Annotated in this window: 109 protein-coding genes, 1 pseudogene and 1 riboswitch (2 of these 111 cut by a window edge); of the genes and pseudogenes, 47 read left to right on the top strand and 63 right to left on the bottom strand. The window is 71.9% G+C overall.

The window, feature by feature from the left end:
- From ACZ6YG_RS33265 to ACZ6YG_RS33240, 6 genes are all read right to left on the bottom strand, one after another.
- Window positions 1-227, bottom strand: partial view of an ABC transporter permease gene (locus ACZ6YG_RS33265; protein ID WP_271277033.1) — the start only. 577 nt of this gene lie to the left of the window's left edge; the window shows 227 of its 804 coding nt (coding positions 1-227); its start codon is at window positions 225-227; its stop codon lies off the left edge, out of view.
- A complete protein-coding gene (locus ACZ6YG_RS33260) occupies window positions 224-1,189 on the bottom strand; it encodes an ATP-binding cassette domain-containing protein (RefSeq protein ID WP_148035855.1) in 966 nt (321 codons plus the stop codon). Before ACZ6YG_RS33260 ends, ACZ6YG_RS33265 begins: the two co-directional genes overlap by 4 nt.
- A 17-nt stretch (window positions 1,190-1,206) precedes the next feature.
- Complete coding sequence (locus ACZ6YG_RS33255; protein WP_466020191.1) at window positions 1,207-2,136, bottom strand: DUF4097 family beta strand repeat-containing protein; 930 nt, start codon at window positions 2,134-2,136, stop codon at window positions 1,207-1,209.
- Complete coding sequence (locus ACZ6YG_RS33250; protein WP_219546837.1) at window positions 2,136-2,654, bottom strand: toxin-antitoxin system HicB family antitoxin; 519 nt, start codon at window positions 2,652-2,654, stop codon at window positions 2,136-2,138. The genes ACZ6YG_RS33255 and ACZ6YG_RS33250 overlap by 1 nt, the downstream gene beginning before the upstream one ends.
- Before the next feature lie 89 nt (window positions 2,655-2,743).
- Window positions 2,744-3,508: an ABC transporter permease gene (locus tag ACZ6YG_RS33245; RefSeq protein WP_271277035.1), complete on the bottom strand. Its 765-nt coding sequence runs from the start codon at window positions 3,506-3,508 to the stop codon at window positions 2,744-2,746.
- Entirely contained in the window at window positions 3,505-4,440 is a 936-nt protein-coding gene (locus ACZ6YG_RS33240) for an ABC transporter ATP-binding protein (protein ID WP_466020190.1), read from the bottom strand. The genes ACZ6YG_RS33245 and ACZ6YG_RS33240 overlap by 4 nt, the downstream gene beginning before the upstream one ends.
- Before the next feature lie 111 nt (window positions 4,441-4,551).
- On the opposite strand from ACZ6YG_RS33240, the gene ACZ6YG_RS33235 reads away from it, so the two are divergent.
- Together ACZ6YG_RS33235 and ACZ6YG_RS33230 are read left to right on the top strand one after the other, a co-directional pair.
- On the top strand, window positions 4,552-5,658 hold the full coding sequence (locus tag ACZ6YG_RS33235) for a sensor histidine kinase (RefSeq protein ID WP_397196431.1): 1,107 nt from the start codon (window positions 4,552-4,554) through the stop codon (window positions 5,656-5,658).
- Complete coding sequence (locus tag ACZ6YG_RS33230) at window positions 5,655-6,305, top strand: response regulator (protein WP_219546841.1); 651 nt, start codon at window positions 5,655-5,657, stop codon at window positions 6,303-6,305. Before ACZ6YG_RS33235 ends, ACZ6YG_RS33230 begins: the two co-directional genes overlap by 4 nt.
- Here ACZ6YG_RS33230 and ACZ6YG_RS33225 read toward each other — a convergent pair whose 3' ends face one another.
- A complete protein-coding gene (locus ACZ6YG_RS33225) occupies window positions 6,306-7,259 on the bottom strand; it encodes an endonuclease/exonuclease/phosphatase family protein (RefSeq protein ID WP_466020189.1) in 954 nt (317 codons plus the stop codon).
- A gap of 103 nt (window positions 7,260-7,362) precedes the next feature.
- Entirely contained in the window at window positions 7,363-8,247 is an 885-nt protein-coding gene (locus ACZ6YG_RS33220) for a M23 family metallopeptidase (protein ID WP_148035848.1), read from the bottom strand.
- A 396-nt stretch (window positions 8,248-8,643) separates the two neighbouring features.
- On the opposite strand from ACZ6YG_RS33220, the gene ACZ6YG_RS33215 reads away from it, so the two are divergent.
- Window positions 8,644-11,892, top strand: a complete 3,249-nt coding sequence (locus ACZ6YG_RS33215; protein ID WP_466020188.1) for a LamG-like jellyroll fold domain-containing protein — start codon at window positions 8,644-8,646, stop codon at window positions 11,890-11,892.
- Between the two features lie 19 nt (window positions 11,893-11,911).
- Entirely contained in the window at window positions 11,912-18,178 is a 6,267-nt protein-coding gene (locus ACZ6YG_RS33210) for an RHS repeat domain-containing protein (protein WP_466020187.1), read from the top strand.
- A 37-nt stretch (window positions 18,179-18,215) separates the two neighbouring features.
- Here the strand turns inward: ACZ6YG_RS33210 and ACZ6YG_RS33205 are convergent, their stop codons facing one another.
- Both ACZ6YG_RS33205 and ACZ6YG_RS33200 read right to left on the bottom strand, forming a co-directional pair.
- Window positions 18,216-19,046 (bottom strand): hypothetical protein, encoded by an 831-nt coding sequence (locus tag ACZ6YG_RS33205; RefSeq protein ID WP_466020186.1) that lies wholly within the window; start codon window positions 19,044-19,046, stop codon window positions 18,216-18,218.
- 31 nt (window positions 19,047-19,077) lie between these two features.
- Entirely contained in the window at window positions 19,078-19,692 is a 615-nt protein-coding gene (locus ACZ6YG_RS33200; protein ID WP_466020185.1) for a Scr1 family TA system antitoxin-like transcriptional regulator, read from the bottom strand.
- Between the two features lie 84 nt (window positions 19,693-19,776).
- Here ACZ6YG_RS33200 and ACZ6YG_RS33195 point away from each other — a divergent pair, with 84 nt between their 5' ends.
- Both ACZ6YG_RS33195 and ACZ6YG_RS33190 read left to right on the top strand, forming a co-directional pair.
- Window positions 19,777-20,586: a hypothetical protein gene (locus ACZ6YG_RS33195; protein ID WP_466020184.1), complete on the top strand. Its 810-nt coding sequence runs from the start codon at window positions 19,777-19,779 to the stop codon at window positions 20,584-20,586.
- The gene (locus ACZ6YG_RS33190) at window positions 20,583-20,960 is read left to right on the top strand and encodes a GntR family transcriptional regulator (protein WP_148035843.1); all 378 of its coding nucleotides are present in this window, start codon (window positions 20,583-20,585) and stop codon (window positions 20,958-20,960) included. Before ACZ6YG_RS33195 ends, ACZ6YG_RS33190 begins: the two co-directional genes overlap by 4 nt.
- Before the next feature lie 8 nt (window positions 20,961-20,968).
- On the opposite strand, the gene ACZ6YG_RS33185 is transcribed toward ACZ6YG_RS33190, so the two are convergent.
- Window positions 20,969-21,544, bottom strand: a complete 576-nt coding sequence (locus ACZ6YG_RS33185; RefSeq protein WP_466020183.1) for a hypothetical protein — start codon at window positions 21,542-21,544, stop codon at window positions 20,969-20,971.
- 128 nt (window positions 21,545-21,672) lie between these two features.
- Between ACZ6YG_RS33185 and ACZ6YG_RS33180 the strand changes: the two genes are divergently transcribed.
- The 7 genes from ACZ6YG_RS33180 (at window position 21,673) to ACZ6YG_RS33150 (ending at window position 29,181) form a co-directional block, all read left to right on the top strand.
- Window positions 21,673-22,671 (top strand): NAD(P)-dependent alcohol dehydrogenase, encoded by a 999-nt coding sequence (locus ACZ6YG_RS33180; protein ID WP_219551786.1) that lies wholly within the window; start codon window positions 21,673-21,675, stop codon window positions 22,669-22,671.
- A 42-nt stretch (window positions 22,672-22,713) separates the two neighbouring features.
- Window positions 22,714-23,541: a DUF72 domain-containing protein gene (locus ACZ6YG_RS33175; protein ID WP_466020182.1), complete on the top strand. Its 828-nt coding sequence runs from the start codon at window positions 22,714-22,716 to the stop codon at window positions 23,539-23,541.
- A 50-nt stretch (window positions 23,542-23,591) separates the two neighbouring features.
- Window positions 23,592-24,536, top strand: a complete 945-nt coding sequence (locus ACZ6YG_RS33170; RefSeq protein WP_466020181.1) for an RNA polymerase subunit sigma-70 — start codon at window positions 23,592-23,594, stop codon at window positions 24,534-24,536.
- Between the two features lie 61 nt (window positions 24,537-24,597).
- A complete protein-coding gene (locus tag ACZ6YG_RS33165) occupies window positions 24,598-24,993 on the top strand; it encodes a nuclear transport factor 2 family protein (protein ID WP_271278704.1) in 396 nt (131 codons plus the stop codon).
- A 110-nt stretch (window positions 24,994-25,103) separates the two neighbouring features.
- Entirely contained in the window at window positions 25,104-27,050 is a 1,947-nt protein-coding gene (locus tag ACZ6YG_RS33160; protein WP_271278705.1) for a beta-galactosidase, read from the top strand.
- 77 nt (window positions 27,051-27,127) lie between these two features.
- On the top strand, window positions 27,128-27,985 hold the full coding sequence (locus tag ACZ6YG_RS33155; protein WP_219551776.1) for a TolB family protein: 858 nt from the start codon (window positions 27,128-27,130) through the stop codon (window positions 27,983-27,985).
- A 41-nt stretch (window positions 27,986-28,026) separates the two neighbouring features.
- On the top strand, window positions 28,027-29,181 hold the full coding sequence (locus ACZ6YG_RS33150) for an MFS transporter (RefSeq protein ID WP_466020180.1): 1,155 nt from the start codon (window positions 28,027-28,029) through the stop codon (window positions 29,179-29,181).
- Between the two features lie 4 nt (window positions 29,182-29,185).
- On the opposite strand, the gene ACZ6YG_RS33145 is transcribed toward ACZ6YG_RS33150, so the two are convergent.
- Both ACZ6YG_RS33145 and ACZ6YG_RS33140 read right to left on the bottom strand, forming a co-directional pair.
- The gene (locus ACZ6YG_RS33145) at window positions 29,186-30,376 is read right to left on the bottom strand and encodes a TerC family protein (protein WP_466020179.1); all 1,191 of its coding nucleotides are present in this window, start codon (window positions 30,374-30,376) and stop codon (window positions 29,186-29,188) included.
- Window positions 30,377-30,437: 61 nt separating this feature from the next.
- Window positions 30,438-30,869 carry a VOC family protein gene (locus ACZ6YG_RS33140; RefSeq protein ID WP_466020178.1) on the bottom strand — a complete coding sequence of 144 codons (432 nt, stop codon included), beginning with the start codon at window positions 30,867-30,869 and terminating at the stop codon, window positions 30,438-30,440.
- A 60-nt stretch (window positions 30,870-30,929) separates the two neighbouring features.
- On the opposite strand from ACZ6YG_RS33140, the gene ACZ6YG_RS33135 reads away from it, so the two are divergent.
- From ACZ6YG_RS33135 to ACZ6YG_RS33120, 4 genes are all read left to right on the top strand, one after another.
- Entirely contained in the window at window positions 30,930-31,736 is an 807-nt protein-coding gene (locus ACZ6YG_RS33135) for an MBL fold metallo-hydrolase (protein WP_148035834.1), read from the top strand.
- A 45-nt stretch (window positions 31,737-31,781) separates the two neighbouring features.
- Window positions 31,782-32,384, top strand: coding sequence for a PadR family transcriptional regulator (locus ACZ6YG_RS33130; protein ID WP_466020177.1), 603 nt, complete (start codon window positions 31,782-31,784; stop codon window positions 32,382-32,384).
- A gap of 107 nt (window positions 32,385-32,491) precedes the next feature.
- Entirely contained in the window at window positions 32,492-32,866 is a 375-nt protein-coding gene (locus ACZ6YG_RS33125) for an SgcJ/EcaC family oxidoreductase (RefSeq protein WP_148035833.1), read from the top strand.
- On the top strand, window positions 32,863-33,258 hold the full coding sequence (locus tag ACZ6YG_RS33120) for a hypothetical protein (protein WP_148035832.1): 396 nt from the start codon (window positions 32,863-32,865) through the stop codon (window positions 33,256-33,258). Before ACZ6YG_RS33125 ends, ACZ6YG_RS33120 begins: the two co-directional genes overlap by 4 nt.
- On the opposite strand, the gene ACZ6YG_RS33115 is transcribed toward ACZ6YG_RS33120, so the two are convergent.
- The 7 genes from ACZ6YG_RS33115 to ACZ6YG_RS33085 form a co-directional block, all read right to left on the bottom strand.
- Complete coding sequence (locus ACZ6YG_RS33115) at window positions 33,259-34,656, bottom strand: LCP family protein (RefSeq protein WP_148035831.1); 1,398 nt, start codon at window positions 34,654-34,656, stop codon at window positions 33,259-33,261. It abuts the gene before it with no gap.
- A gap of 132 nt (window positions 34,657-34,788) precedes the next feature.
- A complete protein-coding gene (locus ACZ6YG_RS33110; RefSeq protein ID WP_219551760.1) occupies window positions 34,789-35,274 on the bottom strand; it encodes an MSMEG_6728 family protein in 486 nt (161 codons plus the stop codon).
- A 28-nt stretch (window positions 35,275-35,302) separates the two neighbouring features.
- Window positions 35,303-36,127, bottom strand: a complete 825-nt coding sequence (locus tag ACZ6YG_RS33105) for an alpha/beta fold hydrolase (protein ID WP_466020176.1) — start codon at window positions 36,125-36,127, stop codon at window positions 35,303-35,305.
- A 43-nt stretch (window positions 36,128-36,170) separates the two neighbouring features.
- Window positions 36,171-36,854, bottom strand: coding sequence for a phosphatase PAP2 family protein (locus ACZ6YG_RS33100; protein ID WP_148035828.1), 684 nt, complete (start codon window positions 36,852-36,854; stop codon window positions 36,171-36,173).
- Entirely contained in the window at window positions 36,841-37,572 is a 732-nt protein-coding gene (locus ACZ6YG_RS33095) for a phosphatase PAP2 family protein (RefSeq protein WP_466020175.1), read from the bottom strand. The genes ACZ6YG_RS33100 and ACZ6YG_RS33095 overlap by 14 nt, the downstream gene beginning before the upstream one ends.
- A 23-nt stretch (window positions 37,573-37,595) precedes the next feature.
- Window positions 37,596-38,279, bottom strand: coding sequence for an ABC transporter ATP-binding protein (locus ACZ6YG_RS33090; protein WP_466020174.1), 684 nt, complete (start codon window positions 38,277-38,279; stop codon window positions 37,596-37,598).
- The gene (locus ACZ6YG_RS33085; RefSeq protein ID WP_148035825.1) at window positions 38,276-38,485 is read right to left on the bottom strand and encodes a hypothetical protein; all 210 of its coding nucleotides are present in this window, start codon (window positions 38,483-38,485) and stop codon (window positions 38,276-38,278) included. The genes ACZ6YG_RS33090 and ACZ6YG_RS33085 overlap by 4 nt, the downstream gene beginning before the upstream one ends.
- A 111-nt stretch (window positions 38,486-38,596) precedes the next feature.
- Between ACZ6YG_RS33085 and ACZ6YG_RS33080 the strand changes: the two genes are divergently transcribed.
- The 8 genes from ACZ6YG_RS33080 (at window position 38,597) to ACZ6YG_RS33045 (ending at window position 48,332) form a co-directional block, all read left to right on the top strand.
- Window positions 38,597-39,823: a sensor histidine kinase gene (locus ACZ6YG_RS33080; RefSeq protein ID WP_466020173.1), complete on the top strand. Its 1,227-nt coding sequence runs from the start codon at window positions 38,597-38,599 to the stop codon at window positions 39,821-39,823.
- On the top strand, window positions 39,811-40,449 hold the full coding sequence (locus tag ACZ6YG_RS33075; RefSeq protein ID WP_148035823.1) for a response regulator: 639 nt from the start codon (window positions 39,811-39,813) through the stop codon (window positions 40,447-40,449). The genes ACZ6YG_RS33080 and ACZ6YG_RS33075 overlap by 13 nt, the downstream gene beginning before the upstream one ends.
- Before the next feature lie 430 nt (window positions 40,450-40,879).
- Window positions 40,880-42,841 carry a polysaccharide lyase 8 family protein gene (locus ACZ6YG_RS33070; protein ID WP_466020172.1) on the top strand — a complete coding sequence of 654 codons (1,962 nt, stop codon included), beginning with the start codon at window positions 40,880-40,882 and terminating at the stop codon, window positions 42,839-42,841.
- 190 nt (window positions 42,842-43,031) lie between these two features.
- Window positions 43,032-43,469, top strand: coding sequence for a CBS domain-containing protein (locus ACZ6YG_RS33065; protein WP_148035822.1), 438 nt, complete (start codon window positions 43,032-43,034; stop codon window positions 43,467-43,469).
- Entirely contained in the window at window positions 43,466-44,752 is a 1,287-nt protein-coding gene (locus tag ACZ6YG_RS33060; protein ID WP_466020171.1) for an ArsB/NhaD family transporter, read from the top strand. The genes ACZ6YG_RS33065 and ACZ6YG_RS33060 overlap by 4 nt, the downstream gene beginning before the upstream one ends.
- 212 nt (window positions 44,753-44,964) lie before the next feature.
- A riboswitch (cyclic di-AMP (ydaO/yuaA leader) is annotated at window positions 44,965-45,113 on the top strand.
- 13 nt (window positions 45,114-45,126) lie between these two features.
- Window positions 45,127-45,801: a CHAP domain-containing protein gene (locus ACZ6YG_RS33055; protein WP_148029427.1), complete on the top strand. Its 675-nt coding sequence runs from the start codon at window positions 45,127-45,129 to the stop codon at window positions 45,799-45,801.
- A 160-nt stretch (window positions 45,802-45,961) separates the two neighbouring features.
- Window positions 45,962-47,821, top strand: a complete 1,860-nt coding sequence (locus ACZ6YG_RS33050; RefSeq protein ID WP_148035820.1) for an APC family permease — start codon at window positions 45,962-45,964, stop codon at window positions 47,819-47,821.
- Window positions 47,822-47,858: 37 nt separating this feature from the next.
- The gene (locus tag ACZ6YG_RS33045; protein ID WP_148035819.1) at window positions 47,859-48,332 is read left to right on the top strand and encodes a TspO/MBR family protein; all 474 of its coding nucleotides are present in this window, start codon (window positions 47,859-47,861) and stop codon (window positions 48,330-48,332) included.
- A 17-nt stretch (window positions 48,333-48,349) separates the two neighbouring features.
- Here ACZ6YG_RS33045 and ACZ6YG_RS33040 read toward each other — a convergent pair whose 3' ends face one another.
- Complete coding sequence (locus ACZ6YG_RS33040; protein ID WP_466020170.1) at window positions 48,350-49,516, bottom strand: acyl-CoA dehydrogenase family protein; 1,167 nt, start codon at window positions 49,514-49,516, stop codon at window positions 48,350-48,352.
- A complete protein-coding gene (locus ACZ6YG_RS33035) occupies window positions 49,513-49,743 on the bottom strand; it encodes a hypothetical protein (protein WP_148035818.1) in 231 nt (76 codons plus the stop codon). Before ACZ6YG_RS33035 ends, ACZ6YG_RS33040 begins: the two co-directional genes overlap by 4 nt.
- Window positions 49,744-49,871: 128 nt before the next feature.
- Here ACZ6YG_RS33035 and ACZ6YG_RS33030 point away from each other — a divergent pair, with 128 nt between their 5' ends.
- From ACZ6YG_RS33030 to ACZ6YG_RS33000, 7 genes are all read left to right on the top strand, one after another.
- Window positions 49,872-50,684: an SAM-dependent methyltransferase gene (locus ACZ6YG_RS33030; RefSeq protein WP_148035817.1), complete on the top strand. Its 813-nt coding sequence runs from the start codon at window positions 49,872-49,874 to the stop codon at window positions 50,682-50,684.
- Between the two features lie 165 nt (window positions 50,685-50,849).
- Window positions 50,850-51,248: a PadR family transcriptional regulator gene (locus ACZ6YG_RS33025; protein ID WP_148035816.1), complete on the top strand. Its 399-nt coding sequence runs from the start codon at window positions 50,850-50,852 to the stop codon at window positions 51,246-51,248.
- A complete protein-coding gene (locus tag ACZ6YG_RS33020; protein ID WP_466020169.1) occupies window positions 51,241-51,825 on the top strand; it encodes a D-sedoheptulose-7-phosphate isomerase in 585 nt (194 codons plus the stop codon). Before ACZ6YG_RS33025 ends, ACZ6YG_RS33020 begins: the two co-directional genes overlap by 8 nt.
- Window positions 51,822-52,055 (top strand): HypC/HybG/HupF family hydrogenase formation chaperone, encoded by a 234-nt coding sequence (locus ACZ6YG_RS33015; RefSeq protein ID WP_148035814.1) that lies wholly within the window; start codon window positions 51,822-51,824, stop codon window positions 52,053-52,055. The genes ACZ6YG_RS33020 and ACZ6YG_RS33015 overlap by 4 nt, the downstream gene beginning before the upstream one ends.
- A complete protein-coding gene (locus tag ACZ6YG_RS33010) occupies window positions 52,039-52,707 on the top strand; it encodes a D-sedoheptulose-7-phosphate isomerase (protein WP_219551577.1) in 669 nt (222 codons plus the stop codon). Before ACZ6YG_RS33015 ends, ACZ6YG_RS33010 begins: the two co-directional genes overlap by 17 nt.
- Window positions 52,704-55,022 (top strand): carbamoyltransferase HypF, encoded by a 2,319-nt coding sequence (hypF, locus tag ACZ6YG_RS33005; RefSeq protein WP_466020168.1) that lies wholly within the window; start codon window positions 52,704-52,706, stop codon window positions 55,020-55,022. Before ACZ6YG_RS33010 ends, hypF begins: the two co-directional genes overlap by 4 nt.
- A 237-nt stretch (window positions 55,023-55,259) precedes the next feature.
- A complete protein-coding gene (locus tag ACZ6YG_RS33000; RefSeq protein WP_466020167.1) occupies window positions 55,260-56,540 on the top strand; it encodes a BtrH N-terminal domain-containing protein in 1,281 nt (426 codons plus the stop codon).
- A gap of 65 nt (window positions 56,541-56,605) precedes the next feature.
- Here ACZ6YG_RS33000 and hypE read toward each other — a convergent pair whose 3' ends face one another.
- The 12 genes from hypE to ACZ6YG_RS32940 are packed head-to-tail and all read right to left on the bottom strand — an operon-like array spanning window position 56,606 to window position 65,810.
- Window positions 56,606-57,733, bottom strand: a complete 1,128-nt coding sequence (hypE, locus tag ACZ6YG_RS32995; RefSeq protein WP_466020166.1) for a hydrogenase expression/formation protein HypE — start codon at window positions 57,731-57,733, stop codon at window positions 56,606-56,608.
- A 4-nt stretch (window positions 57,734-57,737) separates the two neighbouring features.
- Entirely contained in the window at window positions 57,738-58,943 is a 1,206-nt protein-coding gene (gene hypD, locus ACZ6YG_RS32990) for a hydrogenase formation protein HypD (RefSeq protein WP_271278887.1), read from the bottom strand.
- An 11-nt stretch (window positions 58,944-58,954) separates the two neighbouring features.
- Window positions 58,955-59,227, bottom strand: coding sequence for a HypC/HybG/HupF family hydrogenase formation chaperone (locus ACZ6YG_RS32985; RefSeq protein WP_148035810.1), 273 nt, complete (start codon window positions 59,225-59,227; stop codon window positions 58,955-58,957).
- Window positions 59,228-59,249: 22 nt separating this feature from the next.
- The gene (locus ACZ6YG_RS32980; protein WP_378525391.1) at window positions 59,250-59,360 is read right to left on the bottom strand and encodes a DUF6893 family small protein; all 111 of its coding nucleotides are present in this window, start codon (window positions 59,358-59,360) and stop codon (window positions 59,250-59,252) included.
- Between the two features lie 23 nt (window positions 59,361-59,383).
- On the bottom strand, window positions 59,384-59,593 hold the full coding sequence (locus ACZ6YG_RS32975) for a hypothetical protein (RefSeq protein ID WP_466020165.1): 210 nt from the start codon (window positions 59,591-59,593) through the stop codon (window positions 59,384-59,386).
- A 10-nt stretch (window positions 59,594-59,603) separates the two neighbouring features.
- Window positions 59,604-60,209, bottom strand: a complete 606-nt coding sequence (locus tag ACZ6YG_RS32970; RefSeq protein WP_261808976.1) for a DUF5947 family protein — start codon at window positions 60,207-60,209, stop codon at window positions 59,604-59,606.
- Window positions 60,206-60,553, bottom strand: coding sequence for a hypothetical protein (locus ACZ6YG_RS32965; protein WP_466020164.1), 348 nt, complete (start codon window positions 60,551-60,553; stop codon window positions 60,206-60,208). Before ACZ6YG_RS32965 ends, ACZ6YG_RS32970 begins: the two co-directional genes overlap by 4 nt.
- On the bottom strand, window positions 60,546-62,339 hold the full coding sequence (locus tag ACZ6YG_RS32960; RefSeq protein WP_466020163.1) for a nickel-dependent hydrogenase large subunit: 1,794 nt from the start codon (window positions 62,337-62,339) through the stop codon (window positions 60,546-60,548). The genes ACZ6YG_RS32965 and ACZ6YG_RS32960 overlap by 8 nt, the downstream gene beginning before the upstream one ends.
- A gap of 37 nt (window positions 62,340-62,376) precedes the next feature.
- Window positions 62,377-63,435, bottom strand: a complete 1,059-nt coding sequence (locus tag ACZ6YG_RS32955; protein WP_271278892.1) for an NADH-quinone oxidoreductase subunit B family protein — start codon at window positions 63,433-63,435, stop codon at window positions 62,377-62,379.
- Window positions 63,435-63,803 carry a hydrogenase/urease maturation nickel metallochaperone HypA gene (locus tag ACZ6YG_RS32950; protein WP_466020162.1) on the bottom strand — a complete coding sequence of 123 codons (369 nt, stop codon included), beginning with the start codon at window positions 63,801-63,803 and terminating at the stop codon, window positions 63,435-63,437. The genes ACZ6YG_RS32955 and ACZ6YG_RS32950 overlap by 1 nt, the downstream gene beginning before the upstream one ends.
- Window positions 63,796-64,308, bottom strand: coding sequence for a hydrogenase maturation protease (locus ACZ6YG_RS32945; RefSeq protein WP_466020161.1), 513 nt, complete (start codon window positions 64,306-64,308; stop codon window positions 63,796-63,798). The genes ACZ6YG_RS32950 and ACZ6YG_RS32945 overlap by 8 nt, the downstream gene beginning before the upstream one ends.
- Complete coding sequence (locus ACZ6YG_RS32940; protein WP_466020160.1) at window positions 64,305-65,810, bottom strand: hypothetical protein; 1,506 nt, start codon at window positions 65,808-65,810, stop codon at window positions 64,305-64,307. The genes ACZ6YG_RS32945 and ACZ6YG_RS32940 overlap by 4 nt, the downstream gene beginning before the upstream one ends.
- Window positions 65,811-66,096: 286 nt before the next feature.
- Here ACZ6YG_RS32940 and ACZ6YG_RS32935 point away from each other — a divergent pair, with 286 nt between their 5' ends.
- Together ACZ6YG_RS32935 and ACZ6YG_RS32930 are read left to right on the top strand one after the other, a co-directional pair.
- The gene (locus ACZ6YG_RS32935) at window positions 66,097-69,018 is read left to right on the top strand and encodes an AfsR/SARP family transcriptional regulator (RefSeq protein WP_466020159.1); all 2,922 of its coding nucleotides are present in this window, start codon (window positions 66,097-66,099) and stop codon (window positions 69,016-69,018) included.
- Between the two features lie 301 nt (window positions 69,019-69,319).
- Window positions 69,320-70,567: an MFS transporter gene (locus ACZ6YG_RS32930; RefSeq protein ID WP_466020158.1), complete on the top strand. Its 1,248-nt coding sequence runs from the start codon at window positions 69,320-69,322 to the stop codon at window positions 70,565-70,567.
- Here ACZ6YG_RS32930 and ACZ6YG_RS32925 read toward each other — a convergent pair.
- Genes ACZ6YG_RS32925 through ACZ6YG_RS32910 form a run of 4 tightly spaced genes read right to left on the bottom strand, consistent with a single transcriptional unit; the run spans window position 70,555 to window position 74,270 of the window.
- The gene (locus ACZ6YG_RS32925; RefSeq protein ID WP_466020157.1) at window positions 70,555-71,724 is read right to left on the bottom strand and encodes an FAD-dependent oxidoreductase; all 1,170 of its coding nucleotides are present in this window, start codon (window positions 71,722-71,724) and stop codon (window positions 70,555-70,557) included. The two genes, ACZ6YG_RS32930 and ACZ6YG_RS32925, sit on opposite strands and share 13 nt — an antisense overlap.
- Before the next feature lie 16 nt (window positions 71,725-71,740).
- Entirely contained in the window at window positions 71,741-72,331 is a 591-nt protein-coding gene (locus ACZ6YG_RS32920; protein WP_466020156.1) for a maleylpyruvate isomerase family mycothiol-dependent enzyme, read from the bottom strand.
- Window positions 72,328-73,158: a fumarylacetoacetate hydrolase family protein gene (locus ACZ6YG_RS32915; RefSeq protein WP_466020155.1), complete on the bottom strand. Its 831-nt coding sequence runs from the start codon at window positions 73,156-73,158 to the stop codon at window positions 72,328-72,330. The genes ACZ6YG_RS32920 and ACZ6YG_RS32915 overlap by 4 nt, the downstream gene beginning before the upstream one ends.
- The gene (locus ACZ6YG_RS32910) at window positions 73,155-74,270 is read right to left on the bottom strand and encodes a cupin domain-containing protein (protein ID WP_466020154.1); all 1,116 of its coding nucleotides are present in this window, start codon (window positions 74,268-74,270) and stop codon (window positions 73,155-73,157) included. The genes ACZ6YG_RS32915 and ACZ6YG_RS32910 overlap by 4 nt, the downstream gene beginning before the upstream one ends.
- Before the next feature lie 86 nt (window positions 74,271-74,356).
- Between ACZ6YG_RS32910 and ACZ6YG_RS32905 the strand changes: the two genes are divergently transcribed.
- A complete protein-coding gene (locus ACZ6YG_RS32905; protein WP_271280405.1) occupies window positions 74,357-75,085 on the top strand; it encodes an IclR family transcriptional regulator in 729 nt (242 codons plus the stop codon).
- 4 nt (window positions 75,086-75,089) lie between these two features.
- Here the strand turns inward: ACZ6YG_RS32905 and ACZ6YG_RS32900 are convergent, their stop codons facing one another.
- Window positions 75,090-75,650, bottom strand: a complete 561-nt coding sequence (locus tag ACZ6YG_RS32900; protein WP_219551609.1) for a dihydrofolate reductase family protein — start codon at window positions 75,648-75,650, stop codon at window positions 75,090-75,092.
- Between the two features lie 192 nt (window positions 75,651-75,842).
- On the opposite strand from ACZ6YG_RS32900, the gene ACZ6YG_RS32895 reads away from it, so the two are divergent.
- Window positions 75,843-77,090: a pectate lyase gene (locus ACZ6YG_RS32895; protein ID WP_466020153.1), complete on the top strand. Its 1,248-nt coding sequence runs from the start codon at window positions 75,843-75,845 to the stop codon at window positions 77,088-77,090.
- Between the two features lie 66 nt (window positions 77,091-77,156).
- Window positions 77,157-78,395, top strand: a complete 1,239-nt coding sequence (locus tag ACZ6YG_RS32890) for a hypothetical protein (RefSeq protein ID WP_466020152.1) — start codon at window positions 77,157-77,159, stop codon at window positions 78,393-78,395.
- Between the two features lie 10 nt (window positions 78,396-78,405).
- On the opposite strand, the gene ACZ6YG_RS32885 is transcribed toward ACZ6YG_RS32890, so the two are convergent.
- Entirely contained in the window at window positions 78,406-78,966 is a 561-nt protein-coding gene (locus ACZ6YG_RS32885; protein WP_466020151.1) for a histidine phosphatase family protein, read from the bottom strand.
- 249 nt (window positions 78,967-79,215) lie between these two features.
- Between ACZ6YG_RS32885 and ACZ6YG_RS32880 the strand changes: the two genes are divergently transcribed.
- Window positions 79,216-79,560 (top strand): type II toxin-antitoxin system RelE/ParE family toxin, encoded by a 345-nt coding sequence (locus ACZ6YG_RS32880; RefSeq protein WP_271279738.1) that lies wholly within the window; start codon window positions 79,216-79,218, stop codon window positions 79,558-79,560.
- Window positions 79,561-79,565: 5 nt separating this feature from the next.
- Window positions 79,566-79,865, top strand: coding sequence for a helix-turn-helix domain-containing protein (locus ACZ6YG_RS32875; protein ID WP_148035795.1), 300 nt, complete (start codon window positions 79,566-79,568; stop codon window positions 79,863-79,865).
- Window positions 79,866-79,900: 35 nt separating this feature from the next.
- On the opposite strand, the gene ACZ6YG_RS32870 is transcribed toward ACZ6YG_RS32875, so the two are convergent.
- On the bottom strand, window positions 79,901-80,113 hold the full coding sequence (locus ACZ6YG_RS32870) for a DUF397 domain-containing protein (RefSeq protein ID WP_148035794.1): 213 nt from the start codon (window positions 80,111-80,113) through the stop codon (window positions 79,901-79,903).
- On the bottom strand, window positions 80,104-80,925 hold the full coding sequence (locus ACZ6YG_RS32865) for a helix-turn-helix domain-containing protein (RefSeq protein ID WP_466020150.1): 822 nt from the start codon (window positions 80,923-80,925) through the stop codon (window positions 80,104-80,106). The genes ACZ6YG_RS32870 and ACZ6YG_RS32865 overlap by 10 nt, the downstream gene beginning before the upstream one ends.
- A 155-nt stretch (window positions 80,926-81,080) precedes the next feature.
- Here ACZ6YG_RS32865 and ACZ6YG_RS32860 point away from each other — a divergent pair, with 155 nt between their 5' ends.
- Together ACZ6YG_RS32860 and ACZ6YG_RS32855 are read left to right on the top strand one after the other, a co-directional pair.
- Window positions 81,081-82,322: an IS256 family transposase gene (locus ACZ6YG_RS32860; RefSeq protein WP_466020149.1), complete on the top strand. Its 1,242-nt coding sequence runs from the start codon at window positions 81,081-81,083 to the stop codon at window positions 82,320-82,322.
- Window positions 82,323-82,682: 360 nt separating this feature from the next.
- Window positions 82,683-83,183: an ATP-binding protein gene (locus tag ACZ6YG_RS32855; protein ID WP_466020148.1), complete on the top strand. Its 501-nt coding sequence runs from the start codon at window positions 82,683-82,685 to the stop codon at window positions 83,181-83,183.
- 298 nt (window positions 83,184-83,481) lie between these two features.
- Here the strand turns inward: ACZ6YG_RS32855 and ACZ6YG_RS32850 are convergent, their stop codons facing one another.
- Together ACZ6YG_RS32850 and ACZ6YG_RS32845 are read right to left on the bottom strand one after the other, a co-directional pair.
- Window positions 83,482-84,531 carry a hypothetical protein gene (locus tag ACZ6YG_RS32850; RefSeq protein WP_466020147.1) on the bottom strand — a complete coding sequence of 350 codons (1,050 nt, stop codon included), beginning with the start codon at window positions 84,529-84,531 and terminating at the stop codon, window positions 83,482-83,484.
- Window positions 84,532-84,569: 38 nt separating this feature from the next.
- Window positions 84,570-84,911, bottom strand: a pseudogene (locus tag ACZ6YG_RS32845) (hypothetical protein); the annotation flags it as partial.
- Window positions 84,912-85,411: 500 nt separating this feature from the next.
- Between ACZ6YG_RS32845 and ACZ6YG_RS32840 the strand changes: the two are divergent.
- Window positions 85,412-86,068, top strand: coding sequence for a class I SAM-dependent DNA methyltransferase (locus ACZ6YG_RS32840; RefSeq protein ID WP_466020146.1), 657 nt, complete (start codon window positions 85,412-85,414; stop codon window positions 86,066-86,068).
- Here ACZ6YG_RS32840 and ACZ6YG_RS32835 read toward each other — a convergent pair.
- Window positions 86,058-86,627 (bottom strand): hypothetical protein, encoded by a 570-nt coding sequence (locus tag ACZ6YG_RS32835; RefSeq protein ID WP_466020145.1) that lies wholly within the window; start codon window positions 86,625-86,627, stop codon window positions 86,058-86,060. The two genes, ACZ6YG_RS32840 and ACZ6YG_RS32835, sit on opposite strands and share 11 nt — an antisense overlap.
- A 176-nt stretch (window positions 86,628-86,803) precedes the next feature.
- Between ACZ6YG_RS32835 and ACZ6YG_RS32830 the strand changes: the two genes are divergently transcribed.
- Window positions 86,804-87,475 (top strand): hypothetical protein, encoded by a 672-nt coding sequence (locus ACZ6YG_RS32830; RefSeq protein ID WP_466020144.1) that lies wholly within the window; start codon window positions 86,804-86,806, stop codon window positions 87,473-87,475.
- On the opposite strand, the gene ACZ6YG_RS32825 is transcribed toward ACZ6YG_RS32830, so the two are convergent.
- Window positions 87,442-88,599, bottom strand: a complete 1,158-nt coding sequence (locus ACZ6YG_RS32825) for a sensor histidine kinase (protein ID WP_466020143.1) — start codon at window positions 88,597-88,599, stop codon at window positions 87,442-87,444. The genes ACZ6YG_RS32830 and ACZ6YG_RS32825 overlap by 34 nt on opposite strands.
- Window positions 88,596-89,252, bottom strand: coding sequence for a response regulator (locus ACZ6YG_RS32820; protein ID WP_148035782.1), 657 nt, complete (start codon window positions 89,250-89,252; stop codon window positions 88,596-88,598). Before ACZ6YG_RS32820 ends, ACZ6YG_RS32825 begins: the two co-directional genes overlap by 4 nt.
- Window positions 89,253-89,402: 150 nt before the next feature.
- Between ACZ6YG_RS32820 and ACZ6YG_RS32815 the strand changes: the two genes are divergently transcribed.
- Window positions 89,403-92,639 (top strand): AfsR/SARP family transcriptional regulator, encoded by a 3,237-nt coding sequence (locus tag ACZ6YG_RS32815; RefSeq protein ID WP_466020142.1) that lies wholly within the window; start codon window positions 89,403-89,405, stop codon window positions 92,637-92,639.
- Here ACZ6YG_RS32815 and ACZ6YG_RS32810 read toward each other — a convergent pair.
- The 9 genes from ACZ6YG_RS32810 to ACZ6YG_RS32770 all read right to left on the bottom strand — a co-directional run bounded on the left by ACZ6YG_RS32810 (window position 92,621) and on the right by ACZ6YG_RS32770 (window position 100,950).
- Window positions 92,621-93,457 (bottom strand): ABC transporter permease, encoded by an 837-nt coding sequence (locus ACZ6YG_RS32810; protein WP_148035780.1) that lies wholly within the window; start codon window positions 93,455-93,457, stop codon window positions 92,621-92,623. The genes ACZ6YG_RS32815 and ACZ6YG_RS32810 overlap by 19 nt on opposite strands.
- On the bottom strand, window positions 93,454-94,449 hold the full coding sequence (locus tag ACZ6YG_RS32805) for an ATP-binding cassette domain-containing protein (protein ID WP_466020141.1): 996 nt from the start codon (window positions 94,447-94,449) through the stop codon (window positions 93,454-93,456). The genes ACZ6YG_RS32810 and ACZ6YG_RS32805 overlap by 4 nt, the downstream gene beginning before the upstream one ends.
- A 61-nt stretch (window positions 94,450-94,510) precedes the next feature.
- Window positions 94,511-95,263 (bottom strand): SDR family NAD(P)-dependent oxidoreductase, encoded by a 753-nt coding sequence (locus ACZ6YG_RS32800; protein WP_466020140.1) that lies wholly within the window; start codon window positions 95,261-95,263, stop codon window positions 94,511-94,513.
- Entirely contained in the window at window positions 95,260-96,054 is a 795-nt protein-coding gene (locus ACZ6YG_RS32795) for an enoyl-CoA hydratase/isomerase family protein (protein ID WP_466020139.1), read from the bottom strand. Before ACZ6YG_RS32795 ends, ACZ6YG_RS32800 begins: the two co-directional genes overlap by 4 nt.
- Window positions 96,051-97,679, bottom strand: coding sequence for a CocE/NonD family hydrolase (locus ACZ6YG_RS32790; protein WP_466020138.1), 1,629 nt, complete (start codon window positions 97,677-97,679; stop codon window positions 96,051-96,053). Before ACZ6YG_RS32790 ends, ACZ6YG_RS32795 begins: the two co-directional genes overlap by 4 nt.
- Window positions 97,679-98,461: an SDR family NAD(P)-dependent oxidoreductase gene (locus ACZ6YG_RS32785; RefSeq protein ID WP_466020137.1), complete on the bottom strand. Its 783-nt coding sequence runs from the start codon at window positions 98,459-98,461 to the stop codon at window positions 97,679-97,681. Before ACZ6YG_RS32785 ends, ACZ6YG_RS32790 begins: the two co-directional genes overlap by 1 nt.
- Before the next feature lie 10 nt (window positions 98,462-98,471).
- Window positions 98,472-99,275, bottom strand: coding sequence for an enoyl-CoA hydratase-related protein (locus ACZ6YG_RS32780; RefSeq protein WP_466020136.1), 804 nt, complete (start codon window positions 99,273-99,275; stop codon window positions 98,472-98,474).
- Entirely contained in the window at window positions 99,272-100,000 is a 729-nt protein-coding gene (locus ACZ6YG_RS32775; RefSeq protein ID WP_187281538.1) for an SDR family NAD(P)-dependent oxidoreductase, read from the bottom strand. Before ACZ6YG_RS32775 ends, ACZ6YG_RS32780 begins: the two co-directional genes overlap by 4 nt.
- On the bottom strand, window positions 99,997-100,950 hold the full coding sequence (locus tag ACZ6YG_RS32770; protein ID WP_466020135.1) for an amidohydrolase family protein: 954 nt from the start codon (window positions 100,948-100,950) through the stop codon (window positions 99,997-99,999). Before ACZ6YG_RS32770 ends, ACZ6YG_RS32775 begins: the two co-directional genes overlap by 4 nt.
- 85 nt (window positions 100,951-101,035) lie before the next feature.
- Here ACZ6YG_RS32770 and ACZ6YG_RS32765 point away from each other — a divergent pair, with 85 nt between their 5' ends.
- Window positions 101,036-101,689, top strand: a complete 654-nt coding sequence (locus ACZ6YG_RS32765; protein ID WP_148035771.1) for a TetR/AcrR family transcriptional regulator — start codon at window positions 101,036-101,038, stop codon at window positions 101,687-101,689.
- Between the two features lie 45 nt (window positions 101,690-101,734).
- Here ACZ6YG_RS32765 and ACZ6YG_RS32760 read toward each other — a convergent pair whose 3' ends face one another.
- The 6 genes from ACZ6YG_RS32760 to ACZ6YG_RS32735 form a co-directional block, all read right to left on the bottom strand.
- Entirely contained in the window at window positions 101,735-103,360 is a 1,626-nt protein-coding gene (locus ACZ6YG_RS32760) for an AMP-binding protein (RefSeq protein WP_466020134.1), read from the bottom strand.
- A gap of 1 nt (window position 103,361) precedes the next feature.
- A complete protein-coding gene (locus tag ACZ6YG_RS32755; RefSeq protein ID WP_148035769.1) occupies window positions 103,362-104,114 on the bottom strand; it encodes an ABC transporter ATP-binding protein in 753 nt (250 codons plus the stop codon).
- A complete protein-coding gene (locus ACZ6YG_RS32750) occupies window positions 104,111-105,922 on the bottom strand; it encodes a branched-chain amino acid ABC transporter ATP-binding protein/permease (RefSeq protein ID WP_148035768.1) in 1,812 nt (603 codons plus the stop codon). The genes ACZ6YG_RS32755 and ACZ6YG_RS32750 overlap by 4 nt, the downstream gene beginning before the upstream one ends.
- On the bottom strand, window positions 105,915-106,790 hold the full coding sequence (locus ACZ6YG_RS32745; protein ID WP_148035767.1) for a branched-chain amino acid ABC transporter permease: 876 nt from the start codon (window positions 106,788-106,790) through the stop codon (window positions 105,915-105,917). Before ACZ6YG_RS32745 ends, ACZ6YG_RS32750 begins: the two co-directional genes overlap by 8 nt.
- 7 nt (window positions 106,791-106,797) lie before the next feature.
- Window positions 106,798-108,036: an ABC transporter substrate-binding protein gene (locus ACZ6YG_RS32740; protein ID WP_466020133.1), complete on the bottom strand. Its 1,239-nt coding sequence runs from the start codon at window positions 108,034-108,036 to the stop codon at window positions 106,798-106,800.
- 104 nt (window positions 108,037-108,140) lie between these two features.
- Window positions 108,141-108,710 (bottom strand): TetR/AcrR family transcriptional regulator, encoded by a 570-nt coding sequence (locus ACZ6YG_RS32735; protein WP_148035765.1) that lies wholly within the window; start codon window positions 108,708-108,710, stop codon window positions 108,141-108,143.
- A gap of 82 nt (window positions 108,711-108,792) precedes the next feature.
- Here ACZ6YG_RS32735 and ACZ6YG_RS32730 point away from each other — a divergent pair, with 82 nt between their 5' ends.
- The gene (locus ACZ6YG_RS32730; RefSeq protein WP_148035764.1) at window positions 108,793-109,119 is read left to right on the top strand and encodes a rhodanese-like domain-containing protein; all 327 of its coding nucleotides are present in this window, start codon (window positions 108,793-108,795) and stop codon (window positions 109,117-109,119) included.
- A 69-nt stretch (window positions 109,120-109,188) separates the two neighbouring features.
- On the opposite strand, the gene ACZ6YG_RS32725 is transcribed toward ACZ6YG_RS32730, so the two are convergent.
- Window positions 109,189-109,821 (bottom strand): FMN-dependent NADH-azoreductase, encoded by a 633-nt coding sequence (locus ACZ6YG_RS32725; RefSeq protein ID WP_148035763.1) that lies wholly within the window; start codon window positions 109,819-109,821, stop codon window positions 109,189-109,191.
- 143 nt (window positions 109,822-109,964) lie between these two features.
- Between ACZ6YG_RS32725 and ACZ6YG_RS32720 the strand changes: the two genes are divergently transcribed.
- On the top strand, window positions 109,965-110,146 hold the start of the coding sequence (locus ACZ6YG_RS32720; RefSeq protein ID WP_466020132.1) for a TetR/AcrR family transcriptional regulator. 454 nt of this gene lie beyond the right edge of the window; 182 of the gene's 636 nt are visible here — the first part of the coding sequence; its start codon is at window positions 109,965-109,967; its stop codon lies off the right edge, out of view.

Below are 110,146 nucleotides of genomic sequence, written 5' to 3'. Positions count from 1 at the left end.
TGCCCGCTGGAGACGATCGTCATGACGAAGATCCCGGGCAGCAGGTACTCCACGTACGACACGCCCGGCAGGCTGATCATGCTGCCGAAGACGTACGTGAACAGCAGCACGAGCACGATCGGGAGCATGACGACGCCGCCCAGCAGGTCGGGCGCCCGCCGGATCTTCAGGGCGTTGCGCCTGGCGATCGTCACGCCGTCGGCGACGGCGAGATGCAGGGTGTTCATCGTGCGGTCTCCTTGGTCTTCTCGTCGGCCTCGCGTCCCGTGAGGGTCAGGAACACGTCGTCCAGGGTCGGCCGGCGCAGCCCGGCGTCGCGTACGGTGATGCGTTCGGCGGCCAGGCGGACCAGCGCCTCGGTGAGCGCGGACGCGCCGCCCGCGACCGGGATCGTCACCCGCAGGGCGGTCGCGTCGCTCTGCGGGGCGCCCGCGGACAGCGGGGCCAGCACGCGCGTCGCGGACGCCAGGTCCGCGGCGCTCGTCACCGACAGCTCGATCCGGTCGCCGCCGACGTGGCTCTTGAGCTCGTCGGCGGTGCCGAGCGCGATGACGCGTCCGTGGTCGACCACCGCGACGCGGTCGGCGAGCCGGTCGGCCTCCTCCATGTACTGGGTGGTGAGCAGCACCGTCGTGCCCGCCGCGACGAGCTCGGAGATGACGTCCCACAGGCTCGCCCTGGCCCGCGGGTCCAGGCCGGTGGTGGGCTCGTCGAGGAACAGCACCGGTGGGTCGGCCACCAGCGCGCCGGCCAGGTCGAGCCGGCGCCGCATGCCTCCCGAGTAGCCCTGCACCGGGCGGTCGGCGGCGCCCGTCAGGTCGAAGCGCTCCAGCAGCTCGCGGGCGCGCTCCCGGCTGCGCCTGGTGCCCAGGTGGTAGAGGCGGCCGACCATCTCCAGGTTCTCGGCGCCGGTGAGATGGTCGTCGACGGCGGCGTACTGGCCGGAGGCGCCGATCCGGGCGCGTAACCGGCGCGCGTCGCGGACGACGTCGAACCCGGCCACCGTGGCGTGTCCGGCGTCCGGTGTCAGCAAGGTGGTCAGGATCCGCACCGTGGTGGTCTTGCCGGCGCCGTTCGGGCCGAGCAGCCCGAGCACGGTCCCTTCCGGGACGGTCAGGTCCATCCCGTCGAGGGCGACGACGTCGCCGTACTTCTTGACCAGACCTTCGGCCACGATCGCGTCAGGCATGAGCTTCTCCTCACTTGTCAGGAACGGTGGATGACGATGTCGCCGTAGGAGGTGTGGGCCCGCACCTTGACGACGTCGCCGGCCGGGCCGGGGCCGTCGGCGGAGTCCAGGCCGACGTCCACGGATCCGTACTTCGAGCTCACGTCCAGCCAGGCGGCGCTGCCGTCGCGGATGCCCAGCTCCAGCCCGCCGCCGGTGGTCTCCATGACGACCGAGCCGCGGACCGCCTCGCCGATCCGGACGCTGCCGTACGCCGTCTTGGCGACGACGCCGGCCAGGACGCGGTCGACGGTGGCGTCGCCGTGGGCCGTGTTCAGCCGCAGCTCGCCGGTGACCTCCCGGAGGCGGATCTCGCCGTGCGAGTTCCTGATCACCGCCGTGCCGTCGATCTCGCCGACGCGGATGTCGCCGTGGTCCGTGGTGATCTCGGCGTGCCCGGCCGCGCGGGTGACCGAGATGTCGCCGTACGTGGTCTTCAGGCGGAGCCGGCCGGCCGCTTCCACCTGGATGTCGCCGTAGGAGGTGGTGAACGCCACCTCGCCGAGCGGTCCGCGGCAGCGCAGGCCCGCCGCCCGCTTGACGTCGAGGCGGGAGCCCGCGGGCAGGTCGATGGTGACCTGGACCGAGCCGCCCTGGCCGAGCAGCAGCGAGCGCGCCCAGTCGGCGGGCGACTCCACGAGCTTGCCGAGAGACAGGTCCCGGTCGGAGGCGTCCTTGTCGGCGCGGACCAGGAGCCTGCCGCCGACGTACTCGACCTCGGCGCGCTCGGCGGCCCGCACGTCGGCGTCGTCGAACTCGTCGGCCGGGCGGATCTCCACCACCGTGTCGTCGCGGTCGCCGGCGTTGACCCGGACGGTGGCGGTCGCCATGTCGATGATGGCCAGGATCGGCTCGGGGGTGTGGAAAGCGGGCATCATGGTCCCCTCGTCATGGGTCGGCGTGGTCATCAGCGCACCCATCCGCTGTAGCGGTTGCCGCTCTGCCGGGTGGCGCGGCGTCCGGTCTCGCCGGGGTCGAGGGCGGCGGACACGGCGCGGACCAGCCAGGCGTTGACCGACAGGCCGTCGCGGGCCGCCGCCTCCTCGATGCGCGGCTTGAGGTGCTCGGGAACCCGGAGCGAGATCCGGGCCGTGCCGCCCTCGTCGGCGTCCGGAGGCGGCGGGGCGGGCGGTGGCGCGGCGGGCCGGTCGCTCTCACCCTCGTCCTCGTACGAGCTGCCGCCCGGCGGTGGCGTCACGACGAAGCCGGGGTCGCGGCCGCGCAGGCGCACCTCGACGGAGCCGGGCGCGAGGTCGCGGGTGATCTCGTCGGCGGCGGCGGAGAGAGCCTCGAGCAGCGCGAGCCGGGTGGCCGACTCCAGCGTGGCGGCGAGGCGTTCGCCCAGCACGCGGGCTTCCTCGCCGCCCGCCCCTGCGGCGATCGCCAGCTCGCGGCGGAGGTGATCGACATATGGTGCGAGGTCCATGACGCCACTATGACGCTATTCTGACGCCATTGCAATCCCATGGCGGCGTCTTCATAGCGTCATAGGGGTGTCGGGCCGACCCGTCGTGGCTAGTCCCAGCGGAAGAACACCGCCGCGATCACCGTGCCGAACACCACGTTCGCCGCCAGGGCGACCAGGTGGGCGGCCTCGACGGGCGCGCCGACCCAGGCGGACGACAAAGCCTGGACGCCGGCGCCGAACGGCAGCCACTGCCCGATCGTCGCGACCGCCTCCGGCAGGTTCTGCATCCCGCCGAACATGCCGCCGGTGGCCCCCAGGAGGAAGAAGAGGGTCAGGCCGATCGCCACGGCGGAGTTCGGGGTGGGCGACAGGGCGGCGACGATCAGGCCCACGGCGTACATGGCGGCCACCGTCAGCGCCAGCACGCCGAGCGCCGCGCCGATGTTCACCGGCGTGTTGGCCCCGAACGCCAGCATGGCCACGGCGTAGGCGACCGCGATGCCCACGGCGATCTGCACGATCCCGACCACCGCCTGGGCGACCAGGACCATCATGGGCGAGGCGGGGGTCACGCCGAGACGGCGCAGGATGCCGCTGTGCCGGTAGGCGGCCAGGAAGCTCGGCATGTTGACGATGCCGGTCGTGGCCATGACGATGGCGAACACCAGGGGCAGCACGAACACGTCGAGCGCCGTGCGGCCGTGCGCGACGACGTGCTCGCCGGCGGACGAGGCGTTCATCACCAGGATGAGCACGGGCATGCCGATCGGCACGATCAGCCCGGCGGTGTCGCGGGCCACCATCTTGAGCTCGCAGATCAGCATCTGGCCGAAGGCCCGCGGGCCGGGCCGGTACACGGGGATGTCCGTCATCGGGTGCTCTCCTCCTCGGGGTCCAGCCGGTGCCCGGTCAGCGCGACGAACGCGTCGTCCAGGTTGGCCTGCACGCTGCGGGTCTCGGTGGCCACGACGCCGGCCCTGACGAGCGCGACGCTGACGGCCTGGAGCAGGTCTCCCTTGCCCTCGACCGTGACGCGGTCGCCGTCCGCCCGGACGCGCTCGACCTCGGCGAGCCCCTCCAGGAGCCCCTCCGGTACGGGGGAGGCCGCGCGGAAGGTGACCCGCTGGGCGAACCCGGCCCGCCTGACCAGCCCGGCGGGCGAGTCCAGGGCGACGACCCGGCCCGCGTCGAGCAGCGCGACCCGGTCGCACAGCCGCTCGACCTCCTCCATGGCGTGGCTGACGAGCAGGACGGTCACGCCGGACTCGCGCAGCCCTTCGACGGTCGCCCACATGTGACGGCGCGCCTCGGGGTCGAGCCCGGTGGTGAGCTCGTCGAGGATCACCACCCGGGGGCGTCCGATGAGGGCCAGCGCGATCGACAGCCGTTGCTGCTGGCCGCCTGAGAGGTTGTCGAACCGGGTGCGGGCGGAGTCGGTCAGGCTGACCGACTCGATCAGCTCGCCGGCCGGCACCGGGTCGGGGTAGAAGGTCGCGTACAGCCGGACCAGCTCGGTGACGGTCAGCGCATGGTGCAGGGTGGCGTCCTGCAGCTGGACGCCGAGGACCTGGCGCAGCCGGGCGCGGTCGCGCCGGACGTCCAGGCCGAGCACGCGGACGGTGCCGCGGTCGGGCCGCCGGAGACCGGCGATCATCTCGACGGTGGTGGTCTTGCCGGCCCCGTTGCGCCCCAGGACGCCGAAGATCTCGCCGGCGCCGACCGACAGGCTGATCTCCTCGACGGCGACCTTGGTTCGGTAGCGCTTGTGCAGTCGTTCCGCCTCCACGGCGGGCGTTGATGGCATGCCTCCGACGCTAGGAAGGGGCGGGTGCCGGGCGCCTGTGCCGATGGTCAGCAGGCGCACCCATGACTTTCGGCACCCCAGCATCGGGCAGATCGCTCGTACAGTGGCGTTATGCGGCGAATCGAGCCGGACGTGTGGGCCGGTCTGGCGATGCTGCTGGTGTGCGTCGGAGTGGGCGCTCCGACGCTGCTCGGCGTGACCGAGACGTGGGCGCCCCTGCCTGTCTGGAGCGCGTTGTTCGCGGGCCTGATGCTCGCGTGCCTGGGCGCCGTGGTCTGGGAGGAAGACAAGAAGAAGGCGGCGTGGGTCTGTTACGCCGCGGCGGTCGTGCTGGGCTGGCTGACGGTCCTGACGGCGCCCCGGGCCGGATGGCTGCCGATCCTGCTGGTCTTCACCGCGACCTTGAGCGCCTACGTCGCGCCACGGTGGGCGGGCCCCGTGGTGATCGCGCTCAACACCGCCGTCATCGCCGTGACCGCGGGTCTCGCCGGCGCCGACCCCACCGGGATCGGTCTTGGCGCGCTGCTGTACCTGCTGATCCAGACGGCGGCGGTGCTCAGCTCGGTGGCGATCATCCGGGAGCAGCGGCTGCGCCGCGAGCTGGCCGAGGCGCACGTGGAGCTGCGGGCGGCGAGCGTCATCCTGGCCGACACCGCGCGAGCGCACGAGCGCCTGCGCATCGCCCGCGAGCTGCACGACCTCATGGGACACCAGCTCACGGCGCTCACCCTGGAACTGGAGGTCGCCAGGCACCACGAGGGCGCCGCCGCCCGCACCCACATCGAGCGCGCCGACGGGGTGGCGCGCAACCTGCTGCGGGACGTGCGCACGACCGTCGGGCAGCTCCGCGCCGACGCGCCCGACCTGCGCGAGTCCCTCGACGCCCTGGTACGCGACATCCCGGGGCTCGACGTGGGCATCAGCATCGACGACGTGAGCCTGTCCGAGGAGGTGACGCTGACGCTCATCCGCGCCGTACAGGAGATCGTCACCAACACCATCCGGCACTCCGGCGCGACCTCGCTGCGCATCAGCATCGAGAACACGCCCGGCCAGGCCGTCAAGCTCACCTCCGTCGACGACGGGCGCGGCAGCCCCGAGCTGCGGCTCGGCAACGGCCTGCGCGGGCTGCGCGAGCGCATCGACGCCATCGGCGGCGACGTCAGGCTCGACGGCAGCGACGGGTTCCGCGTGACGGCGACGGTGCCCGCGCGATGATCCGGGTGATCGTGGTCGACGACCAGACCCTGGTGCGGCAGGGCATCCGCAGCCTGCTCGACCTGACCGACGACATCGAGGTGGCGGGGGAGGCCGACGACGGCATGTCCGCGCTGGCGGCGATCGAGGAGCACGCCCCCGACGTCGTCCTGCTCGATCTGCGCATGCCCCGCCACGACGGCATCTGGACGCTGAACGCGCTGCGCGAACGGGCGGGCGACGCGCCGCCGGTGCTCGTGCTGACCACGTTCGACAGCGACACCCTCGTCCTGGACGCGATGCGCGCGGGGGCGGGCGGCTACCTGCTGAAGGACGTGACGCTGGAGCGGCTGACCCGGGCGATCCGCGTCCTGGCCGGCGGGGGGACGCTGATCTCGCCGTCCATCACCGAGCGGCTGATGCGGGCGGTGCACCGCCGGCCGCCGCCGGACGAGGCGGGACTGCCCGCGATCCAGCAGCTCACCGAGCGCGAGCTGGAGGTGCTGCGGCTGGTCGCGGAGGGGTACAGCAACCGAGAGATCGCGCGGGCGCTGTTCCTGGCCGAGGGTACGGTCAAGAACCATGTCTCGACCGTGCTGCTCAAGCTCGGCGCGCGGGACCGCACGAACGCGGTGCTGCGCGCCCTGCACGCCCACGTCCTCGACTGATCAGAGCTTGATACGGGCCATGACCGGCAGGTGGTCGCTGCCGGTGGCGGGCAGGGTCCAGGTGGTCACCGGCGTCGCCGCCCGGGTCATGACGTGGTCGATCCTGGCCAGAGGGAAGGCGGCGGGCCAGGTGAAGCCGAACCCCTCGTCCGCCGGGGTCAGCCGCGAGGTGACCGGGGCCAGGCCGCGGTCGTCGAGGGTGCTGTTGAGGTCGCCCATCAGGACGATCCGGTCCAGCTTCTCCGCCGCGAGGGCGGCGCCCAGTTTGCCGGCGCTCTCGTCGCGCCAGGCCGAGCCGAAGCCGTCGGGCAGCCGGATGCGGACCGACGGCAGGTGGGCGACGTACGCGGCCAGGTCGCCGTACGGTGTCCGCACGGTCGCCCGCAGCCCCCGGCTCCAGTCGCCTCCGACCTCCGCCGGCCTGATGTCCACCGGGCCGGAGTCCGCGAGGGGATGCCTGGACCAGAGCCCGACGCTGCCGACGACCACGTGGTGCGGGTGATCGGGCGCGAGGACGGCCTCGTACACCGGCCGGGTCCGGGGCGTCAGCTCCTCCAGGGCGATCAGGTCGGCCCCGGCCAGCGCGCGGGCGGTGCCTTCCGGGTCAGGGTTCTCGTCGTTCACGTTGTGCTGGAGCACCGTCAGGTCGTGCGCCGCTCCTTGGCCGGCGGGTAACAGCCGGGCGCCGAAGAGGCCGCCCCACACCGCCGAGGGAAGCACCAGCGCCACCAGCGCGAGGGCCGAGCGGCGCAGCAGCGCCAGGACGAGCAGCACCGGCACGGCCAGGCCGGCCCAGGGCCGGAAGGTCTCCAGCAGGCTCCCGAGCCGGCCCACTGTGTTGGGCAGCACGCCGGGGAACGCCGTCAGCACGGCCACCACCACGGCGACCGCCGCCAGGACCCGCCCGCGGGTCCACGACATCCCGCCGCCGGCGTTCCGATCTTGCGCGCTCATGCCGCCGACCGTACGGGACGTCGCGGGTTCCCGCCCGGATGTCGGGGAATCGCCGCCTGCGGACGGAGGCCGTGGTCCGCAGGCGGACGAGTGCGGAGCGGCGTCAGGCGCCGCAGTGTTCGAAGGGGCTGGTGTACGAGCTGCTGCCGACCGAGCCGCCCCACTTGACGCACTGACCGGGGGCCGACCGCTTGACCGGGCCCGCGTAGTAGCCGTAGTTGCCGGAGTCGGTCGTACGGGTCGAGCCCTGCGGTTCCAGGAAGGCCGACACCGGCGAGGCCGTGCCGACGTTCGTGGTCTTCAGGGTGACGACGCAGTTGTAGCCGTTGCCGGAGTTGTAGAGCAGGTAGACGCGGCCCCCGGTGAGCGCGGCGGAGTCGATGACGCCGTAGCCGCTGCCGCAGGCTTCCTGCGGGGTGTAGGGGTTGCTGCCGCCGCCGCAGGCGTTGGTGCTGGTGATGGCCTTCTTCTGGCCCAGGGAGACGGTGACGCCGTCGACGGTCGGGCTGGTGTCCATGGCGCCGGTGGAGGTGCGCTGCTCGTAGTGCAGGTGGGGGGCGTCGGTGCCGCCTGTGGCGCCGACGGTGCCGATGGCGGTGCCCTGGCCGACGCTCATGGAGCCGCCCGCCGAGCGGACCATGGTGGCGAGGTGGGCGTAGCGGGTCCTGGTGCCGTCGCTGTGCCGGATCTCCACCCACTGGCCGTAGCTGGTGCTGCCGGCGTTGTAGAAGTACGCGGTGCCGGCCGCGGTGGCGCGGACGGTCTCGCCGTTGGTGGCGTCGCCGCCGTAGCTCTGCCAGTCGATGGAGCCCGACGGGTTGTGGTTGGGGGTCCAGTTGTTGGCGTAGAAGGTCTTTCCGCAGTTGAACGGGCTCTTGTGGGACGCCAGGGCGGTGGACGCCGAGGCGGCCTGGGGGAACAGCGTGGCGGCGAGGGTGACGACGAACGCGATGATCATCGGCCGGGTCGGCTTGCCGGTTGCGGGCATGCGTACCTCTCGGAAAAAGGGGGGTGAGGGGGGTTCGCTGTGGCCACGGAACGTGATCGGAAAGATATCCCTGAAAGTTGTCTTCATCAATCCCTGATGACATGAAAGTTGACCGTGACGCGTAAGGCGGCCTGCCGACCGCCTTATCTCCTGCGTCGGGGCCCGTTTGGCGAAAGTTGTCAAAAAACCTGGGTTTCATGGAAAACCTTTACAGACCGCGATCAGCCTCTTGATCACCCCCTCCGCCGCGTACACACTTGCGCTGAATCCCCGGCTTTACAGAGCGTCGTCGGAGGCATGATGGCTCGGGTCAGGAGCACCGCAACATCGCCAGGCCACCGTTTACGTCCGAGCCTCAGACCCGTCACAGCAGTCGCCGCAGCGGCTGCTTTTCTGTTGGCAGGGCTGACAGCACCGACCCCCGTCCAGGCGGGCACCCCGGTCACGCACCGGGAGCCCCCGCCTGACACCGCCACCGAGCTGGGCGCCCTCGACGTGGCCCGCCAGAAGAACGAACGCGTCGAGGTCGGCTCGCTGCGCACCGAGACCCGCACCGTCTACGCCACCCCCGAGGGCAGCCTCGTCCTGGAGCAGAACGCCCGCCCCGTCCGGGTACGCCAGGACGGCCGGTGGACCCCGGTCGACACCACCCTGCGCCGCCTGCCGGACGGCTCGGTCGCCCCCGTCGCGACGGCGGTGGACCTGCGGTTCTCCGGCGGCGGCGACGCCCCGATGGCCAAGGTCGCCAGGGGCGCCAAGTCCCTCGCGATGACCTGGCCGGGCAAGCTGCCCGAGCCCGTGCTCGACGGCGCCACCGCGACCTACGCCGAGGTGCTGCCCGGCGTCGACCTTCAGGTGACGGCCGACGTGGACGGCTTCTCGCACGTCCTCGTGGTCAAGACCAGGGAGGCCGCGCTGAGCGGCCGGCTCGACCGGCTCGACTTCGCCCTCCAGCCGGAGGGCCTCACCGTACGGCGGGGCCGGGGCGGCGGGATGGAGGCGGTGGACCGGACGGGCGCGGAGGTGTTCGCCGCGCCGACGCCGCTGATGTGGGACTCGCCCGACACCGTCAGGGCCCTGGCCAAGCGGCCCGGCGAGGGGCCGGACCCGGGCACCCGGCACGAGGCGATGGGCCTGCGGGTCGACGACCGCGCGCTGACGCTCACCCCCGACAAGGCCATGCTCGCCGACCCGGACACCCGCTACCCCGTCTACCTGGACCCGTCGGTGTCCGCGCCGCGCGGCTCGTGGACCGCGGTGTGGAAGCGGTATCCGACCACCAACTACCTCAACTCCAGCGACGTGGCGCGCGTCGGGCACGAGAACGACACCGGAGGCACGAACCGGTCGTTCTTCCAGATGAACACCGGCAGCGCCATCCACGGCAAGCAGATCATCAAGGCCACCCTGCGCACGTACGAGACGTGGTCGTGGTCGTGCACCAAGAAGCCCGTCGAGCTCTGGCGGACCGGCACCATCAGCAAGTCCACCACCTGGAACAACCAGCCGACCTGGTACGAGAAGCTCAACACCCAGACGGTGGCCAAGGGCTGGGGCACCGCCTGCCCGGCCGGCGGCGTGGAGTTCGACGCCACGGCGGCGGCGGTGCAGGCGGCGGCCAAGAGCTGGCCGAACATCACGCTGGGCCTGCGCGCCAGCAGTGAGACCGACACGTACGCGTGGAAGAAGTTCCGCAACAACCCCACGCTCGTCGTCGAGTACAACACCATCCCGACCACTCCCGTCGCGGCCGACGTCTGGTCCGACCCGGGCGGCGCGTGCGTCTCCGGCACGGCACGGCCGAGGATCGGGACGGCGACGCCGAAGCTGTGGGCGAAGCTGCGCGACGGCGACAACTCGGTGAAGGCCCGCTTCGAGTGGTACGACGCGGCCGGGACGAAGCGCGGCGAGTTCCTCACCGCCGCGGCCTCCTCCGGCAACGCGTTCACCGCGACCGTCCCCGCAGGCGTCTACACGGACGGCTCGGTGATCCGGTGGCGGGCGCGCGGCGAGGACGGCCAGGCGAACAGCGGCTGGAGCCCGTACTGCGAGATCGGCGTGGACACCACCGCGCCGGGCCGCGAGCCGACGGTCTCCTCGGCGCGGTATCCGGAGAACGCCTGGGGCGAAGGGCTCGGCCGGGCCGGGGAGTTCACCTTCGGCGCGAACGGCGAGGCCGACGTGACCGCGTTCCTGTACGGGCTCAACACCAGCCCCGTCACCGAGGTGAGCGCGACCGGCGGCGCGGCGACGATCAGTCTCACCCCGCTGGAGGAGGGCCCGAACGTGCTGTCCGTGCGCAGCAAGGACGGCGCGGGCAAGCAGGGCCCGATCCGCAGCTACGTGTTCAACGTGCGGGCCGGCACCGGCCCCGCGGGCTACTGGCGGCTCGACGAGGGCTCCGGCGTCACCGCCGGGGACGAGGCGGGCGCCCATCCGGTGGCGGTCACCGGCGCCGCCTGGGCCGACGGCCGGGCCGGCAAGGCGCTCAAGTTCGCCGGCGCCGGCCAGTACGCCGCCACGGCCGCCGGCGTCGTGCCGACCGATCAGAACCTCGCGGTCTCGGCGTGGGTGCGGCTGTCGTCGCTGCCCGCGGGCAACGTGGCCGCCGTCAGCCAGAGCGGGCAGGACAACAGCGGCTTCTGGCTCGGCTACAGCGGCGGCGTCAAGTCGTGGGCGTTCATGATGAACCACCCGGGCGGCACCTCGCACACCATCTGGGCGCGCAACCCCGCGGTGGTGCCCGCCGCGAACGAGTGGACCCACCTCACCGGCGTCTACGACTCCGCCACGCGCAAGATGACCCTGTACGTGAACGGCACGCTCGCCGCCGGGCCCGTGACGTACCACGGCGGGGCCGGACCGGCGACGGCGGTGCAGTTCGGGCAGGCCCGCTACCAGGGCAGGCAGACCGACCCGTGGCCCGGCGAGGTGGACGAGGTCCGGGTGCACGACCGGGCCCTGGCCGCCGACGAGATCGTGAAGCTGGTGAACCACGCGGCCACGCTCACCGGCCACTGGACGCTGGACGAGGAGACCGGCACGGCCGCGGCCGACACGGCGGGCGTGACCGGCCCGCTCACCCTCGGTCCGGGGGCCTCCTGGACCAGCGGCTGGCTCGACGGGGCGCTCGCGCTCGACGGAGCCGCCGGGCACGCCGAGGCGTCGCGGGCGGCGGTGCGCACCGACGACAGCTTCACCGTCACGGCGTGGGTCCAGCTCGACACGCTGCCGCCGGCCGACGCCGCGGCGGTGGCGCAGCGCGGGACCCGGGCCCGCGGCTTCGCGCTCGGCTACGCCGCCGACGGGCCGCGCTGGTCCTTCGGCATGGCCGGCGCCGACGCGGACGGGGCGCCGGTGACGCGCACCCGATCGGACGCCGTCCCGTACGTCATGGAATGGACCCACGTGGCGGGCGTGTACGACGCGCTCGCCAAGAAGCTGCGCGTCTACGTGGGCGGGCAGCTCGTCGCCACCACCGAGACCGGCCACGCGAGCACCTGGAACGCCACCGGGCCGCTCCAGCTCGGCCGGACCCTGCACGACGGCGCGTTCACCGGGCACTGGCCCGGCATCGTCGACGATGTCCGCACCTACCAGGGCGCACTGGGCGATCTCGACGTCGCCCGGCTCGCCGCCGAATGACCCTCCGCCGGCACCCCCCATGCCCGACCCCTGGACGGTGAGGATGTACGACCACGAGGAGATCCCCGACTACGAGCGCTCGACCTTCCTGATCTTCGAATGGTTCCCGCGTAAGTTCCGCTGGTTCGCCCGGTCCTGCGCGGCCATGGCGATCGTGGTCGTCGTGCCGCTGGTGTACGCCATGCCGGCCGAGGCCGAACGCAGGGAACGGCCGGAGGTTCAGAAGGAGGAGCCGGTGCCCGGCCGGCCGGTCGCCGTGCTGCCCAAGGCCGAGGACGTCACGGCCGAGAAGGCGCTCAAGGCGGCCCCGTCCGTGGCCTGGCCGAAGCCGGGCACCGCCGAGTTCGCACCCGCCGCGAGCCGGCCGGAGCGGGGCAAGGCCGAGCCGGGCAAGGCCGCAGCTGAGCCGGGCGCGGGTGAGAAGGCCTGGGTGAAGGCCGGTTCGCTGCCGGTGCGGGTAGAGGCCCCGGCGAGCGGGCGCGCCCAGGCGCCGCCCGAGCGGGTCAGGGTCGAGGTGCTCGACCGGGCCAAGACCCCCGGCGTCCAGGGCGTGCCGCTGCGCCTGTCCCGGGGACAGGGTGCCACGCGCGGCGGCCCGGCCCGGGTCGAGCTGGACTATTCGGGCTTCCGGCACGCGTTCGGCGGCGACTACGCCGACCGGCTGAAGCTGGTCAAGCTGCCGGACTGCGCGGGCGCCGCCTGCCCCGAGCCGGAGCCGGTGCCCGCCGAGAACGACGTCAAGGCGGGCGTGCTGACGGCCGAGGTGAACGTCGAAGGCGCCCAGCTGTACGCGCTGACCGCCACCGCCTCGGGCGCCTCGGGCGACTACTCGGCCACGTCGCTGGCGCCGTCGGCGAAGTGGAGCGTCGGCCCCCAGTCGGGCGACTTCAGCTGGAACCACCCGATGCGGGTGCCGCCGTCCATCGGCGGCGAGGAGCCCGTGATCAGCCTCGGCTACTCCTCGCAGAGCGTCGACGGCCGCACCTCCTCCACCAACAACCAGGTGTCCTGGGCGGGCGAGGGCTTCGACCTGACCTCCGGCGGCTACATCGAGCGCCGCTACAAGTCCTGCACCGCCGACGGCAAGAAGACCGGCGACCTGTGCTGGGACCACGAGAACGCCACGCTGATGCTCAACGGCTCGGCCGTGGAGCTGGTCAAGGACGCCACCACCAAGCAGTGGCGGCCCAAGCGCGACGACGGCACCCGGATCGAACTGCTCACCGGGGCGACGAACGGCGACAACGACGGCGAGTACTGGCGGCTCACCACCACCGACGGCACCCAGTACCACTTCGGACTCAACCGGCTGCCCGGCTGGACCACCGGCAAGCCCGAGACGAAGTCGGCCTGGACGGTGCCGGTGTTCGGCAACGAGTCCGGCGAGCCCTGCCACAACTCCACCCCCGCGAACGCCTGGTGCCAGCAGGCCTGGCGGTGGAACCTGGACTACTCGGCCGACCGGCACGGCAACGCGCTCACGTACTGGTACGAGACCGAGCGCAACCACTACGGCCGCAACGAGAAGCCCGACCTGGGCACCCCGTACGTCCGCGGCGGCTACCTGACCCGCATCGACTACGGCTACCGCTCGGCCGAGCTGTTCTCCGGGGCCCCGGCGGCGCGGGCGGTGTTCACCGTGGCCGAGCGGTGCCTGCCGAGCGGCTCGATCACCTGCGAGCCGGCCCAGCTCACCAAGGACACCGCGAGCCACTGGCCCGACGTGCCGTTCGACCGCAACTGCAACGCCGGCGAGAGCTGCAAGGACCGCACCTCGCCCACGTTCTGGACCCGCAAGCGGCTGGCGAAGGTGACGACGCAGGTCCGCTCCGGCAGCGCGTACCGGGACGTGGACTCCTGGACGCTCACCCACTCCTTCCCCGCCACCGGCGACGGCCTGAGCCCGGCGCTGTGGCTGGCCTCGATCCAGCACGCCGGCCACGTCGGCGGCACCGTCACGCTGCCCAAGGTGACCTTCGCCGGGGTGCAGCTCCGCAACCGGGTCGACGCCGACGAGGGACGCGCCCCGCTGTACAAGTGGCGCATCCAGTCGATCAACTCCGAGGCCGGCGCCGAGACCCGGGTGAACTACGCGCCCGAGGAGTGCGCGCCGGGCAACCTGCCCGCCGCCGACCGCAACACCAAGCGCTGCTACCCGCAACGGTGGACGCCGCAGGACGAGATGGAGGTGCTCGACTGGTTCCACAAGCACGTGGTCGCGCAGACCGTGGAGATCGACCGTACCGCCCGCTCCCCCTGGCTGGTCACCGACTACGAGTACCTCGACGGGGCGGCCTGGCGGTACGCCGAGCACATCCTGATCAAACCCAAGGAGCGCACCTGGTCCGACTGGCGCGGTTTCTCCCGCGTACGGGTGCGTCAGGGCGACGGCCAGGACGGGCCGCGCACGATGACCGAGCACCGCTACTACCGCGGCATGGACGACGACCGGCTGGCCGACGGGAGCCGCAAGGACGTCAGGGTCACCGACAGCGAGGGCAAGGCGCGCGAGGACCACGACCAGCTCTCCGGGGCCGACCTGGAGACCATCGTGCACGACGGCGACGGCGGGAAGGTCCTGTCGGCCACCGCCGAGGAGCACTGGTGGCGCAAGACGGCCGAGTTCACGTTCGAGGGCGTGACCAAGACGGCCCACATCGTGCAGTCCGCGAAGATGACCGCCCGCGACCTGAAGGAGGACGGCACCTGGCAGCGCACCGCCGAGGAGCGGACGTACGACGAGCACGGCATCCTCACCCAGGTGAGCGACCTCGGCGACGTCACCGACCCCGCTGACGACGTCTGCACCCGCTACACCCACGCCCGCGACCCGGCCGCGTGGATGCTCGACTTCACCAGCCGCGTCGAGACCGTCGCCAAGCCGTGCTCGGCGACGCCGCAGCGGCCCGCCGACGTGCTGTCGGACGAGCGGTTCCACTTCGACGGGCGCGCGTTCGGGCAGCCGCCGCTGCGCGGCGACGTGACCCGCGAGGAGGAGCTGGCCTCGTACGAGGGGAGCACGCCGCGGTACGTGCTGGACGTGGCGCGCACGTACGACGCCTACGGCCGCGAGACGTCGGAGACCGACGCGGCCGGCGGCTCCACCACGACCACGTACGTGCCCGCGACCGGCGCGCAGGCGACCGAGGTGCGCTCCGCCAACCCGCTCGGCCACTCGGACGTCACCTACGTCGAGCCCGCCTGGGGCGAGCCGGTCGCGGAGGAGGACGAGAACGGCCGCCGCGCCGACCTGCAGCACGACCCGCTCGGCCGCCTGGTCAAGGTGTGGCAGAACGACAGGAACAAGGCGGCGGGCCAGTCGCCCAACACCGAGTACTCCTACCTGATCCGCACCGACGGCCCGAACGTCGTCACCACCAGGACGCTCGCGACCGACGGCACGTACATCGCCAGCCACGAGCTCTACGACGGGCTGATGCGCCCGCGCCAGACCCAGGAGCCCGCGCCCGGCGGCGGGCGGGTCATCACCGACACCTTCCACAACTCCATCGGCGAGGTGGCCAAGACCAACGAGGGCTACTACGCCACCGGCGACCCGGAGACGAACGTGTTCGCGGTGTCGGACGACGACGTCGCCGGCCAGGTCGTCACCGCCTTCGACGGGGCCGGCGAGATGGTCTCGCAGAGCTTCCGCGTCAAGGGCCAGGAGAAGTGGAAGTCCACCGTCCGGCGCGCCGCCGACCGGGCGCACGTCACCCCGCCGCCCGGCGAGAGCGCCGCCACCCTCATCGCCGACGCCGAGGGCCGGGGCGTGGAGCTGCGCCAGTACAAGGGCTCGACCCCGACGGGCGAGTACGAGGCCACCAAGTACACCTACGACAAGGCGGGCCGGCTCGCCACCGTGACCGACTCCGCGGGCAACGTGTGGCGGCACCACTACGACCTGCGGGACCGCGAGATCAAGACCGAGGACCCGGACAAGGGCGTCACCACCCGCGTCTTCAACGACCTCGACGAGGAGGTGTCCAGCACCGACGCCCGCGGCCGCACCCTCGTGCACGCCTACGACCTGCTCGGGCGCAGGACCTCGACCCGGGAGGGCTCGGCCACCGGGCCGCTGCTGGCCGAGTGGCGCTACGACGTGCTGGCCAAGGGCCACCTGGCCGAGACGGTCAGGTACGCGGGCGGGCAGGCCTACTCCGCCAAGATCGAGGCCATCGACCGGGAGTACCGCACCCTCCGCCAGAGCGTCACCATCCCGGCACGTGAAGGCCCGCTGGCCGGCACGTACCTCTTCAACACCCGCTACACCGCCGACGACCAGGTGCAGTCCATCACGTTCCCGGAGGCCGGCGGCCTCCCGGCGGAGACCGTCACCTACGGGTACGACGCGCTGCGCCAGCCCACCAAGGTCGAGGGCCTGTCCACGTACGTCACCGACGCCCGCTACGGCAAGCTCGGCGAGACGCTCCAGTACGAGCTCAGCACCGGCACGCGCAAGACGTGGCTGACCTACACCCACGAGGAGGGCACCCGCAGGCTCATCCGCTCCCAGCTCGACAGGGACATCGGCACCGCCTCCGACCTGGACCTGAACTACACCTACGACGCGACGGGCAACGTCACCCGCATCGCCGACCGGGCGTCCGCCGACACCCAGTGCTTCACCTACGACCACCGGCGCCGGCTCAGCGCCGCGTGGACGGCCACCGACGCCTGCGCCGCCCCCGAGCCGCGCTCCACCCTGATCGGCGGCGTCGCACCGTACGCCACCAGCTACGCCTACGACTCCACCGGCAACCGGACGAAGGAGACCCACCACGCCTTCGGCGGCCGGTCCCAGGTCGTCCGCGACTACGCCTACCCGGCCGCCGGGCAGCCCCGGCCGCACGCGCTCGCGTCCGTCACGCCCACCGGCCCGGCCGGTGAGCAGTCGTCCTCCTACGAGTACGACGCGGCGGGCAACACGATCGTGCGCCGGACCGGCAGCTCCTCCCAGCAACTCACCTGGGACGCCGAGGGCAACCTCGAATCGGTCACCGAGGCCGGCAAGACCACCTCGTTCGTCTACGACGCCGACGGCGACCGGCTGATCCGCCGCACCCCCACCGACACCGTCCTGTACGTGGACGACCTGGAGTTGCGGCTCGACCAGGCCAAGCAGACCGTGGAGGGCACCCGCTACTACACGGTCAACGGCGAGGCGGTGGCGGTACGCAACTCGGCGGGGAAGGTCCACTTCTTCGCCAGCGACCACCACGGCACCGCCAACGCCGCCGTCGACGCCGACAGCGGCGCGGTGGCGATCCGCCGTCAGACCCCCTTCGGCGCCGACCGGGGCACCCCGCCCACCTGGTGGCCGGGCGAACGGGGGTTCGTCGGCGGGACCGTGGACCCGACGACCAAGCTCGTGCACCTGGGCGCCCGCGAGTACGACCCGGTGATCGGCCGGTTCCTGTCCGTGGACCCGGTCATCGACGAGCAGGATCCGCAGCAGCTGCACGGCTACGCCTACGCCGGCAACAGCCCCGTCTCCGCGACCGACCCCGACGGGCAGCTGTTCTGGTTCGCCGCCGGCATCGCGCTGCGGATCGCCCTCCAGGCCGCGGCCCGGCGGGCGGCGATCGCCGCGGCCCGCAGGGCAGCCGCTGCCGCCGCCCGGCGCGCCGCGCTCGCCGCCGCCCGCCGCCGCGCCGCCGCCGAGGCCCGGCGCAAGGCGATCGAGGCGGCCAGGAAGAAGGCCATCGCCCAGGCCAAGAAGAAGGCCGCCGCCGAGGCCAGGAAGAAGGCCATCGCCAAGATGCGCAAGGCCGCCGCCGAGGCGGTCAAGCGCAGAGCGGCCGCGGCGAGAGCCCGCGCGGCGGCCGCACGGGCCCGCGCCCGCGCCGCGGCGTCACGCGCACGGGCGGCCGCGTCCAGGGCACGCGCCAGGACCGCGGCGAAGGTCAAACGCGCCGTCGCCCAGCGTCCGAAACCGGCCAGGGCCAGACCCAACCACCGGCCCACCACCCGCCGGGCGCAACAACGCGCGAACCCGCCCAAGGCACAGCGAAATCCGTCCAGCAACCAGTCCCAGCCCCGAAGAGGGCTCTCCGAGGAGCAGAAACGCTCCATCGACGAGCAGATGGGAGCACGCCGCTACAGTCCGGAAGAGCTGGGTTCCCACACCCGCAACGCGCGCAGCGAGTCGGAGCTCATGCCCTGGCAGGGCACCGGGCACGGCCCCGCGAGCAAGCCCTTCGAGTCGGACAAGCCGGGCGTCGGCAAGGGCAAGGCGGTCGCCTGGTTCCTCTGGAAGATCCTCAGACCGGTGGCCAAGGACTGACCATCCGCTGATCGGCCCCGGGACCGCCCGGGGCCGATCACACCGGTCGGAGCATGCCCGACAGGTGGACCAGCCCTTCCCCGTACCGCTCGGCGACCTCTCGCTCCAGCTCCGGAGTGACCACCCAGACCCCGGCCTCGACCCGTCCCGTCAGGATGTCGACAGAGGCCGATCGCAGGCCCTCCACCTCCTCCTCCACCCGCTCCCGCACGGCCTGGAGCTCGGCCTCGGTGTGCTCGGCCGGGCTCAGGCACAGCGCGCCGCCCCAGAGCTCGCGGATCGCGGCCTCGTGAGCGGCGGGGTCGCCGGTGAAACGGACGTTCAGGACGAGCCGCTTCGGGTCGTTGCCGTGGCGCTCGACCGACCCAGGGTCGCCTTCCATCTCCTCCAGGTAGCTCTGGTCCAGCCAGCTGCCCGCGTAGCCGGGAAGCTCCTGGGCTCTGGCGAGCGCGGCATCCATCGCCTCCTGAGTGGCCTTCGCCGGGTCGGCCGGGCGCCAGCCGCCCGCGGGTCGCGGGCACGGTGAGGTGAAGTCCGGCCCGCCGCCCGGAGCGTCGCGCCGCCCGGCGGGGCGCGGCGGCTCGGTGAGCGTCAGTTTCGCGCCGTCCCAGGTGCCGACCACGTGGTACTCGCCCCACCGCACGCCCCCTTGGGCCGAGTGCTCGACCGCCTCCCAGTCCCACCCGGCCAGGTCGATCCCGCCGCACTGGGGCGGAAGGGACTCCATGACCAGGTCGCAGAGCTGGGGTCCGTGCTCGTCGTCGGACAGCACGGTGCCTTCGGCCTGGTATCGCGTGACGGTCGCGGCCGGGGCCGTCCCGCAGGAAACGACGGTCACCAGCGCGGCGACGAGCAGGGCACCTCTCATGCCTCTGAGACGGGTCCGGGCGCGCGGTGGTTCAACGGGCCTTGAGTCGGTCGATCAGCGTGCGGTAGTCCGTCGCGATGTCGGCCAGCAGGTCGCGCAGCTCGTCGCCGTACACCGCGGCGGCGGCGAACGCCTCGAAGGCCTCCTCGTGGGCGGCGATCTCGGACGCTCCGGTCAGGGTGAGATCACCGGTCAGGGTCTCGACCACGCTGACCGTGCCGTCGTAGATGGTGAACCCGTGGAGCGGGAAGGCCGCCGCCTCCGCCTTCCAGGGGACGACGCCGAGCCGGACGTGCGGCAGCGCCGAGACCTGGGCCAGCCGGTCGAGCTGCGCCGGCATCAGGGACGGTGACCCCGGCCGGGTGCGCACCGCGCCCTCCGTGAGCACGAACGCGAACCGCCGGCCCTCTTCCAAGAGCACCGCCTGCGCCTCGACCCGGGCGGCCACCGCCTCGGCCGCGTCGTCCGTGTCGGCCGTGTCGGCCGGGTCCGGGCCGATGGCCAGTCGCGCGTAGTCCGCCGTCTGCAGCAGTGGCGGGATCATCGCGGGGGAGAACACCGCCATCCACCGCGCGGAGCGCACCCGCGCCGCCTCGGCCGCCTCGCGCCGGGGCAGCTCACCGGGTGTCCGTAGTCGATCCTCCACACCGAGGGTTCTACCACGCGCTTGATTTGTCGCAAGCTTTGACGCATCATATTAAGACAATGCTTGCGACAAAATGGAGGGGTCATGTCGAGCGACGCGTTATCCGGTCACGGTCCGGCGGTGCGGCCGGAGGACCTGAAGATGGCGGAGATCTGGCTGACCGGCCACGGCCTGCCCGACGTCCGGCCGACGCCGCTGCTGGCCGTGCGGCTCGCGGTGCGCCGGCGGGCGCGGCTCGCCAACGCGATCCTGCCGGCCGGCCTGTTCATCGGGGCCGCTCTCGCCTACGTCTCCGGCGAATCCGGGCTGCACGCCATGGTGCCGGTGCTGATCCTGATCGTGCTGGTAATCGGGATGCTGCTGGCGCAGGCGCTGCTCGACCGGTGGGTGCGCAGGGTCGACCGGCGGGCCGGCGAGGCCTTGCCGCGCCGGACGGCTCATCTTGCCCAGCCCGGCTGGCAGGCCCTGCTCGGCCGGCCGCGCGCCGTGTTCATCGTCGCCACCTTCGCCGGCGCGACGGCGCTCGTGGTGAGCGCGCTGACCGTCCAGGACGCCGACGCGCGGTACGCGGCCCTGGTCGTGCTGGTCGGCGTCGCCGGGGCCGGCGCCGGGATCGTCCTGCAACTGCGCGACCTGCTGGCGCGTCCGATCGTCGCCGAGGACGAGGCCTCGCTGACCGCCGACGTCATCATGCGGATCGAGGACGCGCGCGAGGCCGGCATGCCGACCGTGCCGTGGTCGCTGCCGGTGGTGCTGATCTTCGGCGCCGCGCCCCTCTGGTGGAAGGTCGCGTCGATCGCCCTCGTGATCATCGGGATGATCGCGCTCGTCGTGATCACCATGCGGACGCCGTCGAGCGTGACGACGGCGCGGCGCGTGATGAGCCTTTCATGATCGTCATCGACGCGGCCTCACCCGTCCCTCCGTACGAGCAACTGCGCGCCCAGCTCGCCGGCCAGATCCACGACGGCACGCTGCCCGTCGGCTCCCGGCTGCCGACGATCCGCCAGCTCGCGGCCAACCTCGGGCTGGCCGTCAACACGGTGGGCAGGGCGTACCGGGAGCTGGAGGAGGCGGGGCTGATCGAGACCCGGGGCCGGGCCGGGTCGTTCGTGTCGGCCGCCGGCGAGGAGGGCCGCGAACGCGCCCGCCGCGCCGCCGCCGACTACGCGGCCGTGGTCGCCAGCGTCGGCATCGACCCGCACGAGGCGCTCCGCATCGTCGAGGCCGCCCTGCGCCCCACCTCACCGGCGCGGGCCTCCCCCTGAGCGTCAGGTCAGGTCAGGACGACGAGCAGAATGGTCACGCCGAGGGTGAGGTCGAGGACGGCGCAGAACTCGGCGAGCGAACGGGTCACGACCTTGTCCGCCCGCCAGACGATCACGTCCAGCACGACGTGCCCGATCAGGGCCGCGGCGACGAGGCAGCCGCCCAGGACGGGCGGCAGGGAGAGCCCGACCAGGGCGGCGCCGCCGAACACCAGCATCGCGGGGAGCTGGCCGGCCCTGAGCCCTGGCTCGCCCAGCATGCCGTTGACCAGGCCGAGCGCGGCCAGGGTGACGGCGCTCGCGACCAGCGTCGGCCACACGTCCAGGTCGAACAGCCGCAGCGCCGTCACTCCCACCACGGACATGCAGAACAACGTCCACACCACGCCCGGCTTCCCGATGACGGCGGTGGCCAGGTAGACGAGCGCGGCGAGGAACACCACCATCCCCTCGTCCCGCGCGTCTCCCATGTTCAGCGCGGAGAATGCGGCGAAGGCGAGCCCGGCCAGCGTCGGCCACCGGTGCGGCAGCGACCTGAGCAATCGGGCGGCGGGGGATACGGGTGTCTCGCTTGCGACGTGCATATCGCCGACTATCACCGCCAGGCCCGCCGCTCCTCCGGGCCCACGGCCCTACATGTCCGAATACTTGGGAATGTCGTCAGTTCGGACATGATCCAGCGCCGGGTTCGCCGCCGACGCAGAATGGCGGCATGAGAGCGATCGTGCAGGAAGCGTATGGCTCATTCGATGTCCTGAAATTACGTGACATCGACATGCCGGCGGTGAAGGACGACGAGGTGCTCGTCCGGGTGCGCGCCGCCTCCGTGCACCCCGACGTGTGGCATGTCGTGACCGGCCGGCCGTATGTCCTCCGCGTCATGGGGTCCGGGCTGCGCCGGCCGAAGGTCCGCGTTCCCGGCACGGACATGGCCGGGGTGGTCGAGGCGGTGGGCGCGGGCGTGACGCGGTTCCGGCCGGGCGACGAGGTGTTCGGCGAGACCCTGCACGGCATGCAGTGGAAGAACGGCGGCACCTTCGCCGAGTACGTCGCCGTACGGGAGGACAACCTGGCGCCCAAGCCCGGCGACGTGAGCTTCGAGCAGGCCGCGACCGTGCCCACCGCCGGGCTCATCACCCTGATGAACTTCCCGCCGGGCCCGCTGGGCGAGGTGCTGGTCAACGGCGCCGCCGGCGGCGTGGGCGGGCTCGCGGTGCAGATCGCCAAGGCCCGCGGCGCGACGGTGACGGGCGTCGAGCACACCTCCAAGCTCGACCTGGCGACCTCGCTCGGCGCCGACCACGTGATCGACTACACCAAGGAGGACTTCACCCGGCGCGGTGAGCGCTACGACCTCGTCTTCGACATCCCGGGCAACCGCCCGTTCGCGGAATGCCGCCGCGTGCTCAAGCCGGAAGGCACGTACGTTCTCATCGGTCACGACCACTACGGCGCGGGGGGCCATCAGGTGCTCGGCAGCCTGCCGCGCATGATCAAGCTGATGGCCCAGTCCATGTTCCACCGGCAGCTGCCGAAACCGACCGGGTCCCCGCCGCCCAGGAAGGAGTCGATGGCCGTGCTCACGGAGCTGCTGGAGACGGGCGGGCTCACCCCGGTCGTCGACCGCGCGTTCCCCCTGGAGGAGGCCCCCGCCGCCCTCCGCTACCTGACCGGGGGCACGGCCCGGGGCCGGATCGTCGTCGTCCCCTAGCCCGGTAACGTGGGGCGAATGCGGCTTCATGTGGGTTGTGCGATGTGGACGCACGGGCCGTGGCAGGGCCGGTTCCTGCCGCATCCGCTCCCGCCGGCGGAACGGCTGCGGGCCTACGCCACCTGGTGCAACGCCGTCGAGGGCAACACGACGTTCTACGCGACACCGGCCAGGAGCACGGTGGAGACATGGGCGGCCCAGACGGCGCCCGGCTTCCGGTTCGTGGTGAAGCTGCCCAAGACGATCACGCACGAGCGGCGGCTCTCGGGGGCCGACGAGCCGTTGCGCGAGTTCCTGGACGCGATCGAGCCGCTGGGCTCAAGGACGCACGCCCTGTGGATCCAGCTGCCCGGATCCTTCGGTCCCGGTGACCTCGGGACGCTGGCGGCGTTCCTGCACCGGCTGCCGCAGTCCTACCGCTACGCGGTCGAGGTGCGGCACAAGGCGTTCTTCGAGGACGCGCGGGCCGTCCGGTCGCTGGAAGGCGTGCTGGGCCGGGCCGGCGCCGAGTGGGTGCCGTTCGACACGGTGACGCTCTTCGGGACCCCGCCGGCCACCGACGCCGAGCGCGACGCCTGGGTCAAGAAGCCGCGGGTGCCGCGCCGGTCGGCCGCGCTCACGGACCGGCCGATCGTGCGCTACCTGGGCCGCGACGACGTCGACCGTACGGTGGAGGGGTGGGGCCACTGGGTCGGCGTGGTGACGGAGTGGCTGCGTGAGGGCCGCTCGCCGACGGTGTTCGTGCACACCCCCGACAACGCCGAGGCCCTGGAGCTCGCCCGCCGCTTCCACGACGCCGTGCGCGCCCGGCTGCCGCAGGTGGAGCCGCTGCCCGAGCCTGTCCCGGCCGAGCCGCCGACGCTGTTCTGACCAGCGGTCGTGGACGTGTCACCGTACGGACGGAAGGGCAGGCCGGTCGCATGGAGTACGGCGAGCTGCTGGAGGCGGCGCGCGGCGGCGACGAGAGGGCGTTCGGCAGCCTCGTCGGCCCGTTTCAGGACGAGCTGCGCGCCCACTGCTACCGGATGCTCGGCTCGGTGCACGACGCGGAGGATGCCGTGCAGGAGACGCTCGACCGGGCATGGCGGAGCATCGGCCGGTTCGAGGACCGGGACGGCTCGCTCCGCCCGTGGCTCTACCGGATCGCGACGAACCGGGCGTTGACCCTGGCCGAGCGGAGAGGCCGCCGGGAGCTGCCCGCGGACCTGCGGCCCGGGGTGACCGAGGTGGCGTGGCTGGAGCCGTACCCGGACCGGCTGATGGGCCCGGAGGCGCGGGCCGTGGAGCTGGAGAGCGTGGAGCTGGCGTTCGTGGCCGCGCTGCAGCACCTGCCCCCGGTGCAGCGGGCCGCCCTGCTGCTGCGCGACGTGCTCGGCTACACCGCCGCCGAGACGGCGGGCCTGCTGGACACGACGGTCCCGGCCGCCAACAGCGCGCTGCAACGCGCCCGCAAGGCCGTGACCGGCCTGCTGCCCGGTACGACGCAGCGGCGGGAGCTGGGCGCCGGCGGGCAGCGGGAGCTGGCCAGGCGGTACGCGGCGGCGTGGGAGGCGGGCGACGTCGAGGCGATCGTGGCGATGCTGACCGAGGACGCCAGATACTCGATGCCGCCGCGGATCGAGTGGTACGCGGGCCACGACGCCGTCCGCGGCTTCCTCATGGAGGCGGCGCGGCGGGAGCGCTGGCGGTTCGTGCCGGCGCGGGCCAACGGTCAGCTCGCGTTCGGCACGTACCGCTGGGACGGGACCGCGTACGTCCCCGGCGGGCTGGACGTGCTGGCCGTGCGGGACGGGCGGGTGGCCGAGGTGGTGTCGTTCCTGGAGGCCGACCTGACCGCGTTCGGGTTGCCGGCCGAGCTGCGATGAGTTTCCCGATCCGGCCGGGTTGTACGGGTGAGGGAGACCATCCAAGGAAAGGCCGGAGCTCATGCGTACCGATGACAAGCGGATCAGGGAACTCGTGGAGCGGTGGGCGCGCGCCGCGCATGCCGGCGACCTGGACGGGGTGGTCGCCGACCACGCCGACGACATCGTCATGTTCGACGTGCCGCCGCCCTACGAAGGGGTCCGCGGCATCGAGGCCTACCGGCGCACCTGGCCGGAGTTCTTCACCTGGCAGGCGGCGGGGGCCACGTACGACATCGTCTCGCTGGAGGTGACGGCGGGGGAGGACGTCGCGTACGCGTACGCGCTGCTGCGCTGCGGGATGCCGGACGACGACCCGAAGGTCCTGCTCCGGCTCACGTTCGGGCTGCGCAAGGAGGGTGGGCGGTGGGTGGTGGCGCACGAGCACCACTCGTTCCCGGTGGGCGCCGGGGCTTGAATCGAATCAAGCATCAACCGTGAGCGTAAGCGAGGGCTTCCCTCTGGGCTTGTGCGGTAGAAGGAAGAACGTTTTAATCCTCCTCTGAAGCACCGACAGGAGGAGGAGCCTTGATCGGCTATGGCGGCGACTGGAATCCGGAGCAGTGGCCCGAGGAGATCTGGGCCCAGGACGTCGCCCTGATGCGCGAGGCCGGCGTCAACCAGGTCAGCGTCGGCATCTTCTCCTGGGCGCTGCTGGAGCCGGTCGAGGGCAGGTTCGAGTTCGGCTGGCTGGACCGGGTCCTGGGCCTGCTGGCGGACAACGGCATCGGCGCCCTTCTCGCCACGCCGACCGCCTCGCCGCCGCCCTGGTTTGGCCACGCCTACCCCGAGGCGCTCCCGGTGGACGCCGACGGCCGGCGGCTCCACCACGGCAGCCGCCAGGGCTTCTGCCCCAGCTCGCCGATCTACCGCGATAAGGCCCTGCGCGTGGTGGAGCGGCTCGGCGAGCGCTACCGCGGGCACCCGGCGCTCAGGTTGTGGCACGTGCACAACGAGTACGGCTGCCACAACGCCCGCTGCTACTGCGACGCCTCCGCCGACGCCTTCCGCGCCTGGCTGCGCGGCCGGCACGGGACGCTGGACGCGCTCAACGACGCCTGGGGCACCGCCTTCTGGTCGCAGCGCTACAGCGCCTGGGAGCAGATCCTGCCGCCGCGCGCCACCCCGTCGTTCACCAACCCGGGGCAGCAGCTCGACTTCCGCAGGTTCAGCTCGGACGCGCTGCTCGACCTCTACCGCGCCGAGCGCGACCTGCTCGCCGGGCTGTCGCCGGACGTGCCGGCCACCACGAACATGATGGCGGGCGCGCACTGGGACATGGACTACTGGTCCTTCGCCAAGGAGGTGGACATCGTCTCCACCGACCACTACCTGATCGGCCCCGACCCGCACATCGACCTGGCGTTCGCCGCCGACTACGCCCGCTCGCTCGGCGGCGGCCGGCCGTGGCTGCTGATGGAGCACTCCACCAGCGCGGTCAACTGGCAGCCGGTCAACCGCGCCAAGCGCCCCGGCGAGCTGCGCCGCAACTCGGTCCAGCACCTGGCCAGGGGCGCGGACGCGATCATGTTCTTCCAGTGGCGGGCGTCCAGGGCGGGGGCCGAGAAGTGGCACTCGGCGATGCTCCCGCACGCCGGCACCGGCACGAAGATCTGGCGCGAGGTGACCGCCCTCGGCACGCTCCTCGGCGCCGCCGCCGAGGTGGCAGGCAGTACGGTCGAGGCCGACGTCGCGATCCTGCTCGACCACGCGAGCGTCTGGGCGCAGGACCACCCGGCCCAGCCCACCACCGAGCTGAAGCCGGTCGAGGTGATCAAGAGCTGGTACGCCGAGCTCTGGAAGCAGGGCGTCACCTGCGACGTCGTCCACCCGGAAGCCGATCTGTCCGGCTACCGCCTGGTCCTGGCGCCCTCGCTCTACCTGGTCAGCGACCACGGCGCCGCCGGTCTCGAACGCTTCGTGGCCGCCGGCGGGACCGCCCTGGCCGGCCCGTACAGCGGCATCGTCGACGAGCACGACCGCGTCAGGCTCGGCGGCTACCCGGGCGCCTGGCGCGACCTGTTCGGGGTGACCGTGGAGGAGTTCTTCCCGCTGGAGCCGGGGGAGAGCGTCACGCTGTCGGGCGGCGGCACCGGGACCGTGTGGACCGAGACCGCGCACACCACCACCGCCAAGGTGCTCGACACGTACGCCACCGGCGAGCCCGCCTGGACCCGCAACGCCTGGGGCGACGGGACGGCCCACTACCTGACCACCCTGCTCGCGGGCGACGACCTGGCGGCCGTGCTCCGCACGGTCTGCGACGAGGCGGGCGTCACCGCCCCGGCGGCTCCCGGCGTCGAGCTGGTGCGGCGGGCCCACCCGGACGGCCCGGCCTACCTGTTCGCCATCAACCACACCGGCGCGGACACGACGGTCGACGCCACCGGCACCGACCTGGCCACCGGCGACCCGTTCACCGGCGAACTCCCCGCGGGCGAGGTGCGGATCATCCGGCTCACGCCCGCCGGATAGCCCGTGGGAGGATCACGCGCGAACCCCGGGCGGATCCGGGGCGTCCTACACACGTGGACGGACAACGGGAGGCTGTCGTGAAGTTCGTGAGCGTGCTGGGCGCCGTGGCGCTCGTGGTCACCGCCGTACCCCCGGCGCAGGCGGCGGAGCGGACGGGGCCGGTGAGCGGGGCCGCCGTCTACGCCCGCTACGACGACGGCTACCGGATCGCCCACCACCGCCCGGGCTCCGGCCTGAAGACGCTGGCGGAGCTGAAGAACAGCGTGCAGTTCGCGGCCTCGCCCGACGGGCGGAAGGTCGCCTACGTCGCGGGCGGCGCGTTGCGGGTGCGCGACGGCGGCAAGGTGACGACCGTGGCACGCCGGGTGCAGGACGGCACGCCGTGCCTGACCCCCGCCTGGTCGCCCGACTCCCGGCGGGTCGCGTACGTGACGGGCTCGAAGGTGCGGGTGACCGACGGGCGGACCTCCAAGGTGCTGGGGAAGACGCGGGGCGTGTGCCACCTGACGTGGTCGCCCGACGGCCGCTACCTCGCCGGATACGCGGGCACCACCGACGGCGTCTACCGCCTCGACGTGAAGACGGGGAAGTCGGTCAGGGTCAAGGGCGTGAAGCTGGCCAACCACGTGCAGAGCCTGTCGCCGGGCGGCCGCTACGTGGTGGTGCGGACGCTCGGCCCTGACGACCCGGGCGGTGACGGCGGCTGGCCGGTGTGGTTCACGCCGACGGTGGTCGACACGGTCACCGGGCGCCGGGTGCCGATCCCGGTGAAGAGGGCGATCGGCGCCTTCTACCTGGCGGACGGCCGGCTGGTGGTGCGGGTGCGCGGGCAGGCCGCCAACACCTGGGCCGTGCTCGACCGGCGGGGCCGCGTCACCGAGCGGCTGACCGAGCCGTCCGCGGCCAGGGAACAGTCGCTGCTCCAGGTGCTCTGACCCCTGCCGGTGGATGATCTCTTCCAGTAGCATCGGCGGACGTGTCGGTCGTGCGCGGTCCCGTCCTCCTCTCGTACGTCGCCTTCGTCCTGGTCGGGGTGAGCGCCGGGGTCGCGGGGGTGCTGCTGCCCACGCAGATCGCCGACTACGGCGTCGACATGGCGACGATCGGCATCACGTTCTTCACCTTCTCCGCCGGTTACCTGATGGCCGGGTCGACGTCCGGGGCGCTCGTGCAGCGGTACGGGACGCGGCTGGCGCTGCTGGCGGGCGCGGGCTCGTTCGTGCTGTCGGCGTTGGTGCTGGGGGTGCGGCCGTCGTTCCTGGTGTTCGTGGCGGTGCAGGTGGTGGCCGGTTACGGGACGGGGCTGCTGGAGGCGGTGCTCAACGCGTACCTGGCGGGGCTGCCGTCGGCGACCACGCTGCTCAACCGGCTGCACGCGTTCTTCGGCGTCGGCGCGCTGGTGGGGCCGCTGCTGGCGACGTGGATGCTGACGTTCGCGCCGTGGAACGCCGTGTGGCTGGTCCTGGCCGGGCTGTTCGCGCCGCTGACGGTGGCCTTCGGGCTCACGTACCCGAAGGAGGCGGCCGCGTCGCAGGAAGAGGGGGCGCGCAGCGGGCTGCTCGGCACGGCGCTGCGCTCGCCCGCGGTGGTGCTGGCCTGCGCCTTCCTCGCCGTGTACGTGGGGCTGGAGACGGCCGTGGGCAACTGGGGGTTCACGTTCCTGGTGGACGAGCACACCCAGGCCGCCGAGGTGGCCGGGCCGATGGTGAGCGGCTACTGGCTGGGGCTGACCGCCGGGCGGTTCCTGATCAGCCCGGTCGCCGCCCGGCTCGGCTGGACCACGGCGGCCATGGCGTACGCGTGCCTGGCCGGGATCGCGGCGTCGGTGGCGCTGATCTGGGCGGCCCCGGCCGGTCTGGTGGCGGGCGCGGGGCTGGCGCTGCTCGGGTTCTTCCTCGGGCCGGTGTTCCCGACCGCGATGGCGGTGGTGCCGAACCTCACGGAGGCCAGGCTGGTGCCCACCGCCATCGGCGTCATGAACGGCGTGTCGGTCGTCGGCGGCGCGGTGTTCCCGTGGCTGGCCGGGGCGGTCGCCGAAGGCGTCGGCGTGTGGACGCTCATGCCGTTCTCGCTCACGCTGGCCCTGGTCCAGCTGGCGATCTGGCGCCTGCTCATGGCCCGGACGCGCTGACCGCTCACCTCGGCCGGCGGGCCTCCTCGGGCCCGTACTTCTCGTGGACCCGCCGCAGCATGTCCATCAGCTGTTCGTCCTCGCGGATCTTGGCCCGGTACTTCTCCGGCAGCCTGCGCAGCTCCTCCTCCTCGTCCTGGAGCCTGCGGTAGAAGTGCGCGCACTCCTCCGGGGAGCACTCCTCGTCCAGGAGCCTCGTGGCGTAGCGGCGGGTGGCCGAGGACATGTTCTGCGCCCGGCCCTTGGTGCTGGCCAGAGAGGCGAAGACGGTGATCGTCAGGAGGGTGACGATCACGATCAGGGACAGGCCGGTGGGGATCTCGACCACCGGGACGGGCTCGCCGTCGTTGATGAACGGCACGTTGTTCTCGTGCAGGGCGTGCAGGAAGAGCTTGACGCCGATGAACCCGAGGATCGCGGCGAGCCCGTACGAGAGGTAGATGAGCCGGTCGAGCAGGCCGTCGATGAGAAAGTAGAGCTGACGCAGGCCCAGCAGGGAGAACGCGGTGGCGGTGAAGACCAGGTAGACGTTCTGGGTGAGGCCGAAGATGGCCGGGATGGAGTCGAGCGCGAACAGCAGGTCGGTGCCGGCGATGGCCACCATGACGAGGAGCATCGGCGTGAGGACGCGCCTGCCGTTCTCGACGGTGGTCAGCTTGTCGCCGTCGTAGTGCTCGGAGGTCGGCAGGAAGCGCCTGGCCAGGCGGACCACGAAGTTGTCGCCCTTGTGGCTCTCCTCGCTCTCCGGCCTGACCAGGTGTCCGGCGGTGAAGAGCAGGATCAGGCCGAAGATGTAGAACACCCAGGCGAACGTGTTGATCAGCGTCGCGCCCAGGAAGATGAACCCGGTCCGCGCCACCAGCGCGAACGTGATGCCGAACAGCAGCACCTTCTGCTGGTCGGCCCTGGGCACCCGGAAACTCGCGATGATGATCAGGAACACGAACAGGTTGTCGACCGAGAGCGCCTTCTCCGTGATGTAACCGGCGAAGTATTCGGCCCCCATGTCGCCGCCGCCGAAGACCCACACGCCGAGCCCGAACACGACGGCGATGCCCACGTAGGCGGCCGACCAGGCCGCGGCCTCCCTGAGCGTGGGGATGTGCGCCTTGCGTACGTGGAAGACGTAGTCGAACAGCAGGAGGCCGGCGATCCCGAGGACCGTCAGCCACCATATGAGCGCCGGCACATCCACGTAGGCCCTCCAGATTCCGGACAGAGATCCTTCTGTTACCCCTCGCCGGAGAACTCACGCATCAGGCGATGCAGAGCTCGTTGCCCTCCGGATCGATGATCGTCACCCACCGGGTGGGGCCCTGCCGCCCCTTGTGGAGCACCTTCGCACCCTTGCCGACCAGCCGCTCCACCTCGGCGTCGATGCTGCCGGCCCCGGCGCGGACGTCGAGGTGGATCCGGTTCTTGACCGTCTTCCGCTCCGGCACGAGCTGGAACAGCACGCGCGGGGCGCGCTCCAGCCCGCCCGGGTGGCGGATCGCGGTGCCCTCCTTCCACACCAGCGCGCCCTTGTGGAACCCGGTGTCGGCCTCGGTGGCGTGGCCCTGCACGATCTGCCGGCGGATGAACGCCTCGTCCTGCCGCTCGACCTGCCAGCCCAGGGCGTCGGCCCACCAGTCGGCCAGATTGTGCGGGTCCTGTGAGTCGATGACCACCTGGATGTCGTGCGCCATGTGCCGATCCTAATAAGGTCTTTTCATCATGACTTCGGTACGCCGCTCCGGGATCGCACCATGAACGAACCATGGCAGGAAATCGGCGATCAGGTTTACGTCCGCCGCCACGAGTCCTATGACATGAACGTGGGCCTGGTGGTCGGCGACGGCCAGTGCCTGGTCCTCGACACGGGGATGTCCCACCGGGAGGCGGCCGACCTGGTCGCCGCAGTCCGCCGGGTCACCGGCAGCCCGTGGACGGTCGTCAACACGCACGCGCACTTCGACCACTACTTCGGCAACGCGATGTTCGGCCCGGCGGAGATCTGGGGACACGTCCGCTGCGCCGAGGAGATCGAGCTGCGCGGGGCCCACCACCGGGCCGGCGTGGTGGCCGCGCTCGGCGAGGAACGGCGGGCGGAGCTGGAGGAGGTGCGGATCGTGCCTCCCGACCACGTCTTCACCACGGCCGCCACGCTCGACATCGGCGGCCGGATCGTCCACCTGCGCCATTTCGGGCTCGGCCACACCTCCGGCGACATCGCGGCGCACGTGCCCGACGCGGGCGTGGTCTTCGCGGGCGACCTGGTCGAGGAGGGCGCGCCGCCGGCGTTCGGCGACGCGTACCCGCTCGACTGGCCCGGCACCACGGCCAGGATGCTGCGCGACATGCGCGAGCAGGTGTACGTGCCGGGCCACGGCGCGGTCGTCGGCCGCGACTTCGTGATCGGGCAGCACGAGGAGCTGTCGGTGGTGGCCGAGCTGGCCCGCCGCGCCCACGTGGAAGGGCTGCGCGACCTCATCGGGAAGTTCCCCTATGACGAGGACGTCACCCGTACCGCGATCGGCAGGGCCTTCGCGCAGCTCGACGGAGAGCTTCCCTGAAGACGGGCATTTCGCTATAGTGCATATTGCACTATCAAGGGAGGCATGATGGCGCGACGCCACGACCTGGTGGGGCTCACCGTCCTCGCCATGCTCTCGGTACGCGCCAGCCACCCTTACGAGCTGCACCGTTTCATCGTCGACACGCACAAGGACTACGTGACCGGCCTGCCGAGGAGCCTCTACCACGCGGTGGACCGGCTGGCCAAGGACGAGCTGATCACCCCGGCGGAGACCGGTCGCGAGGGCCGCAGGCCGGAGCGCACGGTCTACGAGATCACCGACGAGGGCAGGCAGGAGCTGACCGTCCGGATGCGCAGGCTGCTGGAGCAGCCGGAGCCCGACCGGCGCACGTTCGTCGCCGCCGTCTCGATGATCGGGGTGCTGGCTCCGGAGGCCGCGCTCAAGGCGCTGCGCACCCGCACGGCCGCACTCCAGGGCTCGATCGGGGGCATCGACGCGCACCTGGCCACCCTGGCCGAGAACGGGCTGCCGGAGATGCTCATGCTGGAGCTGGAGTGTGACCGCGCCCTCTACGGCGCCGAGCTCGACTGGGTGCGCACGGTCATCGGCCGCATCGAGCGCGGCGAGCTCGACTGGTCGGGCACGGTCAAACAGTCGCTGATGGAGGAGCTGCTCGACGAATGAAGCGGCCGCCGGAGTGCGCCAACACCCCGGCGGCCATCCGAACACGGCGCCTGCCCTGTCCAGACTCGCAGTCTCAGGATAGGCGCCGCCGACCACGGGAGTGTGCCATGTCCGCTGAGATCCGCCGGTTGCTCGACCGCGTCTACGAGATCTGGAACGCCGGTGACGCCGCCGCCTACGCGGCGCTGTTCACCGAGGACGCCGACTACATCACCTACTTCGGCGCCAACCTGAAGGGCCGGCAGGCCATCGAGGACGCCCACCGGCAGCTGTTCACGATGCCGATCAAGCTGGAGAGCCGGGGCGAGCCCGCGATCAGGGAGCTCGGCGACGGGGTCGCGCTGGTCATCGCCACCGGCGGCTCCACCGTCGACGGCGAGCCCGAGCCCGAGCGCGACTCCGTCCTCACCTACACGGCGGTCCGGACGCCGGAGGGCTGGCGGTTCGCCTCCTTCCAGAACACCCGGGTGAGCCGGCCGTGAAGAAGCTCGTCACGGAGGTGTCGGGCGTCGTCGAGGCGCCCGCCGCCCAGGTGCGCGCCGCCCTGGCACGGGCTCTCCTGCCCGGCGGCAGGGACGTCCACGGGCGGTTCACCGTCCAGGACGCGCCGGGCCACACGTCCACGGTCGAGGTCACCGGTTCGGTGATCGCGTTCCAGGGCGGCTGGTGGTACCGCGGCGAGTGGTCGCTCGCGCCGCACCCGTCGGGGACGCTGCTGGTGCACCGCGTCTACAACGTCGCCCGGCGGGCGCGCTGGGGCGTGGGTCTCGCCAACCGGTTCTTCGCCGGCTTCGCCGAGGAGACCCGCCGCTCCTTCACCGACACCCTCACCCGCCTCGGCGCCGACCTGGGGACCCGCACCCGGGTGACCTGATCAGGTGGCGGCGCAGGTGTCGTGGGTGGCGTCGAAGCCCTTGAGCGCCTCGCTGTCGGCCGGGTCCAGGGGCTTGAGGCCGCGCCAGTCGTCGCCCACCACCAGCACCAGCCGGGCCGTGCGGGCTCCCGGCACCGCCCGCGGCGTGGCCGTGCGCACGTCGCGGGCGAGTGTCGGCACGCGCGCCTCGCCGTTCGTCCCGTACAGGATCACGGACTTGCGGTACGGCTTGCGCGCGGTGTCGCCGACCTGGGTGACGTGGTAGCCGCGCTGCTCCAGCGCCGCCGCGACCTCGGTGGCGATGCCGCGGCGGTAGGTGCCGTTGCGCAGCTCCACCGCCACCTCCGACCGGGGCACCCGGGTCTGGCCGCCGCGCACGCCGTCGAGGCTGCCGTCCCTGGCCACGATGCGGAAGAGCCGGTCGGCCTGCGGGCGCTCCCACTCGACGCGGCCCGGCTGGGTCGTCGAGTAGTGCCAGGGCGTGGTGATGAAGCGGATCCGGCCGGCGTTCAGGCCCTGGAGGCTCTCGGCCAGGTCCTTCATGACGCCGAGGGTGAAGTCGGGGTCGGTGGTGACGGCCCGGGTGCCGGCGTCGAGGAAGCCGATCAGCCGGGCCGGGTCGGTGAGCGTGTCGCCGCTCATCACCTTCTTCACCATCGAGGCGATGAACCGCTGCTGCCGCTGGATCCGCCCGATGTCAGAGCCGTCGCCGAAGGAGTAGCGGGCGCGGACGTAGCCGAGCGCCCGCTCGCCGTTGAGCGTGTGGCGGCCGGCGGGCAGGTGGAGCATGGCCTTGTCGTCGTCGACCCGGCGCGACAGGCACACCTCGACGCCGCCGATGGCGTCGACCATGCTCTTGAACCCGGAGAAGTCGACCTTGACGAAGTGGTCGATGTGGATGCCGGTGAGCGACTCGACGGTCTTCCAGATGCAGGCGATGCCGCCATTGTTGAACGATTCGTTGATCATGCCGACGTGCGGCTGCTGGCCGGAGTGGCCCTCACGGGGGCGGCAGGCGGGCAGGCGGACCACCGAGTCACGCGGGAAGCTGACCACGACCGCGTCGTCGCGCCGGGACGACAGGTGGGCCAGCATGATCGTGTCGGTGCGCTCGCCTTCGATGCGGTGGCCGTAGCGGGCGTTCTTGCCGTCGCGCTGGTCGGAGCCGACGATCAGCACGTTCACGGAGGTCATGGCGACCTTGGGCGGGCGGGTGGCGCCCAGCTCGCCGGTCACGTCGATGTGGCGGACGTTGCCGGTGAGCTTGAGCACGACGCCCACTCCGGCGGCCGTCACCAGCAGCACGGTCGCACCGGCGCCGACCGCCAGCCGCCGCAGCCAGCGGCGGCGCGGCGGCGAGCTGGAGGTCGGGGGTGCGTCGATGAGCCCGCTGGTCACGAGACTCCCCAGGGAGACGGGGCCGCGGGTGGCAGCCCTAGGCGCGTGGTGGGTCCGGCCGAACGATAGTACTGAAACGGACCGGGTGTGGTGTCCGTATCGGTCGACTGCCGGTATACGGAGCGTCACCGCTCAGCCGTCGGGCATGCAGGCGGGCGGACGGCCCGAGGTCGGCCACACGTACTCCAGGTCGTCCGGCTCGTCGCCGAAGATCGGCCGGTAGAACGCCGGGTCCTTGCGCAGCAGCGCCGAGCGGTGGCTGAGGTGCAGGGCGGGGTCGCCCAGCCACGGCGGCAGCTCGCCCGACCCGGCCAGCTCCGCCTGGCTGCGCGCGGCCGGGGTGCCGCAGTGCTCGGCCAGCTCCCGCGTCAGGGTGCCCGCGCAGGTGTCGGCCCGGCCCAGCGAGCACCAGTGGCGGCACACCTCCAGCCCGTAGCGCACCAGCGCCTCCTCGAACCCGGCCCACATCTTCACCACCGGGTGGTGCCGCCAGCCGTAGCCGGGCACCGTCAGCGCCCGCAGCACCTGCAGGCACTCCACCCGTTGCTTGCCCAGCCTGAGCGGGTCCAGGACGTCCGCGGTGCGGGCGAAGTCCGGGTAGGGCAGGAAGGTCTGCATAGCGGTCTCCCTGCCCTGGCCAGGGTGTTCACACGTGCGCGGCGAGCCACGGGCGGAGCACCGGCAGCACCGCGGCCGGCTGCATGGCCCGCGCGTGGTCGAGCCCGTCGAGCACCACCACGTCCCAGCCGAGCGCCTCCAGCTCGGCCCGGCGGCGGACGACCGGCCCGGCGATGTCGACGCGCGTGCCGCCCCACCGCTCGTCGTACTCGATCACGTCGGCGGATCCGGCGAAGCACAGCCTCGGGCAGGTGACCGCCCGCTGCGCGGCCAGGTCGTCGAAGTCCTCGAGCGCCTCGTACAGGGTGACGAACTGCCTCGCCTGGCCGTCCGACATGTCGACCTCCACGGTCGACCAGTCGCCGGGGGTGGCTTCCTTGCCGGTCGCCGACCCCACCATCGCGAGGGTCGCCCTGGTCACGTCGAGCATCTCCGCGTACGGGCCCTCGACGGGCGGGTAGCCGCCCATGACGAGCCCGTCGAGCCGGTCGGTGCGGATCGCGAGCTGCAGCCCGCTGAGGGCGAGCCAGGAGTAGCCGTAGTAGGCGAACCGGCCGGCTCCCACGGCGTCGGCCACGGCCAGCAGGTCGGCGGCCACGTTGTCCGGGGTGAGCGTCTCGGCCTTCGGGTGGGCGAGCACATGGCCCTCGTAGTCGAACGCGGCCACCCGGACCTGGTCGCCGAGCCCTTCCATGAGCGAGCGCCCCAGCGCGGGGTCGGCGCCCCAGGCGCGCATCGCCTCGGCCTGCGCTCCTTCGGCGGGCCTGGGGTTGACGGGCAGCAGCAGCGTGGGACCGGCGCCGTGCACCACGATCTCGATCGTGCTGCCGTCGTGCAGCCTGGCTTCGGGCATGACATCTCCATACGCCGTAAAGGATTCTCGACGAGAGAATACCTTAGGGCGTAAGGAGATCGTCCATGGCGCGGCGGCGGGTCGCCGTGGCGGGGGCGGGCCGGTACAGGATCGCCCGGGCCGCCACCAGGACGCACACGGTCCCCAGCAGGAGTCCCCACACGGTGTCGCTGACGAAGTGCATCCCCCGGTACAGGCGCGAGAACGCGACCGCGAGCGCCGCCCCCACGGCGACCACCCACACGGCCGCCCGCAGCACGGGATGGCGCGTCCGCGTGGACAGCACCAGCGCCAGCCCGCAGTAGAACGCCACCGCGGCGCTGGTGTGCCCCGACGGGAAGCTGGACGTGGGCGGGGCCGGGTCGAGGTGGGGCACGTCCGGCCTGGTCCGGTCGATGACCGCGGTCGTCGCCAGGAAGATCAGCGACTGGCTCCACACGGCCGCGACGAGGAAGGCGGACTCGCGCCAGCGCCCGAAGGCCCACCGGAAGGCGAGGGCCGAGATCGCGGTGAGCGCCACGATGTACGGGGTGTCGGACAGGCTGCTGCCGAAGTCGGTGGCCGCGTTCCACGGGCCGGTCCGCCCGGCGGCCAGCATGTCGCTGACGGCGGCCTCACCGGTGGGCACGGAGAGGATCAGCTCCCCCGCCGCGAAGGTCACCCCGGCCATCAGCGCCAGCGGCAGGACCAGGGATAAAGCGTAGTATCGAAGATCAGTAACGGTCATGTCCCGTCCTCACCGCCTCGGGTTCCACTCCCTCCAGATGCGGCGACGCCCGCTTGCGCCCCTGCTGTCGCCGCCAGGTCTCGAACGCGGCCACCGTCGCCGCCAGCACGGCCACGCCGAGCACGACCCCGCCCAGCACGTCGCTCACCCAGTGCACGCCCAGCGCCACCCTCGTGTACGAGACGGTCACGATCATGAAGACGGCCCCCGCCCACGCGGCGACCCGTCCCCACGCGGGCAGATGGGGCAGGGCGAGCAGCAGCAGGATCCCGGCCCCGAGCGTCGCGTGCAGCGCGTGGCCCGACGGGAACGCCATGCCCGGGGCGAGCGCCACCGGATCGGGCAGGCTGGGCCTCGCCCGATCCACGATGATCTTCAGGAGCCAGCCGACCAGGCCGCCCACCACGATCGTGGTCACCGCCCACAGCGCCGCGCCCTCGCGCCGCCGCCGCCACAGCCAGACCGCCAGCACGAGCACGACGGCCCGCCACGACCACGGCCCGAACACGTCCGTCCACACGATGAGCAGGTCCGTCACCAGAGGGTTGGCCCGCGCGTACACGTGCAGGTCGTGCGCCACCCGCGCGTCCAGCGGGTTGAGCGGCAGCTTGGCCAGCACGAGCAGCAGCATGAAGGGGATCGTGAGGGTCACCACCGTGACCGACGCGATCGTCAACCTGATGGGCAGCCCGTGCTCACCCCTGAGTCGCGTCGCCATCCACCGCCGCATGAGGCTCGCGGCTACCCCCAGCCGCGCGCCTCATGCGCCGCCCGGCCGCCGACGACCTTTCCGCCTGCCATCGTGAGCGTGTCGTGGGCGCGCGCGGCGGCGTCGCGCGTCGCCATCACCACCGTCTGTCCCAGGTCCTCGGCCAGCTCCGCGAGCAGATCGAGGACCCCGGCGGCGGGGCCGGGCCCGAGCCCTCCAACGGGCTCGTCCGCGAACAGGACCGCGGGCCGGGCCGCGAGCGCCCGGACGACGGCGGCCCGCTGCCGCTGCTCCCCGGACAGCTCGGCGGGCCGGAGATGGAGCCGGTCGGCCAGCCCCGCCCGGCCGACCAGCTCCCGCAGCCACGCCCGGTCCGGGCGGAGCCGCGCCAGGCGGAGCGGCAGGGCGAGGTTCTGCTCGACGGTGAGCGACGGCAGCAGGTTGCAGGAAGGGAAGACGTGACCGGCGTTCGCGCGCCGCCACTCGTCACGCTCGGTCTCGCCGAGCGCGGTGACGTCCACGCCGTCGACGGTGACCGTGCCGGAGGTGGGCAGGTCGAGGGCGGACGCGCAGTGCAGCAGCGCGCTCTTGCCCGACCCCGGCGGCCCCACCACGGCGAGGAACCGCCCGGCGGTGACGGTGAGCGACACGTCGTCGAGCGCGACCGTCCCGCCGTGGAACTTGCTGACGTGCTCCAGAGTCACGGCTCCGGTCACGCGCCGCGCCTGTTGCGGTGGTCGACGACGAGGCCGGCGATGCACGCCAGGGCGAGCACGCCGGTGGCGGCGCCGACGAGCATGCCCCACCCGCCGACGGCGTTGGCGACGACGTTGGCCGCGGCGCTGACGAGCAGGCCGGTCCACAGGGCCATGCGCGGCATGACGGACTTCTGGGCGGCGGAGGAATTGTATGAATCAGTCATGGCGGCAACGTTAGGAACGGCGCAGCCCCCGGAGAATCCCGCCCGCTGCCCTCTCCGCGGTACAGCAGGCTGGAGTGACGGCCTGTCCGGTTGTCCGTAGATTGGCCGGTGATGATGAGAAACGCCGTCGAGGCGCTCGACCGCCTCGCGGGCGGCCTCGGCACCGCCGTGCTCGCCCTGGCCACCGTGGCCTGCTGGGTGATCGTCGGCACGGCGTCGCTGTTCTGGATCGGCCTGCCGCTGCTGCCCTCGGTGATGGCGATGACCAGGGTGGTGGCGGACAAGGAGCGGGTCAGGCTGGGCCGCTGGGGCGAACAGGCGCTGAGCCCGTACGAGACCTCCATCGAGGATCTGCCCTGGCAGGACGCGGTGCGCGCCGCCCGGCGCGACCCGGCCACCTGGCGCGACCTGCGCTGGCTGTGCCTGCACGCGACGTCCGGCCTCGTGCTGGGGCTGCTCGGCATCGCCTTCCCGGTCATGGCCGTGCGGGACCTCTCGTTCCCCCTGTGGTACGGGCTGCTTCCCGAGACCGAGACGACCAGCACCATGTACCTGCCGGTCGACTCATGGACGGGCATCGCGGGCACGGCGCTGATCGGCCTGGTCTGGGCGCTGCTCAGCCTGACGATCGGCCCCGGCATGGCCAGGCTGCAGGCGCTGCCCGGGCGGCGGCTGCTGCCGCCGCACCCGTCGGTCGACCTGTCGCACCGGATCGCCCAGCTCACCGCCACCCGGGCGGGCGCTCTGCAGGCGCACGCCGCCGAGCTGCGCCGCATCGAGCGCTCGCTGCACGACGGCGCGCAGAACCGGCTGGTGGCCGTGGTCGTGCTGGTCGCGGCCGCCAAGCGGGCGCTGGAGCGCGATCCCGCGACGGCCGGCCCGGTGCTGGACCGCGCCCAGGAAGCCGCCGAGACGGCGCTGACCGAGCTGCGCGGCGTGGTGCGCGGCATCCTGCCGCCGATTCTGCAGGACAGGGGCCTGGCGGGCTCGCTCGCCGCGCTGGCCTCCGACTGCCCGGTGCCGTGCAAGGTGTCGGTGGGCGAACTGGGCGCGCTGCCGCTGTCGGTGGAGACCACCGCGTACTTCACGGTGGCGGAGGCGCTCACCAACGTGGCCAAGCACAGCGGCGCCACGCACGCCCGGGTGGCGCTGGACCGGCGCGGCGACACGCTGCGCGTCGAGATCGAGGACGACGGGCACGGCGGCGCGGCGGAGCGGGACGGCTCCGGCCTGGCGGGCATCCGCCGCCGGGTGGCGGCGCACGACGGCGTCCTCACCCTGGACAGCCCGGCAGGCGGGCCGACGAGAATCGAGGTGGAGTTGCCGTGCGTGTCGTGATCGCCGAGGATGACGCTCTGTTGCGCGAAGGGCTGGCGCTGCTGCTGGGCGGTGAGGGGTTCGAGGTGGCCGCGGCCGTGCCCGACCCGGACGCGTTCATGAAGGCGGTGGCCGAGCACCATCCGGACGTGGCGGTGGTGGACGTGCGGATGCCGCCCACCCACACCGACGAGGGCATCAAGGCGGCGGTCGAGGCCAGGCGGCTGCACCCGGAGCTGGCGGTGCTCGTGCTGTCGGCGTACGTGGAGCAGGCGTTCGCCACCGAGCTGCTGGCCGGCGGCGCCAACGGGATCGGCTACCTGCTGAAGGAACGGGTGGGCCGGGTCGGCGAGTTCATGACCGCGCTGGAGCGGGTGGCGGCCGGCGGCACCGCCATCGACCCGGAGGTGGTGGCCCAGCTCTTCACCCGCCGCGACGGGCCGCTGGACCGGCTCACCGCCAGGGAGCTGGAGGTGCTCGCGCTGATGGCCGAGGGCCTGGGCAACACGGCCATCGCCGAGCGGCTGGTGGTCACGGAAGGCGCCGTGCACAAGCACATCCGCAGCATCTTCGCCAAGCTCGACCTGTCACCCGCCGACCGCGTCGACCGCCGCGTCGCCGCCGTCCTCCACTACCTGAACGCCTGACCCCGGCCCTGCCCGTCGCCTCCGGCGGATCGTCGGCCCGAGAAGCCCCACGCATGCGCCGGGGAGGATGTCCCGTACCCGAGCCCGACCAGCGGACGCGGCGTCTTGCCCTGGATGGAGTGGCCGCTCGTAAGGGGTGCCGCTTGGAGGGTGGGGTGGTCTCCCGGAGGATGCGTGCGCTGCCTTGAAGGGGTGCTGGGCCAGGAGCGCACTTTCTGCGGGGTTGCGCTGCGCACCTGGAGGGTGGGTTGTTTCGCGGTGGCGGTGGATGGGGTCCGGGTGATGGGGGCGGGGGTGTGATAATCCGTGCGTGGTGGGGTGTTCCAGGCGGGCGCTGTTATGGGCGGGGGTCGGGGCGCTGGTTCCGGCTCGGGGCGGGGGGAGTATGTCGCCTGGGGCGTTCGCGGGGGTGCGGAGGCGGTGGCGGGAGGTGACCGTCGATCCCGCGTACCCGATGGGGCCGGCGAGGCGGCGGCTGGCGGAGATGGCGCCCACCGGCCGCCATCTGTGGCCGGATCTGCCGTACCCGTCCCTGAGCGCGACCCCGGGGCGGCTGCTCGCGATGGCGCGGGCGTACGCGGTGAGCGGCGACGCGCGGTTGCGCGCCGGCGTCGAGACCGGCATCGGCCACTTCTGTGAGCACGTGTACGCGGCCGGCGCGGACCCGGTGGGCAACTGGTGGGACTGGGAGATCGGCGCGCCGAAGCGGCTGCTCGACGCCGCCGTCCTCGTCGGCCTGTCGGGTCGGCAGGGCGGCGCGTTGCTGGAGGCCGTCGACCACTTCGTCCCACCCGACCGGCTGCGCGACTACGACGGCACCAGCACGGGCGCGAACCGGGTGGACCTGTGCCTGGTGACGCTGCTGCGCGCGGTGCTGGGCGCGGACGCGGAGCGGGCGGACCTCGCGGTGCGGGCGCTCGCGCCGGTCTTCCGGTACGTGACGGAAGGCGATGGCTTCTACCGGGACGGCTCGTTCCTCCAGCACGACACCGTCCCCTACCAGGGCGGTTACGGGCTCGTACTGCTGGAAGGGCTGGCGACGCTGTTCGCGGTGCTGCGCGGGAGCCCGTGGGAGGTCACCGACCCGAACAGACGGATCGTGTACGACAGCGTGGAGCGGTCGTTCGTCCCGTTCACGCACGCCGGTCACGTCATGGACCTGGTGAGCGGCCGGGGCATCGCCAGGGACCCGTCCGGCGGCGAGCTCAGGTTCCGCCGCCTGGCCGGCGCGGTGAGGCGGCTGGCCCTCACCGCGACGCCCGCCGAGCGCCGCCGCTGGCGAACCCTGGGGGACGGGGCCGGCGAGCAGCCCACCGGACACCGGCTGTTCCCGATGAGCGCCCGCGCCGTGCACCGCGCGCCCGGCTGGTGCGCGGCGCTCAGCATGTCCTCCGACCGGATCGCCCACTACGAGCACGGCAACGGCGAGAACCTGCGCGGCTGGCACACCGGCTCGGGGATGCTCTATTGGTGGGGCGAGGGCCACGGGGCCCACTACGCCGACGGGTTCTGGGCCACCGTCGACCCCTACCGGCTGCCGGGCACCACCGTCTCGACCCGGCGGCTGCCCGACGGCGCGGGCGAGGCGTGGGGCGGCGCGTGCCCGCCGTTCCGCTGGGCCGGCGGAGCCACCGACGGCCATTACGCGACCGCCGGCCAGCACCTGCGCGGGCTGGAGTCCACGGTGGAGGCGTTCAAGTCCTGGTTCTTCCTCGACGACGCGGTGGTCTGCCTGGGCGCGGGCATCACCGGCAGGGACGGCGCGCCGGTGGAGACCGTGGTCGACAACCGCCGCACCGCCGCGCTCCTCACCGTGGACGACGCGAACGGCTGGGCCCATCTGGCGAGACACGGCGGCTACGTCGTCCGCGACGGCGGCGTGCTGCGCCGCCTGCGCGAGCACCGGCCGGGCGGCGGGATGACGCGCCCGTACGTCACGCTCTGGCTCGGTCACGGGCTGGACCCCGGCGACGCCCGCTACGACTACCTGCTGCTGCCGAACGCCACCGTGGCGGCGACCAGGGCCCGCGCCGCCGACCCCGGATGGGCGCGGGTGCTCGCCAACACGACCTCCCAGCAGGGCGTGCACGTGCCGTCGGCGGGGGTGACGGCGGTCAACTTCTGGCAGCCGGGCACCGCGGGCCCGCTGTCGGCGTCCGGGCCGTGCGCGGTGCTCGTCACCGAGCGCGGCGACGGCTCGGCCACCGTCACCGTGTCCGACCCGCGCCGCGACCTGACGGAGCTGACCGTCACCTGGAACCGCCCGGTGGCGGCGGTGACGGGACGCCCGGCGGCCCTGACAGGGGCGCGGACGGGACGGCGGCTCACGCTGACGTTCGGCCCGCTGCCGGACTCCGTGTCGGTCACCGTCCGGCCGGGCGGAGGCGGGTGAGATCTCGCGGTCTCTGACCGGCGGAAATTTCTCACACCCGGAGAGCCACGACGCGTGCGGCCCGAGTAGTTTTTCAGATCGGACCCCGGCCGTGATAGACGTCTCATGAGATGGTCTTGCAGGATTTGGCCAGCATGAGCTGGTAAGTCTGGTCGGCAGGTCCTAGATCCAACGAGTCAAGGATGTGCCCATGCGCGCCAGAGACCTGCTTGCCGACTATCCCGTCGTGACCCTTGAGACGCCTGTGCTCCAGGCAGCCCGGTTGCTCGCCGAGCAGGATCTGCCCGGTCTGATCGTCAAGAACGACGACCAGCTCACCATTTTGCCGGGCACGGAAGCACTGCGACTGGCCGTGCCGCGCTACATCATGGACGATCCGGCGCTGGCCCGGGTGGTCGACGAGGCGCACGCCGACGAGTTCCTGCGCGCGCTGGGCAGTCGTACGGTGCGCGAGGTGCTGCCCCGGGAGCGGCGGGAGCTGCCCGTCACGGATCCTGACGCGACCGTGCTGGAGCTGGCCGCGCTGATGGCGCGCACCCGCAGCCCGTTGGTGGCCATCGTGGACAAGGGCCGGTTGCTGGGTGCGGTCACGCTGCAGGCGCTGCTGGACAGGATGCTAGGCACATGAGCCCGCTCGCCTGGGCGAGCGTCGCAGTGTTCGTGTCCGCTTACGCGCTGATCGCCACCGAGAAGGTGAACCGGGTGGCGGCGGCGCTGGGCGGGGCGTGGGTCATGCTGTTGATCCACGCGACCAACGCCGGGTCGGCGTTCTTCTCCGAGCATGCCGGGATCGACTGGAACGTCATCTTCCTGCTGCTCGGCATGATGGTCATCGTCGGGGTGCTGAAAGAGACCGGCGTCTTCGAGTATCTGGCGATCTGGGCGGCCAAACGCGCCCAGGGGCGGCCCTTCCGGCTGATGGTCCTGCTGGTCCTGATCACGGCAGGCGCGTCGGCGCTGCTCGACAACGTGACCACGGTGCTGCTGATCGCGCCGGTGACGTTCCTGGTGTGCGAGCGGCTGGCCGTGTCGCCGGTCCCCTTCCTGATCGCCGAGGCGCTGGCCTCCAACATCGGCGGCGCGTCGACGCTGGTCGGCGACCCGCCGAACATCATCATCGCCAGCCGGGGCGGGCTGAGCTTCAACGACTTCCTCATCCACATGGCGCCCATGGTGATCGTGCTGGTCGCGGTGTTCGTGGGGCTCTGCTGGCTCATGTGGGGCCGGACGTTCCGGTACGACCCGGACCGGGCGCAGGAGGTGATGGCGCTGGACGAGAAGGAGGCGATCGCCGACCCGCGGCTGCTGTGGCAGTCGCTCGTCGTGCTGGTGCTGGTGCTGGCGGCGTTCGTGCTCCATCCGGTGCTGCACTACGAGCCGTCGGTGGTGGCGCTGCTGGGCGCCGGCGTGCTGGTGGCCTTCACCAAGGTGACCACGGAGAAGTCGCTGGCCGAGGTGGAGTGGCCGACGCTGGTGTTCTTCGCCGGGCTGTTCGTCATGGTCGGCGCGCTCGTCCACACCGGGGTCATCGACCAGGTCTCCAGGGCCGCCGTGGAGGCCACGGCGGGCCGGTTGGACGTGGCGACTATGGGGCTGCTGGGCGGTTCCGCCGTGGTGTCGGCGGTCGTGGACAACATCCCGTACGTGGCCACGATGAGCCCGATCGTGGCGGAGCTCGTGGCGGCGCAGGGCGGCGAGTCGGCGCAGGTGCTCTGGTGGGCGCTGGCGTTCGGGGCCGACCTGGGCGGCAACGCCACGGCGGTGGGCGCGGCGGCCAACGTGGTCGTGCTGGGCATCGCGGCCCGCAACGGCACGCCGATCAGCTTCTGGCACTTCACCAAGTACGGGGTGATCGTCACGGTCGTCACGGTGACCCTGGTGGCGCCGTATCTGTGGTTCCGATACCTGTAGAAACCCCCGCAAAGGTAAAATATTCGCCCCGAAAACCCCTATGCCATAGGGGATCCCGTCGTCGGGGTCCGTCCCGCGCTTGCCCTTTCCCTTGCGCGACGATTACCTTCGAACCCATCGATGGCACGCGCTTGAGCAGCGCTTTTAGGTAAGCCCCCGCGCGTTGCCGATGAATTGCCGAGACCGCGCCCACCCGCGCACATTGCGGGAACACGGCGCGGCCGCCGAATCCGCCCTCTGGCGGAACCGGGGACCCACCTTTCTCTGGGGTGAATCGGTCGCTCTTCACCAAGGGCGCGCCGTAGGGCACTTCCACGCCCGAACCCGACAGCTAACCCGGTAGGCGGCATGGAAGCAAGGAGCAATCCCCGAGCATGGTCAAGCACATCTTCGATCGCATCCCGTCCACCTCCCGCCTGGCCCTGGGCGCCACCCTGGCACTCGGCGCCGCCTTCGCCGGCACCTCCGCCGCCGCCACCGCGGCCGCCGCCTCCCCCTCCCAGCCGCACCCGGTCGCCCACCAGCAGAGCAGCGCGAACCAGTCCACCGCCGTCAGCGCGAGCACCGTCCTTCAGGTCGCCGAGTCGCAGATCGGCGTCACCGAGGACGCCGCCGGCGGCGGCACCAAGTTCCACCAGTGGTACATGTCCTCCCCGCGCGCGGCCGAGACCCTGGCCCGTGACGGCGGCGGCACGCCCGCGCTGTACGCCAACGCCCCCTGGTGCGCGATGTTCGTGTCCTGGGTCGGCGAGCAGGCCGGCGCCCGCTCCACGATCGGCTGGGACGCCTACACCGTCACCCACGCCCAGTGGTTCAAGGACAACAACCGCTGGGGCAGCCAGGCCAAGCCCGGCAGCGTCGTCTTCTTCGACTGGGGCGGCAGCAAGAACATCAGCGCCGTCGACCACGTCGGCCTGGTGAAGAAGGACAACGGCGACGGCACGATCACCACGATCGAGGGCAACACCGGCAACGGCAAGGTCGAGGAGCGCATCCGGCCCGTGTCCCACGTGGCCGGCTACGGCTACCCCGAGTACAAGGCCGCCTGAGCACGTTCTCCGCACCCGTCATTCCTCCGGCGATCCGGTCAGGTCTTCCCTGACCGGATCGCCGTCGTCCGCGGCCCCGGTCAGGACCGCGTTTTGACCGGCCGTTGGCCTGCCCGGCGACGACCCCGGGGGAGATCCAGGGGGTGGAAGCGCGTGCGACATGACGACGGTCCCCTACCAGCAGGACCCGGCCAAGACCAGGCGGTCGCCGCTCAGCGGGCGGCGGCTGCAACTCCGCCACGGTGAGGGCGACAAGCGGCACCTGACCAGCCTGCAAGGACTGTCGGCGCTGTCGCTGGACGCCCTCAGCTCGGTCGCCTACGGGCCGGAGGCCGCGGCGCTCGTCCTGGCCGGGGCCGGGGCCGCCGCCGTGGCGCTGACCCTGCCGATCACGATCGCCATCGCGGTCCTGCTGCTGATCCTCGTGTTCTCCTACAGGCAGGTCATCGCCGCCCACCCCGACGGCGGCGGGTCGTACGGGGTCGCGAAGGCGGAGCTGGGCCGCCGGGCGGGCCTGCTGGCCGCCGCGGCCCTGGTGGTGGACTACGTGCTGACCATCGCGGTCAGCCTCGCCGCCGCGGCCGCCAACCTGGCCTCGGCGTTCCCCGTCCTGCGACCGTACCTGGTGGAGACCTGCCTGGCCGGGGTGCTGCTGCTGACGGTCATCAACCTGTTCGGGGTGTCCGACAGCGCGCGGTTCCTCATGCTGCCCATGAGCCTGTTCGTGGTGTCCGTCCTCGGCGTCGTGGCGGTCGGCCTGGCGCGGTCCGGGCCCGCCGCCACCGTGGGGACGACGGAGCAGATCGTCGCCACCGAGGCGCTGACCGTGATGCTCATCCTGCGGGCCTTCTCCTCCGGATGCTCCTCGCTGACCGGGATCGAGGCCATCGCCAACGGCGTGCCCATGTTCCGCAAGCCCCGCGTCAAGCGCGCCCAGCACACCGAACTGATGCTCGGCGCGCTGCTCGCCACCATGCTCATCGGCCTGGCCGTGCTCATCCGCAGGGACCACGTGGTGCCCCGCGAGGGCGTGACCATCCTGGCCCAGCTCGTGGCCGGCTCGTACGGGACCGGCTGGGCGTTCTACGGCACCAACATCGTGGTCGCCCTCGGCCTGGGCCTGGCCGCCAACACCAGCTTCGGCGGCCTGCCGGTGCTGCTGAGTCTGCTGGCCAAGGACAGGCGGCTGCCCTCGCTGTTCGCGCTGCGCACCGAACGGCCCGTCTACCGGTACGGCGTCGCGGTGGCGGGCCTGCTGGCCGCCATCCTGCTGATCGCGGTGGACGGCGACCCCCAGCGGCTCATCCCCATGTTCGCCATCGGCGTCTTCATCGGTTTCACCATGAGCCAGGGCGGCATGGTCAAGCACTGGCACCGGCTGCGCCCGCCCCGCTGGCGCCGCGACATGCTGCTCAACGGCACCGGGGCTTTGCTCACCTGCGTGGCGGCCCTCGTGCTGCTGGTGTCGAAGTTCACCGAGGGCGCCTGGGCGGTCGCCATCGTCATCCCCCTGCTCATCCTCCTGTTCGCCCGGATCGAGCGCTACTACGGAGAGGTGGCGGCCGAGCTGGAGATCGGCGCCGTGCCGGCCAGGCCCGCGCGGCCGCCCGCCGCCGACCATCCCGGCAAGAAGATCATCATTCCCGTCGGCGGGATCGACGCCGCGACCCAGCGGAGCGTGAGCGCCGCCATGGCCCTCGGCGGGGAGATCGTGCTCGTGTCGGTCTGCTTCACCGAGGAGTCGCGGCGCGCGCTGCACGAAGCCTGGGACCGGTGGGATCCCGGAGTCCCGCTGGAGGTCATCGTCAACCCCGCCCGCACGGTGATCCACCCGCTGCTGGACTACATCCGCCAGGTGGACGAGTCGGGGAGCTGGACCGTCGTCCTCATCCCCATCCTGGAACCCCGGCACTTCCGCTACCGGTTCCTGCACAACCAGCGCGGCCTCCTGCTGGCCGCCGCCCTGCGGGAGCGGTCGGACGTGGTCGTCTGCCTCCTCCCGTTCCACCTCCGCCCGTGAACGGGTTACCGGCCGGTTCACAGGGCACGGGAAGCGCATGGTCGTCACCACCGAATCCCGCCGCTGGGTCGCGCTGCCGGTCTTCCTGGTGGCCGTGGCCCTGGTCGCCGTCATCGGGTCGCTGGCCGCGTCCGGCGCCGGGGCCGAGTATCTGGCACTGGAGCGTCCCGCCTGGGCGCCGCCGCAGTGGCTGTTCGGGCCCGTCTGGACGGTGCTGTACATCATGATCGCCGTGGCGGGCTGGCTCGCCTGGACGGCGCGCGGCTGGTCGCGGGCGCTGACCGCGTACGCGGTGCAGCTCGTGCTCAACGCCGCGTGGACCCCGTTGTTCTTCGCCGCGGGCTGGTACGGCGTGGCCTTCGCCGAGCTGTGCCTGCTGTGGATCGCCATCGCGGCGACCATCGTGCTGATGTGGCCGGTCAAGCGGCCGGCGGCGCTGCTGATGGCGCCCTATCTGGTCTGGGTGACCTACGCCGGCGCGCTGAACCTGGCCATCTGGCAGCTCAACTGATCCCGGTCCTTGGGCCGTCAGACGAAGGCGCCATGGCCGGTGATCGCCCGGCCGACGATCAGGCTGTTGATCTCACGCGTCCCCTCGTACGAGTAGATGGCCTCGGAGTCGGCCACGAACCGGCCCATCCCGTAGTCGAGCACGATCCCGTTGCCCGCCATGATCTCCCGGCCCCAGCCGACCGCCTCCCGCATCCGGGCCGTGCAGTACGCCTTGGCCATGGCCGAGTGCTCGTCGCGGTAGACGCCCGCGTCCTGCAACTGCGCCAGCCGCACCACCATGCCGAGCGAGCTGGTGACGTTGCCCAGCATCCGCACCAGCAGGTCCTGGACGAGCTGGAACGCCGCGATCGGGCGGCCGAACTGCTCGCGCTCCCCGGCGTACTCCAGAGCCCGCTCGTAGGCGCCCATCATGCAGCCCACCGCCTGCCAGGCCACCCCGCCCCTGGTCTGCCGCAGGATCGTGGACGTGTCGCGGAAGCCGCGGGCCCCGGCCAGCCGGTTGGCCTCGGGGACGCGGCAACCGGTCAGCGTGATGTCCGCGTTCTGGACCGTACGGAGGGCGATCTTGTTCTCGATCCTGGTGGCTTCGAAGCCGGGCGTGCCCTTCTCCACCACGAAGCCCTTCACCTGGCCGTCGGCCTCGTCCTTCGCCCAGACCACGATCAGGTCGGCGAAGGTGGCGTTGCCGATCCAGCGCTTGGCGCCGTCGAGCACCCACGTGTCGCCCTCGCGCCTGGCCGTGGTGCGCAGCCCGGCGGCCACGTCGGAGCCGCCCTCCGGCTCGGTCAGCGCGAACGCGCCGATCTGCTCCATCGCGGCCATCCGCGGCAGCCACCGCTCGCGCTGCTCCTCCGAGCCGAGCCCGGCGATGCTGCCCATGGCCAGCCCGCTGTGCACGCCGAAGAACGTCGCGATGGACGGATCCACCCGGTTCATCTCCAGCACGATGAATCCGGTCAGCAGGCTGCTGGCGCCCCGGTGCTGGAGCCCCGCGACGTCCAGCTTGGCCATCTCCGGCACCACGTGGTGCGGGAAGCTCGCCTTGGTCCAGGCCTCGTCCGCGATGGGCGCGATCTTCTCGGTCATGAAGTCGCGCACCCGCTGGACGATCTGCTTCTCCTCCTTGTCCAGCAGGTCGGCGTAGTCGTAGAAGTCGCCGTTCCGCACGCCGTCCCCTCTCACGCGCCCAGGTCCCTGGCCAGGGTGTCCAGACGGGCGGCGAGCGAGTCCAGGTCGTGGTCATCGGTCACGTGCCGCACCTCGCGGCGGCGGGCGAGCACCAGGCCGCCCTGCCGGTCGGCCTGCTCCTCCGGCATGACGACGCATTCTCCTCGTACGAGAACGAGAGCGGCGTCCTGGTCTTGCGTGTCGACGAGCTTGCGTACGGCGGCGCGGTCGATGAGTCGCATACGCCGCCGACTGCCCCGCCAGTCCCTTTCGAAACGGTCTCGGTAGATAGTCCAGCTCCATGAAGAAAGAGCGCTTGGTGCTGTACCGTCTGGAAGGTCCGGCATGATCCTTCCAACGGAAAGTCACGATGAGCGACAGCGATGCCGCCGAGTCGGCCTGGTCCAGGGTCGACACCACTGTCCCGCACTCCGCGCGGGTGTGGGACTTCCTGCTGGGCGGGAAGGACCACTTCCCCGTCGACCGCGAGGCCGGGGAGACCCTGCTGAGGCTGTTCCCCGACTTCGCCATGGTCGCCAGGCTGCAGCGGGAGTTCCTGGTCCGCGCGATCCGCTACCTGGCGGGCGAGGCCGGGATCCGGCAGTTCCTCGACATCGGCACCGGCCTGCCCACCGCCGGCAACACGCACGAGATCGCGCAGGGCATCGCCCGAGAGTCGCGGGTCGTGTACGTGGACAACGACCCGATCGTGCTGGCGCACGCCCGCGCGCTGCTCACCAGCGCGCCCGAGGGCGCCACCGACTATCTCGACGCGGACGTCCGCGACCCCGAGGCGATCCTGGCCGGGGCCGCCGCGACGCTCGACTTCAGCCGGCCCGTCGCGGTCATGATGCTGAGCATCGCCGGGCAGGTGACCGACGACGAAGACCCGCGCGGCATCGTCGACCGCCTGCTGGAGCCGCTCGCCCCCGGCAGCTACCTGGCGCTGAGCGATGGCACCAACACCAACCCCGCCCTCGTGGAAGCGGTCACCGGCTACAACAAGAACGCCCGCAACTCCTACCAGCTGCGTTCCCCCGACGAGATCGCGCGCTTCTTCACCGGCCTCGAACTGGTGGAGCCCGGCGTGGTGCCGACACCGGAATGGCGCCCCGCGCCGGACCGCTGGGACGAGCCGCCCACCGTGGTGAGCGCCGTCTGCGGAGTCGCCCGCAAGCCCTGACGTCACCGGACGACCCCGTCGAGCTGGAGATCGCCTTCACCATGGGGAAGGCGTAGGGCCAACTTCTGGCGATTACTTCCACAAGTGTGGGACGCGCCGCCGACGGTTCCGCTCTCCGGCTTCCTACTGTCCTGCTGACCGGTCAGTCGGGAGGCAGGAGACGCCATGTCGGGCAGCGACGTCCGCGGACTCCTGCAGCCCTTCCTGCTCCTGCTCATCTGCGAGCGGCCGGGTCACGGATATGACCTGATCGAGCGGCTGGCGCGGCTGGGGGCGGCCGACGCGGAGCCCGGCCAGGTCTACCGCGTGCTGCGCTCGCTCGAACGCGCGGGTCATCTGGCCTCCGCCTGGGTCGCCTCCGAGGCGGGGCCGGCGCGCAGGCGGTACGAGCTGACCACAGGCGGCATGGCCGAGCTGGAGGCGTGGATGGGCCGGTTGGCCGAGGTCCGCCGGTTGCTGGAGACCTGCCTGAGCAGGTGGACGCTGATCGCGCCGGAACCCGGCGGCTACGCGGTCCCGCGCGAGCAGGTGGCGGGGCCGGAGAAGGAGGAGTGCCATGGGTGAGGACCCGGCGACGACCGCCGTGGCCGCCGCGTTCGAGCGGCGGACGGGACCGGCGGCCGCCATGGGGGAGGACGCGGACCGGATCGTCCGCGCCTGCCAGGAGATGGCGGAGCGGTTCCGGATGGGCGGCAAGCTGCTGGTCTTCGGCAACGGCGGTTCGGTGGCCGACGCCCAGCACGTCGCCGTCGAGTTCGCGCACCCGGTCATCGTGGGCAAGCCCGCGCTGCCGGCGATCTCGCTGACCACCGACATGGCCGTGGCCACGGGGATCGCGCTGACCGAGGGCCTGGACGGGATCTTCGCGACGCAGCTCCGGCTGCTGGCGTCCCCATGCGACATCGCGCTCGGCCTCTCCACCGACGCGGGGTCCGCGAACGTGCGCGGCGGTTTGGCGGCGGCGCGCGAGCTGGGGCTGCTGACCGTGGCGCTCACCGGGGGCGAGGCGGGCGCCGAGGCGGACCACGTGCTGGCCGTCCGCTCCGCCGACCCGCTGATCGTCAAGGAGGTGCACGTGACGATGTACCACGTGCTCTGGGAGCTGGTGCACGTCTTCTACGAGCTGGAGGCGGCCCGATGACGGAGCCGTGCCCCGACGGGGTCTGCGTGACCTGCTCCGACGTCGCCGTGCCGGTGCGCGTCCTGCGGCTGCTGGAAGACGGGCTGGCCGTGGTGGAGACGGAGTCCGGGCCGGAGGAGGTCAGCGTGGCGCTGGTGGACGCCCGGGCCGGCGACATCGTGCTGGTGCACGCCAAGGAAGCCATCGCGGTCCGCCCGTACGGAGGAGAGACCCATGAGCACGGTCAGTGAGCCCGGCGGCATCGAGGCCCTCTACCCGTTCCTCGCCCCGGGACCGGTCGACCGGGAAGCGGTCCTCGCCGATCTGCGCGAGTCCACCCGGAGGAAGGCCGCGGAGATCGTCGAGCTGCGGCGGTCGCTGGTGGCCCTGCACGCGGAGCGTCTCGTGGCGTGCGCGCGGGAGATGGCGGCGGCGTTCGACGCGGGGGCGCGGCTGTTCGCCTTCGGCAACGGGGGCAGCAGCACGGACGCCCAGGCCGTCGTGCAGCTGTTCGCCCACCCGCCGAGCCCGGCGCGGGCGGTCGCGGCGGTGCCGCTCGCCCAGGACGTCGCGCTGCTCACGGCGCTGTCGAACGACGTCGGGTACGAGCTCGTGTTCGCCCGCCAGCTGGCCGCGCTCGGACGGCCCGGTGACGTGGCCATGGGGCTGTCGACCAGCGGCGGCTCGGCCAACGTGCTCAACGCCATGGGGGAGGCGTCCCGGCGCGGCCTGCTGACCGTCGGGCTGGTCGGCTACGACGGCGGTCCGATGGCGCAGGACGGCCGCGTCGCGCACCTGTTCGTGGTCCCGTCGGTGTCGGTGCACCGCATCCAGGAGGCCCAGATCACGCTCTGCCACGTGCTGTGGGAGCTGGCCCAGCGGGCGCTGACCGGCGAGCTGTGACGTCCGTGCCGGGTACGGGGGCGCGCCGGATCCGGGTGCGGGTCGAGGGGCTGGTGCAGGGGGTGGGGTTCCGGCCGTTCGTGTGCGGGCTGGCCGGGGCGCACGGGTTGTCGGGGTTCGTGGGGAACGACCCCGGAGGGGTGTTCATCGAGGCCGAGGGCGAACCGCCGATGCTGGACGCCTTCACGGCCGGGCTCACCGGCCAGGCGCCGCCCCTCGCCCTGGTCGAACGCGTCTCCGTCGAACCCGCCGAGCCCCGGGGGGAGACCGGCTTCCACATCGTCCCCAGCCGCCGGGCCGGCGTGACGATCGGGCTTCGTGATCTGGCGGGTGGTGAGTTCGCGCTGGTCTCGGCGGATGTGGGGACGTGTGACGCCTGTCTGGGGGAGGTGCGCGATCCGGCCGACCGCCGTCATGGTTACGCGTTCGCGAACTGCACGGACTGCGGGCCGCGGTTCACCATCGTCAGCGGCGTGCCGTACGACCGGTGTGCCACGACGATGGCCGACTTCGCGATGTGCGCCGCGTGCGCACGGGAGTATCGGGATCCGCTCGACCGGCGCTTCCACGCGCAGCCGGTCTGCTGCCCGGCGTGCGGGCCGGCGCTGCGGGCGCTCGACGCGGACGGGGGGCCGGTTCCTGGGGATCCGGTCGAGGTGGCGGCGCGGTGGCTGGAAGAGGGGCGGGTCCTGGCGGTCAAAGGGCTCGGCGGCTACCACCTCGCCGTCCTGGCCGCGCACGGGCCGGCCGTGGCCGTGCTCCGGGCCCGCAAGCGGCGTGAGAGCAGGCCGTTCGCCGTGATGGCGCGGGACGCGGCGGCGGCCGGGGAGCTGGTGCTTCTGGAGCCCGCCGCTGAGCGGCTGCTCACCGGCGTGCGCAGACCGATCGTGCTGGCCCCGCGACGGCCCGGCGCGCCGGTGGCCGACGGCGTGGCGCCCGGTGGCCGCGACCTCGGGGTGATGCTGCCGTACACGCCGCTGCACCACCTGCTCGCCGACCGGCTGGCCGCGCCGTACGTGCTGACCAGCGGCAACCTGTCGGACGAGCCCATCGCGCACCGCGACGAGGACGCGCTGCGGCGGCTGCGCGGGGTGGCCGACGGGTTCCTCGTGCACGACCGGCGGATCCAGGTGCCCGCCGACGACTCGCTGGTACGGGTCTTCCGAGGGCGGGAGCTGGTCGTACGGCGGTCCAGGGGGTACGCGCCGGCGCCCGTCGGCGTGCCCTGGCCCTTCCCCCGGCCGGTGCTGGCGTGCGGCGCCCAGCTGAAGAGCACCTTCTGCGTGGCCAGGGGCACCCGGGCCTTCCTGTCGCAGCACATCGGCGACCTGGAGAACTACGAGACCCTGCGCTCCTTCACCGAAGGCGTCGAGCACTTCTGCCGGCTCTTCGGGGTGCGCCCGGCGGTGGTGGCGCACGACCTGCACCCGGAGTACCTGTCGACGTCGTACGCGCTGGACCGGGAGGGCGTGGACCTGGTGGGGGTGCAGCACCATCACGCGCACATCGCCTCCTGCCTCGCCGAGCACGGCCACGCCGGTCCCGTCATCGGGGTGGCGTTCGACGGGCTCGGGCTGGGCGACGACGGCACGCTGTGGGGTGGTGAGCTGCTCGTCGCCGACCTGGTCTCCTACCGGCGGGCGGGGCATCTGGAGCCGGTGCCGATGCCGGGCGGCGCGGCGGCGGTCCGGCAGCCGTGGCGGATGGCGGCGGCCTGGCTCGACAGGGTCCACGGTGACGCGTCGCCGTGTCTGCCGGTGGTCGCCGGGCATCGCGAGCAGTGGCCGGTGATCGTCGCGATGGCGCGGGCCGGGACGAACTCGCCGCTCACGTCCAGCGCGGGACGGCTCTTCGACGCGGTGGCGGCCCTCGCGGGCGTCCGGGACACGATCAGCTACGAGGGCCAGGCGGCGGCCGAACTGGAAGCCCGGGTGGACCCTGCCGAGCGAGGCGCGTACCCGGCGGGGCTGGTCGAGGGGGAGCGGGTGGTGATCGCTGGGGGGGACCTGGTCAGGGGGGTGGTCGAGGACGTCATGGGCGGGGTGGACGTGGGGCGGGTGGCGGCGCGGTTCCATCGAGGGCTGGCCGCGGTGGTCGTCCGGGCGGTGTGCGCGGTGGGTGAACGGGCCGGGCTGCGGACGGTGGCGCTGTCCGGCGGGGTCTTCCAGAACACCGTCCTGCTGGAGGCGGTGGTGTCCGGGCTGGAGCGGGAGAGGTTCGAGGTGCTGGTGCACTCACGCGTGCCGCCGGGCGACGGCGGGATCGCGCTGGGCCAGGCGGTCGTCGCCGCCGCGCACGACCGCCTGAGCCGGTAGGGGCCCGATCCTGGGGTCGTTGGAGTACTGGCCGATTCTGTCCTAATATCCGGAGGTACGGCGGTGCTCTCCCGCCGAACCTCCAGAGCGGGTCCCCACGCGGCCCGCCGATCGCGGAGGCAAAGGGGACGCCACGAGCCTCGGGAGCCGCGCTCCGAACGGTCGACGCTCCATCACGGCCGCCACGGGCCGCGGGCGTGGGCCGGGTCCTGGCGACGGCCGTGGGAAGAGCCGGACATGACCAGCAAGAAGCAGCTCAAGGCCCGCATCCGGGCCCGCATGGCCAAGACGGGGGAGAGCTACACCACCGCCCGCGCCCATGTCGCGGGCAGCGCCGAGACCGCCTCCGACGGCGGCTGGCGCTTCGCCGGCGGGCGGCACCCGTCCAGCGCGGCGATCACCTCCGTCCTGGTCAACCAGGGCGTGGCCGTCAGCGAGCCGCTCGTGTTCCTGGCGGGTGGCGGGATCGGCGCCGGCTACATCCTGTGGGAGTTCAAGCACGACCAGTCCCGCCACGTGGTCCTCGCCTTCCGCAACCAGTGGCAGTACCACGACCGCTGGATGGCCAAGACGCTCACCCGGCTCGGCGTCCCGTACGAGGAGCACCGCACGTCCGGCCTCCGCGCCGCGAGCGACCGGCTGACCGCCGAGCTGGACGCGGGACGGCCGTGCGTGGTCCTGCCCGACCGTTACCACACGGGCTACTGGCAGGTGCCCGCCTTCCTGGAGGGGCACGGCGGGCATCCGGTGGTCGCCTACCGGTACGACGCGGACGGGGTCTACCTGGACGATCGCGGGCAGGCGCCGATCCGCGTCCCGCGTGAGCGGTTCGACGCGGCGCGGGCGCGGGTGGGGTCGTACAAGAACGTCATGCACGTGCTGGGCGAGGCGAAGCTGACCGAGGCGGCGCTGGCCGAGGCCGCCCAGGAAGGGCTGCGCGACTGTGTCACGCACCTGTCGGCCACGTCGGACTCCTTCTCGCTGCCCGCCTGGCGCAAATGGGCCAGGCTACTGGTCGACACCCGCAACGCCAAGGCGTGGCCGAAGGTGTTCGCCGACCGGCGCGCCCTGGCCGACGCCCTGTTGTCGATCTGGGAGGGGGCCGAGCCGGTGGGCATCGACGGCGGAAACCTCCGCGACCTGTTCGCCGACGCCCTCGACGAGGCCGCCGGCCTGCTCGACCGGCCCTCGCTGGCGGAGTCGGCCGGGCGGTTCAGGGAGATCCGGGCCCTGTGGCACGAGCTGGCGGAGGCGGCGCTGCCGGCGGAGGTGCCGGAGTTCGCCACGATCCGCGAGCTGACGGCGGCGATCAAGGAGAGCGTCATGGCGGACGGCACCGCGGGCGGTCCGCAGGCGGCCCAGGCGGCCGAGGAGCTGTGGGCGGCCCGCGCCGCGGCCAACGACTCCCTGTCCGCTCTAGCCGACACCGGCCCTCTGTTCGCCGGCCTCAGCTCCCGGCTGAGCACCATCTACGAGGCCGAGCGCACCGAGATCGCCCACCTCGCCCAGCGCCTCTGACGGCGCCGCGGTGAGCCGCCCGTACGTGACAGCTGTCACGTACGGGACGCGCGGCGTCGTGAAGGTCAGCAGATGCGCGGGAGCGGGTCGCCGACCAGCAGGTCCACGATCCTGGTGCCGCCGGAGGCGGTCTTGAGCAGCACCATCCCCGGCGGCCCCGCCTCGACCGTGCCCACCACGACGGCGCCCTCGCTCACCGGATGCCGCCGCAGCGCCCGGACCGCGGCCGACGCGTGGTCCCCGTCGACCACGGCCACGAACCTGCCCTCGCAGGCCACGTACAGCGGGTCCAGGCCGAGCAGCTCGCAGGCCCCGCTCACGACCGGCCGCACCGGGATCGCCCGCTCGTCGGCGGTCACCGCCAGCCCCGCGCCGACGGCGATCTCGTTCAGGATCGTCGCGACCCCGCCCCTGGTGGCGTCGCGCATCATCCGCACCGGGACCGCGTCGAGGAGGGCGGCGACGGCCTCGTGCACGGGCGCGGTGTCGGAGGTCAGGTCCGCCTCGATGTCCAGCTCGCCACGGGCGATCATGACGGTGACGCCGTGCTCGCCGACCGGGCCGGACACGATCACCGCGTCCCCGGGCCGCACCTGGGACTCGCCCAGCGTGACCGGCCGTTCCAGCGCGCCGATCCCGGACGTGGTCACGTAGCAGCCGTCGGCCTTGCCGCGCTGGACCACCTTGGTGTCGCCGGTCACCACCCGCACGCCGGCCCGCTCGGCGGCGGCCGCCATCGAGGCGGTGATCCGGCGCAGCTCGGCGACGGGGAACCCCTCTTCCAGGACGAACCCCGCCGACAGGTACATCGGCCGCGCCCCGCAGACCGCCAGGTCGTTGACCGTCCCGTTCACGGCCAGGTCGCCGATGTCACCGCCCGGGAAGAACAGCGGCGAGACCACGTACGCGTCGGTCGTGAAGACCAGCCGGCCGGTGCCGAGGTCGAGCGTGGCGCCGTCGTCGAGCCGCTGGAGCGCGGGGTTGGCGAAGGCGTCGACGAAGACGGCCTGGATCAGCGTCCGCGACGCCTTGCCGCCCGCGCCGTGCGCCATGGTCACCCGCTCCTCGGTGACCTTCGGCTTGCGGCGGCGGGCGCGTTCGATGCGTTCCAGCACCTGTTCCTCGCGGGACAGCGGCTCCTGCCCGACCGCGGCCTCCGCCAAGGCCCGTTCCGCCCATTCCGCAGTGTTCATGGCCTCACTTCGTGAGGCTGCTCGGTCGCTCAAACCCGTCGCCTTCCCTCGTCGCTCTGGTCGCTGCGCTCCCGCCGCTCCTCAGTCCAGGCGACGGCGCGACCTCGCGGCGCCGGGTGAAGCGGCCGAAGTTGTAGTAGGCCGCGCAGGCGCCTTCCGAGGAGACCATGCAGGTGCCGATGGGCGTCTCGGGCGTGCAGGCGGTGCCGAAGACCTTGCACTCCCACGGCTTCAGCACGCCTTTCAGCACCTCGCCGCACTGGCACGCCTTCGGGTCGGCCACCCGGACCCCCGGCACCGGGAAGCGCCGCTCGGCGTCGTAGGCCGCGTACGACTCGCGCATCCGCAGCGCCGAGTTGGCGATGAACCCCAGCCCGCGCCACTCGAAGTGCGGACGCAGCTCCATCACCCGCGAGATCGCCGACAGCGCCCTGGGGTTGCCGTCCCACGGCACCACCCGGGTGTACTGGTTCTCCACCTCCGCCCGGCCCTCGGCGAGCTGCCGCAGCAGCATGTGGACCGACTGCAGGACGTCCAGCGGCTCGAACCCGGCGCACACCAGCGGCTTGCCGTAGTCGCCGGCGATGAAGGAGTAGGGCCGGCAGCCGATGACGGTGGAGACGTGACCGGGCCCGATGAAGCCGTCGAGCCGCATGTCGGGCGAGTCCAGGATCGCCTTGATCGCCGGGAGGATCGTCACGTGGTTGCAGAAGACCGCGAAGTTCCCGATGCCCTCGGCCTCGGCCCGCAGCACGGTCATCGCCGTCGACGGCGCGGTGGTCTCGAACCCGATGGCCATGAAGACGACCGTGCGGTCGGGGTTCTGCCGGGCGATCTTGAGCGCGTCCAGCGGCGAGTACACCATGCGGATGTCCGCCCCCGCGGCCTTGGCGTCGAGGAACGACCCGCGGCCCCCGGGCACCCGCATCATGTCGCCGAAGGACGTCATGATGACGCCCGGCTCGTGGGCGATGGCGATGGCGTCGTCGATGCGGCCCATCGGGATGACGCAGACCGGGCAGCCGGGGCCGTGCACCAGCGAGACCGTCTCCGGCAGGTGGTCCTCCAGCCCGTGCTTGTAGATCGTGTGCGTGTGGCCGCCGCACACCTCCATGAACGTGTAGTGCCGGCCGGGCTCGCACAGGTCCCGGATCCGCGCCGCGAGCTGCCGGGCCTGACCCGCGTCGCGGTACTCATCGACGAACCGCAATGCCCTGCCTTTCAGGTGATGTCCGATTCGGCGAGCGCTTCGAGCTCGTCGGTGTACGCCTGTCCCAGACCGCGCAGGAGCGCGAGCGTGGCCGCCGCCTCCTGCTCGTCGATCTTGGACATGGCGAAGCCGACGTGCACGAGCACCCAGTCGCCCGGACGGATCCCGTCCTGGCTGACCAGTCCGACGTTGATGGCCCGCCGGACGCCCGCGACCTCGACCTTGGCGAGTTCGGGCTGTCCGGGGATGAGTTCGACGATCTCGCCGGGGATGCCCAGGCACATCGGCCGCCCCGCTCCTTCCCGTTCACATTCGTGTCATCTTGATGTATCGCTTCACGGCGGGCAGTTCCCGCCAGAACATGGCGACGAGCGCGGCCCCGGTGAACAGGGCCAGCAGTTTGCCTGAAAGCCGCATGTCGGCTTACACCTCCTCTCGATCTAGCTCGGCGACAGGTTCGGCATGATCGGCAGGATCGGGTTCTCCTTGCCGGGCCGCACGCCCGTGGAGCGGCGCGCGTCCGCCGTGTCGTCCTCGTTGTGACCCACCTGCCGGTGGTGCGCGCGCTTCTGGTTGCCCTGCCGTACGCCCTTGACGTGCGACGGCGTGTCGGGCGCCACGTCGGGCTTGCCCACGCGGATCTGTGACATGTCCTCCTCCTCATCTGCCGAGTTCGGCGAAGAAAGCTGCGATCCGATCCCAGAGCCGCTGCCCGCCGGACATGCCCGTCCATTCCTGGCGGACCAGGGCGACGAGCCGGTGACAGTCGTCGATGGGTACGAGCCAGCGCTCGTCCATGCCGCGCACGATCGCGACCAGGAAGGCCTCCACCGACGTCCGCATCGACTCCAGCTCCCCGTACCGGCCGACGAGCCGTTCCCACGCGGCGGTGTCCACCTCCCAGCGGGTGGCGCCCACCGGGCTCGGATAGTTGGCCAGGACCGTGCCGTCGGCCCGGCGTACGAAGAACGCCAGGCCCACCGGCACGCCCAGCTCGGACGGCGGCGGGCCGGTGAGGCGGATCCGCCGGTTCGGCACCAGCCGGAAGCGCCCCAGGCCGCCCTCGCCGCCCTCGCCCCGCTCGAACAGCAGCGCGCAGGCGCGGCAGGCGCACAGCACCTGCTCCTTCCGCTCCTCCAGCAGGTGGGCGTGCTCGCCCTGCAGCGGCTCGCCGCACAGCTCGCACGGCTCGGCGGCCCGCCGCCGCCGGGCGACCGGCCGGTTGACCACCCGGCCGAGCGCGCCGCCGGTCACGCTGTGCGTCACGGGGCCGCCCTCGACGTGGCGGGCCGCCGCGCCAGCGTGTCGAGCGGGATGAACGCCGTGCCGGGATCGCTCGCGGGCGGCTTGCCCGTGGGCACCCCGTGCAGCGCGAACAGGTGCGCCAGCAGGACGTCCCCGGCCGCCGCGGAGCCGAACCCGGGGTACGCGGCGGCGCGGTCCATGACGCGGGCCAGCGCCTCCCCGTACACCTCCGCGAGCGTGGCGACCGCGTCGAGCGCCAGCTCCGCCGTCGGCCCCGAAGTCGTCTCCAGCTCGTTCAGCATCTCTTCCAGCAGCTCCAGGCGCCCGGCGACGGCGCGCTCGTCCAGCCGCGACCGGTCAGTCATGGCCGCCCCCGAACATGGGCGAGTGCACTTTTCGCAGCGTGCGGCCCTTGCCGAGATACATGTGCACGCCGCAGGGCAGGCACGGGTCGAAGCTGCGGACCGCGCGCATGATGTCGACGCCCTTGAAGTTCTCCGGCCCGTTCTCCTCGAAGATGGGCATGTCCTGCACGGCGTCCTCGTACGGTCCCGGCGTGCCGAAACGGTCGCGCGGGCTGCCGTTCCACGGGGTGGGCGGGTACGGGTGATAGTTGGCGATCTTGCCCTTCTCGATGACGAGATGGTGCGACAGCACGCCGCGCACGGCCTCGTGGAAGCCGACGCCGATCGCCTGCTCCGGCACGTCGAAGTCCTGGAACACCTTGGTGTCGCCGCCGCGCACGCGCTCCAGCGCCCGCTCGATGAAGTACACCGCCATGGCGGCCGCGTAGGCCACGAAGTACACCCGGGCCCGGTTGCGCTCGATGGCGTTGGACCACTGCGGGATCCGCCACTCCAGCGTCGTCTCCGGCAGCGAGTCGCCCTTCGGCAGGTGGATCTGCACGCTGGAGCCGGTCGACTTCACGTACGGGGTGTCCACGAGGCCGGCCAGCGCGGTGGTGTAGAGCCGCGCGAACGCGCCGCCGCCGGTGTCCAGCGGCAGGTGGTCGCCGGTGCGCGGGTCCAGCCAGCGCGGGCTCATCACCCAGCTGTAGTTGCCCTCGAAGTCCCGCTTCTGCGGGGCGGGCAGCGTGGTCTGGTTCCACGGGTGGCGCATGTCCACCGGGTTGCCGAGCGGGTCGTGGGTGACGAACGGCTTCTCGTTCACCCAGTCGTCGTAGTAGGAGCTGCCGAGCAGGATGCGGATGCCGAGGTTGATGTCGACCAGGTTGGTGGTGATCAGCTCGCCGTCGACGACGATGCCGGGGGTGACGTACATCGCCTTGCCCCACTCGTTCATCGTCTCGTAGCGGTAGTCGACGACCTCGGGGTCCTGGAACGCGCCCCAGCAGCCCAGCAGCACCCGGCGGCGGCCGACCTCCTCGTAGCCGGGCAGCGCCTCGTAGAAGAAGTCGAAAACGTCGTCGTTGAGCGCGACGGCCTTCTTGACGAAGTCGATGACGCTCATCAGCCGCGACAGGTAGTCGGTGAAGACCGTCGGCGACGGCATCGTGCCGACGCCGCCCGGATACACCGTCGACGGGTGCACGTGCCTGCCCTCCATCAGGCAGAACATCTCCCGGGTGACGCGGCTGACGACCAGCGCCTCCTTGTAGATGTCGCCCTCGAACGGGTTGAACGCCCGCATGATGTCGGCGATCGTGCGCTTGCCGTGGATGGCGGCGTTCGGCGCGTCGGTGGTCTCGGCCCGGCTCAGCACGCTCGGGTTGGTGCCCTTGACCATCGCCTCGCAGAAGTCGACGAACACCAGGTTGTCCTGGAAGAGCGTGTGGTCGAACATGTACTCGGCGGCCTCGCCGAGATTCATGATCCACTCGGCGAGTTTCGGGGTCTTGATCCCGTACGCCATGTTCTGCGCGTAGACCGAGCAGGTCGTGTGGTTGTCGCCGCAGATGCCGCAGATGCGGCTGGTGATGAAGCCGGCGTCGCGCGGATCCTTGCCCTTCATGAACACGGAGTAGCCGCGGAACAGCGAGGACGTGCTGTGGCACTCCACCACGCGCTGGTTCTCAAAGTCGATCTTGGTGTAGATGCCGAGGTTGCCGATGATGCGGGTGATCGGGTCCCACGACATCTCGACGAGCTGGCCCGGCTTGGGCGTGACTCTTTCCTGCTGTTCGATGGCCATCCGCCGTACTCCCTCTCTCTTCGCGTGTCGGCGGTCTCTACGGACGCCAGCGCGGGTCGTAGCCGCTGGTCAGCGCCTCGCGGTTGTGCCGCCACCGGGGTTCCCTGTTGGCGGTGTGGTTGGTGATGCCGCGCATCCGGCGGATGAACGCGCCGTACGGCTTGATCAGCGTCGAGGACAGGTTGCCGCCGGGCGGCATGTCCATGAAGGGCATGAACTTGTCCGGGAAGCCGGGCATGGTGCAGGCGATGCAGATGCCGCCCACGTTCGGGCAGCCGCCGATCCCGGCCATCCACCCGCGCTTGGGTACGTTGCAGTTCACCACCGGGCCCCAGCAGCCCACCTTCACCTGGCACTTCGGGGAGTTGTAGTCACCGGCGAAGTCGCCCTGCTCGTAGTACGCGCCCCGGTCGCAGCCCTCGTGGACCGTCTTGCCGAACAACCACTGCGGGCGCAGCATCTCGTCCAGCGGAGGCGGCGGCGCGCTGCCGGCCGCGTGGTAGAGCACCCAGGTCAGGGTCTCCATGAAGTTGTCCGGCTGGACGGGGCAGCCCGGCACGTTGACGATCGGCAGCCCGCCGGTCGACCGGAAGTCCCAGCCGAGGTAGTCGGCCAGGCCCATGCAGCCGGTCGGGTTGCCGGCCATCGCGTGGATGCCGCCGTAGGTCGCGCAGGTCCCGATGGCGACGACCGCCCAGGCCCTGGGGGCGAGCCGGTCGATCCAGGTGTTCACGGTCATCGGGTCGCCGGTCGCCGGGTCGTTGCCCAGCGACGTCCAGTAGCCGTCGCCGTTGATGTTCTCGTTGGGGACCGAGCCCTCGATGACGAGCATGAACGGCTCCAGCTCGCCGCGGGCGGCGGCCCGGAACGGGGCCAGGTAGTCCTCGCCGCCGAGGCTGGGCGAGAGCACCTTGTTGTGCAGGTGGACCTTGGGCAGGCCGGGGATGACGCCGCCGACCACGTCCTCGATCGCGGGCTGGGTCGCGGCGGTGATCGAGACGGTGTCGCCGTCGCAGCTCATGCCCTCGGATATCCACAGGATGTGCATCTCGTCGTAGCCGGCGGCCTGGCCGCTCCGCTCGTGCGTCTGCGTCATCACGGCACCTCGCTGGTGAGCACGTCCGACTGGTAGGTGATCGACTCGACGACGACCCCGGTGTCGCCGACGACCTCGACGTCGACGCCGCCGCAGCGCGGGCAGGCGACGAGCACGAGCGCGCTGGCCGCGGGCGTCTTGGCGCCGCAGTCGTGGCAGCTCATCGTCGGCGGCGCGGCGACCAGTTCGAGCTGCGCGTCCTCGGCGGCGGTCCCGGCAGCGGCCACCCGGAAGCCCTGGTCGACGACCGCCGGGTCCACCGCGTGCCCGGTGACGGCGGCACGGACGCGTACCGCGGCCACCCGCCGTCCCTCGGCGCGGAGCAGAACCGCCCGGACGATCTCGTCGCACATCCCTGTCTCATGCATCAGCGCGTTCCTTGTCTTGTCGGGTCGCCTCTGGTCGGGCGGCCTCGTCGCGGGCCAGCGCCGTCACCGCGGCGACCGCGCCGTCCACGGCTGCGGCGACGGGCTCGGACAGGCCCATCACCTCGTCGATCACCTGCGGCCGGCAGCCCACCAGGAGCACCCGGCCGACGCCGCCGCCCAGCTTGCGGAGCAGGTCGAGGACGGCCTGCGGGTGCATGCCGTGCCCGTCCACAGGCGGCGGGGCGTCCGGGGCCGGCTCGTCGTCGATCTCCAGGACGGCCACGGTGCCCGGCGGGCCCTCGACCTTGACCGCGTCCACCATGATCAGCGTGTCGTACGTGCCGCCCAGCAGTTCGTAGGCCAGGTGGACGCCGCGGATGCCGTAGTCGGCCACCACCACGGAGCCGGGCAGGGCCGCCGGGTCCATCCGCCTGACCACCTCGACGCCGAAGCCGTCGTCGCCGAGGAACACGTTGCCGATCCCGGCCACCAGCACCCGCTTCATCCCGGCACCCCCTGGTCCAGCGGCTCGGTCTCGTCGGGGGCGAAGTAGCGGTACCGCCCGTACCACTGGTTCAGCTCGGCCGCCGGGTCGTCCTCCAGGGTCACGGCGAAGTGGCGGCTGCCGTCCACGTCGAGCAGCACCGCCTCCACCAGGGCCGTCCTGCCGTCGAGGAACATGTCCTGCGGGTCGGTGCCGCGCAACCGGGGTCGCAGCCGCACCCTGCTGCCCTTGCGCACCGGGACCCCGCCCACCTCGACGCAGTCCGTCTCCGGCCGCACCGAGGCATCCGCCTTCGGATCCCACCAGGGCACCTGCGACTCCACCTCAGCGTCCGTCCTGGGAGCGGCGGGCCGCGGGTCGCGGGTGGTGCCGTGCAGGCGGGCCAGGTCGTCCGGGGTCATCGACTCGACGCGGTCCAGGATGGCGGCGGCGCGTGGGTCGGTGGCGCGCGCCTCCTGCTTCTCGGCGTCGGTGAGCGTCAGCGTGCGCAGCGACAGGATCTCGTCGATCTCCGCCGCGTCGTGCAGGTCCCCAGGGCTCTCCGGCGCGACCCGTGGGTTGTCGTAGAGCAGGATCGGGGACGACAGCATCACCTGGTCGCCGCTCAGCACGGGGTACGTGTGCGCGTTCGCGCAGTCGCGGGCCGCGGCCTCCGCCCAGGCCGGGGGTTCCAGCAGCGAGACGAACCGGCCGCCGGGCACGGCGAGGAGCGTGTGGCAGGCGATCAGCGCGTGCCGGAGCGCCTCGTCCCTGGACGCCTCCGGCGACGGCTCCCGGCCGACGTTCTCAACCCGTACACACAACTTGAGCAGCGGCACCGGCTCCTGACCGCCGTGCTCGTCGCGTACCCCCGGCTTGTTCTGCGGCACCCGGTCGTGACCGGCGTGCTCGTCGCGTACGGGCGTGCTGGTGGGGAGCGCGCAGGTGGTCAGGGACATGGTGGCGCGGGCGAGCAGGGGCCACTCGCGCCAGCGCGTCCGACCGGCCGAGCCGGGCAGCGGGGTGATCGTCTCGAAGCCGGGCACCCGCAGGTCGAGCCGCTTCGGCCCGGACAGCAGGTCCGCGACGGACGCCGTGAGGTCGAACTCGCGGGGCACGGCCTCGTCGAAGGTCAGCGCGTCCCCGACCTGGTCGGCGGCGCGGTGGCCGCCGTCCGGCAGCAGCTCTTCAGGGGTACGGCGGCGCAGGTGCAGGAAGCGGAGCCGGCAGTGCACCAGGGCGTCGGCGGGCCCGGTGAGCAGGCACTCGGTCCGCTGCCACCACGACTCGGCGGAGCCCGCCACCCCGCCCCCGTCCAGCCCGTGCGCCCTGGCCCACGGCTCCGGCAGCAGCACGCCGAACTGCCACCGGACCCGGTTCTTCGGAGAGGAACGGCGATAGGGGTACAGCAGGTAGCCCTCGTACAGGACGGAGTCCGCGACCGCCAGCGCCGCCCGGAAACCGGGCGCGGCGTCGATGCCGTTCGCGTCCACGGAGGGTGGCCCCTTCCTGTCCCTGGTCATACGTGACTCTTCTGGTATTGCCACGCCGTCTCAGGACAAGTAGGTGGATCGCTCCCCTAGGTGCCGTCCTCACCTAGCGGTTCTTGATGATTCATCCGAGGGGAAATCGGACTTTCTCCGACGTAAGCCCGCTTCGTCCCAACAGGATTTGCCCGCCGCTTTGCCGCACGGTCGCGCGCCCGGTCCAGCGGGCGGCAGGGACCCCCCAACCGACTAATTTGCTGCCAAAACGGCACTTATCGGTAAAGATCGTCAAATGACGCTTGAGGTGCCTCACGGGGGCGGCATGACGTTCAGCGTTCTCGGGCCCGTACGGGTGCGTGGCGGCGGCGCGGTGAGCGCCCTCGGCCGGTCACAGCGCCGCGGCCTGCTCGGCTTCCTGCTGCTCAACGCGAACAAGGTCGTCACCATGGAGACAGTGATCGACGCGCTGTGGGGCGGCGCGCCACCGCCTTCGGCCCGTGCCCAGATCTACTCGGGGATCCACGCCATCCGCCGCGAGTTACGCGCCCTCGGCCTCGACGAGGTGGCCTCCTCCCGGGGCGGCTACACGTTGCGGGCCGACGCCGCCAACCTGGATCTCGCCCTGTTCGAGGGGTACGTCCGGCAGGCCGGGGCGGGGCAGCCGCCCGAGCAGGTGGTCCGGTCGCTGCGCCGAGGGCTGGCGCTCTGGAACGGCCCGGCGCTGAGCGACGCGTCCGGAGCCTATGTCGAGGCGGTCCGGGTCCATCTGGAGGAGACACGGCTCGGCTGCGTGGAGACGCTGATCGACGCCGAGCTCGCGCTCGGACGGCACGACCACGCGATCGGCGAGCTGCGGCGGCTGGTGGCGGAGCACCCGCTGCGGGAACGGCTGCACGCGCAGCTCATGCTCGCGCTCTACCGCGGTGGCCGCCGGATCGAGGCCCTCGACCTCTCCCGCGACCTGCGCCGCAGGCTGGTGGAGGAACACGGGCTCGACCCGGGCCAGGCGGTGACCGAGCTGGAGCTGGCCATCCTGCGCGCCGATCCCGGCCTCGCCCCGCCGCCGAACGGGTCCGTGACGGCCACGCCCGGCGGCGCGCCCGCGCAACTCCCTGCCGACACCACCGACTTCACCGGGCGGGATCGTGAGCTGGCCCAGGCGCTGTCCGCCCTGGCCGGCCCACGGGGGAGCGCGCCGCCGATCTGCGCGATCACCGGCCCGCCGGGGGTGGGCAAGACCGTCTTCGCGGTGCACGCGGCCCACCGGGTCCGCGAGAGCCACCCCGACGGCCAGCTCTTCGTGGACCTCCGGGGGGCTGACAGCAGGCCGGCCGAGCCGGACGAGGTGCTCGCCGCCTTCCTGCGCGCGCTGGGCGTCGACGGGAGGAGGATCCCGGAGGCCCGCGAGGAGCGGTCCGCGCTCTACCGGACCATGCTCGCCGGCCGGCGGGTGCTCGTGGTGCTCGACAACGTGACCGACGAGAGCCAGGTGAAGCCGCTCCTCCCCGGCGCGGGCACCTGCTCCGTACTCGTGACCAGCCGCAGGCGGCTGGCCGGACTCGGCGCGCCGACCACGGTGGAACTCCTCCCGTTCGACGGGGAGGAGTCGGTGGAGCTGCTGGGCCGGATCGCCGGGAGCGCACGGGTCGCGGCCGAGGACGCGGAGGCCCGCGAGGTGGCGCGGCTCTGCGGCGGGCTGCCGCTCGCGCTGCGCATCGCCGGGTCGCGGCTCGCCGCGCGGCCCCACCGCGGCATCGCGGAGCTGGCCAGGCGGCTCGCCGACGAGCAGCGCCGTCTGGACGAGCTGTCCTACTCGGGGCTCGGCGTACGGGCCGGTCTCGATCTGGCCTACCAGGCGCTCGGCGAGGCGGAGCGCCGCCTGCTGCGACGGCTGGCCTTCCTCGACGTCCCCGAGGCCGGGCCGTGGCTGGCCGTCGCGGTCGGCGGCGAGCGGCCGGCCGACACGGAGGAGACGCTGGAGCGCCTGACGGACATCCACCTGCTGCGGGTGGCCGGCGTCGACGGCACGGGGCAGATCAGATACGGGATGCACGACCTGGTCCGCACCTACTGCCGGGAACGGATGGCGGAGGAGGAGACCGCGGACATGGCGGTGTCCGTGGTCTCGTCGGCCGCCAGGCACCTGCTCCGGCTCGCCGCCGAGGCCCGGAGCGCCGACCGGGGCCACGACTACTACGCCCGGCTCGCCGGGGAACTGGCCGTCGCCGTGGACGGGAAGACCGTACGGCACGCGGCGGAGCATGCGGTGAACTGGCTGGAGGCCGAGGCCGCCACCGTCCACGGCGTCCTGCGGCAGACGGAGGCCCATGGGCTTTTCGACGAGGGCTGGCGGATCGCCCTGATGGGAGGCTGGCTGTACGACATCCGGTGCTGGGCCGGCGAGTACCGGAAGATCCTGTCGATCGCGTACCGGATGGCGGAGAAGTCCGGAGACCGCCGGGCCCAGGCCATCGTGCCGGCGCTCGCCGCGGAACTGGGGGTGCTCGCCGGCGCCCTGGACGAGGCCGCGCGGACGCTCGCGTCGTCCGAACGGATCTTCGCCGAGATCGGGGACGAGCACGGGCTGGCGGAGGTCTGGCGGATGCTCGTCACCCTGGAGCGCACGCGTGGCGAGCACACCGTCGCGCTGCGCCGCTGCGAGCGGATCCGCGAGACCTTCCGCGTCATGGAGGACCACTCGGGAGAGGCCCACACCCTGCGCTGCGTCGGGCAGATCCACCTCGTCGAGGGCCGCGTGCCCGAGGCGCTGCGGTATCTGGAGGAGGCCCTCCGCGTCGCGGGCAGGAGCCGCGGCGGCTGGAAGCGGCTCAACACCCTGTACTGGCTGGGCGAGGTCTACCTGAGGGTGGGACGCGCGGGGGAGGCCAGGGACGCGTTCCTCAAGGTCGCGGAGGCGGCCGACCGGGTGGGCGACTTCACGGGAGGCGCCTTCGCGCGGCTCGGCCTGGCCCACGTGGCCATCGAGGCGGGCGAGCGTCGGCAGGCCCGCACCCTGCTCGCGGCGGCGCTCGACCATGCCGAACGCTCCGAGCTGGCACTCGTGCTCTGCAAGATCGGCCTGGCGGTCGGCGAGGCCCTGGCGCGGCTGGGCGAGCTCGCGCGGGCGGGGGAGACGATCGAGCGCGTGCTGCCGGGGATCGACGGCCTGGCCTCCCCGCCGATGCGGGCCGAGGCCATGGCCCTGCTCGCACGGGTCCGCGAGGGCCGGAAGGCCGGCGCGTAGCTCGCGTATAGCTCCCGCATCAACCCGGCCTGGCAGAAAGGGAGACGAGGTCCGCCTCTCTGCCGGCGGGGGTCTACGAAGGGGAGGAGCGCCATGCGCGACATCATCTGGAACTGATCGGCCGGACGACCACGACTGGACATGGACAGGGGGTGTCTCCTATGCGCGATCTCATCTGGACCTGACCAGAACAGGCCGGCCCGGTGGGGCCGGACCGTGGTGACGACCTGATGGCGGCCGGCGGCGCTTTCCACGCGCCGCCGGCCGCCTCCGCGTGACGGGCGGCTGACAGGAGGCGGCGATGGAGAGCGGGGCCTTCCGCCACGCGTTCGCCGTCACGGAGTTCCGGGCGCTCTGGGGCGCGATGGCCGTCGTGCGCGCGGGGACGCAGCTGGGCCGGGTGGCGCTGGCGGTGCTCGCCTACGAGCGCACCGGGTCCGCGGCGGTGACCGCGCTCGTGTACGCACTCACCCTGGTGCCGGCGCTGGTCGGCGGGCCGCTGCTGGGCGGGCTGGCGGACCGGTACCCCCGCCGGAGGCTGATCGTCGTCTGCGGCCTGGCGAGAGCCGGGCTGATCGCGCTGGTGGCCGTGCCGGGGATCCCGCTGCCAGTGCTGTGCGCCCTGGTCTTCGCCTCGCAACTGCTCGAATCGCCGGCCGTGGCCGCCCAGATGGCGCTCACGCCCGACATCCTGCCCGAGGACGTCTACCAGGCGGGCATCGCGATCCAGCACCTCACCTCCCAGATCGTCAGCCTGGCCGGTTTCGCGGCGGGGGGCGTGCTGGTGGCGGCGGTGGGCACGAGCGGGTCGCTGACGCTCAACGCGGCGGCCTTCGCGCTGGCCGCGCTGATCGTGCTGCGCGGTGTCCGGCCGCACCCCGCCGCGCGAACCGCGGGAGACGACGGGCGCGGCGGCCCGTTGGAAGGACTGCGCCTGCTCGTCTCCGACCACCGGCTGCGCAGCCTGCTGGCGCTGGCCATGCTCGCCGGGTTCCAGGTGGTGCCGGAGGCGCTGGCCGCCCCCTACGCCGCCGGGACCGGCCAGGGCACCGCGATGGTGGGCCTGCTCATGGCCGCGATACCGGTGGGCAACGTGCTGGGCGTGTTCCTCTTCACCCGGTTCTGCTCCACGGAGGCGCGGCTGCGGCTGCTCGGACCGCTGGCGTGCGCCGCGAGCGCGCCGCTGGTGGCCTCGGCGCTGGTCCCGGGCCCGGTCGCGGCGCTGGTCCTGTGGGCGCTCGTGGGGATGCTGGGCGCCTACCAGGTGACGGCGAACGCGGAGTTCGTCCGGATCGTCCCCACCGAGCGGAGGGGGCAGGTGCTGGGGATCGCCTCCGCCGCCCTCGTCGCTGCCCAGGGGTTGGGCATGATCGCGGGCGGACTGCTGGCCACGCACCTGGGGGTGACGGGCGCGCTGGGTGTCGCGGGGGCGGCAGGGCTGGCCGCCGGAGTGCCGGCCGCCCTCGCCTGGCGGCGGGCCCGCGCCCGCGCCGGGGAGGCCGTCCCTGGGACGGCCGAGCACCGAGTGCCCCGCGATCAGGCGCCGTAGAGCCAGTCGACGTGCTTGTGGTCGTCGGGCTCGCGGCTCAGGAAGAGCTCGTTGCGCAGCAGCCGCGCCACGCCGTCGACATGCCAGATGTCGCCCCAGACCCGCGCCGACGTCTGCACCCGGGCCGTCCGCTCGGTCCGTACGCGCTCGTACTCCTTGAGAGCGACCGGCCAGTCGCCGGAACTGGCGGCGGCCTGCGCCGCCAGGCAGTGCGCGTCCTCGATCGCCTGGCAGGCGCCCTGCGCGAGATACTGCAGCATCGGGTGGGCCGCGTCGCCGGTGAGCGCCATCCGGCCGTCGACCCAGTTCGGGACGGGCACGCGGTCGAACATCTTCCAGTGGCGGACCCGCCACAGCGACCTCAGCCCGTGCCGCACCTGCGGGCAGGCCCCGGCGAAGACCTCGTCGAGCTCCTCGGGGCCGCCGTACTCGGCCTCGCCCCGCAGGAATCCCGGCGACCGGAACACCGCGACCGTGTTGAACATCTCCCCGCCGCGCAGCGAGTACTGCACCAGGTGGCAGCCGGGGCCGATGTAGGCGACCACGTCGGTGAGCGCGTGCTCGTCGGGCTCGGTCTCCAGCTCCTCGACCGGGAACGCGCCGCGGTAGGCGACGTAGCCGGAGTTGACCGGCTCGTCGTCGCTCAACCGGGCGCGCAGCCGCGACCGCAGCCCGTCGGCGCCGATCGCCACGTCCGCCCGCTGGACGCCCGCCGCGCTGCGCACGACCGCCGAGTCCTGCGCGGTCTCGACGTCCGTGACCTCGCAGTTCGGGACCAGGTCCACGCCCGCCCGATCGCACGCGCGCTGGAGCACGCCGAGCAGGTCGCTGCGGTGGATCACCACGTACGGCCCGCCGTACCTGGCGACGAACTCCTCGCCGAGCGGCAGATGGGTGAGCTCGCGGCCGTCGACCGCGTCCCTGAACATCAGGCGTCGCGGCAGCACCCCGAGCCCGATCACCTCGTCGAGCACGCCCCACTCGCGCAGGATCCTGGTGGCGTTCGGGGCGATCTGCAGACCGGCGCCGACCTCGGCGAACTCCGGCGCGCGCTCCAGGACGCGCACCCGCCGCCCGGACCGGGCCAGCGCGAGGGCGCTCGACAGCCCGCCGATGCCCCCGCCCACGACGATGACGTCCACATCCCTCTCGGACACGGTCATTCCCTTCTCACTAGAGCCAGCGGCCGAGTACGGGCGCCTCACCGGCGCGGCCGGTCAGCCAGGCGGCGAGGGCGGCGCCCTCACCGCCGGCGGCCCGCTTGCGTACGACGTCGACGGCCAGCGCGGCGTTGAACCCGGCAGGCAGGTCGTCGAAGCCGAGACCGGTGCCGAGGTCGACGGCGTGCACGGCCACCTCGCGGGCGCGCATCCACGGGATCTCGGCGGCGGGGACGGTCCGGCCCTGCGCCGTGACGACCTCGTTCGTCCACGCCCGCTCCGGCAGCGCGTCCAGGTCGGCGGCGAGGGCCGCCGCGGAGCCGCGCACCAGCGCGCGCAGCTCCCCGGCGGGCAGCGCCGAGCCTTCCTCGATCTCCGCGTTCCGCTGCTCGGGGCTCGCGTACATCGGCGTCCTCTCGCCGGTGCGCGCCCAGTGCAGCAGGCGGCGCAGCGCCTCGGCGTTGTGGTGGACGTGCGCGACGACGTGGCGGCGGGACCAGCCGGGCAGGCCGGTCGCCGCGCCGAGGTCGTCGTCGGCGAGTCCGTCGACGGCGTCGAGGAAGAGGCCGGTGCAGTGGTCCATCCACTCCCGGATCTCGGTCATGACCTGCGCGCCCTGTTCTCGAGCCGGCCGATGCCCTCGATCTCGGTGACGAGCGTGCCGCCGTCGGCGAGGTAACGCGGGGGCTTGCGGGCGTGGCCGACGCCGCCCGGGGTGCCGGTGGCGATCACGTCGCCGGGCCGCAACGTCATGATCGTGGAGACGTAGCGCACCAGCGCGACCGGGTCGAAGACCAGGTCGCCGGTGTTGGACTTCTGCACCTCCTCGCCGTCGACCGCGCCGCTGATCGCCAGCTCGGGGCGGACGCCGCCGGGCAGCTCGTCGGGGGTGACCAGCACCGGGCCGAGCGGGGTGGTGCCCTCGAACGTCTTGCCCTGGAGCCACTGGGCGGTGCGGTACTGCCAGTCGCGCATGGTGACGTCGTTCAGCACCGCGAAACCGGCGATCGCGGCGGCGGCCCGGCTCTCGTCGGCCCGCCGCACGGTCGCGCCGACGACCAGGGCCAGCTCGGCCTCCCAGTCGACGGCGTCGGACTCGGCGGGCAACGCGATGTCGTCGTACGGGCCGATGAGCGCGTCGGCGTACTTGGCGAACAGCGTCGGGTGCTCGGGCAGCTCGCGGCCCATTTCCAGGATGTGGTTGCGGTAGTTCAGGCCGACGCAGACGATCTTCCCGGGGCCGGGCACCACCGGCGCGAGCCCGGCCGTGGCGGCGGCGTGCGCGGGCCCGTCGGCGGACTCGGCGAGCGAGCGCCAGTCTTCCCGCGCGAGCAGCTCGCCGACGTCGCCGAACCCGGTCTCGACGTACCGGTCGCCGTCGACGCGGACGGCGCGGGTGCCTTCGGCGGTGCGGATGGTGGCGAGTCTCATGCGTGCTTCCTCGGGTCGATCTGGACGCGGTGCTGGTGGAGCTTCTCGATGACGGGGGTGTCGCTGAACCGGAAGAGGTCGAGGCCGCGCTCGGTCTCGACGGTCAGCGGCTGCCAGGACGGGACGACGAAGAGGTCGCCGCGCTCGACGTCCCAGCTCGCCGAACCCACGGTGACCCGGCCGAGACCGTCGAACACCTGGAAGACCGACGAGCCGACCTCCCGGCGGGTGGCGGTCCCGGTGCCGGGGGCGAGGCGGTGGAACTCGGCGCGGATGGTCGGCATGACGTCGCCGCCGGTGGTCGGGTTGGTGTAGCGGACCGCCGCGTGTCCCGGCTCGGTGGTGGCGGTGTAGCCCTCGGCTTCCAGCCTGAGCTGCTCCGACAGCGCCCGGTCGGTGTGCTCCCAGCGGTAGGCGAGCAGCGGGGTCGCCGGGGACGGGTCGAGCTGGGTAAGCGGGCGCAGGCCGGGGTGCGCCCACAGCCGCTCCGAGCGCGACCGGTCGGGCGCCTCCCGGCTCTCCACCTCGTCCGGGCCGAACTCGAAGAACGTCGAGTCGGTGTAGTGCTGGAACGGGATGTCGAGGCCGTCGATCCAGGCCATCGGCTCGCTGCTGGTGTTGTGGTGGCCGTGCCAGTTCCAGCCCGCCTGCGGCAGGAAGTCGCCGCGCCGCATCGCGACCGGGTCGCCGTTCACCACGGTCCACACGCCCTCGCCCTCGACGACGAAGCGGAAGGCGTGCTGGGTGTGCCGGTGCACGGGGGCGTCCTCGCGGGGGTTCAGGTACTGGATCGCCGCCCACAGGGTCGGCGTCGCGAACGGGCGACCGCCCAGCCCGGGGTTGGCCAGCGCGATGGCGCGCCGCTCGCCGCCCCGGCCGACCGGGACGAGCGCGCCCGCCTTGGTGGCCATCGGGAGCAGCCGGTTCCAGCGCCACAGATGCGGCACGGCGGCGGACACCGGCGCGTGCGGCATCAGGTCGCCGATCTCGGTCCAGAGCGGGACCAGCAGCTCGGACTCGAACTCGCGGTAGAGCCCGTCCAGCTCGGGAGTGCGGTCGGGTTGGTCGGGCGCGTCGCTCGCGACGATGCTGACGGGACTGGTGACGGTCATCGGTGTACGGCTCCTTGACAGATGCGCTGCAGTGACCGGTTACCATCCTGGTCTAGGTTCCTCCTGATGGAATAGGTTGTTCTGCTGTGAAGAATCGCCCGTCGTACGCGATCGAGTCGGTCGATCACGCGCTGCACCTGGCCACGCTGCTGCAGCAGGAGGGGCCGCTGCGGCTGAGCGACGTCGCCGAGCGGCTGGGCGTCTCGCGCTCCACCGCGCACCGCCTGCTGGCGATGCTCGTCTACCGCGACTTCGCCGAGCAGGACTCCGACCGGCGCTACCGGGCGGGGCCCGTCCTGCGGCCCGCGCCCGTCTCGGAAGCCCCGGTCACGCTGCTGCGCACGGTGGCCCGCCCGCACCTGGAGCGGATGGTCGCGCACGTGCGCGAGTCGGCGAACCTGGTGGTGCGCGCGGGCGCCGAGGTCCGCTTCGTCGACACCGTCGAGTGCGACAACGTGCTGCGGGTCGGCGACCGTACGGGGCGCTCGTTGCCGGCCCACCTGACCTCGGGCGGCAAGGCGATCCTGGCCCTGCTCCCGCCCGCCGAGCTGGCGCAGCTTTACGCGGACGAGGCCGAGCTGGCCCGCGTCCGGCGCGACCTGGCGGCGGTGCGCCGGCGCGGCGTCGCCATCAACGACCAGCGGACGGAGACGGGCCTGACGGCGGTGGGGGTGGCGCTGCGCGACGGATCGGGCCGTCCGTACGCGGCGATCTCGATCGCGCTGCCCACCGCGCGTTTCACCAGGGAGCGGCTGCCGGGCTGGATCAGCGCGCTCACCCTGACCGCGGCCGCGATCGAGGCCGACGCGATCTGACCGCTCAGGCGCGCACCGGCTCGTAGTGGAGCGCGAGGATCCCGCAGTCGAACGTCCGCGTGCCGGCCACGCGGAAGCGGTGGTAGGCGTCCGCCGGGAACACCGGCATGCCGGCCCCGATCGAGGTCGGGTTGACGAACAGGTGGAGCTCGTCGACGAGCCCGGCGGCGATCAGGCTTGACACGAGCGTGCCGCCCCCGTACACGATGAGGTCGCCGCCCGGCTCGGCCTTGAGCCCTTCGATGATCTCGGTCAGGTCGCCGCCTGCCACGGTGGCGTTCTCCCACGGCGACTCGGTGAGGCTGTTGGAGATGACGGTCTTGGGCGTGTCGTTCATCCAGTCGATCGACTCCTCGTCCTCGCCCTCGGGCCTGGACGCCCAGGCCGGGATGAACCCTTCGGCGAGCTTGCGGCCGAGCACGATGCGGTCGACGGACTTGGTGAGCGCATTGATGTGGTCGCTGAGGTCGTCGGTCCAGGGGAACGTCAGCCAGTCCATCTCCCCCTGCGGGCCGGCCATGAAGCCGTCGACGGTCGTCTGGACCTGGAGCTTGAGCTTGCGCATGGATGAGTCCTTTCTGGTTCGCCGCTTCCGATGGTGGCGGAGCGTTCTTACGACCTTCTTACGCTCCTCTTCCTGGCTGAAAGTTTCAGGGGGCGTCGCAGGTCACCAGGGGGAGGGCGCCCGCCTGGTTGACGGCGGGCCGCCGGCGTGGGATCAATCGCCCGGAAAGCGCTTACCTGAAGGGAGATGGTCGTGTTACCTCAACCTCGAAGGGCGGGCGGCTGGCGGCGGCTGCTGCTGAGCCTGGTCGCCCTGGCGACCGCCATGGCCGGCGCGGTCGCCGTCCAGCTGCCCGCGCGGGCGGCCAGCGTCGACACGAACGCCTGGTACGTGCTGGTCAACCGGCACAGCGGCAAGGCGCTCGACGTGTACGAGTTCGCCACCCATGACGGCGCGCCGATGGTGCAGTGGGCCCGCAACGACGGCAACCAGCAGCAGTGGCAGTTCGTCAGCTCAGGCGACGGCTACTACCGGCTCAAGTCCCGCCACAGCGGCAAGGTCCTGGACGTCTACGAATGGAACGCCAATGGCGGCGCCCAGATCGTCCAGTGGGCCGACACCAACGGCTGGAACCAGCAGTTCCGGCTGGCCGACTCCGACGGCGGCCACGTCCGCCTGATCAACCGCCACAGCGGCAAAGCCCTGGAGACCTGGGAGTGGTCGACCGCCGACGGCGCCCGCATCTCCCAGTGGGACGACCTGAACGGCGCCAACCAGCAGTGGCAGCTCGTCAAGATGGGCAGCGGCGGCGGTAACGGCGGCGGCGACGGCAGCGGCGCCTGGCCGTCCGACACCGGCAGCGTGCACCAGACCACGACCCGCAACGCCGGCACGTTCTTCGACGGCGGCATGAAGCGCTACTACGGCATCGGCGACGGCGGCCAGAGCGAGAGCCAGGACCCCATGTTCGTGGTGGCCAACGGCGGCACCATCCAGAACGTCATCATCGACGCGCCGGCCGGTGACGGCATCCACTGCGAAGGCTCCTGCACGATCAGGAACGTGTGGTGGAACGACGTCGGCGAGGACGCCGCCACCTTCCGCGGCTCCAGCAGCTCGGCCACCTACCTGGTGGACGGCGGCGGCGCCAAGTCCGCCTCCGACAAGGTCTTCCAGCACAACGGCGCCGGCACCCTGACCATCCGCAACTTCCAGGTGCACAGCGCCGGCAAGCTCTACCGGGCCTGCGGCAACTGCTCCACCTCCTACCAGCGGCACGTGGTCATGGACGGCATCACCGCCCGTTCCACCAAGGTGCTGGCCGGCATCAACACCAACTGGGGCGACACGGCCAGGTTCAGCCGGATCACCGTGTACGGCAGCGCCACGATCTGCGAGAAGTACCGCGGCGTGCCCAAGGGCAGCGAGCCCACCAAGATCGGCGAAGGCGCCGACGGCGTCAACTGCCTGTACTCCTCGTCCGACATCACCTACCGGTAGCCCGCAAGTGCCGGGGAGGGGCAACCCTCCCCGGCACGTGATGTTAGCGATAACACAAGGAGACCCATGAGACTCCTCGCCATCATCCTCACCCTCTTACTTCTCCCCGCGCTCCCCGCCAACGCCGCCCCCGTGAACCTGGCCACCGCGGCGACCCCCTCGGCCTCGTACACCTCGCCCTGGGAGAGCGTCAACGCGATCAACGACGGCGTCGACCCGCCGCGCTCCAACGACACCGCCAACGCCCGCTGGGGCACCTGGCCCCAGACCGGCACCCAGTGGGCCGAACTGACCTGGCCCACGGCCCAGACGATCACCTCCGCCGAGGTCTACTTCTTCGACGACAACGGCGGCGTACGAGTCCCCGCCTCGTGGAAGCTCCAGCGCTGGAGCGGCGGCTCGTACATCGACATCCCCGGCACCTACCCCACCGCCGTCAACGCCTACAACCGCGTGACCTTCTCCCAGATCAGCACCGTGCGGCTGCGCGTCGTCCTGCAGAGCGGCGCCGCGTCCGTCGGCCTCCTGGAGGTCAAGGCGATCGGCGACGACGGCAACCCCTCGACTCCCTGGAACCCGCCGGCCAACCTCGTCACCCCGCTCAACGAGGTCTGGCAGCACGTCGAGAGCACGTACCCGAACCTGTACGGATTCCGCAACTACGGCTGGGACCAGATCATGGCCAACGGCGGATCCATCAACTACTGCGTCCGCTGGGACTCCAGCGCCACGGTGACGGCCGCCCAGCGCGACCGCATCCACGCCACGCTGGCCCGCCAGTTCAAGAAGTGGATGGACGTGATGGCGGGCCAGGAGGGCTGGCCGTACGGGAACGTCCCGCTCAAGGTCGTCGGCTGGGCCGTACGCGACCGCAACCAGCTCCAGTGGACGGACAACTCCGTCGACATCTACGTCGGCGACATCCGCGAGAACGCCCCCCAGTGCGTCGCCGCCTGCGGGCGCTTCTTCAACCAGAACGGCACCTACCCGAACTGCCCGGGCGGCGCGGCGCGCCACTACGACATGTCCCTGTGGCTCACCGCCGGCATGGGCGGCGGCGCGGGCGGCGACTGGGGCCAGCGGCTCGGCAGCGAGTACTACATGGCCAACCTGGACGCCGACAACATGCACATCCTGCTGCACGAGATCGGCCACTCGTTCGGGCTGGACGACTTCTACGACTGGACGCCGTCCGGGGTGTGCTGCTTCCTGATGAAGGCGGGCAGCGCGTCGTCGATCACGGACTTCGACGCGTGGATGTTCCGCGACTGGTGGCGCCACCTGAAGAGCCGCTACGGCCGCTGAATCCGCCGCCCTACGCGCCGGCGCTCGCCCATCCGCCGGGCAAATGGAAGGTCCAGCCGGGCCGCCACGCGAACGGCTGATCGACCAGATCGGCGAGCGGAACGCCGTGCAGAAGGTGCTGCAAGGCCCAGCGGTTGGCGGAGTGCGAGATCAGCAGCACCTTCTTGCCCGCCCACTCCACCGCCAGCTCGGCCAGGAAGTCGTTCATCTGCCCGACCACGGCCCGGTAGCTCTGGCCACCGGGCCACGGCTCGTCGATGTGCCGGGCACGCCGTGTCTCCAGCAGGCTCACCGGCATGCCGTCGAACTCGCCGTAGTGGCACTCGCGCAACCGCCGGTCCTGGAACAGAGGGATGCCCGAGCCCTCGAAGGCGACCCGCGCGGTCTGCACGGCCCGGCGCAGATCGGAGCTGAACACCGCGTCCAGCCCGTCGTCGCGGCGGCGCTCGCCCAGTTCGGCGGCCAGGGCCAGGCCCCGCTCGGACAGCTCACCGGGCAACCAGCCGCTGGCGATGCCGGCCTCGTTGTGGACGCTTATCGAGTGCGTCTCGTACACGATCTCAACCGTCATCGGCGTTCCCGGTACGTCAGATTCCGACCTGGCTTCCCCAGGCTAGGGGTCGCTGCCGTACACCGCCGGGAAAAGGGCGCTTCGGAAGGCAAGCTGAGAGCGTACGGGCCGCCGGACCCCGCAAGCGTGACCTCGCGTTTTCTAACTGGAGGGCAGGACAGGCCGCCTACATCACGTCGTCTCGCATGAGACTCGTCCGATCTCCTGTTCAGAGGACACGGCTCTTGCCCTCTCTATAACATTCATGTTATGAATTGGGGAGATGTGGAGTTGGAGCCCGAGGTCGACGACTGGTTCGACTCGCTCGATCAGGACGACCAGGAGACAGCGGTCTTCTACGTTGACCTGCTGGCCGCGCGCGGTGTGCTGCTCGACGAGCCGTACACCAGGCAACTGTGCGGGAAGCTTCGGGAACTCCGATTTCACCTCTCCGGGGAGGCGGTACGTATCACGTACTGGATCGCTCCGGGCAGACGCATCATCCTGCTCACGGTCTTCCGTAAGCAGCGGATGCGGGAGACCGCCGAGATCGAACGAGCTGTGCGGGCCATGCGGCGATGTGTCGCCGAGGCACACACAGCGGACGAGGAGTGATCGACATGGGCGAGCGCAAGGCATGGTCAGACAAGCGCGCAGAGATCATGGGTCGCCCTGGTGCCGGAGCCGCTTATGAGGCGGCACGTCTGCGCTTCGAACTAGGTGCGGCCGTACGGAACCGCCGCGAAGAACTCGGTCTGACCCAGGCCGAACTGGCCGAGCGGGCCGGGCTCAAGCAGCCGGCTGTGGCGCGGTTCGAGGCCGGCGGCACGATGCCCACCATCCCCATGCTGGAACGTCTCGCCGAGGCCCTCGACCTGCGTCTCAGTGTTCGTCTTCAGCCGCTTCGGAAGGCGGGCTAGGGACGGCGCCCGTTGAGCCCGATCTTGGCAGCCGTTCAGAAGTCGAATTCGCCTCGCTTGGCCCCGTCCACGAAAGCGTCCCAAACGCTGGCGGTCACCACGAATGGCGCCTGCCCTGGGCTCTCGGTGTCACGGATGGCCACTCGTCCGCCGGACAAGGGGGCGACCTCGATGCAGTCTCCGCCATTCGATCCGCTCTTGGTGGCCTTCCGCCAGGCGGCGGCGCTCAGTTCGTCGTTCACGTCCATGTCTTGGCTGCCTCTCTGAGTAGCTCGATAGACACATGCTGGGGGTGTGCCTCAGCTCGGATGGCGTCGTACTTCATATGGATCGCAGCGACGTCCTCCGGTCGGTCAGTCATCTGCCCGTGCCCCGTGGACTCGTAGTACACGATATCTGGACTTCCGGCTAGTTGGGCGATCACAAAGCCCCCGAGGAGTCCTGTGGTCGCACAAAAAGCCATGGGGACCACTTGGATAGCGATGTGTGGCCGTTCTGCCATCTGGACCAGGTGTTCGAGCTGGCAGCGGATGGTCAACCGACCTCCAATGGGACGTTGGAGTACGCCTTCATCGAGCAGTACCCAGAACATTGGGGGGTTGAGGCGAGACCAAATGATCTGGCGCTCCAGGCGTGCTTGTACGGATTTCTCAACCTGCTCCTCCGTTACGCCGGGCTCGCCACGCAGCATGGCGCGAGCGTAGTCCTCCGTCTGCAGTAATCCCGGGATGAGGAGAGGCTGCCATGTTCGGAGGCTCTGAGCTTCCTGCTCAATGTCCAGCCACTCGCGAAACCATCGAGGGCTCGCCTCACGGCTTATGAGAGGCCAGAGGCGGAGCAACTCCCCCTTGGCTCCCACGGCTTCGTCGCAGCGTTGGACGAGATCCTTGCTCGGCGTCCGTTGAGCTCTCTCGATGAAGCCGACCAGGCCGGGGCTGAACCTGATTATTTCCGCCAATTGTTCCTGGGACAATCCGGCGTTTTTTCGAAATTTGCGTAGCTCGGCGCCGAAGAAAGCCAATGGGCTGGCCGTGGGGTCAAGCTCAAGGGGGGCGGGCATCCGTGACTCCTGTTCCGGTAAGTAGCACGAGAGTCGGTTGCGTCCACGGGAGTGGTGTACGAGTTTGGCCTGGTCACAGGCGTGGCGTCGTGAAATGAAGACGGCCATCGAGTGATCCTTCGAGTAGCTAGATCAAAATCGAAGGGAACCAGACGATGGCCGCAGACAACAGTGTGACGCCCGCGCAGTGGCTGGCGAAGCAGATCGAGACCGATGACCCCGACATGTTGCGATCCATGGTGAAGACCATGGCCGAAGCGTTGATGTCGGCCGAGGCCGACAGCCTGTGCGGCGCGGCATACGGCCAGCGCAGCGACGAGCGGACCAACTCCCGCAACGGCTATCGCAGCCGCGAGTGGGACACCCGCGCCGGGACGATCGACCTCGCCATTCCCAAGCTCCGGCAGGGCTCCTACTACCCGGACTGGTTGCTGGAACGCAGGCGGCGGGCCGAGCAGGCGCTGATCAGCGTCGTCGCCACCAGCTACCTGCTCGGCGTCTCGACCCGGCGGGTGGACAAGCTGGTCGAGCAGCTCGGCATCAAACACATCTCCAAGAGCCAGGTCAGCCAGATGGCCAAGGTGCTGGACGAGCAGGTGGAGGCGTTCCGCACCCGGGCGCTGGATACCGGCCCCTACACGTTCGTCTGGCTGGATGCGCTGACGCAGAAGGTGCGCGAGGGCGGCCGCACGATCAACGTGCACGCCCTGGTCGCCACCGGCGTCAACGCTAACGGCCAGCGCGAAGTCCTCGGTCTGGACGTCACCTCGGCTGAGGACGGCGCGGGCTGGCTGGCGTTCCTGCGCGGCCTGGTCGCGCGCGGCCTGTCCGGGGTGCAGCTGGTCGTTTCCGACGCGCACCGCGGCCTGGTGGAAGCGATCGGCGCCGCCCTGCCGGGCGCGTGCTGGCAGCGCTGCCGAACCCACTACCTGCGTAATCTGCTCACCACCGTGCCCAAGTCGGCGCAGCCGTGGGTGGCCACGCTGGTGCGCACCATCTTCGACCAGCCTGCCGCCGAGCAGGTGCGTGCCCAGCACGCCTGGGTCATCGACGCTCTGGAGGCCAAGTATCCGGCCGCCTGTGAGCATCTGGACGCCGCCCGCGAGGACCTGCTGGCCTTCGCTGCCTTCCCGCGTGAGACCTGGCGGCAGATCTGGTCGAACAATCCGCAGGAGCGGCTGAACAAAGAGATCCGCCGGCGCACCGACGTGGTGGGCATCTTCCCCGACCGAGCCGCGATCATCCGGCTGGTCGGCGCGGTGCTGGCCGAGCAGACCGACGAATGGACCGAGGCGCGCCGCTACATGGGCCTGGACATTCTCGCCAAGGCCCGCGTCCGGCTGATCGCCGGCGACACACCCACCCCGAACCCCCTCCCGCACACACTTACCGCTTAACCTGCAGAAACAGGATCACTCGAAGATCGATTCATACACCACGTCCGTGGACGTGACCCGAGAGTCCTACGCCAATCAGACGGCCGGTCCTACAGAACTGTCCGAACGGTGTGTCATTCATTCGATTCCGTAATGTAGCTCACCGCAGGCACTCTGTGTAGTGGGAAGCGCAAGTAATGACAGGTGAAGCGATGTGGGTCACACAAGCTCTGGCTGCTTCCAGTTTGATCGGGCGGGGCTGAAGATTCTGGACATGCAGTATTTGGGCCCCGCGAATAGGACGGTTCATCCTTTACTGCATTTCGTACTGGCTGATGCCTGTGACACGGGAGCGAATACATGGATCCGGGAGGTGGCGTAATGGACAAGCTCTTGTTCGGCGAGATCGTGCCGGAAGTCCAGCACTCGGCGAAGGCCGCTGCGGTGGCGGAGCGTTCCGGCTCTGTTGGGCAGAGCATGGTCTGGCGGCTTCGGGATGACGCGCGGGCGGTGGGTGATGCCCGCGACCTCGTCCGGTGCGCGCTCCTGCTGGTCGGTCTGGGGCGGGATCTGGTTGACGACGCCGTGCTGATGGTCAGCGAGCTGGTGACCAACGCTGTTCTGTACGGTGACGCGCCGTACGAGCTGGTGGTACGGGTCGATCCGGTCGAAGTGGTGTGCTTGGTGGTCGACGCGGGAGCCGTTCATCCGGTGCGCCGCCCGGGTGTGGACGGTCAAGCCGAGCACGGGCGGGGGCTGCTGATCGTGGCGGAGTTGTCGGCCGGGTTGTACGGCTGCGTTCCGCAGGGGTTCGCCACGTGCCCTGGGCTGGCGGGTAAGGCGACCTGGTTCGCGCTGCCTCGTACGGTGGGTCGGCGATGAGCAGAGCACGCGACCTGTTGGAGGAGTATCACGGCCTTCACGCGGCTCCTGCCCAGGAGGGACATGAACGGATCGCCTGGGCTCCTCCCGCCGCCCGGTGCGTCCGGGTTCGCGTGCGCAAGCACACGTGCAGCCGGTGCCTGCCCTGCTACGAGTTCTGCGTCGCGGGCGGGCTCGCCTTCGTCCGGCGATCTGTCAAAGGCGTGATCCAGGAGACGGTGTGGACCACAACAGCCGAGGCTGAGCGGGTCTGGGCGGCGATGCTCAGGGGCGAAGCCCGTTGAAACTCGGGCGCCCGTCATACGCGCAGGACGGTGACCTGGCGGCCGGAGGGTGTGGTCGTCTGTTCGAAGCCGCCTCGTTCCTGCCAGGACGGAGCCTCGGGGCGGCGGTCGAAGATCACCAGTGCGCCGGTGGAGAGGGTGAGACGGTCCAGGTAGCGGTCGAGCTGGGCGAGGCCGTCGGGTGCCGGGTCGTTCTCGCCTGCTCGCCACACCTTCAGTTCCATGGCCTCGCGCTGCATCAGACGTTCGCCGTCTGGGCTGGTGTAGGGCCAGCGGACGAGCACGTCCAGACGTTTGGTGCCGGCGGCGTACTCCCGGTTGAGGTAGCCTCCGCCGTTGACCAGCCGGTGCAGGAAAGCCATGAGGATGATCTGACAGGCGGCCTCGTGGTAGCCCTCCTGGCGGACCAGCACCTCGCCGTGCTCGCGCCAGAAGACCACGAACTCCTCCAGCAGGCGCGGCAGGTCGAACCGGCCGTCCGGCAGCACGAAACTGCGTGGATCGGCCATCACGTACTGTTCCGACGGGTGTCCGAGCACGCGCAGAATGACCTCCCGGTAGATCGGGTTCGCCACTTCGAGCGGGGGTTTCTGCTTGATCAGGCCCAGGTCGCGTACGTAGGACAGGTCGTCGGAGAAGGCGGGGTCGATGTGGGGGAAGGTCCCGGCCACGACCGGCTCCATCACCCGCTTGACCCGCGGCTCATGTAGCCGGGCCATCACAGAGTCCAGATGTGTGGCACGCGTCCGGATCAGCCGTTCCTTGGCGTCTTCCACCTGCCCGGCGGTGACGGCGCCGGTCACGCCCATCTCGAAGACGACCTCATGGGCGAGGGCGTTGACCAGCCACGGCTGTCCCTGAGTCAGCTCGAACACCCGCTCCACCGCGTCCTTGGTGAACTCCTGACCGGTCTGCTGAGTGTGCTGGCCGTAGAGTTCGGCGATGTCGTCGGCGGTGAAGTCGCCCAGGCGCAGCGACTTGGCGACGATGTTGAACGGGCTGGCCGGATTCGACCTGCTGGCTTCGCCGCCCGAGGCGACGCACGCAGGTCGCGCAGCCCGCACAGCACCACGGAAGCGGGGAACGGTTGGCCCTCATGCCGGGCGTTGTGGCCGTGGCGGAGCTGGCTGAGGATGCTGACCATGCTGTTGCCCTGCAGGGCATCGATCTCGTCGAGGAGCAGCACCACGCGGCGCGGGCAGCGGCGGCACCACTCGCTCAGCGCCGAACCGAACCGGGTGCCCGCCGGAGCCTGCGGCCATGGATCCGGCGGCAGTAACTCGTCCGGCCAGCCCGATCGCGCGGCGGCCTCGCGGAGGGAATGAAGCAGAAGCGACTCCACGGCGGCGTAGTCGTCACCGGCCGACTTGGCGCGCTCGCAGGAGAACATCAGGGCGGCGGTGTCGCCCTCGGCGGTCAGTTCGGACGCCAGGGTGCGCAGCATGGTGGTCTTACCGGTCTGCCGGGGCGCGTGCAGCACGAAGTAGCGGTCCATCTCGATGAGCTCGCGCGCCTCGGGGAGCCGTTGCGTGGGAGGCGAGATGTAGTGGTGCAGTGGACTGCACGGTCCCGTGGTGTTGAAGTATTTCGCTCGGGGTTGCCGCATGGTCGCAGTGTGTCATCATCTTGCCGCTGAATGTCTGGACAAGGGATTCGCGTGAAAGCGGAGACTGAGCGGGTCTGGACGGCGCTGCTCGCCTGGTTCACCGACCCCTACGCCGACGACCTTGATGCGGCGCGGGAGCGATTCACCAGTAGCTGGAACGACTCCGGGATCAACGCCCTCAGCGTCCTGCCCAAGTTCTGCGATCCCGTCGGGCGAACCTCCCTGCGCCCAGTTCCTCGTCGATCGCCGCCCTCTCATGCCGAGCGAGCAGAGCGGCCTCCTGCACCACGTGCTTCTGCGGGGCGAGTAGCTCGGCCGATGGGCTACAGTCGTCCGCCGTGGCCGAATCCTCCCCCTATCTGACCGCGACCGCGGACGCCTACGACGCCCTCGCGGACGTCTACGCCGACTTCGTGCGGGACTCGCTCGACCGCCTGCCGCTGGACCGCTCGATGGTCGCCGCGTTCGCCGAGCTCGTGCGGGCCGAAGGGGCCCGGCCCGTCGTGGAGGCCGGCTGCGGTCCCGGGTACATGACGGCACACCTGCGTGACCTCGGGCTGGACGCCTTCGGTGTCGACCTGTCTCCCCGGCTGATCGACATCGCCCGTAGGGACTATCCTGACCTGCGGTTCGAGGTCGGTTCGATGGGGGCCCTCGACGTGGCCGACGGCGAGCTGGGCGGGCTGCTCTCCTGGTACTCGCTCATCCACACCCCACCATCCGAGCTGCCGCCTTACTTCGCCGAGTTCCGCCGGGTGCTGGCCCCGGGGGGTTACCTCCTGCTCGGTTTCTTCGAGTCCGAGGGCGGTCCGGTAAGCCGGTTCGACCACAAGGTCACGCCGGCTTACCGGTGGCCGATCGACGAGCTGGCCGACCTGGCCAGCAAGGAGGAGTTCGTCGAGGTGGCGCGGATGCTGCGCGAGCCTCTGGAGGATGAACGATTCCGCCGGGGCCACCTGCTGATGCGCCGCGACCGTACCGCGGCTAGGGGGTGAGTGCACTGCTTCGTGGATCGGTCCGGGCTCCCGCGTGGAACGCCAGGGCCAGCGCGAGCAGAAGCCCGGCGCCCGCGAGAGGCACCCACGACAGCGTGGTCGACGGGACGAAGTCCTGGGTGAGCCCCGCCCGATCGAGTACGGTCGCCGCGGCGACGATCGGCAGCAGGGAGCCGAGGCTCGTGACGATCGCCAGGGCGACGAGCCCGGCAGTATCACGCCGGGTGAAAGGCCGCCCTTTCATGGTGGAGCTCAGCAGCAGAGCGGCCAGGCCCGCGCACAGACCGCCCAGGAGGACGTCCGCGCGCGAGAGCACCTGCTCGGCGACGGTGGCTCCCCAGACGCCCAGCGGAAGCTCTCCCCGGAGTACGACCCCGTCGGGGAGTCTCACACCGCTCAGCGGCGAGGGCCCGGCGTCCGGAGCGGTTGCCACGCGTACGGTGACGTACCCGCCCGCCTGGGTTGCGCCGTTGATCACGTAGGCGATCCCCCAGATCACCAGGGCGGCTCCCGCGAACCTGACCAGGTGAAGGATCGAGCTGACGAACGATCGATTCATGAGTGCCCCCACGACGCGCGTCGACTGCCGCCAGTATGCTGCGCGGCGGTCTCCCTAGATAGTGCGCCAAGGTCTCCCCAGCAAAATGGCGGAGTGGGTGTCGGCCGGGCGGTGGACGACGGGGAGGGCCGGGCGTTCCTAGCCTTCGTGGCATCACCGGCCACTTAGGGGACACCATGTCGTTGTCAGATCCGATCCGATTCCGGAAGCTCGCCGCCGGCGCGTGCCTCATCGCCGCGCCCGTCCTATATGTCGCGGGGGTGGTCCTCGATCCCGCTCTGCGCCTGGGCGGCGGCGACACGGCCGGCGTCTACGGGCGTCAGCTGGAGGAGGTGTCGATCAGCGCGGCGGTCCTGCACTGGAGCTGGGTGCTGCTGATCCCGGGCATCATCGGCATGATCCACCTGGTACGCCACCGCGCGGTGCTCCTCGGTCACGTCACGGGCGGGATCGCCCTGCTCGGCGTGGTGAACTTCTCCGCGCTGATGCTGGGCGACTACTTCTACGCCCGCCTGGAGCGCTCGCTGCCGCCCGCCGAAGGGGCCGCGCTCGCCGACCAGGCGTTCGCCGACCCGGGACTCGTGTTCGGGTTCCAGATCCCGGGGTTCGCCGGGATCCTCGGGCTGTTCGCGCTGGGGCTCGTCCTGGCGTACTGCCGGCAGGCGCCCTGGTGGGCGCCGTTCGCGATGGTGCTGGGCATCTTCGGGGCGCCGGTCTTCCCGGTCGGCACGGTCGTGGGCGGACTGCTGTACCTGGCCGGGGCCGGGGTCATCGGCCTGCGCATCGTACGGATGGGCGACGCGGAGTGGGCGGCTCAGCCCGAGGGGAACCTGGCGCGTACCCGGTAACCGCCATCCCGCACAGGACCGGCGGACAGGTCGCCACCGTGCATGGCGACCCGTTCGCGCATCCCGATCAGGCCCTGTCCGCTCCCGCCTCCTGGCCCGTCGCCCGTGCCGTCGTCGGTGACCTCCACGGTCACGGCGTCGGCGGAGTAGGCGACGGTGACGACGATCCGGGTCGCCCGCGCGTGCTTCAACGCGTTGGTCAGCGCCTCCTGGATCACCCGGTACGCCGACAGCTCCAGCCCCGGGGGCACCGGCCTGGCCTCGCCCTCGACCCGCACCTCCACGGCCGGACCGGCCTCCTCGATCTGGGCGACGAGGGCGTCCAGCCGGTCCAGCCCGGGGGCGTGCGGTTCGGCGGCCGTGCCGCCGGGGCTGCGCAGCATGCCGAGCATCAGCCTGAGCTCCTCGATCGCCTCGCGGCCCGCCCGCTCGACGCCGGTCAGCAGTGTGCGTTCCCGCTCGCGGTCCGGGTCGTCGCGGAGCATCATCCGTACACCGCCCGTGTGCAGGGTCATCAGGCTGACGTTGTGCGAGACGATGTCGTGCAGCTCCCTGGCGATCCTCACCCGTTCACCCGCGACCGCCTGCCGGGCACGCTCCTCGCGCTCGACCTCCAACCGGGTGGTCTGCCTGGTTAGGCGTAACGTCTGATCGATCTGGCGGCGCAACAGGATGCCGCTGGCGTACGCGACGCCGACGAAAATGGCGCTGATCAGCACTTCGGCCACGTCGTTATGCTGAAATGTCTGTAAATAGCCGTACGCGAGCAGGACGCAGGCCAGCCCGGCCAGCCCTCGCCGGGTACGCAGCTCCGCCGCGCTGGCAACGGTGTGCACCAGGATGAGCGTGGAGTAGAAGTGCCACGCGGCGTAGTAGCCCGCCTCCGTGACCTCCCGCACCCCGATGCCGACCCCCACCAGCGCGAGCAGCATGCTCATCGGGAACCTCTGCCGGAACAGCAGCAGCGCCCCGGCGGCGGCCGCGCCGACCGCCAGCGGCACCGGACGGCTGATCTGACCCGGCTCGAACCCCTGCCGTCCGAACGACTCGACCTGCCCGGCGACCACCACGGCCAGCGCGAGCAGCATGTCCATCCGGCTCGGCCGCCAGTTGCCGCGCATCATTCCTGACCAGGGCGGACGAAGCCGGACTCGTAGGCCAGCACTACCGCCTGGAGACGGTCCCGCACGTCCAGCTTGCGCAGGATCTGGGCGACATGGCTCCTCACCGTGGCCTCGCCGACCCCGGACTCCAGGGCGATCTCCCGGTTGGACAGACCCCGCGTCAGCAGCCGCAGCACGTCCACCTCGCGCGCGGTGAGCGCGGCCAGCTCAGGAGGAGGCGAGAGCGGGGGCTGAGCGGCGAAGGACGCGATGACCCGAAGGGTGACCGCGGGATCGATCAGTCCGTCGCCCGCCGCCACGACCCGGATCGCCTCCAGGAGATGCTCGGGAGGCGAGCTCTTCAGCAGGAAGCCGCTGACCCCGATGCGCAGCGCCGCGTGCAGGTTCTCGTCGCTGCCGAAGGTCGTCAGCATCAGGATCCTCGGCGGGGCGGGGTCCCCGAGCAGCGTCGTGGCGGCGGCCAGGCCGTCCATGCCCGGCATGGCGATGTCGAGCAGCAGCACGTCCGGCCGTCGCTCCCTCGTCACGGCGACGGCCTCCACGCCGTCGGCCGCCTCCCCGACCACTTCCATCCCTGGGGCGTTCTCCGCCACGAGCCGCAGCCCTGCCCTGATCATGGCGTGGTCGTCCGCGACGACCAGTCTGATCGTCATGTCTCACCCGGCATGTCCAGATCGTATTGAGGCCGCGGCCTCCCCGATAGGCGGGGCCGTGCGGAGGGGCGGCGTGGACCTCTGGTCGAGATCGCAAGCGCGCTGAGGCCGGAGGCGGTGGTCCGCTCGTAAGCTGGAAGGGTGCCTCCGGTGTTGACCTTGCTCGACGGCGTCCGCTGGCAGGGGACGCGGGTGGCCGGTGAGCGCGCCCAGACCCTGCTGGCGGTGCTCGCGCTGCACGGGCGGGCGGGGGCTGGGGACGAGCGGCTGGTCGAGGAGTTATGGCCGGACGGGCCGCCCGCGAACCCCACGAAGGCTCTGCAGGTGGTCGTGTCGAGGACGCGGGCCGCGACCTCGGCCGACGCGGTGGTGCGGACCGCGCGCGGCTACCGGCTCGGGGTGCCGGACGAGCAGGTGGACGCGTTGCTGCTCGGCACGCTGGTGGAGCGGGCGCGGAAGGCGCTGACCGAGGGGGACGTGGCCGAGGCTCGGCGCGGCGCCGAGGAGGCGATGAGCGTAGCGAGCGGGCTGGGGGCGACAAGCGGGCTGGGGACGGCGGGCGGGCTGGGGGCGACAAGCGGGCTGGGGACGGCGGGCGGGCTGGGGGCGACAAGCGGGCTGGGGACCGCGGCGGGACCGCTCGGTGAGGTGCGGGCGGTGGCGGCGGGGCGGCTGGCGGAGGCGCGTCGCGTGTCGGCCGTCGCGCGCTCCCGCGCCGGCGACCACGAGGGCGCGCTGCCCCTGCTGGAGGAGGCCTCGGCCGACCGGCCGCGCGATGAGGAACTGCTCGCCTGCCTGCTGCGCGGCGAGGCCGCGGTCAGGGGCACGGCGGCGGCGCTGGAGCGCTACGAACGCCACCGGGCCGACCTGGCCGAACGGCTCGGCGCGGATCCGGGGCCGGCCCTCGCGCGCGTGCACGCCGAACTGCTCGCCGCGGACCGGCCCGTACGGGAGGGTGTGCTGTTCGACGGGTCGTCGCTGCTCGGCCGCGACGGCGACATCAGCGCGGTGCACGCCCTGCTGCAGACCCACCGGGTCGTCTCCGTCGTCGGGCCGGGCGGGTTGGGCAAGACGCGGCTGGCCCACGTCGTCGGCAGGAACGCCACCCAGCCCGTCGTCCACTTCGTCGGGCTCGTCGGCGTCTCGTCGCCCGAGGGAGTGGTGGGCGAGGTGGGTTCGGCGCTGGGGGTGCGCGACTCGGTGAGCGGGCGCGGGATGCCGGCGTTCGAGCGGCCGTCGGATGTACGGGCCCGCATCGCGCAGCATCTCGGCCGGGCGCCGGCGCTGCTGATCCTGGACAACTGCGAGCACGTGATCGACGCCGTGGCCGAGCTGACGGCCTTCCTGGCGGCGGCCACGCGGGATCTGCGGGTGCTCACCACGTCGAGGGCCCCGCTGTCGATCCCGGCGGAGCACGTCTACCCGCTCGGCGCGCTGGAGCCCGGCGACGCGGTGGAGCTCTTCCGCCAGCGGGCGACGGCGGCCCGGCCGGGCGTGCGGCTCGACGAGGGTCTGGTGCGCGAGGTCGTGACCCGGCTCGACGGGCTGCCGCTGGCGATCGAGCTGGCCGCCGCGAAGGTGCGCGTGATGGCGGTGGAGGAGATCGCGCGGCGCCTGGCGGACCGGTTCGCGCTGCTGCGCGGGGGCGATCGCAGCGCGCCGGGCCGGCACCAGACTCTGCTCGCGGTCATCGACTGGTCGTGGAATCTGCTGGACGAGCCCGAACGGCGGGCTCTGCGGCGGCTGTCCCTGTTCAGCGACGGTTTCACCGCGGCCGCGGCCGAGGCCATGGGCGCCTTGGACGCGGTGCAGGCGTTGGCCGAGCAGTCGCTGCTGAGCGTCGACGAGGCGGCCCACGGCGTCCGCTACCGGATGCTGGAGACCGTCAGGGAGTTCGGACGGGTGCGGCTGGAGGAAGCCGGTGAGGAGGTGTCCGCGCGAGCGGCGCTGCTGGCCTGGGCTACGGGCTACGCGCACGAGCACGCCGCCGTGCTGTTCGGCCCGGACCAGTTCGCGGCGGTTGACGCGCTGCGGGCCGAGGAGACCAACCTGGCCGATCTGCTCCGCCGGGCGCTCGCCGAGCCCGACCCGGCCACGGCGGTCCCGCTGCTGGCCGGGGTCGGCGCGCTGTGGTCGATCCGCGGTGACCACGCCAGGATCATCGCGCTCAGGACCGCGATCATCCAGGCCGTCACGGGCTGGTTCCCGCCGCCGGAGCTCGTCGAGCTGACCCGGGCCGCCCTGGTGGTCGCGATCGCCAACTCGATGATCCTCCTGGACGAACGGAGCGAGCCGCTGCACGATCTGCTCAGCAGGCTTCCCGTCGGCGACGCCACGGACCCGCGCCTCGCGGCGATGACGAAGGTGACGCTCATCGGCGCCCCCTCGAACAGCGCCGGCCTGCGCGATCGGCTGCGGGAGCTGTGCCGCAGCGCCGACCGTGACGAGGCGCTGGTGGCGACGCAGATGAGCGCCCACGTCCTGGAGAACGCAGGGGACATCGCGGAGGCGGTCACGGCGACCGAGCGGGGGCTGGCGCTGCTCCCGCAGGACGAGGGGCCGTGGCTCCGGGCGATCCTGCACACCACGCTGGCTCACCTGACCTTGCGGTGCGGCGACCGGCGGCGCGCCGTGGGCCACGCGCGAGCGGCCCTGCCGGTGCTCAGCCGGATCGGCGCCACGGACGACGAGACGCAGCTGCGCTCGCTGCTGCTGATCATCGCGCTCGGCGAGGGCGATCACCGGACCGCGGAGGCCGAGCTCGCGGAGATCAACCGGCTCAACGACGGCGGGGCCGTACTCGGCGGGCTGGCAGTGGCCGCGCTGTGCGCCGCCGAGCTCGCCCTCGCCCGCGGCGAGACGGCCGCCGCCCTCTCGGACTACCGGCTGGCGGTCGAGCGGGCGCGCGATCTGCGGCTGCCCGGGATGCCGCGCTCGGGCTTCGAACCATGGGTGGTCACGGCGGAGGCGCTCGCCCTCGCGGCGCACGCCTACCACGGGGAGCCCGCGGATCTCCCGTACGGCGAGGAGCTGTTCCGCTTCTGCGTGGCTGGGCGCGCCCGCGACGTGCTGAGCGCCGACGGCCGGCTTCTCGACTACCCGGTCAGCGGCTCGCTGCTCTTCGCGCTCGGCGCCTGGGGGCTGCTGCGGGCGGCCCTGGCCCCCGGTGACGCGGTCGCCCTGCTGGTGCTGGCCGAGCGGTTCGCCTACAACGGCATGATGGCCGGCATGGCCTTCGACCGGATCGAGCCGTACGCGGAGCAGGTCGCGCCCGGCGCGCTCGCCCGCGTCCGCGCCGGTTACGGCGACCGGCGCGGCGCGGACCTGCTCGACGAGGCGCGGGCGCTCGTCGGACGGCTCGCCGCGGGTCAGATGTGCCGCTTGTAGCTCCGTACGGACAGCGGCGCGAAGACCGCGACCACGACCAGGCAGGCCAGCAGCGTCCACGCCACCGCCCCGCTCACCTGAGCGTGGTTGGCGAGGTCGCGAGCGGCCGTGACCAGGTGTGAGACCGGGTTGATCCGGACGAACGAGGCGAGCCAGCCGGGCAGGGTCTCGACGGGGACGAACGCGTTCGACAGGAACGTCAGCGGAAAGAGGATCATCATCGAGATGCCGTGCACGCCTCCGGCGCTGCGGGCGATCGTGCCGACCCACGTGAACACCCACGCCAGCGACCACCCCGTGAGGATCGCCAGCAGGATCGCGCCGAGCACCCCGGCCACGCCGCCGCCGGGGCGGTATCCCATCAGAAGGCCCATGGCGAAGGTCAGGGTCGCCGCGATCGCGTACCGGAGCAGATCGGCCACCATCGGGCCGGCGAGCGGCGCGATCCGGGCGATCGGCAGCGACTTGAACCGGTCGAAGACGCCCTTCTCCATGTCCTCGCGCAGTTGGACGCCGGTCACCATGCAGGTCGTCAGCACGGTCTGGGCGAGGATGCCGGGGATCATCAGCGGCAGGTAGCTCTGCACGTCCCCGGCGATCGCGCCGCCGAAGATGTACGCGAACATCGCGGTGAACAGGACGGGCTGCAACGCCACGTCGAAGAACTGCTCGGGGTTGCGGCGCATCTTCTTGGCGGCCCGCCACGCCATCGCGAGGGTCTGGCCGAGCGTCTCGCCCACGGAGACGTGCCGCCGGGTGGCCGCCACCCGTTCGGCCGCTCGTACCGCCTGCCTGACGGGTGCGGTGGTCGTGCTCATCGGGTCTCCTCCGTCTCGGTCTCGTGACCGGTCAGCGCCAGGAACACCTCGTCCAGGCTGGGCTTGGCGACGCTCACCGAGGAGATCGAGATCCCTGCGGTACGGAGCGCGATCAGCACGTCGGCGGCCATGTCGGCCTGGTCGAGCGCGACGTTGAGCCGGCCCTTCTCGGGGCTGAGCACCGGTTCGGAGCCGAGGCCGCGCCGGACGGCCTCGACGGCGGCCGGCACCTCGCCGGGTTCGGCGAGCATCAGCTGGAGGGTGGAGGCGCCGACCATGGTCTTCAGCTCGTCGGGCGTGCCCTCGGCCACCTTGCGGCCGTGGTCGATGACGGCGATCCGGTCCGCCAGCTGGTCGGCCTCGTCCAGGTACTGCGTGGTCAGCAGCACCGTGCACCCGTCGGTGATCAGGCCGCGGATGGTGTCCCACATCTGGCCACGGGTGCGCGGGTCGAGGCCGGTGGTCGGCTCGTCCAGGAAGATCAGCGGTGGTTTCGTGATCAGGCTGGCGGCCAGGTCGAGGCGGCGCCGCATGCCGCCGGAGAAGTGCGCGATCGGCTTGTCCGCGGCCTCTTCCAGACCGAACCGGCCGAGCAGGTCGGCGGCGATCCGCCTGGCAGTCGGCGCGGGGATCCGCTGCAGCCGGGCGAAGAGCCGGAGGTTCTCGCGGGCGGTCAGCTGCTCGTCGACCGACGCGTACTGCCCGGTCACGCCGATCAGCTGCCGGATCACGTGCGGACGGCCGGCCACGTCCACGCCGAAGATCTCCGCCCGGCCGGCGTCGATCGCCAGCAGGGTGGCCAGCATCCTCAGCATGGTGGTCTTGCCGGCGCCGTTCGGCCCGAGGACGCCGAAGATCTCACCGGGCCGTATCTCCAGGTCGATCCCGTCGACGGCGCGGTGATCGCCGAACGCCTTGACCAGCCCTTCCGCGAGTACGGCCGGTTCTGTTCCGCTGGAGGGGGCGGTACGGCCGAGTTCTGTGATGCTCATGGCGCCACTCTCGGCGCCCCTGGTTTCACGGCCCCCTCACGCCGGTTTCACCTGCCGAAAGTCAGCGGAGGGAGTTTCCTCCGTCGGTGACGATGGAGCGTCCGGTGATCCAGCCCGCTCCCTCGCCGCACAGGAACGCGACGACCTCGGCCAGGTCTTCGGGGGTGCCGGCGCGACCCAGCGGCGTGGCGCGCGCGACGGTGGCCAGGAGTCGTTCCGGGTCGGGGCTGATGTCGCGGAGCGCGTCCGTCGCCACCACGCCGCCGCTCACCAGGTTGACCGTGATGCCGTCGCGGCCGAGTTCGACGGCAAGGTAGCGGACGACGCTCTCCGCCGCGGCCATGGCGGCGGCGATCGCCGCGTAGCCGGGGACGTGCCTGTCCGTCCCGGTGCTCACGGTCGTCACGACGCGGCCGCCGCCGTCGAGGTGCGGGCGTGCCGCCGCCACCAGGGCGAGGAGGGAGCCGACCCGGGTCGCGAACTGCCGCTCATAGGTGTGCCAGGGTGTTTCGAGCGCCTTTCCCAGGGACGGCGAGCCGGAGCCGAAGCCTGTCGCGTTCGAGACGACCGCGCGGACGGGGCCGAGCTGTTCACCCGCCGCGCGGACGAACTCCGCACACTGGTCCCGGTCCGCGACATCCAGCGCGAAGGCGGCGGCCCGTCCGCCGTTGCGGCTGATCGTGTCGACGACTTCGGCGGCGGACTCGGCGTTCCGGTGGTAGCCGACCGCGACGGCGTAACCGTCTCGGGCGAGCGCGAACGCGGTGGCCCGGCCGATGCCCCGGCCGGCTCCGGTGATGACGGCGGTTCTCACGAGCGGCCCCCGAAGGTGATGGGGTCACCGTCCGCCGCGTCGGCGTAGCGGCGCCGCGCCTCTTCCTGGAGCGTCACGGATTCCGGACTGGCCAGCCTCTCCGCGAAGAGGGCGGCCTCCAGCCGGAGACCTTCGGTGATCGGCAGCCTGGAGCCCTCGACCAGGGCGCGTTTCGCGGCGGCGAGCGCGGCGGCGGGACGCGACGCCAGGTGACGGGCCAATTTCAGTGTCTCCGCCTGGAAGCCAGGGGTGGGGAGCACGCGTTCGACGATTCCGCACGTCCTGGCCTGGTCGGCGGTGAGGACGTCGCCGGACAGGACGAGGTCGGCGGCCCGCCCGGGGCCGATCAGCCTGGCCAGGCGCTGGGTGCCGCCCGCCCCCGGGATGATGCCGAGCGCGATCTCCAGCAGGCTGAAGTGGGCGGAGGCCGAGGCCCAGCGCAGCGTGCACGCCAGGGAAAGTTCGAGGCCGCCGCCCCAGGCCTGGCCGTCGATCGCGGCGATCACCGGCTGGGGCATCCGCTCGATGCGCCGCATCGCGGTGTACCAGATCTTGGCCCGCGGCACCGGCCCGCGGGACAGCCCGGCGAGTTCGTCCAGGTCGGCGTGCGCGATGAAGTATCCGGGGACGCCGCTGGTCAGCACGACGACGCCGATGCCGGGTGTCGTCTCCACCCGCGCGAGTTCCGCGTCCAGTTCTTCCAGCGCGGCGAAGGTGAGGAAGTTGCGCGGCGGGTTGCGGTAGGTGAGGACGGCGACGCCGTCACGGTCCTCACGGCTCCATGTCGTCATGATTCCCCCTCGTCACCCAGGATGAGGACCGATGTGCCGTAGTGGACGCTCTGGGTGGACGGCTTCCCGTCGCCCTGGTTGCGGTCGTAGTGCGGAAAGTTGCTGCTGGACAGCATCAGGCCGATGCGGTGGCCCGCTCCGAACCGCTGGGCCGTGTGTCCGAGGTCGACGTCCACCTGGATCGGTTCTCCTCGCGGTACGGGGGTGCCCGGCCCGTCGCGGTGGCTGAGGCGGACCACTCCCTCGCAGACCGGCAGCAGGCGGCCGTCCGGCAGGTGGTTCACCAGCCGGGCCATCACGTCGGCGTCCGCCGCGTCGGTGGCGAAGGTGAGCCGGAGCCGCACCTGACCGACGACGTCGACGTCCTCGGCGAGCACGTCCCCGAGATAGAGGAGGACGTCGGATCTCGTGGCCGTCCGGCTGAGGTCCAGCGGCCCGGGGGTGAGGCGGCCCAGGTGCAGGACACGCCCGCCGCGGCTCGGCACCGGGTCGGCCGGGTCGTGCACGTAGTCGTCGGGTGCGGCCGGGCTCGGCACGGAGGTCAGCCGGCCCGGCGTCTCGCCCGGGACGGCGGGGCCGGTCAGGTACAGGGTGTGCCCGGCGGCGTCCGCGGGCGGCCACTGCTCCGCGGTGCGCCACACGTCGGCGCCCATCAGGAAGTACAGGACGGGGTCGGACTCGCCGGGCCCGTCCACGCAGCGGCGGAAGAACTCCAGGTGCCGGGCGGGCAGCCGGGCGGCCGCCGCCGAGGCGGCGACGCCGAAGTTCACCTCGCCCTGCAGATGGGCCAGGGCGCCGGTGTGCGCCCAGGGGCCGACGATCAGCTCGTGCCGCAGATCCGGCCGCAGCCGGCGCATCTCCAGGTGGCCGCGAACGGTCGCGGCGGCGTAGACGTCGTACCAGCCCGTCACCGACAGGCTCGGCACCTCCACCGCCGCGAGGTCCCAGTCGGGCAGAGCCCGGATCCGCCCGTCCAGCAGGTCACCGATGCTGATCGGGAACCCGGGCAGATCGATCATGTCCGCCAGTGGCAGCCGCCGCATCGCCTGTTCGGGATCGTGGATCAGCGACGCGACCTGCGCGGCCAGCGCGGGGTCCGCGTCCGCGCCCTGCCGGCCCAGCCAGTCGGCGGCCATGTAGGCGAGCCACCCGACGAGGTGGTCCAGCCGCAGCGCGCCGCCGGTGTCGCGGAGGTCGGCCGTCGCGCCGGTCGTCATGGCCGGGGCGATCCCCCGCAGGTGCGGCGGGCGCGAGGCCGCCCCGAGCCAGGCGACGATCCCGAGGTAGGACGTTCCCGCCAGGAACACCTCGCCGTTGCACCAGGGCTGCGCCGCCACCCACTCCACGGTGTCGTAGGTGTCCTCGGCCTCCTGCTCCCACATGACGGCCTGCCACTCGCCGTCGGAGTCGAAGCGGCCCCTGGTGTCCTGCAGCAGCGCGGCGAACCCGCCGGCGAGGCAGTGCTGGGGCTGCAGCGTGTCGGAGCTGATCTGACGCCGTCCGTACGGCGTCCTGAACACCACCGCCGGAGCCGGGGACGCGGGCCGCCACAGGTCGCCGCGCAGCAGCACGCCGTCCCTCATGGGGGTCTCGACGCCGCCTTCGATACGTCCCAGTTCCGTCATCACACCGCCTTGAGGGTGAGCATCGTACGGGCCATCTCGTTCCATCCGGCGGTGGCCCCGCCGTCCACGGTCAGGGTGCAGCCGGTGAGGAAGGAGCTGCCGGGCAGCGCGGCGAACACCACGGCGCGTGCCTGTTCCTCGGGGCTGGCCAGCCGGCCGGCGGAGGTGGTGGCGGTCAGGGAGTCGCGGAGCGGGCCCGGCGGCCACAGCTCGTCCACCATCGCGGTGTGCGTCGGCCCGGTGACCAGGGCGACCGCGCGGATCCCCTGCGCGCCGTAGTCGACGGCGACCGACTGGGCGAGGCCTATGAGGGCGTGCTTGGCCATGTTGTAGACGGGGGAGCGGGGAGTCGCCGCCACCCCGCACATCGACGAGGTGAACACGAACACCCCGCCGTGCGCGCGCATGTGCCTGACCGCGGAGCGCACCAGGTAGAAGTTGGCGTCGCAGCAGACGCCCATCACCTTGCGGTAGTCGGCGTCGGTGATGCTGTGCGGGCGGCCGGGGACGTTGACGCCGGCGTTGCCGTGGACGACGTCGAGCCGGCCGTGCCGGGCGGCGACCTCGTCGACGACTCTGGCGACCTGTGCCGGGTCGGAGACGTCCGCCTGGACGATCCCCTCTCCCGGAGCCAGGTCCACGCCGACGACCTCGGCGCCCACTGCTCGGAACAGCCTCATCGAGGCGGCGCCGATGCCGCTCGCCGCGCCTGTCACCAGGACGACCCGGCCGTCGAGGCGGCCGAAGATGTCACTGTCCGCCTTGTCGTCTGTCACGGTCATGCTTTCCTCCTCAACGGCCGGTGAACTCGGGGCTGCGCTTCTCCAGGAAGGCGCGCGCCCCTTCGACCGCGTCATGGACTTCCCTGTTGTTGCGGATGTGGAAGCCGTTCTGGATGCGCAGCGCCTGCTCCAGCGGCTGTCCGTAGACCCGCTCGCGCAGTTGCTTGTAGAGCCCGATCGCCCGGGTGGGGCCGGCCGCGAGCCGACGCGCCTCGGCGAGGACCGCGTCCTTGAGCTCCCCGGACGGGACGACGCGGGTGTAGATGCCCAGGCGCTCGGCGTCGGCGGCGTCGAGCAGCCCGCCGGACAGGTAGATCTCGGTCGCCTTCGCGGTTCCGACGATGCGGGGCAGCATGACGGCGGTGCCGGTCTGCGCCACGTTCACCAGGCAGCTTCCGATCCGCGCCGTGTCCGAGGCGATCCGCAGGTCGGCCGCACAGGCCAGCTCGGTGCCCGCACCGGCCGCGGGGCCGTTGACCGCCGCGATGACCGGCTGCGGCGCTGTGACGATCGCCTCGACGATCCGCAGGTACACCGGATCGGCGGTGTCGCCGAGCACCGGAGAGTTCCTGCGGTCCCCGGCGAGGTGCTCGTCCACCGCGCCGAGGTCGTCCCCGCCGCAGAAGGCGCTGCCCGCCCCGGTCAGCACCACGACCCTGGCCTGCGGGTCGGTCTCGGCGCTTTCCAGCGCGCGCAGCAGCTCCTCGCCCAGTGTGCGATCGAGCGCGTTGCGTTGGGCCGGACGGTTCATGGTCAACCACAGCACCCCCCGGGCCGGCCGGGACACCAGCAAGGTCTCCGTATCGTGCGTCACGCTCTGACCATCCCTCCGTCGACGAACAATGCCTGGCCGGTGACGTAACCGGCCCCCGCTCCGAGCAGCCACGTGATCACGGCGGCGACCTCCTCCGGATGCCCGCACCGGCCGAGAGGCAGCTTCGCCGCGACCTTCTCCGCCAGCCCGCGGAGCCCGCTCACGTCGAGCATCGGCGTGTCGATGAAGCCGGGACACACGGCGTTCGCCCGGACGCCGAGCGGTCCCAGCTCGACGGCGAGCGAGCGGGTCAGGCTCAGCAGCCCGCCCTTGCTCGCGTCGTAGGCGGCCTGCCCGGCGAACCCGGTCACCGCGATCGAGCAGACGTTGACGATGGCGGCGCCCGGCCGTCCCGCGAGGACGGGCGCCGCCGCGCGGGCCAGCCGGAACGGCGCCGACAGGTTGATCTCCAGCACGCGCGTCCAGTCGGCGGTGCCGTGCTCGGCCAGTGCCGCGCGGTGCTCCACGCCCGCGTTGTTGACGAGCCCGTCAAGCCCTCCGAGCCGGTCGGTCGCCCGGTCGACGACGCGCCGGGGCGCGCCGCTCTCCGTCAGGTCGAGCGGCATCGTGTGCAGCCGGTCGCCGAACCGTCGCTCCAGGCGGCGGCATCCGGACTCGTCCACATCGGTCGCCAGCACCCGGGCGCCCTGGCCGAGCAGGTCGGCGACGAGTGACGTGCCGATGCCTCCGGCGGCCCCGGTGACCAGGATCCGGCGGCCGTTCACGACGCCGATCCCAGCAGTCGTCGGGCGTTGTCGTGCAGCCAGGCCCGGACGACGTCGTCAGGCAGTCCGAGCCGGGTGACCTCGTCGGCGAGTGCGGCGGGCGGGCGCGCCTGTGTCCAGCTGGTCGATCCGAAGAGGACGCGGGTGCGGACGGACGTGGTGCCCAGGGCGAGCAGCGCCTCCCATCCCGACCCGGGGACTCCCATCCTGGCCGGACGGTGCGAGGAGAACTCCAGGTAGACGTTGGCGTGTCGCTGTGCCACCGCCAGCATCTCCGTGACCCAGGGCCATCCCCCGTGACCGGCGACCAGGACGAGGCCGGGGTGCGCGCCGGCGATCCGGTCCAGCACACGCGGTGCGGAGACGTCGATCGGGACGTCCGAGCGGAAGTGCTGTCCGCAATGCAGCCACACCGGGACACCGCGGTCGGCGGCGAGGCGCCAGAACCCGGCGTGCTCGGGTCCGGACGGGTCGAGGCCGTCGAGGAACGGGATGACCGACAGGCCGGTCGCGCCGAGGTCGTCGAGCGCACGACGGGCCTCGGTGATCGCGGCCCGCGGGTCGGCGAAGCTGACACCGGCCCAGGCGCTGAGGAGGTCCGGGTGCCGAGCGGCGTAGGCGGCGACCCGGTCGTTGACGGTGCCGTCCCCGATGGGCCACGGTCCGCCGTGCAGGACCTGGTGGGCGACTCCGGTTTCGGCCAGCGTGGCGACGTGGTGGTCGATGTCGAACCCGCGTCCGAGTACGGCGGCCAGCTGGTCCGCCGTGCCGGTCGCGTCGCGGGCCGCTTCCGCCGCGACGGCGCCGGGGTCACGCCCGGTGAGGGTGGCGAGCCGACCGGCGAACAGGATGAGATAGCGGGGCGCGGCGGTGGCCAGCGCACGCAGATAGGCCGTCCAGCACTCGGTGTCGTAGACGACCTCACAGACGTCGATCACCGGTTCACGCATCAGACCTCCATTTTGTACAAACGTTTGTTTACCATATGCGGCGCTGACAGGTCAATGAACGTTTATGTGGTGGTAGCGTCGAAGCGTGGCTACGACACGCTCCCGGACGACCGCCGGCGCACCACAGACCACGGCCTCGATGAGCCGGCGGATCCTCGACGAGGCGGCGCGCCTGTTCTACGAGGACGGGTTCCCCGCTACCAGCGTCCGCAAGATCACCGCCGCGTGCGGTGTCACCGCGGGCTCGCTCTACAACCACTACGAGTCCAAGGAGGAAGTGCTCTACGCGATCCTCAAGCGGGCGTACGAGGACTCGGAGGGCATGCTGGAGGAAGGGCTGCTGCGCGGCGGCGACAGGGCCGACCGGCAGCTGGCCGAGCTGGTGCGCGAGCTCACGCTCTTCCACACCGAACGGCGCGTCGAGGGCCTGGTCGCCCGGACCGAATGGCGTCACCTCCCGGCGGAGCAGGCCAAGGAGATCCTCGACGCCCAGCGGCGCATCCGCCGGATCTTCGAACGCACCCTCGAACGAGGCTTGGCCGCCGGCCTGTTCCGCCTCAGCGACCCGCGAGCGTCGCGCCCTGCCCAGGTGGACGTGGTCGCCAAGGCCATCCTCGACATGTGCATCAACGCCGGGCAGTGGTTCCGCCCGGAGGGCGCGGTGTCGGCCCGTGACCTCGCCGACCAGTACTCCTTCCTGGCCCTGCAACTCGTCGGTGCCGGCCCTCCGGACGCCTGACGGCCCGCCTGCCCGCCGGCTTCGGGGCCGGCGGGCAGGCGGGGCTCAGCTCCCGCCGATGCGGTCCCGCCGGACGACCACGCCCAGCCGCTCGCGATCGGCCGTGTCCGCCGTGACACCCTCCGCGCGCAGCCGATGCTTCTCGACCTTGTTCGTCGGGGTGTGCGGGAGCGCGCCGACCACGCGGACGTAACGGGGCACCATGAAGTGCGCCATGCGCGGGATCAGGAAACGGAACAGCTCGGCCGGGTCGATCGTCGCGCCCTCCACGGGGGCGACCACGGCGAGCACGTCATCCTCGCCGTAGGGGCTCGGCACGGCGACCACCGCGGCCTCCCGGACCGACGGATGCGCCAGCAGCTCGATCTCCACCTCGGCCGAGGAGATGTTCTCGCCCCGGCGCCGGATCGTGTCGCCCATCCGGTCCACGAAGAAGAACTCGCCGTCCACCGTGCGGAAGGCGTCCCCGGTGTGGAACCAGCCGTTGCGCCAGGCCCGTGCCGTCGCCTCGGGCATCCCGAGGTAACCGGAGTTCATCGCCCACGGCTGGTCGGTGCGCAGCACCAGCTCCCCGACCTCGCCGTCGGGCACCACCCGGTCGTGCTCGTCCACGACCCGCGCCTCGACACCGGGCCGCAGCCGCCCCGACGTCCCCGGAACGCCCGGGTCGGGGCCCGAGATGATCGGGATCGAGACCTCTGTCATGTTGAACATGGCCACCACGTCGACGCCGAAGCGTTCGGCGAACGCCGCGCTGTCCTCGATCAGCGGAATGATGAAGACGCGCCGCAGCGGGTGAGCACGGTCCTGGGGGGACGGCGGGCGCTTGGCCAGGAACGTCGCCATCACGCCGAGCAGCGTCACATGCGTGGTGCCCGTCGCGCGGACGGCCGGCCAGAACGCCTCGGTGTCGAACGCGCTGACCAGACTGATCCCGCCGCCCAGCAGCAGCGCGGCGTACGTGCCGATGGTGCCGCCCGCGTGGAACAGCGGAAGGTTGACCATGTAGCGGTCGGCCGCCCCGAAGCCGTCGAACGCGGCCCGCGCGCACGCCGCGAGCTGGACGTACGAGCACAGGACGCCTTTCGACGGCCCGGTCGTCCCCGACGTGAGGATCACCGCGTACGGGTCCCACGGCAAGGACGGCGAGTCCGGGCGGAATCCCGGGGCCGGCGTGGCCAGCGTCTCCGGCCCCAGCACTTCCGGCGCGGCGGCCCGGCGAGGTGACCGGGCGTCGTCCGCTCCGAGCACCACCACCCGTTCCAGCGCACCGGTGCCGATCTCGTCCAGCCGCCCGGCCAGCTCGGCGTGCACGATCGCCACCCGCGCTCCGGACAGCCGGATCGCGTGTTCGAGCAGCCCACCGCGATAGGCGGTGTTGAGCGGGACGAGGGTGCAGCCGAGCAGGTTCACACCGAACCAGACGCGCAGGGCGTCGGGTCCGTTGGGCAGCCAGGAGACCACCATGTCACCCGGCCGCACACCCAGTCGGTGCAGCCCGGCCGCGACCTGCTCGGCCTCGGCCAGGGTTTCGGCGTACGTCCATCGCGTCCCGTCCTCGAAGACCGCGTACACCCGGTCCGGATGCTCCGCGGCGCGGCGGACGAGCAGCTCCCCGACCACGCAGTCCTCGGCCGCGGGCACCGCCGGGCCCCACCATCCACCGCTCATGTCACTCCTTGCTCCGCTGGTCACCGGACACGGCCGCGCCCAGGTAGGCGACCCGCAGCGCGGGGTCCTCCGCCAGCTCGGCGGCGGACCCCGCCGCCTCCACCCGGCCGTGCCGCATCACCAATCCCCGGTCCGCCAGCGCCAGCGCCTGGCCGACGCGCTGCTCCACCAGGATCACCGTCATGTTCTGCGCCCGTAGCCGGTCCACCACCGCGAACACCCGCTGGATGATCACGGGAGCCAGGCCGATGGACGGCTCGTCCAGCAGCAGCACCCGGGGTTCGCGCATCAGCGCCTGGCCGATGGCGAGCATCTGCTGCTCCCCGCCGCTGAGCACCTCTGCGTAGGCGTCCATCCGTTCGCCCAGCACCGGGAACAGGTCGACGACCCGTTCCGTCCGCTCCCGCTCGACCCCGCGCCGGTTGGGGACGTTCCAGAGCCCGAGCCGCAGATGCTCGGCCACCGTGAGCCCGGTGAACAGGCGCCTGCCCTCGGGGATGTGGACCAGGCCGTGCGCCACGACGCGCTCAGGGCTCCACCCGGTGATGTCGGTCCCCGAGAGCCGCACCGACCCCGACGTGGGGCGCAGCAGCCCCGAGATGGTGCTGAGCAGAGTGGTCTTCCCGGCGCCATTGCCGCCGACCACCGCGAAGATCTCGCCCGTACGCACCGTGAAGTCCACGGAGCGGACCACCGGCACCGCGCCGTAGCCCGAGCTCAGCCCGGACACGGTGATCAGTTCCTCTGCTGTCATGCGGGTGCTCCCAAGTACACCTCGACGACCCGTGCGTCGCCGAGTGCCTCCTGCGGCGGTCCCGACGTCACCAGCCGGCCCCGGTCCAGGACGGTCACCACGTCGGCGACGCTCGCGACGAGTTCGATGTGATGCTCCACCAGCACCACGGTGGTGCCGGTGTCACGGATCGCCCGGATGAGGCGGCCCAGCGACTCCAGCTCCCGCGGCGTGAGCCCGGCCGCCGGCTCGTCCATCAGCAGCAGGCGCGGACGCGCCATCAGTGCCCGAGCCACCTCCAGCAGCCGCTGCTCACCGTGCGGCAATGAGGCCGCCTCCTCGGACGCCCGTCCGGCCAGTCCATGACCGGCCAGGAGCCGGTCGGCCTCCGCCGCCAGTTCGGCCTGCTCGCGGCGGGCCCACGGCAGCCGCAGGACGATCGCCGGCCCGCCTGACCGCTCCCGCGTGTAGGCGCCGAGCAGGACGTTGTCCCGCAGGCTCGACGTGCCCAGCAGCCGAGGCGTCTGGAAGACGCGCGCCACGCCACGCCGGGCGAGCCGCTCGGCGTGGGCCCGGCTGACGTCCTCGGCGTCGAGGATGACCTGGCCCTCGTCTTGCCGCAGCAGGCGGCTGATCACGTTGAGCAGCGTCGTCTTGCCCGATCCGTTGGGCCCGACGATCGCGTGAACCGTGCCCGGTTCGATGGTCAGGTCGATCCCCCGCAGGGCGTGCACCCCGCCGAACGACTTGCGGACGCCGATCAGCTCGACGCCGAGCGGCTCACCCCGCGGCGGCCCCGCCTCGATCGGGACGCCCGGGTCGGCGGTGTCGGCGGTGTCGGTGTGGGCGGTGTCGGCGGGCACGCCGGAGGACCGTCGGCGCGCCCGGAGCTTCTCCCACGCGCCGGCGACGCCCTGCGGCGCGTACACCATCAGCACGAGCAGCGCCGCGCCGTAGATGAGTCCGCGCCATTCCGCGAGGCCGGTCAGCAGCTCGGGGAGGGCGAAGAACAGCAGGGTGCCGATGACCGGGCCCGCCAGCCGCGCCGCGCCGCCGATGATGACCACCAGCAGGAAGAGGATGGAGAAGTCGAGGGTGAAGTCGTCCGGGGTCACCAGCCCGTGGTGGACGGCCAGCAGCGCTCCGCCCAGCCCGGCGGTGGCGCCGCCGCAGGCGAAGGCGAACAGCTTCATCCGCGCGGGCGCGACGCCGACGCTCTGCGCCATCTCGGGCGCGTCGCGTACGGCCATCATGCCGCGGCCCAGGCGGGAGCCGACGATGGTGCGGACCATGACGAAGAGCATGACGTTGACGGCCAGAACCAGCCAGAGGATGTCCCGTTCCCCGAGCTCCCACGGCCCGAGAGCCGGTCGCGGTATGCCCATCAGCCCCGACCAGCCGCCGGTCAGCCCTTCGAACTCGACCAGGAGGCTGCGGGCCGCCATCGCCGCGCCGAGCGTGACCAGGGCGATGTACCAGGACGACAGCCGGAACGCGGGCAGGGCCATCAGCGTTCCCGCTCCCACGGCGACCGCCACCGCCACCGGGGCCGCCGCCCAGAACGTCCAGGCGTGGTCGGCCATGAGGATGCCCGTGGTGTAGGCGCCGACGGCGACCAGCGCGCCCTGCCCCAGCGAGACCTGGCCGGTGTAGCCGAACATGAGGTTCAGTCCCGTACCGACCAGCACGTAGATCCCGGCCGTGGTGGCCAGATAGGTGATCGTCGGGTCGCCGCTCACCAGCGGCAGCGCGGCCGCGGCCGCCACGAGGACGAGCCAGGGGGCCGCGCGCCGCACGGCGCGGGACCGTGCCCCGCGAACTTCAGACATGACGTTGCACCGCCAGACCACGCAGGCCGTTGGGCCGGATCAGCAGGATGAGCAGCATGGCCGCGAACAGGACGACGGACTGCGACCCGGGGGAGGCGAAGACGGCGCCGGTGGCCTCGATGACGCCGAGCATCCAGCCCGCGACCAGCACGCCGCGGTTGTCGCCGATCCCGCCGACCGCCAGGGCGGCGAAGCCTTTGATCAACAGGCCCAGCCCCATCGTCACCGAGGCCAGCAGCAGCGGCGCCGCGAGGACCCCGGTGAGCCCCGCGAGCGCGCCGCCGAGCAGGAAGGAACGGCGGGTGAGCGCCGTCGGGTCGATGCCGCGCAGCCGGGCGCCGTCACGGTCGGCGGCCACCGCCCGCAACGCGGTGCCGAGCCGGGACCGATCCAGGACGCCGAGCAGGGCCACCACGGCGACGGCGACGACCACCACCGCGACCTGGTAGCTCGAGAACCGGACGCCCAGCACTTCCTGGACCCGCATGGACAGCGGCCACGGGGGCGCGACGGCGCTCGGCTGGTCCGTCCACAACCGCCCGGCGGCCTCCGCGAGCAGCAGCGAGAACGCGAGCGTGGTGATCACCCAGCCGACCGCGTGGGATGACCTGCGCAGCACCGGAGTCACGGCGACCCGCTCCTCGGCCAGCGCCACGACCGCCACGATCACCATCACGCAGGCGGCGGCGACTCCCCAGGGGAGCCCGCCGATCGGCGTGGCCGCCATCAGCATCGCGCCGATCATGATGAGTTCGCCCTGGGCGAAGTTCACCACGTTCGTAGGCCGGTGCAGGACGTTGAAGCCCACCGCGACCAGTCCGTAGAGGCTGCCGAAGACCAGGCCGGCGACCAGGATGTCGGCGATCATCGGCCGGTCACATCCCGTCCGCGCGCCGCCGGAGGACCCCACCCAGGCTCTGCGGCTCCTTCGCCGACATGAGGGTGCCCACCGTGATGTCCTCGTCGGCGATGCCGGAGTGCCGTTTCGCGGTGAACGACACCTTCGCCCGAACGCCCTGGTAGCCGTCGACCTGGTCGAGCGCGGCCTTGAGCTTCGCCGGTTCGAGGCTCTTGGTCTCCTCGATCACCTTGGCCATCAGCATCATGTAGTCGTAGTACGGGCTGGTCACCGCCGAGTAGCCGAGACCCGCGGTGTCCGGATGCTTGTCGATCCGCTCGACCAGCGCGCGCACCTCGGCGGACGGCTCCTCCTCGCCGGTGTAGGTGAGCCCTCGGTACGTCGTGCCGAAGAACCCGTCGAGCAGCGCGCGGGGGAACTCCCCGAGAGCTTCGATGTAGTTGAGGTCGTGCGAGACGATCACCGGGTGGAAGTCGCTGGCCGCCATCGCCCGCAGGATCAGGATGGTCGCCTGCGGCTGGCCGGTGAACAGGCCGAGGCCGTCCACGCCGGCCCGTTCGAGGTTGCGGACGAACGGCGTCATGTCGGAGGCGTCCACCTCGAACACCTCGACCGCGACCGGCTTCGCGGAGTAGGAGTCGCGCAGGGTCGCGATGACGGCGTCCCGGATCGACGTGCCGAACTCGGAGTTCTCGACGATGATGCCGATCTTGCGGAGCCCGCGGACCTCGTGCAGGAAACGCGCCGCCACCCTGGCCTGCTGGGTGGTGTTGTAGACGAGCTGGTAGTGGTAGGGGAAGCGGTCGCCGTCCCCGAGCAGTTCCGCGCCGCCCCAGGCTGACTGGATCAGCTTCGCCCGGGCGAGGGCCGTCACCGACGCCAGGACCTGGGAGCTCCCGGTCGGCCCGACCACGAACGTCGGCTCCTCCCGGATGAGTCGTTGCGCCACGGCCGGCTGTGAGGCCGGGCTTCCCTTGTCGTCCTCCTCCATGACCTGAACGGCCTGCCCGAGCAGCCCGCCGTTCGCCTTGAGATCCTCCAGGGCCAGCCTCGCGCCGACGTAGATCGGCTTGTACGCGGCGGCGAGCCGGCCGGTCTTCGGCTCCACCCACCCGATGCGGGCAGTGGTCCTGCCGGCTCCCGCCGAGCTTCCGCACGCCGCCGTCCCCAGGCCCAGCATGCCGAGCGCGGTGATGGACGCGGTGCCCGCCAGAAATCCTCGCCGAGACATCCCGTCCGTCCGGTATGTGGTCACGGCCGCCTCCTCGTTCAGTGTATGAACGTTTGTATATTTGACCGGAGTGTGAGTCAAGGGTTCTGGGAGGTTCTAGCGGGGAATGGGTGGCCGGTCGCGCGGGCTCATCCCGCCGTACGAGCGAGGCGATGAAGGCCGGCGCGTATCCGCTTCTCGCCCAGCTCCGGCAGGAGAGCGGACACGTGCTCGGCCGACAAGGCGGCCAGCACCGCATGGGCGGTGTAGTCGGGGTCGGGCGTGCCGTCGAGCAGGATCGCCACATGGCGGTGCCAGAACCGGTAGGCCCCGATCCGGTAGCGGGCACCCGGCGCCGCGGTCTCCGACATGCGGATCAGGTCCAGGTGCTCCAGCAGGTAGTCGAAGTACGCGTCCACGAACGCGGCGAGTCGCTCGCCGGCTGCCGCGCCGGGGCCGAGCGGCGGCGGTCCATGCAGGATCGCCTCCTGCAGCACACGCTCGCGGGCGTCCAGCAGGGCCGCGGCCAGTCCGGACTTGTCACCGAACCGGCGGAACAAGGTGCCCTTGCCGACCCCCGCGGCCGCGGCCACCTGATCCATGGACACCGCCTCCACGCCGTGTTCGGCGAACAGCCGGGCCGCGGCCTCCAGCACGGCGGCCCGGTTGCGTGCCGCGTCCGCCCGTTCCTTCGGGGGTGGCTTGAGAAGCAGTTCCAACGGGATTGCGAAAACGGACTGCGGTCCGCTATTGTCACGAGACATAAGCGGACTATAGTCCTATTCTTCTGGAGGTGGCGGCATGACCGCACTCATCACCCGGGACGAGCTGAAGGCCGCGATCGACGCGGGCACCGTGACCGTCGTCGACGCGCTGGGCGGCGAGTACCACGCGAAGCGGCATCTGCCGGGCGCCATCGCCCTGGTCAGGGAAGACGTCGACAGGCTCGCACCCGCCCTGCTCCCCGACCTCGACGCCGCCATCGTCACCTACTGCTCCAACCCGGCGTGCCCCAACAGCGGCCAGGTCGCCGACCGGCTCACCGCCCTCGGCTACACCGACGTCCGCAAGTACCGGGAGGGCATCGAGGACTGGACCGACGCCGGCCTCCCCACCGAATCCGGATGATCCTCGTCGTGAAGAGGAGAGGCGACGGCGGGCCGCCAGGGACGTGGGGCCCGCCGTCGCCGTCGGGGATCAGGCCTTGGCCAGTGACCGGCCCGCTTCGAGGGCGGCGGCCAGGGCGTCGGCGCGCTGCTGGGCGGAGAGGTCCCTCAGTGCCTCCATGCCCGGGGTGGTGGCGGCGAGGGTGAGCTCACACTTGATCAGGGTGAGGTCCGCCTGCCAGACGTCGGCGAGGACGCGCTTCAGGTAGGGGGTCGAGTGGTCCCACCCGTCGCGCGGGGTGCCGGGGCCGTAGCCGCCGCCGAGTGTGGTGATCAGTACGGCGGGCGTGCCCTTCAGCAGCGGGGTGCCCTTGGCCGCGCCCGCCATGGCCAGGTCGGACCAGGTCTTGAAGTGCTGGGAGACGCCGTAGTTGTAGATCGGCACGGCCATGATCACGGCGTCGGCGTTCTGGAGTTCCCCGGCCAGTCCGGCGGCCAGGGCCAGGGCGTCGCGCTGCGCCGGGGTGCGGTCGGCCTCGGGGGTGGAGCGGGCGGTGGCGGCCTGTGCCCAGGCGTCGGCGGCCAGCGGGTCGGTGCCCAGGTGGCGGCGGGTCACCGTGCCCCAGGGGTGGGCGGCGGTCCACTCGGCTTCGGCTCGGTCGGCGATCTCGGCGCTGACGGAGGCGGCCGGGAGGATGCTGGCGTCGAGTCGGAACAGGTGCATGGATCGATCACTTCTTCAGGGTGGATGCTTCCCGCGGAACGCGGGGGTGGTCGCACGCGACGGCCCGGAGAGCTCCAGGGCCCGCGTCTCTCGACAGAGAAACGGACTTTACCCCGGTTAACATTCCCGGTTAGATTGATCGGGTGAACTTCCCTGTCGTGCCGCTGGGAAAACCACGTGGTGAGCGCGCGGACGCGGCACGCAACCGCGAGCAGTTGCTGGCGGCGGCCCGCGCGATGATCGCTGAGCACGGGACGCGGAAGGTGACCATGGACGCTCTCGCCGAGCGCGCCGGTCTGGGCAAGGGCACCGTCTTCCGCCGCTT

The sequence above is a fragment of the Nonomuraea sp. NPDC054003 genome (assembly GCF_055585125.1).
Note: the sequence above shows the minus strand (reverse complement) of the source record. Positions and strands in the feature narration are given on the sequence as shown.

What these genes read in the sequence shown, in the direction of transcription:
- ACZ6YG_RS33180 (WP_219551786.1), top strand. Translation starts at nt 21,673, where the DNA reads ATGAGAGCGATCGTGCAGGAAGCGTATGGCTCATTCGATGTCCTGAAA.
- hypE (WP_466020166.1), bottom strand. Translation starts at nt 57,733, where the DNA reads ATGAACACTGCGGAATGGGCGGAACGGGCCTTGGCGGAGGCCGCGGTC.
- ACZ6YG_RS33105 (WP_466020176.1), bottom strand. Translation starts at nt 36,127, where the DNA reads ATGCCCGAAGCCAGGCTGCACGACGGCAGCACGATCGAGATCGTGGTG.
- ACZ6YG_RS33010 (WP_219551577.1), top strand. Translation starts at nt 52,039, where the DNA reads ATGAGCACGGTCAGTGAGCCCGGCGGCATCGAGGCCCTCTACCCGTTC.
- ACZ6YG_RS32870 (WP_148035794.1), bottom strand. Translation starts at nt 80,113, where the DNA reads ATGGACGTGAACGACGAACTGAGCGCCGCCGCCTGGCGGAAGGCCACC.
- ACZ6YG_RS33205 (WP_466020186.1), bottom strand. Translation starts at nt 19,046, where the DNA reads ATGAGAGGTGCCCTGCTCGTCGCCGCGCTGGTGACCGTCGTTTCCTGC.
- ACZ6YG_RS32825 (WP_466020143.1), bottom strand. Translation starts at nt 88,599, where the DNA reads ATGATGCGCGGCAACTGGCGGCCGAGCCGGATGGACATGCTGCTCGCG.
- ACZ6YG_RS33235 (WP_397196431.1), top strand. Translation starts at nt 4,552, where the DNA reads ATGCGGCGAATCGAGCCGGACGTGTGGGCCGGTCTGGCGATGCTGCTG.
- ACZ6YG_RS33095 (WP_466020175.1), bottom strand. Translation starts at nt 37,572, where the DNA reads ATGGCGACGCGACTCAGGGGTGAGCACGGGCTGCCCATCAGGTTGACG.
- ACZ6YG_RS33110 (WP_219551760.1), bottom strand. Translation starts at nt 35,274, where the DNA reads ATGCAGACCTTCCTGCCCTACCCGGACTTCGCCCGCACCGCGGACGTC.
- ACZ6YG_RS32975 (WP_466020165.1), bottom strand. Translation starts at nt 59,593, where the DNA reads ATGTCACAGATCCGCGTGGGCAAGCCCGACGTGGCGCCCGACACGCCG.
- ACZ6YG_RS32875 (WP_148035795.1), top strand. Translation starts at nt 79,566, where the DNA reads ATGGGCGAGCGCAAGGCATGGTCAGACAAGCGCGCAGAGATCATGGGT.
- ACZ6YG_RS33025 (WP_148035816.1), top strand. Translation starts at nt 50,850, where the DNA reads ATGTCGGGCAGCGACGTCCGCGGACTCCTGCAGCCCTTCCTGCTCCTG.
- ACZ6YG_RS33055 (WP_148029427.1), top strand. Translation starts at nt 45,127, where the DNA reads ATGGTCAAGCACATCTTCGATCGCATCCCGTCCACCTCCCGCCTGGCC.
- ACZ6YG_RS33255 (WP_466020191.1), bottom strand. Translation starts at nt 2,136, where the DNA reads ATGACCACGCCGACCCATGACGAGGGGACCATGATGCCCGCTTTCCAC.
- ACZ6YG_RS32810 (WP_148035780.1), bottom strand. Translation starts at nt 93,457, where the DNA reads ATGAGCACGACCACCGCACCCGTCAGGCAGGCGGTACGAGCGGCCGAA.
- ACZ6YG_RS32900 (WP_219551609.1), bottom strand. Translation starts at nt 75,650, where the DNA reads ATGCGCAAGCTCAAGCTCCAGGTCCAGACGACCGTCGACGGCTTCATG.
- ACZ6YG_RS33195 (WP_466020184.1), top strand. Translation starts at nt 19,777, where the DNA reads ATGTCGAGCGACGCGTTATCCGGTCACGGTCCGGCGGTGCGGCCGGAG.
- ACZ6YG_RS33080 (WP_466020173.1), top strand. Translation starts at nt 38,597, where the DNA reads ATGATGAGAAACGCCGTCGAGGCGCTCGACCGCCTCGCGGGCGGCCTC.
- ACZ6YG_RS32805 (WP_466020141.1), bottom strand. Translation starts at nt 94,449, where the DNA reads ATGAGCATCACAGAACTCGGCCGTACCGCCCCCTCCAGCGGAACAGAA.
- ACZ6YG_RS33185 (WP_466020183.1), bottom strand. Translation starts at nt 21,544, where the DNA reads ATGCACGTCGCAAGCGAGACACCCGTATCCCCCGCCGCCCGATTGCTC.
- ACZ6YG_RS32790 (WP_466020138.1), bottom strand. Translation starts at nt 97,679, where the DNA reads ATGACGGAACTGGGACGTATCGAAGGCGGCGTCGAGACCCCCATGAGG.
- ACZ6YG_RS33260 (WP_148035855.1), bottom strand. Translation starts at nt 1,189, where the DNA reads ATGCCTGACGCGATCGTGGCCGAAGGTCTGGTCAAGAAGTACGGCGAC.
- ACZ6YG_RS32865 (WP_466020150.1), bottom strand. Translation starts at nt 80,925, where the DNA reads ATGCCCGCCCCCCTTGAGCTTGACCCCACGGCCAGCCCATTGGCTTTC.
- ACZ6YG_RS32950 (WP_466020162.1), bottom strand. Translation starts at nt 63,803, where the DNA reads ATGCATGAGACAGGGATGTGCGACGAGATCGTCCGGGCGGTTCTGCTC.
- ACZ6YG_RS33125 (WP_148035833.1), top strand. Translation starts at nt 32,492, where the DNA reads ATGTCCGCTGAGATCCGCCGGTTGCTCGACCGCGTCTACGAGATCTGG.
- ACZ6YG_RS33220 (WP_148035848.1), bottom strand. Translation starts at nt 8,247, where the DNA reads ATGCCCGCAACCGGCAAGCCGACCCGGCCGATGATCATCGCGTTCGTC.
- ACZ6YG_RS32985 (WP_148035810.1), bottom strand. Translation starts at nt 59,227, where the DNA reads ATGTGCCTGGGCATCCCCGGCGAGATCGTCGAACTCATCCCCGGACAG.
- ACZ6YG_RS33035 (WP_148035818.1), bottom strand. Translation starts at nt 49,743, where the DNA reads ATGCGACTCATCGACCGCGCCGCCGTACGCAAGCTCGTCGACACGCAA.
- ACZ6YG_RS32935 (WP_466020159.1), top strand. Translation starts at nt 66,097, where the DNA reads ATGACGTTCAGCGTTCTCGGGCCCGTACGGGTGCGTGGCGGCGGCGCG.
- ACZ6YG_RS32885 (WP_466020151.1), bottom strand. Translation starts at nt 78,966, where the DNA reads ATGACGGTTGAGATCGTGTACGAGACGCACTCGATAAGCGTCCACAAC.
- ACZ6YG_RS33130 (WP_466020177.1), top strand. Translation starts at nt 31,782, where the DNA reads ATGATGGCGCGACGCCACGACCTGGTGGGGCTCACCGTCCTCGCCATG.
- ACZ6YG_RS32725 (WP_148035763.1), bottom strand. Translation starts at nt 109,821, where the DNA reads ATGCACCTGTTCCGACTCGACGCCAGCATCCTCCCGGCCGCCTCCGTC.
- ACZ6YG_RS33190 (WP_148035843.1), top strand. Translation starts at nt 20,583, where the DNA reads ATGATCGTCATCGACGCGGCCTCACCCGTCCCTCCGTACGAGCAACTG.
- ACZ6YG_RS32915 (WP_466020155.1), bottom strand. Translation starts at nt 73,158, where the DNA reads ATGAGACTCGCCACCATCCGCACCGCCGAAGGCACCCGCGCCGTCCGC.
- ACZ6YG_RS33135 (WP_148035834.1), top strand. Translation starts at nt 30,930, where the DNA reads ATGAACGAACCATGGCAGGAAATCGGCGATCAGGTTTACGTCCGCCGC.
- ACZ6YG_RS33060 (WP_466020171.1), top strand. Translation starts at nt 43,466, where the DNA reads ATGAGCCCGCTCGCCTGGGCGAGCGTCGCAGTGTTCGTGTCCGCTTAC.
- ACZ6YG_RS32955 (WP_271278892.1), bottom strand. Translation starts at nt 63,435, where the DNA reads ATGACGCAGACGCACGAGCGGAGCGGCCAGGCCGCCGGCTACGACGAG.
- ACZ6YG_RS32960 (WP_466020163.1), bottom strand. Translation starts at nt 62,339, where the DNA reads ATGGCCATCGAACAGCAGGAAAGAGTCACGCCCAAGCCGGGCCAGCTC.
- ACZ6YG_RS33085 (WP_148035825.1), bottom strand. Translation starts at nt 38,485, where the DNA reads ATGACTGATTCATACAATTCCTCCGCCGCCCAGAAGTCCGTCATGCCG.
- ACZ6YG_RS33230 (WP_219546841.1), top strand. Translation starts at nt 5,655, where the DNA reads ATGATCCGGGTGATCGTGGTCGACGACCAGACCCTGGTGCGGCAGGGC.
- ACZ6YG_RS32880 (WP_271279738.1), top strand. Translation starts at nt 79,216, where the DNA reads ATGAATTGGGGAGATGTGGAGTTGGAGCCCGAGGTCGACGACTGGTTC.
- ACZ6YG_RS33140 (WP_466020178.1), bottom strand. Translation starts at nt 30,869, where the DNA reads ATGGCGCACGACATCCAGGTGGTCATCGACTCACAGGACCCGCACAAT.
- ACZ6YG_RS32820 (WP_148035782.1), bottom strand. Translation starts at nt 89,252, where the DNA reads ATGACGATCAGACTGGTCGTCGCGGACGACCACGCCATGATCAGGGCA.
- ACZ6YG_RS32945 (WP_466020161.1), bottom strand. Translation starts at nt 64,308, where the DNA reads ATGAAGCGGGTGCTGGTGGCCGGGATCGGCAACGTGTTCCTCGGCGAC.
- ACZ6YG_RS33245 (WP_271277035.1), bottom strand. Translation starts at nt 3,508, where the DNA reads ATGACGGACATCCCCGTGTACCGGCCCGGCCCGCGGGCCTTCGGCCAG.
- ACZ6YG_RS32770 (WP_466020135.1), bottom strand. Translation starts at nt 100,950, where the DNA reads ATGCGTGAACCGGTGATCGACGTCTGTGAGGTCGTCTACGACACCGAG.
- ACZ6YG_RS33165 (WP_271278704.1), top strand. Translation starts at nt 24,598, where the DNA reads ATGCGTACCGATGACAAGCGGATCAGGGAACTCGTGGAGCGGTGGGCG.
- ACZ6YG_RS32930 (WP_466020158.1), top strand. Translation starts at nt 69,320, where the DNA reads ATGGAGAGCGGGGCCTTCCGCCACGCGTTCGCCGTCACGGAGTTCCGG.
- ACZ6YG_RS33030 (WP_148035817.1), top strand. Translation starts at nt 49,872, where the DNA reads ATGAGCGACAGCGATGCCGCCGAGTCGGCCTGGTCCAGGGTCGACACC.
- ACZ6YG_RS32730 (WP_148035764.1), top strand. Translation starts at nt 108,793, where the DNA reads ATGACCGCACTCATCACCCGGGACGAGCTGAAGGCCGCGATCGACGCG.
- ACZ6YG_RS32980 (WP_378525391.1), bottom strand. Translation starts at nt 59,360, where the DNA reads ATGCGGCTTTCAGGCAAACTGCTGGCCCTGTTCACCGGGGCCGCGCTC.
- ACZ6YG_RS33000 (WP_466020167.1), top strand. Translation starts at nt 55,260, where the DNA reads ATGACCAGCAAGAAGCAGCTCAAGGCCCGCATCCGGGCCCGCATGGCC.
- ACZ6YG_RS32910 (WP_466020154.1), bottom strand. Translation starts at nt 74,270, where the DNA reads ATGACCGTCACCAGTCCCGTCAGCATCGTCGCGAGCGACGCGCCCGAC.
- ACZ6YG_RS32830 (WP_466020144.1), top strand. Translation starts at nt 86,804, where the DNA reads ATGTCGTTGTCAGATCCGATCCGATTCCGGAAGCTCGCCGCCGGCGCG.
- ACZ6YG_RS33020 (WP_466020169.1), top strand. Translation starts at nt 51,241, where the DNA reads ATGGGTGAGGACCCGGCGACGACCGCCGTGGCCGCCGCGTTCGAGCGG.
- ACZ6YG_RS33045 (WP_148035819.1), top strand. Translation starts at nt 47,859, where the DNA reads ATGGTCGTCACCACCGAATCCCGCCGCTGGGTCGCGCTGCCGGTCTTC.
- ACZ6YG_RS32940 (WP_466020160.1), bottom strand. Translation starts at nt 65,810, where the DNA reads ATGACCAGGGACAGGAAGGGGCCACCCTCCGTGGACGCGAACGGCATC.
- ACZ6YG_RS32965 (WP_466020164.1), bottom strand. Translation starts at nt 60,553, where the DNA reads ATGACTGACCGGTCGCGGCTGGACGAGCGCGCCGTCGCCGGGCGCCTG.
- ACZ6YG_RS32750 (WP_148035768.1), bottom strand. Translation starts at nt 105,922, where the DNA reads ATGTCTGAAGTTCGCGGGGCACGGTCCCGCGCCGTGCGGCGCGCGGCC.
- ACZ6YG_RS33050 (WP_148035820.1), top strand. Translation starts at nt 45,962, where the DNA reads ATGACGACGGTCCCCTACCAGCAGGACCCGGCCAAGACCAGGCGGTCG.
- ACZ6YG_RS33015 (WP_148035814.1), top strand. Translation starts at nt 51,822, where the DNA reads ATGACGGAGCCGTGCCCCGACGGGGTCTGCGTGACCTGCTCCGACGTC.
- ACZ6YG_RS33065 (WP_148035822.1), top strand. Translation starts at nt 43,032, where the DNA reads ATGCGCGCCAGAGACCTGCTTGCCGACTATCCCGTCGTGACCCTTGAG.
- ACZ6YG_RS33100 (WP_148035828.1), bottom strand. Translation starts at nt 36,854, where the DNA reads ATGACCGTTACTGATCTTCGATACTACGCTTTATCCCTGGTCCTGCCG.
- ACZ6YG_RS32855 (WP_466020148.1), top strand. Translation starts at nt 82,683, where the DNA reads ATGGACAAGCTCTTGTTCGGCGAGATCGTGCCGGAAGTCCAGCACTCG.
- ACZ6YG_RS33175 (WP_466020182.1), top strand. Translation starts at nt 22,714, where the DNA reads ATGTGGACGCACGGGCCGTGGCAGGGCCGGTTCCTGCCGCATCCGCTC.
- ACZ6YG_RS32785 (WP_466020137.1), bottom strand. Translation starts at nt 98,461, where the DNA reads ATGACCGTGACAGACGACAAGGCGGACAGTGACATCTTCGGCCGCCTC.
- ACZ6YG_RS33250 (WP_219546837.1), bottom strand. Translation starts at nt 2,654, where the DNA reads ATGGACCTCGCACCATATGTCGATCACCTCCGCCGCGAGCTGGCGATC.
- ACZ6YG_RS33225 (WP_466020189.1), bottom strand. Translation starts at nt 7,259, where the DNA reads ATGAGCGCGCAAGATCGGAACGCCGGCGGCGGGATGTCGTGGACCCGC.
- ACZ6YG_RS32920 (WP_466020156.1), bottom strand. Translation starts at nt 72,331, where the DNA reads ATGACCGAGATCCGGGAGTGGATGGACCACTGCACCGGCCTCTTCCTC.
- ACZ6YG_RS32745 (WP_148035767.1), bottom strand. Translation starts at nt 106,790, where the DNA reads ATGATCGCCGACATCCTGGTCGCCGGCCTGGTCTTCGGCAGCCTCTAC.
- ACZ6YG_RS33170 (WP_466020181.1), top strand. Translation starts at nt 23,592, where the DNA reads ATGGAGTACGGCGAGCTGCTGGAGGCGGCGCGCGGCGGCGACGAGAGG.
- ACZ6YG_RS33210 (WP_466020187.1), top strand. Translation starts at nt 11,912, where the DNA reads ATGCCCGACCCCTGGACGGTGAGGATGTACGACCACGAGGAGATCCCC.
- ACZ6YG_RS32860 (WP_466020149.1), top strand. Translation starts at nt 81,081, where the DNA reads ATGGCCGCAGACAACAGTGTGACGCCCGCGCAGTGGCTGGCGAAGCAG.
- ACZ6YG_RS32835 (WP_466020145.1), bottom strand. Translation starts at nt 86,627, where the DNA reads ATGAATCGATCGTTCGTCAGCTCGATCCTTCACCTGGTCAGGTTCGCG.
- ACZ6YG_RS32760 (WP_466020134.1), bottom strand. Translation starts at nt 103,360, where the DNA reads ATGAGCGGTGGATGGTGGGGCCCGGCGGTGCCCGCGGCCGAGGACTGC.
- ACZ6YG_RS32755 (WP_148035769.1), bottom strand. Translation starts at nt 104,114, where the DNA reads ATGACAGCAGAGGAACTGATCACCGTGTCCGGGCTGAGCTCGGGCTAC.
- ACZ6YG_RS32890 (WP_466020152.1), top strand. Translation starts at nt 77,157, where the DNA reads ATGAGACTCCTCGCCATCATCCTCACCCTCTTACTTCTCCCCGCGCTC.
- ACZ6YG_RS32795 (WP_466020139.1), bottom strand. Translation starts at nt 96,054, where the DNA reads ATGACGACATGGAGCCGTGAGGACCGTGACGGCGTCGCCGTCCTCACC.
- ACZ6YG_RS33240 (WP_466020190.1), bottom strand. Translation starts at nt 4,440, where the DNA reads ATGCCATCAACGCCCGCCGTGGAGGCGGAACGACTGCACAAGCGCTAC.